The organism is Klebsiella sp. Lac1 (assembly GCF_009825425.1).
Classification (GTDB): domain Bacteria; phylum Pseudomonadota; class Gammaproteobacteria; order Enterobacterales; family Enterobacteriaceae; genus Klebsiella; species Klebsiella electrica.
In genome coordinates, this window is record NZ_VJZJ01000001.1 from 572,933 (window position 1) to 684,760 (window position 111,828).

General features: G+C 55.7%; 117 protein-coding genes, 3 pseudogenes and 1 riboswitch (2 of these 121 only partly in view). Of the genes and pseudogenes, 68 read left to right on the top strand and 52 right to left on the bottom strand.

Annotation, left to right across the window (positions count from 1 at the left end):
* Nucleotides 1-872: the 5' portion of a uridine diphosphate-N-acetylglucosamine-binding protein YvcK gene (gene yvcK, locus FNY10_RS02705; protein ID WP_100684075.1), read on the bottom strand. It extends 34 nt beyond the left edge of the window; 872 of the gene's 906 nt are visible here — the first part of the coding sequence; it begins with the start codon at nt 870-872; its stop codon lies beyond the left edge, outside the window.
* Nucleotides 873-1,080: 208 nt separating this feature from the next.
* Nucleotides 1,081-1,219: riboswitch (molybdenum cofactor riboswitch) on the top strand.
* Here yvcK and moaA point away from each other — a divergent pair.
* From moaA to FNY10_RS02735, 6 genes are all read left to right on the top strand, one after another.
* On the top strand, nt 1,207-2,196 hold the full coding sequence (gene moaA, locus FNY10_RS02710) for a GTP 3',8-cyclase MoaA (RefSeq protein ID WP_160701970.1): 990 nt from the start codon (nt 1,207-1,209) through the stop codon (nt 2,194-2,196). (Overlaps the previous riboswitch by 13 nt.)
* A gap of 22 nt (nt 2,197-2,218) precedes the next feature.
* A complete protein-coding gene (gene moaB / locus FNY10_RS02715) occupies nt 2,219-2,731 on the top strand; it encodes a molybdenum cofactor biosynthesis protein B (protein ID WP_160701968.1) in 513 nt (170 codons plus the stop codon).
* Nucleotides 2,732-2,734: 3 nt separating this feature from the next.
* Nucleotides 2,735-3,223 (top strand): cyclic pyranopterin monophosphate synthase MoaC, encoded by a 489-nt coding sequence (gene moaC / locus FNY10_RS02720; protein ID WP_100684071.1) that lies wholly within the window; start codon nt 2,735-2,737, stop codon nt 3,221-3,223.
* The gene (moaD, locus tag FNY10_RS02725) at nt 3,216-3,464 is read left to right on the top strand and encodes a molybdopterin synthase sulfur carrier subunit (RefSeq protein WP_130943332.1); all 249 of its coding nucleotides are present in this window, start codon (nt 3,216-3,218) and stop codon (nt 3,462-3,464) included. Before moaC ends, moaD begins: the two co-directional genes overlap by 8 nt.
* Entirely contained in the window at nt 3,465-3,917 is a 453-nt protein-coding gene (gene moaE / locus FNY10_RS02730) for a molybdopterin synthase catalytic subunit MoaE (protein ID WP_160701966.1), read from the top strand. It begins immediately after the preceding gene.
* Nucleotides 3,918-3,962: 45 nt separating this feature from the next.
* Nucleotides 3,963-4,667: a Bax inhibitor-1 family protein gene (locus tag FNY10_RS02735; protein ID WP_100684068.1), complete on the top strand. Its 705-nt coding sequence runs from the start codon at nt 3,963-3,965 to the stop codon at nt 4,665-4,667.
* Nucleotides 4,668-4,728: 61 nt separating this feature from the next.
* On the opposite strand, the gene FNY10_RS02740 is transcribed toward FNY10_RS02735, so the two are convergent.
* The 3 genes from FNY10_RS02740 to FNY10_RS02750 are packed head-to-tail and all read right to left on the bottom strand — an operon-like array spanning nt 4,729 to nt 7,693.
* Nucleotides 4,729-5,694 carry a lysylphosphatidylglycerol synthase domain-containing protein gene (locus FNY10_RS02740; protein WP_160701964.1) on the bottom strand — a complete coding sequence of 322 codons (966 nt, stop codon included), beginning with the start codon at nt 5,692-5,694 and terminating at the stop codon, nt 4,729-4,731.
* On the bottom strand, nt 5,694-6,938 hold the full coding sequence (gene clsB, locus FNY10_RS02745) for a cardiolipin synthase ClsB (RefSeq protein WP_100684066.1): 1,245 nt from the start codon (nt 6,936-6,938) through the stop codon (nt 5,694-5,696). Before clsB ends, FNY10_RS02740 begins: the two co-directional genes overlap by 1 nt.
* Nucleotides 6,935-7,693 carry an endonuclease/exonuclease/phosphatase family protein gene (locus tag FNY10_RS02750; protein ID WP_131047711.1) on the bottom strand — a complete coding sequence of 253 codons (759 nt, stop codon included), beginning with the start codon at nt 7,691-7,693 and terminating at the stop codon, nt 6,935-6,937. Before FNY10_RS02750 ends, clsB begins: the two co-directional genes overlap by 4 nt.
* Before the next feature lie 131 nt (nt 7,694-7,824).
* Between FNY10_RS02750 and FNY10_RS02755 the strand changes: the two genes are divergently transcribed.
* Nucleotides 7,825-8,262, top strand: a complete 438-nt coding sequence (locus FNY10_RS02755; protein WP_100684064.1) for a YbhQ family protein — start codon at nt 7,825-7,827, stop codon at nt 8,260-8,262.
* Nucleotides 8,263-8,468: 206 nt separating this feature from the next.
* Here FNY10_RS02755 and FNY10_RS02760 read toward each other — a convergent pair whose 3' ends face one another.
* The 5 genes from FNY10_RS02760 to cecR form a co-directional block, all read right to left on the bottom strand.
* Nucleotides 8,469-9,575, bottom strand: a complete 1,107-nt coding sequence (locus FNY10_RS02760; RefSeq protein ID WP_100684063.1) for an ABC transporter permease — start codon at nt 9,573-9,575, stop codon at nt 8,469-8,471.
* 94 nt (nt 9,576-9,669) lie between these two features.
* Complete coding sequence (locus tag FNY10_RS02765; RefSeq protein ID WP_160701962.1) at nt 9,670-10,803, bottom strand: ABC transporter permease; 1,134 nt, start codon at nt 10,801-10,803, stop codon at nt 9,670-9,672.
* On the bottom strand, nt 10,793-12,532 hold the full coding sequence (locus tag FNY10_RS02770) for an ATP-binding cassette domain-containing protein (protein WP_160701960.1): 1,740 nt from the start codon (nt 12,530-12,532) through the stop codon (nt 10,793-10,795). Before FNY10_RS02770 ends, FNY10_RS02765 begins: the two co-directional genes overlap by 11 nt.
* Nucleotides 12,525-13,520: a secretion protein HlyD gene (hlyD, locus tag FNY10_RS02775; RefSeq protein WP_160701958.1), complete on the bottom strand. Its 996-nt coding sequence runs from the start codon at nt 13,518-13,520 to the stop codon at nt 12,525-12,527. The genes FNY10_RS02770 and hlyD overlap by 8 nt, the downstream gene beginning before the upstream one ends.
* Nucleotides 13,517-14,194 carry a transcriptional regulator CecR gene (gene cecR / locus FNY10_RS02780; protein ID WP_160701956.1) on the bottom strand — a complete coding sequence of 226 codons (678 nt, stop codon included), beginning with the start codon at nt 14,192-14,194 and terminating at the stop codon, nt 13,517-13,519. Before cecR ends, hlyD begins: the two co-directional genes overlap by 4 nt.
* Nucleotides 14,195-14,474: 280 nt before the next feature.
* On the opposite strand from cecR, the gene rhlE reads away from it, so the two are divergent.
* From rhlE to ybiB, 3 genes are all read left to right on the top strand, one after another.
* The gene (rhlE, locus tag FNY10_RS02785) at nt 14,475-15,845 is read left to right on the top strand and encodes an ATP-dependent RNA helicase RhlE (RefSeq protein WP_100684058.1); all 1,371 of its coding nucleotides are present in this window, start codon (nt 14,475-14,477) and stop codon (nt 15,843-15,845) included.
* A gap of 233 nt (nt 15,846-16,078) precedes the next feature.
* Nucleotides 16,079-18,223 (top strand): ATP-dependent DNA helicase DinG, encoded by a 2,145-nt coding sequence (dinG, locus tag FNY10_RS02790; protein WP_160701954.1) that lies wholly within the window; start codon nt 16,079-16,081, stop codon nt 18,221-18,223.
* A gap of 42 nt (nt 18,224-18,265) precedes the next feature.
* The gene (gene ybiB, locus FNY10_RS02795) at nt 18,266-19,234 is read left to right on the top strand and encodes a DNA-binding protein YbiB (protein WP_160701952.1); all 969 of its coding nucleotides are present in this window, start codon (nt 18,266-18,268) and stop codon (nt 19,232-19,234) included.
* Nucleotides 19,235-19,374: 140 nt separating this feature from the next.
* Here the strand turns inward: ybiB and ybiJ are convergent, their stop codons facing one another.
* From ybiJ to FNY10_RS02825, 6 genes are all read right to left on the bottom strand, one after another.
* Entirely contained in the window at nt 19,375-19,635 is a 261-nt protein-coding gene (gene ybiJ / locus FNY10_RS02800) for a DUF1471 family protein YbiJ (RefSeq protein ID WP_131047717.1), read from the bottom strand.
* Between the two features lie 285 nt (nt 19,636-19,920).
* Entirely contained in the window at nt 19,921-20,187 is a 267-nt protein-coding gene (locus FNY10_RS02805) for a DksA/TraR family C4-type zinc finger protein (RefSeq protein WP_100684054.1), read from the bottom strand.
* 254 nt (nt 20,188-20,441) lie between these two features.
* A complete protein-coding gene (gene ybiX, locus FNY10_RS02810) occupies nt 20,442-21,119 on the bottom strand; it encodes a PKHD-type hydroxylase YbiX (RefSeq protein WP_100684053.1) in 678 nt (225 codons plus the stop codon).
* Nucleotides 21,120-21,164: 45 nt separating this feature from the next.
* Nucleotides 21,165-23,453: a catecholate siderophore receptor Fiu gene (locus FNY10_RS02815; protein ID WP_160701950.1), complete on the bottom strand. Its 2,289-nt coding sequence runs from the start codon at nt 23,451-23,453 to the stop codon at nt 21,165-21,167.
* Nucleotides 23,454-23,725: 272 nt separating this feature from the next.
* On the bottom strand, nt 23,726-23,980 hold the full coding sequence (locus FNY10_RS02820; protein ID WP_100684052.1) for a DUF1471 domain-containing protein: 255 nt from the start codon (nt 23,978-23,980) through the stop codon (nt 23,726-23,728).
* A 156-nt stretch (nt 23,981-24,136) separates the two neighbouring features.
* The gene (locus FNY10_RS02825) at nt 24,137-24,751 is read right to left on the bottom strand and encodes a flavin reductase family protein (protein ID WP_100684051.1); all 615 of its coding nucleotides are present in this window, start codon (nt 24,749-24,751) and stop codon (nt 24,137-24,139) included.
* Nucleotides 24,752-24,846: 95 nt separating this feature from the next.
* Here FNY10_RS02825 and rlmF point away from each other — a divergent pair, with 95 nt between their 5' ends.
* A complete protein-coding gene (gene rlmF / locus FNY10_RS02830; protein WP_131047721.1) occupies nt 24,847-25,767 on the top strand; it encodes a 23S rRNA (adenine(1618)-N(6))-methyltransferase RlmF in 921 nt (306 codons plus the stop codon).
* A 47-nt stretch (nt 25,768-25,814) separates the two neighbouring features.
* Here rlmF and ybiO read toward each other — a convergent pair whose 3' ends face one another.
* From ybiO to rhtA, 6 genes are all read right to left on the bottom strand, one after another.
* Complete coding sequence (gene ybiO, locus FNY10_RS02835; protein WP_160701948.1) at nt 25,815-28,022, bottom strand: mechanosensitive channel protein; 2,208 nt, start codon at nt 28,020-28,022, stop codon at nt 25,815-25,817.
* A 116-nt stretch (nt 28,023-28,138) separates the two neighbouring features.
* Nucleotides 28,139-28,861, bottom strand: a complete 723-nt coding sequence (gene glnQ / locus FNY10_RS02840) for a glutamine ABC transporter ATP-binding protein GlnQ (protein ID WP_004859814.1) — start codon at nt 28,859-28,861, stop codon at nt 28,139-28,141.
* Nucleotides 28,858-29,517: a glutamine ABC transporter permease GlnP gene (gene glnP, locus FNY10_RS02845; RefSeq protein WP_100684049.1), complete on the bottom strand. Its 660-nt coding sequence runs from the start codon at nt 29,515-29,517 to the stop codon at nt 28,858-28,860. The genes glnQ and glnP overlap by 4 nt, the downstream gene beginning before the upstream one ends.
* 150 nt (nt 29,518-29,667) lie before the next feature.
* Nucleotides 29,668-30,414 carry a glutamine ABC transporter substrate-binding protein GlnH gene (glnH, locus tag FNY10_RS02850; protein ID WP_100684048.1) on the bottom strand — a complete coding sequence of 249 codons (747 nt, stop codon included), beginning with the start codon at nt 30,412-30,414 and terminating at the stop codon, nt 29,668-29,670.
* A gap of 414 nt (nt 30,415-30,828) precedes the next feature.
* The gene (gene dps / locus FNY10_RS02855) at nt 30,829-31,332 is read right to left on the bottom strand and encodes a DNA starvation/stationary phase protection protein Dps (protein WP_131047723.1); all 504 of its coding nucleotides are present in this window, start codon (nt 31,330-31,332) and stop codon (nt 30,829-30,831) included.
* A 249-nt stretch (nt 31,333-31,581) separates the two neighbouring features.
* A complete protein-coding gene (gene rhtA, locus FNY10_RS02860) occupies nt 31,582-32,469 on the bottom strand; it encodes a threonine/homoserine exporter RhtA (RefSeq protein ID WP_131047724.1) in 888 nt (295 codons plus the stop codon).
* A 353-nt stretch (nt 32,470-32,822) separates the two neighbouring features.
* Between rhtA and ompX the strand changes: the two genes are divergently transcribed.
* Nucleotides 32,823-33,332, top strand: coding sequence for an outer membrane protein OmpX (gene ompX, locus FNY10_RS02865; RefSeq protein WP_100684046.1), 510 nt, complete (start codon nt 32,823-32,825; stop codon nt 33,330-33,332).
* Nucleotides 33,333-33,436: 104 nt separating this feature from the next.
* Here ompX and FNY10_RS02870 read toward each other — a convergent pair whose 3' ends face one another.
* Entirely contained in the window at nt 33,437-35,014 is a 1,578-nt protein-coding gene (locus tag FNY10_RS02870; protein ID WP_131047725.1) for a phosphoethanolamine transferase, read from the bottom strand.
* A 269-nt stretch (nt 35,015-35,283) separates the two neighbouring features.
* Nucleotides 35,284-35,409 (bottom strand): manganase accumulation protein MntS, encoded by a 126-nt coding sequence (mntS, locus tag FNY10_RS02875; RefSeq protein ID WP_100684044.1) that lies wholly within the window; start codon nt 35,407-35,409, stop codon nt 35,284-35,286.
* A gap of 181 nt (nt 35,410-35,590) precedes the next feature.
* On the opposite strand from mntS, the gene mntR reads away from it, so the two are divergent.
* The 5 genes from mntR to FNY10_RS02900 all read left to right on the top strand — a co-directional run bounded on the left by mntR (nt 35,591) and on the right by FNY10_RS02900 (nt 40,648).
* Nucleotides 35,591-36,064 (top strand): manganese-binding transcriptional regulator MntR, encoded by a 474-nt coding sequence (mntR, locus tag FNY10_RS02880; protein WP_100684043.1) that lies wholly within the window; start codon nt 35,591-35,593, stop codon nt 36,062-36,064.
* A complete protein-coding gene (locus tag FNY10_RS02885) occupies nt 36,061-37,173 on the top strand; it encodes an SLC13 family permease (protein WP_160701946.1) in 1,113 nt (370 codons plus the stop codon). The genes mntR and FNY10_RS02885 overlap by 4 nt, the downstream gene beginning before the upstream one ends.
* Nucleotides 37,174-37,280: 107 nt before the next feature.
* Complete coding sequence (locus FNY10_RS02890) at nt 37,281-38,321, top strand: aldo/keto reductase (protein ID WP_131047727.1); 1,041 nt, start codon at nt 37,281-37,283, stop codon at nt 38,319-38,321.
* A gap of 153 nt (nt 38,322-38,474) precedes the next feature.
* Nucleotides 38,475-39,851, top strand: a complete 1,377-nt coding sequence (locus FNY10_RS02895; protein WP_141965045.1) for a glycoside hydrolase family 1 protein — start codon at nt 38,475-38,477, stop codon at nt 39,849-39,851.
* Nucleotides 39,852-39,931: 80 nt separating this feature from the next.
* Nucleotides 39,932-40,648: a GntR family transcriptional regulator gene (locus FNY10_RS02900; protein ID WP_160701944.1), complete on the top strand. Its 717-nt coding sequence runs from the start codon at nt 39,932-39,934 to the stop codon at nt 40,646-40,648.
* Nucleotides 40,649-40,695: 47 nt separating this feature from the next.
* Here the strand turns inward: FNY10_RS02900 and ldtB are convergent, their stop codons facing one another.
* Both ldtB and FNY10_RS02910 read right to left on the bottom strand, forming a co-directional pair.
* Nucleotides 40,696-41,610: a L,D-transpeptidase gene (gene ldtB / locus FNY10_RS02905; protein ID WP_100684038.1), complete on the bottom strand. Its 915-nt coding sequence runs from the start codon at nt 41,608-41,610 to the stop codon at nt 40,696-40,698.
* Between the two features lie 200 nt (nt 41,611-41,810).
* A complete protein-coding gene (locus tag FNY10_RS02910; protein WP_160701942.1) occupies nt 41,811-42,593 on the bottom strand; it encodes a tyrosine-protein phosphatase in 783 nt (260 codons plus the stop codon).
* A gap of 178 nt (nt 42,594-42,771) precedes the next feature.
* Between FNY10_RS02910 and FNY10_RS02915 the strand changes: the two genes are divergently transcribed.
* Nucleotides 42,772-44,364: an ABC-F family ATPase gene (locus FNY10_RS02915; protein ID WP_100684036.1), complete on the top strand. Its 1,593-nt coding sequence runs from the start codon at nt 42,772-42,774 to the stop codon at nt 44,362-44,364.
* Between the two features lie 87 nt (nt 44,365-44,451).
* On the opposite strand, the gene FNY10_RS02920 is transcribed toward FNY10_RS02915, so the two are convergent.
* Nucleotides 44,452-45,462 carry a GntR family transcriptional regulator gene (locus FNY10_RS02920; protein ID WP_141965043.1) on the bottom strand — a complete coding sequence of 337 codons (1,011 nt, stop codon included), beginning with the start codon at nt 45,460-45,462 and terminating at the stop codon, nt 44,452-44,454.
* A gap of 321 nt (nt 45,463-45,783) precedes the next feature.
* On the opposite strand from FNY10_RS02920, the gene FNY10_RS02925 reads away from it, so the two are divergent.
* Genes FNY10_RS02925 through FNY10_RS02960 form a run of 8 tightly spaced genes read left to right on the top strand, consistent with a single transcriptional unit; the run spans nt 45,784 to nt 53,556 of the window.
* A complete protein-coding gene (locus FNY10_RS02925) occupies nt 45,784-47,181 on the top strand; it encodes an amidase family protein (RefSeq protein WP_141965042.1) in 1,398 nt (465 codons plus the stop codon).
* Nucleotides 47,182-47,193: 12 nt separating this feature from the next.
* Nucleotides 47,194-48,075 (top strand): polysaccharide deacetylase family protein, encoded by an 882-nt coding sequence (locus FNY10_RS02930; protein WP_141965041.1) that lies wholly within the window; start codon nt 47,194-47,196, stop codon nt 48,073-48,075.
* Between the two features lie 31 nt (nt 48,076-48,106).
* Nucleotides 48,107-49,483: an MFS transporter gene (locus FNY10_RS02935; protein ID WP_227699340.1), complete on the top strand. Its 1,377-nt coding sequence runs from the start codon at nt 48,107-48,109 to the stop codon at nt 49,481-49,483.
* Between the two features lie 9 nt (nt 49,484-49,492).
* Complete coding sequence (locus tag FNY10_RS02940; protein ID WP_160701940.1) at nt 49,493-50,269, top strand: SDR family NAD(P)-dependent oxidoreductase; 777 nt, start codon at nt 49,493-49,495, stop codon at nt 50,267-50,269.
* A 9-nt stretch (nt 50,270-50,278) separates the two neighbouring features.
* Nucleotides 50,279-51,025 (top strand): SDR family NAD(P)-dependent oxidoreductase, encoded by a 747-nt coding sequence (locus FNY10_RS02945; RefSeq protein WP_100684032.1) that lies wholly within the window; start codon nt 50,279-50,281, stop codon nt 51,023-51,025.
* Between the two features lie 10 nt (nt 51,026-51,035).
* Nucleotides 51,036-51,320, top strand: a complete 285-nt coding sequence (locus FNY10_RS02950) for a hypothetical protein (protein ID WP_100684031.1) — start codon at nt 51,036-51,038, stop codon at nt 51,318-51,320.
* Nucleotides 51,321-51,341: 21 nt separating this feature from the next.
* The gene (locus FNY10_RS02955) at nt 51,342-52,355 is read left to right on the top strand and encodes a CobW family GTP-binding protein (protein ID WP_141965039.1); all 1,014 of its coding nucleotides are present in this window, start codon (nt 51,342-51,344) and stop codon (nt 52,353-52,355) included.
* A gap of 4 nt (nt 52,356-52,359) precedes the next feature.
* Entirely contained in the window at nt 52,360-53,556 is a 1,197-nt protein-coding gene (locus FNY10_RS02960) for an ABC transporter substrate-binding protein (protein ID WP_141965038.1), read from the top strand.
* Nucleotides 53,557-53,716: 160 nt separating this feature from the next.
* On the opposite strand, the gene FNY10_RS02965 is transcribed toward FNY10_RS02960, so the two are convergent.
* Entirely contained in the window at nt 53,717-56,083 is a 2,367-nt protein-coding gene (locus FNY10_RS02965; RefSeq protein ID WP_160701938.1) for a glycoside hydrolase family 31 protein, read from the bottom strand.
* Between the two features lie 14 nt (nt 56,084-56,097).
* A complete protein-coding gene (locus FNY10_RS02970) occupies nt 56,098-57,399 on the bottom strand; it encodes an MFS transporter (protein WP_131047734.1) in 1,302 nt (433 codons plus the stop codon).
* Nucleotides 57,400-57,681: 282 nt separating this feature from the next.
* On the opposite strand from FNY10_RS02970, the gene FNY10_RS02975 reads away from it, so the two are divergent.
* Nucleotides 57,682-58,773: a LacI family DNA-binding transcriptional regulator gene (locus FNY10_RS02975; protein WP_160702557.1), complete on the top strand. Its 1,092-nt coding sequence runs from the start codon at nt 57,682-57,684 to the stop codon at nt 58,771-58,773.
* On the opposite strand, the gene FNY10_RS02980 is transcribed toward FNY10_RS02975, so the two are convergent.
* The 6 genes from FNY10_RS02980 to moeA all read right to left on the bottom strand — a co-directional run bounded on the left by FNY10_RS02980 (nt 58,770) and on the right by moeA (nt 67,209).
* Complete coding sequence (locus FNY10_RS02980; protein WP_160701936.1) at nt 58,770-60,035, bottom strand: DUF1479 domain-containing protein; 1,266 nt, start codon at nt 60,033-60,035, stop codon at nt 58,770-58,772. The two genes, FNY10_RS02975 and FNY10_RS02980, sit on opposite strands and share 4 nt — an antisense overlap.
* 146 nt (nt 60,036-60,181) lie before the next feature.
* Nucleotides 60,182-60,997, bottom strand: coding sequence for a Cof-type HAD-IIB family hydrolase (locus tag FNY10_RS02985; protein WP_100684025.1), 816 nt, complete (start codon nt 60,995-60,997; stop codon nt 60,182-60,184).
* Nucleotides 60,998-61,729: 732 nt separating this feature from the next.
* Nucleotides 61,730-64,162, bottom strand: coding sequence for a formate C-acetyltransferase/glycerol dehydratase family glycyl radical enzyme (locus FNY10_RS02990; RefSeq protein WP_141965033.1), 2,433 nt, complete (start codon nt 64,160-64,162; stop codon nt 61,730-61,732).
* A 4-nt stretch (nt 64,163-64,166) separates the two neighbouring features.
* Nucleotides 64,167-65,066: a glycyl-radical enzyme activating protein gene (locus FNY10_RS02995; RefSeq protein WP_160701934.1), complete on the bottom strand. Its 900-nt coding sequence runs from the start codon at nt 65,064-65,066 to the stop codon at nt 64,167-64,169.
* 152 nt (nt 65,067-65,218) lie between these two features.
* Nucleotides 65,219-65,974: a molybdopterin-synthase adenylyltransferase MoeB gene (gene moeB, locus FNY10_RS03000; RefSeq protein WP_160701932.1), complete on the bottom strand. Its 756-nt coding sequence runs from the start codon at nt 65,972-65,974 to the stop codon at nt 65,219-65,221.
* Complete coding sequence (gene moeA, locus FNY10_RS03005; RefSeq protein ID WP_160701930.1) at nt 65,974-67,209, bottom strand: molybdopterin molybdotransferase MoeA; 1,236 nt, start codon at nt 67,207-67,209, stop codon at nt 65,974-65,976. Before moeA ends, moeB begins: the two co-directional genes overlap by 1 nt.
* A 269-nt stretch (nt 67,210-67,478) precedes the next feature.
* Between moeA and iaaA the strand changes: the two genes are divergently transcribed.
* The 5 genes from iaaA to gsiD all read left to right on the top strand — a co-directional run bounded on the left by iaaA (nt 67,479) and on the right by gsiD (nt 73,792).
* On the top strand, nt 67,479-68,420 hold the full coding sequence (gene iaaA, locus FNY10_RS03010; RefSeq protein WP_100684020.1) for a beta-aspartyl-peptidase: 942 nt from the start codon (nt 67,479-67,481) through the stop codon (nt 68,418-68,420).
* 11 nt (nt 68,421-68,431) lie between these two features.
* Nucleotides 68,432-70,288, top strand: a complete 1,857-nt coding sequence (gene gsiA / locus FNY10_RS03015; protein ID WP_160701929.1) for a glutathione ABC transporter ATP-binding protein GsiA — start codon at nt 68,432-68,434, stop codon at nt 70,286-70,288.
* A gap of 37 nt (nt 70,289-70,325) precedes the next feature.
* Nucleotides 70,326-71,867, top strand: a complete 1,542-nt coding sequence (gsiB, locus tag FNY10_RS03020) for a glutathione ABC transporter substrate-binding protein GsiB (RefSeq protein ID WP_100684018.1) — start codon at nt 70,326-70,328, stop codon at nt 71,865-71,867.
* A gap of 91 nt (nt 71,868-71,958) precedes the next feature.
* A complete protein-coding gene (gsiC, locus tag FNY10_RS03025) occupies nt 71,959-72,879 on the top strand; it encodes a glutathione ABC transporter permease GsiC (RefSeq protein WP_100684017.1) in 921 nt (306 codons plus the stop codon).
* 1 nt (nt 72,880) lies between these two features.
* The gene (gene gsiD / locus FNY10_RS03030; protein WP_160701927.1) at nt 72,881-73,792 is read left to right on the top strand and encodes a glutathione ABC transporter permease GsiD; all 912 of its coding nucleotides are present in this window, start codon (nt 72,881-72,883) and stop codon (nt 73,790-73,792) included.
* 420 nt (nt 73,793-74,212) lie between these two features.
* Here the strand turns inward: gsiD and rimO are convergent, their stop codons facing one another.
* The 4 genes from rimO to FNY10_RS03050 form a co-directional block, all read right to left on the bottom strand.
* On the bottom strand, nt 74,213-75,535 hold the full coding sequence (gene rimO / locus FNY10_RS03035; RefSeq protein WP_191119332.1) for a 30S ribosomal protein S12 methylthiotransferase RimO: 1,323 nt from the start codon (nt 75,533-75,535) through the stop codon (nt 74,213-74,215).
* Nucleotides 75,536-75,864: 329 nt separating this feature from the next.
* A complete protein-coding gene (gene ppk2, locus FNY10_RS03040; protein WP_131047744.1) occupies nt 75,865-76,779 on the bottom strand; it encodes a polyphosphate kinase 2 in 915 nt (304 codons plus the stop codon).
* A 22-nt stretch (nt 76,780-76,801) separates the two neighbouring features.
* Complete coding sequence (locus FNY10_RS03045; RefSeq protein WP_131047745.1) at nt 76,802-78,412, bottom strand: inorganic phosphate transporter; 1,611 nt, start codon at nt 78,410-78,412, stop codon at nt 76,802-76,804.
* A gap of 421 nt (nt 78,413-78,833) precedes the next feature.
* Nucleotides 78,834-79,349 carry an Lrp/AsnC family transcriptional regulator gene (locus FNY10_RS03050; RefSeq protein WP_131048278.1) on the bottom strand — a complete coding sequence of 172 codons (516 nt, stop codon included), beginning with the start codon at nt 79,347-79,349 and terminating at the stop codon, nt 78,834-78,836.
* Between the two features lie 276 nt (nt 79,350-79,625).
* Here FNY10_RS03050 and FNY10_RS03055 point away from each other — a divergent pair, with 276 nt between their 5' ends.
* From FNY10_RS03055 to FNY10_RS03075, 5 genes are all read left to right on the top strand, one after another.
* Complete coding sequence (locus FNY10_RS03055; RefSeq protein WP_131048279.1) at nt 79,626-81,110, top strand: amino acid permease; 1,485 nt, start codon at nt 79,626-79,628, stop codon at nt 81,108-81,110.
* A complete protein-coding gene (locus FNY10_RS03060) occupies nt 81,107-81,988 on the top strand; it encodes a universal stress protein (RefSeq protein ID WP_160701925.1) in 882 nt (293 codons plus the stop codon). The genes FNY10_RS03055 and FNY10_RS03060 overlap by 4 nt, the downstream gene beginning before the upstream one ends.
* Before the next feature lie 113 nt (nt 81,989-82,101).
* Nucleotides 82,102-84,840 carry a cyanophycin synthetase gene (cphA, locus tag FNY10_RS03065; RefSeq protein ID WP_131048281.1) on the top strand — a complete coding sequence of 913 codons (2,739 nt, stop codon included), beginning with the start codon at nt 82,102-82,104 and terminating at the stop codon, nt 84,838-84,840.
* A gap of 19 nt (nt 84,841-84,859) precedes the next feature.
* Nucleotides 84,860-87,034, top strand: coding sequence for a cyanophycinase (locus FNY10_RS03070; protein WP_227699395.1), 2,175 nt, complete (start codon nt 84,860-84,862; stop codon nt 87,032-87,034).
* Between the two features lie 93 nt (nt 87,035-87,127).
* On the top strand, nt 87,128-88,285 hold the full coding sequence (locus tag FNY10_RS03075) for a succinylglutamate desuccinylase/aspartoacylase family protein (RefSeq protein WP_131048283.1): 1,158 nt from the start codon (nt 87,128-87,130) through the stop codon (nt 88,283-88,285).
* A gap of 36 nt (nt 88,286-88,321) precedes the next feature.
* On the opposite strand, the pseudogene FNY10_RS03080 reads toward FNY10_RS03075, so the two are convergent.
* Nucleotides 88,322-88,489 (bottom strand): annotated as a pseudogene (locus tag FNY10_RS03080) (MFS transporter); the annotation flags it as partial.
* Nucleotides 88,490-88,636: 147 nt separating this feature from the next.
* Between FNY10_RS03080 and bssR the strand changes: the two are divergent.
* Nucleotides 88,637-89,020: a biofilm formation regulator BssR gene (bssR, locus tag FNY10_RS03085; protein WP_160702555.1), complete on the top strand. Its 384-nt coding sequence runs from the start codon at nt 88,637-88,639 to the stop codon at nt 89,018-89,020.
* 140 nt (nt 89,021-89,160) lie between these two features.
* A complete protein-coding gene (locus tag FNY10_RS03090) occupies nt 89,161-90,249 on the top strand; it encodes a PQQ-dependent sugar dehydrogenase (protein ID WP_227699396.1) in 1,089 nt (362 codons plus the stop codon).
* Nucleotides 90,250-90,251: 2 nt separating this feature from the next.
* Here the strand turns inward: FNY10_RS03090 and FNY10_RS03095 are convergent, their stop codons facing one another.
* The 9 genes from FNY10_RS03095 to FNY10_RS03130 form a co-directional block, all read right to left on the bottom strand.
* Complete coding sequence (locus tag FNY10_RS03095) at nt 90,252-90,878, bottom strand: glutathione S-transferase family protein (RefSeq protein WP_131048285.1); 627 nt, start codon at nt 90,876-90,878, stop codon at nt 90,252-90,254.
* A gap of 98 nt (nt 90,879-90,976) precedes the next feature.
* Nucleotides 90,977-92,263 carry a site-specific integrase gene (locus tag FNY10_RS03100; protein WP_160701919.1) on the bottom strand — a complete coding sequence of 429 codons (1,287 nt, stop codon included), beginning with the start codon at nt 92,261-92,263 and terminating at the stop codon, nt 90,977-90,979.
* Nucleotides 92,263-92,478: an excisionase family protein gene (gene xisR, locus FNY10_RS03105; protein ID WP_047664977.1), complete on the bottom strand. Its 216-nt coding sequence runs from the start codon at nt 92,476-92,478 to the stop codon at nt 92,263-92,265. The genes FNY10_RS03100 and xisR overlap by 1 nt, the downstream gene beginning before the upstream one ends.
* A 61-nt stretch (nt 92,479-92,539) precedes the next feature.
* Nucleotides 92,540-92,893, bottom strand: a complete 354-nt coding sequence (locus FNY10_RS03110) for a hypothetical protein (protein ID WP_160701917.1) — start codon at nt 92,891-92,893, stop codon at nt 92,540-92,542.
* Nucleotides 92,890-93,336: an ASCH domain-containing protein gene (locus tag FNY10_RS03115; RefSeq protein WP_160701915.1), complete on the bottom strand. Its 447-nt coding sequence runs from the start codon at nt 93,334-93,336 to the stop codon at nt 92,890-92,892. The genes FNY10_RS03110 and FNY10_RS03115 overlap by 4 nt, the downstream gene beginning before the upstream one ends.
* A gap of 14 nt (nt 93,337-93,350) precedes the next feature.
* Nucleotides 93,351-93,584 carry a hypothetical protein gene (locus FNY10_RS03120; RefSeq protein WP_160701913.1) on the bottom strand — a complete coding sequence of 78 codons (234 nt, stop codon included), beginning with the start codon at nt 93,582-93,584 and terminating at the stop codon, nt 93,351-93,353.
* Nucleotides 93,585-93,650: 66 nt separating this feature from the next.
* Complete coding sequence (locus FNY10_RS03125; protein WP_160701911.1) at nt 93,651-93,944, bottom strand: host cell division inhibitory peptide Kil; 294 nt, start codon at nt 93,942-93,944, stop codon at nt 93,651-93,653.
* On the bottom strand, nt 93,937-94,047 hold the full coding sequence (locus tag FNY10_RS27270) for a hypothetical protein (RefSeq protein WP_306008863.1): 111 nt from the start codon (nt 94,045-94,047) through the stop codon (nt 93,937-93,939). Before FNY10_RS27270 ends, FNY10_RS03125 begins: the two co-directional genes overlap by 8 nt.
* A 127-nt stretch (nt 94,048-94,174) precedes the next feature.
* Nucleotides 94,175-94,375 (bottom strand): hypothetical protein, encoded by a 201-nt coding sequence (locus tag FNY10_RS03130; RefSeq protein ID WP_160705130.1) that lies wholly within the window; start codon nt 94,373-94,375, stop codon nt 94,175-94,177.
* Nucleotides 94,376-94,640: 265 nt separating this feature from the next.
* On the opposite strand from FNY10_RS03130, the gene FNY10_RS03135 reads away from it, so the two are divergent.
* Nucleotides 94,641-94,979 carry a hypothetical protein gene (locus FNY10_RS03135; protein ID WP_160705120.1) on the top strand — a complete coding sequence of 113 codons (339 nt, stop codon included), beginning with the start codon at nt 94,641-94,643 and terminating at the stop codon, nt 94,977-94,979.
* On the opposite strand, the gene FNY10_RS03140 is transcribed toward FNY10_RS03135, so the two are convergent.
* Nucleotides 94,917-95,291, bottom strand: coding sequence for a hypothetical protein (locus FNY10_RS03140; RefSeq protein WP_160705110.1), 375 nt, complete (start codon nt 95,289-95,291; stop codon nt 94,917-94,919). The two genes, FNY10_RS03135 and FNY10_RS03140, sit on opposite strands and share 63 nt — an antisense overlap.
* 201 nt (nt 95,292-95,492) lie before the next feature.
* Between FNY10_RS03140 and fumD the strand changes: the two genes are divergently transcribed.
* Entirely contained in the window at nt 95,493-95,702 is a 210-nt protein-coding gene (gene fumD / locus FNY10_RS03145; RefSeq protein ID WP_160705121.1) for a fumarate hydratase FumD, read from the top strand.
* A gap of 46 nt (nt 95,703-95,748) precedes the next feature.
* Here the strand turns inward: fumD and FNY10_RS03150 are convergent, their stop codons facing one another.
* The 3 genes from FNY10_RS03150 to FNY10_RS03160 form a co-directional block, all read right to left on the bottom strand.
* Nucleotides 95,749-96,237 carry a hypothetical protein gene (locus tag FNY10_RS03150; RefSeq protein ID WP_160705111.1) on the bottom strand — a complete coding sequence of 163 codons (489 nt, stop codon included), beginning with the start codon at nt 96,235-96,237 and terminating at the stop codon, nt 95,749-95,751.
* Nucleotides 96,224-96,574, bottom strand: coding sequence for a hypothetical protein (locus tag FNY10_RS03155; RefSeq protein ID WP_160705112.1), 351 nt, complete (start codon nt 96,572-96,574; stop codon nt 96,224-96,226). Before FNY10_RS03155 ends, FNY10_RS03150 begins: the two co-directional genes overlap by 14 nt.
* 120 nt (nt 96,575-96,694) lie before the next feature.
* Nucleotides 96,695-97,093, bottom strand: a complete 399-nt coding sequence (locus FNY10_RS03160; protein ID WP_160705113.1) for a helix-turn-helix domain-containing protein — start codon at nt 97,091-97,093, stop codon at nt 96,695-96,697.
* A gap of 113 nt (nt 97,094-97,206) precedes the next feature.
* Here FNY10_RS03160 and FNY10_RS03165 point away from each other — a divergent pair, with 113 nt between their 5' ends.
* The 27 genes and pseudogenes from FNY10_RS03165 to FNY10_RS03290 all read left to right on the top strand — a co-directional run.
* A complete protein-coding gene (locus tag FNY10_RS03165; RefSeq protein WP_160705114.1) occupies nt 97,207-97,479 on the top strand; it encodes a YdaS family helix-turn-helix protein in 273 nt (90 codons plus the stop codon).
* A complete protein-coding gene (locus FNY10_RS03170; protein ID WP_160705115.1) occupies nt 97,463-97,888 on the top strand; it encodes a toxin YdaT family protein in 426 nt (141 codons plus the stop codon). Before FNY10_RS03165 ends, FNY10_RS03170 begins: the two co-directional genes overlap by 17 nt.
* Before the next feature lie 262 nt (nt 97,889-98,150).
* Nucleotides 98,151-99,239, top strand: coding sequence for a hypothetical protein (locus FNY10_RS03175; RefSeq protein ID WP_160705116.1), 1,089 nt, complete (start codon nt 98,151-98,153; stop codon nt 99,237-99,239).
* Between the two features lie 9 nt (nt 99,240-99,248).
* Nucleotides 99,249-99,539, top strand: coding sequence for a MarR family transcriptional regulator (locus tag FNY10_RS03180; protein WP_160705117.1), 291 nt, complete (start codon nt 99,249-99,251; stop codon nt 99,537-99,539).
* Nucleotides 99,536-99,748 carry a hypothetical protein gene (locus tag FNY10_RS03185; RefSeq protein ID WP_160705118.1) on the top strand — a complete coding sequence of 71 codons (213 nt, stop codon included), beginning with the start codon at nt 99,536-99,538 and terminating at the stop codon, nt 99,746-99,748. Before FNY10_RS03180 ends, FNY10_RS03185 begins: the two co-directional genes overlap by 4 nt.
* A complete protein-coding gene (locus FNY10_RS03190; protein ID WP_160705119.1) occupies nt 99,741-100,565 on the top strand; it encodes a ParB N-terminal domain-containing protein in 825 nt (274 codons plus the stop codon). Before FNY10_RS03185 ends, FNY10_RS03190 begins: the two co-directional genes overlap by 8 nt.
* Nucleotides 100,562-101,203, top strand: a complete 642-nt coding sequence (locus tag FNY10_RS26755; protein ID WP_227699341.1) for a hypothetical protein — start codon at nt 100,562-100,564, stop codon at nt 101,201-101,203. Before FNY10_RS03190 ends, FNY10_RS26755 begins: the two co-directional genes overlap by 4 nt.
* A 193-nt stretch (nt 101,204-101,396) precedes the next feature.
* Nucleotides 101,397-101,879, top strand: a complete 483-nt coding sequence (locus FNY10_RS03200; RefSeq protein ID WP_160705127.1) for a class I SAM-dependent methyltransferase — start codon at nt 101,397-101,399, stop codon at nt 101,877-101,879.
* The gene (locus FNY10_RS03205) at nt 101,876-102,100 is read left to right on the top strand and encodes a hypothetical protein (protein WP_160705126.1); all 225 of its coding nucleotides are present in this window, start codon (nt 101,876-101,878) and stop codon (nt 102,098-102,100) included. Before FNY10_RS03200 ends, FNY10_RS03205 begins: the two co-directional genes overlap by 4 nt.
* A gap of 277 nt (nt 102,101-102,377) precedes the next feature.
* Nucleotides 102,378-102,527 (top strand): annotated as a pseudogene (locus FNY10_RS27275) (ead/Ea22-like family protein); the annotation flags it as partial.
* Nucleotides 102,527-102,817, top strand: coding sequence for an ASCH domain-containing protein (locus FNY10_RS03215; RefSeq protein WP_160705105.1), 291 nt, complete (start codon nt 102,527-102,529; stop codon nt 102,815-102,817). The pseudogene FNY10_RS27275 and the gene FNY10_RS03215, both read left to right, overlap by 1 nt.
* A 218-nt stretch (nt 102,818-103,035) precedes the next feature.
* A pseudogene (locus FNY10_RS26760) lies at nt 103,036-103,416 on the top strand (DUF550 domain-containing protein); the annotation flags it as partial.
* 109 nt (nt 103,417-103,525) lie between these two features.
* Complete coding sequence (locus tag FNY10_RS03225) at nt 103,526-103,921, top strand: hypothetical protein (protein ID WP_160705104.1); 396 nt, start codon at nt 103,526-103,528, stop codon at nt 103,919-103,921.
* A 47-nt stretch (nt 103,922-103,968) separates the two neighbouring features.
* Entirely contained in the window at nt 103,969-104,238 is a 270-nt protein-coding gene (locus FNY10_RS03230) for a hypothetical protein (protein WP_160705103.1), read from the top strand.
* A gap of 226 nt (nt 104,239-104,464) precedes the next feature.
* On the top strand, nt 104,465-105,058 hold the full coding sequence (locus tag FNY10_RS03235) for a recombination protein NinG (protein WP_160705102.1): 594 nt from the start codon (nt 104,465-104,467) through the stop codon (nt 105,056-105,058).
* Nucleotides 105,055-105,699 (top strand): phage N-6-adenine-methyltransferase, encoded by a 645-nt coding sequence (locus FNY10_RS03240; RefSeq protein ID WP_160705101.1) that lies wholly within the window; start codon nt 105,055-105,057, stop codon nt 105,697-105,699. Before FNY10_RS03235 ends, FNY10_RS03240 begins: the two co-directional genes overlap by 4 nt.
* Nucleotides 105,696-105,836 (top strand): YlcG family protein, encoded by a 141-nt coding sequence (locus FNY10_RS03245; protein WP_160705100.1) that lies wholly within the window; start codon nt 105,696-105,698, stop codon nt 105,834-105,836. Before FNY10_RS03240 ends, FNY10_RS03245 begins: the two co-directional genes overlap by 4 nt.
* A complete protein-coding gene (locus FNY10_RS03250) occupies nt 105,833-106,642 on the top strand; it encodes an antitermination protein (RefSeq protein WP_160705099.1) in 810 nt (269 codons plus the stop codon). Before FNY10_RS03245 ends, FNY10_RS03250 begins: the two co-directional genes overlap by 4 nt.
* A 772-nt stretch (nt 106,643-107,414) precedes the next feature.
* On the top strand, nt 107,415-107,630 hold the full coding sequence (locus FNY10_RS03255) for a class II holin family protein (protein WP_131050591.1): 216 nt from the start codon (nt 107,415-107,417) through the stop codon (nt 107,628-107,630).
* Entirely contained in the window at nt 107,630-108,127 is a 498-nt protein-coding gene (locus FNY10_RS03260; RefSeq protein WP_160705098.1) for a lysozyme, read from the top strand. The genes FNY10_RS03255 and FNY10_RS03260 overlap by 1 nt, the downstream gene beginning before the upstream one ends.
* Nucleotides 108,124-108,426, top strand: coding sequence for a hypothetical protein (locus FNY10_RS03265; protein WP_160705097.1), 303 nt, complete (start codon nt 108,124-108,126; stop codon nt 108,424-108,426). Before FNY10_RS03260 ends, FNY10_RS03265 begins: the two co-directional genes overlap by 4 nt.
* Nucleotides 108,423-108,812 (top strand): DUF2570 domain-containing protein, encoded by a 390-nt coding sequence (locus FNY10_RS03270; protein ID WP_160705096.1) that lies wholly within the window; start codon nt 108,423-108,425, stop codon nt 108,810-108,812. The genes FNY10_RS03265 and FNY10_RS03270 overlap by 4 nt, the downstream gene beginning before the upstream one ends.
* The gene (locus FNY10_RS26765) at nt 108,700-108,954 is read left to right on the top strand and encodes an Rz1 lytic protein (protein ID WP_227699342.1); all 255 of its coding nucleotides are present in this window, start codon (nt 108,700-108,702) and stop codon (nt 108,952-108,954) included. Before FNY10_RS03270 ends, FNY10_RS26765 begins: the two co-directional genes overlap by 113 nt.
* 24 nt (nt 108,955-108,978) lie before the next feature.
* Nucleotides 108,979-109,212, top strand: a complete 234-nt coding sequence (locus FNY10_RS03275; RefSeq protein ID WP_160705095.1) for a hypothetical protein — start codon at nt 108,979-108,981, stop codon at nt 109,210-109,212.
* On the top strand, nt 109,200-109,550 hold the full coding sequence (locus tag FNY10_RS03280; protein WP_023302592.1) for an HNH endonuclease: 351 nt from the start codon (nt 109,200-109,202) through the stop codon (nt 109,548-109,550). The genes FNY10_RS03275 and FNY10_RS03280 overlap by 13 nt, the downstream gene beginning before the upstream one ends.
* Before the next feature lie 132 nt (nt 109,551-109,682).
* On the top strand, nt 109,683-110,177 hold the full coding sequence (locus FNY10_RS03285; protein ID WP_139512779.1) for a phage terminase small subunit P27 family: 495 nt from the start codon (nt 109,683-109,685) through the stop codon (nt 110,175-110,177).
* Nucleotides 110,174-111,828 carry the 5' portion of a terminase large subunit gene (locus FNY10_RS03290; protein ID WP_160705094.1) on the top strand. It continues 76 nt past the right edge of the window, so the window shows 1,655 of its 1,731 coding nt (coding positions 1-1,655); its start codon is at nt 110,174-110,176; the stop codon falls past the right edge of the window. The genes FNY10_RS03285 and FNY10_RS03290 overlap by 4 nt, the downstream gene beginning before the upstream one ends.

Sequence of the window (111,828 nt, forward strand, 5' to 3'; positions counted from 1 at the left end):
TTGCGTAACAGCATCCGGTCGTGGCGATAGGGGACATCCGCGGCATCCAGCGGGGTCTGAACGATCGCCCGGTTTTCCAGTCCGCTCGTATCGGTTTTCGGTCCAACGACGATGGCATCGATCACCCGCTTGCCAATATAGCGCTCCATAATCCCGACCCTGTCCGCCAGCGTCAGATTCGCCGCCGGGCTATGTTCTTTGCCTAGATTGTCGATAAAGACCATTGTCGCCGGTGTCCGGCGCAGCGCCTGCGCCATCTCATCGAGCAGCAGAATTGGCAGCAGGCTGGTGTAGAAACTTCCGGGCCCAATCAGGATTAAATCGGCTTCCGCGATGGCCTCTACCGCTTCGCGGGTGGCGGGCACCGGCGGAGTGAGCATCAGCTCCTTCGGGACACCTGGCAACTGGTCGATATTGACTTCGCCATAGACTTCATGACCTTCGTGGTCAATGGCCATCAGATCCACCGGTTGTTCCGACATCGGGATCAGGAATGCGTCCACTTTTAGCAGATTTCTGATTAAATTAATCGCCTCTAAAGGCCGCACGCTCAGGTGATCGAGGGCCTTTAACATCAGATTTCCGAGGTTATGCCCGGAAAGTTCGCCATTACCGGCGAAACGGTACTCAAACATCGCCGAGGCAATGCTGGGTTCGGCGATCAGCTGGTTAAGGCAGTTGCGCATATCTCCCCAGGCAATACCGCCTTCGGAACGGCGAATTCGCCCCGTGGAACCGCCGTTATCGGTAGTCGTGACGATCCCGGTCAGGCGTGAGCCGAGCGATGAGAGTGACGACATCACCCGGCCCAGACCGTGCCCCCCGCCAAGTGCCACTACGCGATCAAGATCGGCGAACGTACGAGTGCGCATACACATTCCTTATCTCTGTTGAACGGGCTCACAGTAACCGATCTACCCCTAAAAGACGATGCCAGGATCCTGACAAAATGACCGATATCAATGCAAAAGCCTGGTTTTTAGCTATTCTGTAACGAAAATGCACGATTGCCTCGATATATACATGATTATATAACGAAAGCGAGAATGGCGAAACAGTCGTTTCCGCGCTACTATCGGCATAACCAGTTAACACTCTAGCCTCTGTGCCTGTGTCGCAAGATATGGTGCTTTGGCCGTGACAGCTTCGCTTGTCACCAGGGCGCGGGAAGAAATGACCGCGTCTCCCGTATTTGGAAAGGTGTATATGGCTTCACAGCTTACCGATGCATTTGCGCGTAAGTTTTATTACTTGCGCCTGTCGATTACCGATGTGTGTAACTTTCGTTGCACCTACTGCCTGCCGGATGGCTACAAGCCCGGCGCGGTCACCAACAAAGGCTTTCTCAGCGTTGATGAAGTACGTCGCGTCACGCGCGCGTTTTCTGCGCTCGGCACCGAGAAGGTGCGCCTGACCGGCGGCGAACCCTCTTTGCGCCGCGACTTTGCCGATATCATCGCCGCCGTAGGTGAAAACCGCGCGATTCGCCAGATTGCGGTCACCACCAATGGCTATCGCCTGGCGCGCGACGTCAGCCGGTGGCGTGATGCCGGACTGACGGCGATTAACGTCAGCGTTGACAGCCTCGACGCGCGCCAGTTTCACGCCATTACCGGGCAGGATAAATTTCACCAGGTGATGGACGGTATTGATGCCGCCTTTGCCGCCGGTTTTGAGAAGGTGAAGGTCAATACCGTGCTGATGCGCGATGTGAACCATCATCAGCTCGATACCTTCCTCGCGTGGATCCAGCCCCGACGTATTCAGCTGCGTTTTATTGAGCTTATGGAAACCGGCGAGGGCAGCGACCTGTTCCGACGCCACCACATTTCCGGCATCGTGCTGCGCGATGAACTGCTGCGTCGCGGCTGGATTCACCAAATCAGCCAACGCAGCGACGGCCCGGCCCAGGTCTTTTGTCACCCGGACTACGCCGGGGAGATAGGCTTAATCATGCCGTACGAGAAGGATTTCTGCGCCAGCTGCAACCGTCTTCGTGTCTCCTCCGTAGGCAAACTGCATCTGTGTCTGTTCGGCGACGGCGGCGTGGAACTGCGCGACCTGCTTGTCGAGGACCAGCAGCAGGCGGCGCTGGAAGCTCGCATCTCCGCAGCATTAACCCAGAAAAAACAAACCCATTTCCTGCATCAGGGCAACACCGGTATTACGCAAAACCTGTCGTATATTGGCGGATAATTCATTCTAAAGGAGCGAACAGATGAGTCAGGCCAGCGCTGAGTTTACCCCAACCCGTATTGCTATTCTCACCGTCTCCAGCCGACGCGGCGAAGAGGATGATACCTCTGGTCACTGGCTGCGTGATGCGGCGCAGGAGGCGGGCCACCATATTGTCGATAAGGCGATGGTTAAAGAGAACCGCTACGACATCCGCGCCCGGGTCTCGGCGTGGATAGCCAGCGATGATGTGCAGGTGGTGCTGATCACCGGTGGAACCGGGTTTACCGATGGCGATCAGGCGCCGGAAGCGCTGCGGCCGCTGTTTGACCGTGAAGTCGAAGGGTTTGGTGAAGTTTTCCGCATGCTGTCCTTCGAAGAAATCGGTACATCGACGCTGCAATCCCGGGCCATTGCCGGCATGGCGAATCGCACGCTGATTTTTGCCATGCCGGGCTCAACCAAAGCCTGCCGTACCGCGTGGGAAAATATCATTGCCCCGCAGCTGGATGCCCGTACGCGGCCCTGTAACTTTATCTCTCATCTTAAGAAATAAGCGATGTCACAACTCACCCATATTAACGCCGCCGGCGAGGCGCACATGGTCGATGTTTCTGCCAAGGCCGAGACGGTACGCGAAGCCCGGGCTGAAGCCTATGTTGAAATGCGCCCGACGACGCTGGCGATGATCATCGACGGCAGCCACCACAAAGGCGATGTCTTCGCCACCGCTCGTATCGCCGGTATCCAGGCGGCAAAACGCACCTGGGAGCTGATCCCGCTGTGCCATCCGCTGATGCTGAGTAAAGTCGAAGTCAATTTGCAGGCTCAGCCGGAACACAACCGGGTACGCATCGAGTCGCTGTGCCGTCTGACCGGCAAAACCGGCGTGGAGATGGAAGCGCTGACCGCCGCCTCCGTGGCGGCGCTGACGATTTACGATATGTGCAAAGCGGTACAAAAAGATATGGTGATTGGCCCGGTGCGTCTGCTGGCGAAAAGCGGCGGCAAATCCGGGGATTTCAAGGCGGACGAGACGCATGATTAAGGTTCTGTTTTTTGCCCAGGTGCGCGAACTGGTTGGCACCGAATCCCTGACCCTCGAGGTCGATGCGCTGTCGACGGTCGAAACCGTGCGGCGTCAGCTTGCCGGTCGCAGCGAACGTTGGGCGCTGGCGCTGGAAGAGGGCAAGCTGCTGGCGGCGGTAAACCAGACGCTGACCCCCTTTGACCATCCGCTGGTGTCCGGCGACGAAGTGGCGTTCTTTCCGCCGGTTACGGGAGGTTAAATGACGCAGACTCGCATCATCGTCAGTCGCGATCGTTTTTGCGTCGGCGACGAATATCCGTGGCTGGCCGAGCGCGATGAAGACGGCGCGGTGGTCACGTTTACCGGAAAAGTACGTAACCACAATCTCGGGGACAGCGTGAAGGCGCTGACCCTCGAACACTATCCGGGAATGACGGAGAAATCGCTGGCGGAAATCGTTGAACTGGCGCGGGAACGCTGGCCGCTCGGCCGGGTGACGGTGATTCACCGCATCGGCGAAATGTGGCCTGGCGAAGAGATTGTGTTTGTTGGCGTGACCAGCGCGCACCGCAGCAGCGCGTTTGCCGCCGGGGAATTCATTATGGATTACCTGAAAACCCGCGCGCCGTTCTGGAAACGGGAAGCGACAGCGGAAGGCGAACGCTGGGTAGATGCGCGCGATAGCGATCGCCATGCGGCAGAGCGCTGGTAGTGTGATACGCTTAATAAGATAAAACGTGTTAATCAGGAGACAGTCATGGACAGATTCCCTCGTTCAGATTCTATTGTTCAGGCGCGCGGCGGCCTGCAAACCTATATGGCCCAGGTATACGGCTGGATGACGGTCGGGCTGCTGTTGACGGCATTCATTGCCTGGTTTGCCGCCAATACGCCGGCGGTCATGATGTTCGTCTTTTCCAGCAAAATAACCTTTTTTGGTTTAATTATCGCCCAGCTGGCGCTGGTCTTCGTGCTCTCCGGGATGGTGCAGCGCCTGAGCGCTGGGATGGCGACTACGCTGTTTATGCTCTATTCGGCGCTGACCGGACTGACGCTATCCAGTATCTTCCTCGTCTACACCTATTCGTCGATTGCCAGCACCTTTGTGGTCAGCGGCGGGATGTTTGGGATAATGAGCCTTTACGGCTATACCACGAAGCGCGATCTTAGCGGTTTCGGCAATATGCTGTTTATGGCCTTAATTGGCATCGTCCTGGCTTCACTGGTCAACTTCTGGCTGAAGAGCGAAGCGCTGATGTGGGCAATTACCTATATCGGGGTGATCGTGTTTGTTGGCCTGACCGCTTACGACACGCAAAAGCTGAAAAACATCGGCGAGCAGATCGATACCCGCGACACCTCAACGCTGCGTAAGTACTCCATTCTCGGCGCGCTGACGCTGTATCTGGACTTTATCAACCTGTTCCTGATGCTGCTGCGTATTTTCGGCAACCGCCGTTAAGGCTTCGGGTCCCCGGGCTGTATCTGGCCCGGGGAGCGCAGATTATCTCCGGCCATCTCTCCTATCCGTCCGCCAGCTTACGCTGATTCTTTTCGCGTAACGTTTTCGCCCGACTCTCCAGCAGCAGATAGCCGACGGTAGCGATAAGCAGCGGCAAAAAGTAATACAGCGCGCGCCAGGCCAGCAGGGCGGCAATAATCTCGCCGCGGCTAATCGACCCGGCGGAAAGCATGGCGATAAAAACGGCTTCCAGCACGCCGATCCCGGCCGGAATATGCACAATGACGCCGGCAATACTGCTGACCAGCAGCACGCCCAGCACCAGGAAATAATCAACCTGCTGCGCCATCAGCAGCCAGATAATCGCGCCCATCACCATCCAGTTGGCCACCGAAAGCGCCATTTGCAGCAGAGCGAACCGCCATGACGGCAGTACCAGCCGTTGGCCTTTAAGAGTCAGATGGCGTCGGCGGGCGAACGCGCAGGCCCACAGATAAAGCGCGCTCATCGCCAGCAGTCCGCCGCCGATGAGCCGCAGCGTGCCCTGGCTGATATACCACTGCGCCGGTAGCGCCACCAGATTGGCGGTGAAAATGACGCCGCCCAGCAGAATAAAGCCCAGCCAGTTGGTGGTAATGCTCAATGAGAAAATACGGGTAATGGTCCCGCCGCTCAAACCCAGGCGCGAATAGAGGCGGTAGCGCATCCCGATACCGCCTACCCAGGTACTGAGGGTCAGATTAAAGGCGTAGCAGATAAACGACACCAGCATCACCTGCCGTTTAGCCAGTTTGTGTCCACACCAGGCGCGCCCCAGCAGGTCGTAGCAGCCATAAATCAGGTAGCTTACTATCGTCAGCCCCATAGCGCCGAGCAGGACGGCACTATCATAGTGACGAATCACCTTCCACACCGCCGGCCAGTCCACCTTTTGCGCGTAAACCACCAGCAGAGCGGTGACGGCGAGGAGGAAAATGACGGTGAAGATCTTTTTCGCCATCCGCCTGCGAGGGGACGATTTTGCCATCAGGGTTTCACCTCCTGATTCGTCGCATCCAGTCGATCCTGAGTCTCAATTTCTGGCTGTACCGGCGGGCGCACCCGCGCCAGATGCGGCGTATGGGCAGGCAGCCAGCCTATCCATGCCGGGAAGTGACGCAGAAAGTGGAATGCCAGCACGCTCTTAGCCAAATTCCACCAGCTGCGCTTTGGCAGCATCGATTTGTCCACCTGCTGGCAGTCCTCGGCGATCAGCCCGTTGAGGTTATCGCGTAAGGTCTGGTTAAACTGGCGATCGTGGATAATCAGGTTGGCTTCCAGATTTAATGACAGGCTGAGCGGGTCAAGATTGCTTGAGCCGACGGTAGCCCAATGGTCATCGGCGAGGGCAACTTTGCCGTGCAGCGGTCGGCGCTGATACTCAAAAACCTGTACGCCGCCGTTGACCAGGTAGCGATACAGCAGGCGGGCGCCGACTTTAACGATCGGAATATCCGGCTCGCCCTGCACAATCAGCTTAACCCGCACGCCGCGGCGGGCGGCGTTACGCATCGCATGCAGCAGCCGGTAGCCGGGGAAAAAGTAGGCGTTGGCAATGATCACTTCCCGGCGGGCGTTAGCCAGCATCTTGAGATAATGGCGTTCAATATCATCGCGATGTTCGTGATTATCCCGCCAGACAAACAGCGCCTGTGCTTCCCCGGGGCTGCGGTTGATCGCCGGCTGGTGGCGACGCCGACGCCACCAGCGGCGGGTCTCTTCGCTGGCCGGGAGATTCTCCAGCTCAAATTGCAGGATATCCTGCACCACCGGCCCCTCCACCTGAACGGCATAGTCCTGTTTTGCCTCCGGGCCGTAGTCGGTCATATGCTCGGCGGAGTAATTGATGCCCCCGACGAAGGCCGTCGTCTCATCGATCACCACGATTTTGCGGTGCATGCGGCGAAACAGATTGGTCCGCATGCCGAACAGACGCGGGCGCGGATCGTAGTAGCGAAAAATCACGCCGGCGGCACTCAGTTCATTGACGAAACGCTCGCTCAGATCGGGAGAACCGTAGCCGTCGAGCAGCACTTCGACCCGTATCCCGCGGCGTGCGGCTTTTAGCAGCACGGCGTGTAGTTGCCAGCCCACGTCATCTTCAAACCAGATAAACGTTTCGAGGATCACTTTTCGCTGCGCGCGGGCGATGGCGGCAAACAGCGCCGGGTAATAGTTATCGCCGTTCTCCAGAAGCAGAATGCGGTTTCCTTCCTGCCAGCGGCATTTCATAAATGAATCTCCACACTCAGCGGGGCATGATCGGAGAGGTGACGCCAGGGTCGAAGCGGCAACGCCGTCGGGTGGCTGGCATGCGCATTTTTCACATAGATCCGGTCAAGGCGCAGGAGCGGAAAACGCGCCGGAAAGGTTCTCGCCGGGCGGCCATGGGCGCGGGTAAAGATCTCCTCCAGCCCGGCCTGCGACTTGAGCACCCGGTTGGCCTGCTGGCGCCAGTCGTTAAAATCGCCGGCCACCACCACCGGCTGCCGGGCGGGCAGGTCGTTGACCCGCCGGGCGAGCATCGCCAGCTGGGCCGATCGCTGCCGCGTCCTCAGGCCGAGGTGCACACAAAACAGGTGTAGCGCCGCGCTTTGCGGCGCAACAATCCGGCAGTAGAGCAGACCGCGCTTTTCGCTGTCGCCAACGGAGATATCAACATTTTCCGTATATTCAATAGGAAAGCGGGAGAGCACGGCATTGCCGTGATGCCCTTCCGGATAGACCGCGTTGCGTCCGTAGGCGTATTCGCTCCACAGGCTATCGGCAAGAAACTCATAATGGCTGCGATCCGGCCAGTTTTCGATCTGCAGCGAATGAATCTCATGCGCCCCGGTGACTTCCTGCAGACAGACGATGTCGGCGCTGACGCTGCGGATGGCGTCGCGCAGTGCCGGCAACATGAAGCGTCGATTAAACGTCGTAAAGCCTTTATGAATGTTAATTGTCAGCACGTTTAACGAAAATCCGCCCGTTTGCTCAGCCATGTTTCTCCGGTCAATGTCACTTTCCTGAATGAAATAGTGTAGTAGGTGTCACAAAAAGATGCGGTGTTCCGGAATTTTCCGTAAAGTGCGGTACTCTGAGTTACAGATAAAGATCCTTCAGGAGAGAAGCCATGAAGTGGCAACAACGTGTACGCGTCGCAACTGGCCTCAGTTGCTGGCAGATTATGTTGCATCTACTGGTCGTGGCAGTACTGGTGATGGGTTGGATGAGTGGCGCGCTGGTTCGCGTCGGATTAGGGCTGTGCGTACTGTACGGCGTCACATTACTGTCGATGCTGTTTTTACAGCGCCACCAGGAAGCCCGCTGGCGTGATGTCGGTGACTTCCTTGAGGAGCTCACCACCACCTGGTACTTTGGCGTGGCGGTTATCGTGCTGTGGCTACTTTCGCGCGTGCTGCACAATAATCTGCTGCTGGCCGTCGCCGGGGTGGCGATTCTGGCAGGCCCGGCAGTGGTGTCGCTGTTGGCGAAAGATAAAAACAGATACGCTAAATCGTTCGGGCTACAACAAGGCGGCAACGCTGCCAATCCCCAGAAGCACAGATAGCTGTGCGAACGGGCCGACGTGGCGAGGCCCAGGACGGACCGGGTAATCAGGCCAACGCCGAGGCAGGCTGAACGATAGCAAGGATCCCCTAAAGCGTTCGGACTGCATCAAGGCGGCGACGCGACGAATCCCCGGGAGCATAGATAGCTATGTGACCGGGGTGAGTAAGGAAGCCAACGCCGAGGCAGCCTGAACGATGACGGGGATCAGGCGATCTTTCTGCGGAACATCGCATATGCCGCTGAACCCGTTGTGGCCGCTATGACCAGTAGCGGCCACAAACTTCCCCATACAATCTCCAGACTCGCATCCTTCAAATAAATCTGCTTGGTGATGTCAGTAAAGTGACGAATCGGGTTTATCCATGTCACGTCCTGCAGCCACTGCGGCATATTCTCAACCGGTGAGACGTAGCCGGAAAGCAGGATCGCCGGCATCATAAAGACGAAAACGCCGATGAAAGCCTGCTGCTGGGTTGAGCACAACGATGAAATCAGCAGGCCGAACCCCACCAGCGACAGACCGTAAATGACCATCGTAAAGTAAAACAGCAGCAGCGAACCGGCGAACGGGATTTGATACGCCCAGATGCCGATAGCCAGCACGATGCTCGCCTGCAGCGTGGCAACAATCAGCGCCGGAACCGCTTTGCCGACGAAAATTTGCCAGGTGGCCAGCGGCGAAACCAGCAGCTGATCGAGCGTGCCTTGCTCCCGCTCGCGGGCCACCGAGAGAGAGGTGACGATCATCACGCCGATGGTGGTGATCATGGCGATAAGCGACGGCACCACAAACCATTTGTAATCGAGATTCGGGTTATACCAGTTGCGCACGATAAGCTCGCTGTTGTTCGGCTTCGCTTTCCCTTCCAGCAACTCCTGCTGATAGTTTTTGACTATCTGCTGGAGATAGTTGGCGGCGATCTGCGCGCTGTTGGAGTTGCGGCCGTCGAGTAAGAGCTGGAGCGGCGCGGGCTGGTTGGTGTCGAGATTGCGCGAGAAGTCCGCCGGGAAGCGGATCAGCAACAGCGCTTTTTGCTCATCGATCGTCGGGCGGATCTCCTGCGGGCTTTTGAGGATCATCACATGGGTGAAGGCTTTGGCCCGGGCGAAACGCTGGGTCAGCTCTACCGCGTGACGACCATTGTCTTCGTTGTAGATGGCGATGGTGGCGTTGGTCACCTCCAGCGTCGCGGCGAAGGGAAACAGCAGCACCTGAATCAGCACCGGCATAATCAAAATGGCGCGCGTTTGCGGCTCGCGCAGCAGCGATTGCAGCTCTTTACGAATCAAGGTCCATAAGCGATGAAACATAGTACCTTCCTCATATCGGGTCGCGCTGTGCTTACCCGATCTACACGGCCCGCAGGTCCGGCAAGCGTCGCCGGGCACAATACGAGCACCAGAATTAATCCAGTCGACGCCTGGTCTTCAGCCAGGTCAGACCGATAAACATCACCGCCGAGGCAATTAAAAACAGCGTGTTCACCAGCAGCACCAGCGGAATATTACCGGCGAGAAACAGGCTTTGCAGCGTGCTGACGAAATAGCGCGCCGGGATGATATAGGTCACCGCGCGGATCACCGCCGGCATGCTGTCGATCTGGAAAATAAACCCGGAGAGCATGATCGAGGGCAGAAAGGCGGCGTTCAGCGCGACCTGCGCGGCGTTAAACTGATTACGGGTGATGGTCGAAATGAGCAGCCCCATCCCGAGGGTGCTGAGCAAAAACAGGCTGGTTATCAAGAACAGAACCACCAGCGAACCGCGAAACGGCACGCCGAGGATGAACACCGCCACCAGCATACACAGCAGCATCGCCAGCATGCCGAGGAAATAGTAGGGAATCAGCTTGCACAGCAGCAGCTCTGCGCGGGTGATTTCCGTCGACAGCAGCGCCTCCATGGTCCCGCGCTCCCATTCGCGGGCCACCACCAGCGAAGTCAGAATCGCGCCGACCACCGTCATAATAATGGTAATGGCGCCGGGAATAATAAAGTGCTGGCTGATAGCCGCGGGGTTAAACCAGTAGCGCATCTGGACATCAATCAGCGGTTCGAAGGTTTCCCCGCGGTCTTGCGCGCGCTGCTGCTGCCAGATTTGCCAGATGCCCTCCACGTAGCCCCGGGCAAAGTTGGCGGTATTGGGTTCGCTGCCGTCGGTAATCAGCTGGATGGGAGCATCATCGCCGGGGCGCGCCATCTTCCGGTCGAAATCTACCGGGATGACCACCAGCCCACGGATGCGCCCGGCCTGCATCATCTCAATCAGCTGCTGGCGATTGTCGCTGACGGTGGCGTCAATATAGGGTGAGCCGGTCATGGCGTGGACGAAATCCAGCGCCTCTTCGCTTTGTTGTTCCAGTAGGACGCCGACTTTGAGTTTACTGGAGTCGAGATTGATCCCGTAGCCGAAGATAAACAGCAGCAGCAGCGGAATGACCACCGCAATCAGCCAACTGCTGGGGTCGCGGACTATCTGCCGCGTCTCTTTGACGCACAGGGCGCGCACGCGGCGCCATGACAGAATTTTAGCGCTCACCGGCATTCTCCTTATCCCAGTTGTGAATCAGAGTGATAAAGGCCTGCTCCATCGTCGGATCGGGCTGTTGATCGTTTGCCGCCTGTGCTTTGAGCGCATCCGGCGTGCCGCTGGCGATCAGCTTGCCGTGATACACCAGGCCAATGCGATCGCAATATTCGGCCTCATCCATAAAGTGGGTCGTCACCATCACCGTCACCCCTTTATCCACCATGCTATTAATATGCAGCCAGAACTCGCGGCGGGTAATCGGGTCGACACCTGATGTCGGCTCATCGAGAAACAGAATATCGGGTTCATGCATCAGCGAGCAGGCCAGCGCCAGACGCTGCTTGTAGCCCAACGGCAGCTCATCGGCCGCATGGCTGGCGATGCTTTTCAGACCAAAGGCGTCGCTCATCCGGGCGATTTTCTCGTTCTGGGCCCGGCCGCGCAGACCGTAAACGCCCGAGAAGAAGCGCAGGTTTTGCTCCACGGTCAGGTTGCCGTACAGCGAAAACTTCTGCGCCATGTAGCCGAGATGCTGGCGCGCCTTCCCGGAGCTGACTTTCAGATCCATTCCCAGTACCAGCGCCTTGCCGGAGGTCGGCACCAGCAGGCCGCACATCATTTTAAAAGTGGTGGATTTGCCGGCGCCGTTGGGGCCAAGCAGGCCGAAAATTTCCCCACGCTTGACGCTGAAATCGACGTGGTCGGTGGCGGCGAAGTCGCCGAATTTTTTGCTCAGGCTCTGCGCTGCAATCACCGTTTCATCGGCCGTACCCTCTACGCGATGGATAATGTCGCCCAGCGGCGATTCCGCGGTCGCGACGCCGCCCAGCAGATCGATAAAGGCGTCTTCAAAGCGCGGTGCGGTTTCGGTCATCTCCAGCGTCGGCATGCTATCGCTGCGCTGCACCTCTTCAACGGTGGCCTCTTTTTTGAGGATCAGGCGGACCGATTTCCCCTGAATCACGCCATCGCTGATCTGCGGCAGCTTCAGCGCGCGTTGCAGGAGGCGACGGTTATTCTCTTCATGGCTGGAGACCAGAAAACTGCGCCCGGCCATGGTTTGGGTCAACGCTTTCGGCTCGCCCTGATAAAGCAGCTGGCCTTCATTCATCAGCAGGACGTCGCGGCACTGTTCCGCCTCATCAAGGTAAGAGGTGCTCCAGAGGATCAGCATCCCGTCGCCCGCCAGTTCGTGCACCATTTGCCACAGTTCACGACGGGAGATAGGGTCAACCCCGACCCCTGGCTCATCGAGCAGCAGGACTTTTGGCTCGCCCACCAGGGTGCAGGCGAGGCCCAGTTTTTGCTTCATCCCGCCGGAAAGTTTCCCGGCCAGCCTGTCGGTAAAGGGGCCGAGGGAGGTAAATTCCAGCAGGCGGGCGAAGGTTTTCCTGCGCGTCTCGCCGGTAACGCTGCGCAGGTCGGCATACAGCGTGAGGTTTTCCATGACCGTCAGGTCTTCGTAGAGGCCGAATTTTTGCGGCATATAGCCGAGCACCGCGTGCAGGGCGCTGTCGTCGGCAATCGGGTCGAAACCGATCACCCTGGCGGTGCCGTCATCGGCCTTCAGTAGCCCGGCGAGCATGCGCATCAAGGTGGTTTTCCCGGCGCCGTCAGGGCCGACCAGGCCGGTCACATAGCCGGCGCGGATGGTGCAGTTGAGCGGCGCCACGGCGGGCCGATCCATGCCGGGGAAGCTGCGGGTTAGCCCGCTGAGCGTGATAACGTCCTCACTCATGTCCGTTCCCGCCGCCGAAGGTGACGGTCACCGGCATCCCCTGGCGCAGCGAATCATCGGCATCGGTGACGACAATACGCAGGCGATAGACGAGGTCAGTCCGTAAATCCGGCGTCTCTACGGTCTTCGGCGTAAATTCGGCGCTCGGCGACACGAAGCCAATTTTGCCGTGCCAGGGCTGATTCGGGCGACTATCGGTATAGAGCAGCACTTCTCGTCCGGGCACCGCCTGGCCGAGATTTTTTTCATCAATGTAGGCACGGACCCATACCGGGTGAGTCAGCGACAGCGTCATGACCGTGCCGCCAGCGCTGAGCATGCTGCCCGGTTCGACGGCGCGAGTCATCAGCGTGCCGTCGGACGGGGCGGTAAGCGTGGTATCGTGCAGGTTGAGTCTGGCCTGTGCCAGGGCCGCCTGCGCCTGTTCAAGGCTGGCTTTAGCCTGGGCGATTTCCTGCGGACGGTTGCCGGCGCGATACTGGCTTAGCTTGTCCTGCGCGGACTTCAGCGTCGCCTGAGCCTGGTCGCGGGAGGAGCGCGCGTTTTCCAAATCGTTAACCGAGATGGCGCTGCTCTGACGCAGCCCCAGCTGGCGCTGGTAGAAGTTCTGCGCGTAATCGTACGCGGCCTGCGCCTGTTTGACGGCGGCGGCGGCCTGGGCTATCTCTTCCGCCCGGTAGCCGGCCATCATCAGGTCATATTGCGCCTGAGCGGTGGAGACATTCGCCTGGGCCTGCTGTAAGGCGTTCTCATACGAGGCGCGATCCAACTGACCTAATATTTGCCCGGACTGAATCTTATCGCCTTCATCAACGTTCAGCGAGGCCAGCCGTCCGCCGACGCGGAAGCTCAGGTTCACGGTGCGAATATCGACGTTGCCATACAGGGTCAGCTCCCTCTGCTGGCTGCTTTGATACCACCACCAGCCGCCGCCGAATGCGGCAATCAGCAGCAGTGCTAACAGAACGATGATGACGGGTTTTTTCATGATCCCTGGCTCCTTTGCAATAATCCTTGCAGAACGAAATCAATATGGCAGGCGATAACCTGGTAAATTTGCTCAGTTTTTTCTTCGTCGAACTGCGTCCATCCGGTACGCAGCAAAATAGTTTCCCGCCCGAGGCGGAAGGCGAGAATCTCACCCAGCAGCGCGTGGGTGTGCAGAATCATGTGCGTGTCATCGGCATCAAGGTCGGTAAATGCGGCGATCAGGCTGGTCAGGTAGCGATGGAGCGGCGCGATCACCTGACCGTGGATGAGCTGGTAGGCCGGGGTAGGGGAAAGCTGCTCGCGGGAGATGAATTTGCTCAAATTGACCGTGTCATCCTGGGTCAGCAGCAAAATCATATTCTGACAGGCGCGCAGAATCAGTAGCCGAATCGCCGCCCTGTCCGGCGAAGGTGCCGCCAGCAGCGTTTCCGCCGCTTCGGCATGCGGACGAAAATTATGGCTGATAAAATCGGCAATCCACTGGGCGCAGGCGAGATAGAGATCGTCCTTGGAGCCAAAATAGTAGGGGATCGCCGCGATATTTTGCCCGGCCTGCGCGGCAATATCGCGGGTGGTTGCGTGCAGGCCGTATTCGCCGAACTGGGCGATGGCTGCGGCAATGAGCTGGCTTTTGGCTTGTTCGCCTTTGCTTGTCACAGGGGTTGTCATCATCGCACTATAAAAATTAATCAATCGATTGATTAAGAGTATGTCCCGTTGGCGATACTGTCCAGCACAGTGGCGACTCTCTTGCGCGTTTTCCGCATGATCCTGGCAAGACGCCCGTGGCGAGGATTATCCGGCGCAGAGGCTCAGAGGGGATATTTATGCGCTGCGTCACAAAACCTGCTAGACTGCGCCCCTTTATGGCATTGTGGTTTTTGCCATCTCTATTCGCAATAATCTCCCCGAAAACTACGCCTGTCACGGGCCGGGGTGGTTTGGAGTTGTTATGTCTTTTGATTCCCTTGGCCTGAACCCTGATATCCTGCGCGCTATCGCCGAGCAGGGTTACCTTGAGCCAACCCCAATTCAGCAGCAGGCTATCCCTGCGGTGTTGCAGGGACGCGATCTGATGGCCAGCGCCCAGACCGGCACCGGCAAAACGGCAGGCTTTACCCTGCCGCTCCTGCAGCATCTGATTCAGAAAGAGCCGCATGCTAAAGGCCGTCGCCCGGTGCGCGCGCTGATCCTCACGCCAACGCGTGAACTGGCGGCGCAGATCGGCGAAAATGTTCGCGATTACAGCAAATACCTGAATATTCGCTCGCTGGTGGTCTTCGGCGGAGTGAGCATTAACCCACAGATGATGAAGCTGCGCAGCGGCGTCGATATTCTGGTGGCGACCCCCGGACGTCTGCTGGATCTTGAACATCAGAATGCCGTGAGCCTGGACAAGGTTGAAATTCTGGTGCTTGATGAAGCCGACCGCATGCTGGATATGGGCTTTATCCATGATATTCGCCGCGTGCTGGCGAAGCTCCCGGCGAAGCGCCAGAACCTGCTGTTCTCCGCGACCTTCTCCGACGACATCAAAGCGCTGGCGGAAAAGCTGCTGCATAACCCGCTGGAAATCGAAGTGGCTCGCCGTAACACTGCTTCCGAGCAGGTGACGCAGCACGTCCATTTCGTTGATAAGAAACGTAAGCGGGAACTGCTGTCGCAGATGATCGGTGAAGGAAACTGGCAGCAGGTGCTGGTCTTTACCCGCACCAAACATGGTGCCAACCACCTGGCCGAGCAGCTGAACAAAGATGGTATCCGCAGCGCGGCTATTCATGGCAACAAGAGCCAGGGGGCGCGTACTCGCGCATTAGCCGACTTTAAATCCGGCGGTATTCGCGTGCTGGTGGCGACGGATATCGCCGCGCGCGGTCTGGATATCGAAGAGCTGCCGCACGTCGTCAACTTCGAGCTGCCTAACGTACCGGAAGATTACGTTCACCGTATCGGCCGTACCGGTCGCGCAGCCGCTACCGGCGAAGCGCTGTCGTTGGTCTGCGTCGACGAGCATAAACTGCTGCATGATATCGAACGTCTGCTGAAAAAAGAGATCCCGCGCATCGCCATCGACGGCTACGCGCCGGATCCGTCTATCAAAGCGGAGCCGATTCAAAACGGTCGCCAGCAGCGTGGCGGCGGTCGCGGCCAGAGCCAGGGCCGTAGCGGTCAGGGGCAGGGTCGCAGCCAGTCCGCGCCGCGCCGTAACGACGGCGAAGCGCCGAAAGCCGGGGCAAAACCTTCACGCCGCGGCGGCGAGGCGAAACCGGCCGGCGAGCAACAGCGCCGCCGTCGCCCGCGTAAACCTGCGGCCGCCGAGTAACCGCCTCCCGCTACCTGTACATCATCCGGGCAACACGGTTTGCCCGGATGACGTAACACCATCCGCAGGCCGCGCACATGCTGTCTTCGGATGTTTCCCTCGCCAACCCTGTAATTCCCGGCCGGTACATTGACAAATCCCGAGCTGCGTTCCACATTGCGCAGAAAGTCATTCCTCCTGTCAGGCAAAAAGTGTCACAATAGTGGCTGTTTATACAGTATTCAGGTTTTCTCATGGCTTTGACCGCTGCGCTGAAAGCGCAAATCGCCGCCTGGTATAAGGCGCTTCAGGAACAGATTCCGGATTTTATTCCCCGTCCGCCGCAGCGGCAGATGATTGCCGATGTGGCAAAAACGCTGGCCGGGGAAGAAGGCCGCCACCTGGCCATTGAGGCGCCTACCGGCGTCGGGAAGACCTTGTCATACCTGATTCCCGGCATCGCCATTGCCCGTGAAGAACAGAAAACGCTGGTGGTGAGTACCGCCAACGTCGCGCTGCAGGATCAGATCTACAGCAAAGATCTGCCGCTGCTGCGCAAAATTATTCCCGATCTGCGTTTTACCGCCGCCTTCGGTCGCGGGCGCTACGTCTGCCCGCGCAACCTGGCCGCGCTAGCCAGCACCGAACCGACGCAGCAGGACCTGCTGGCGTTTCTCGATGATGATCTCACGCCGAATAATCAGGCTGAACAGAAGCTGTGCGCGACGCTGAAAACCGACCTCGACAGCTACCGCTGGGACGGTCTGCGCGATCACACCGATAAACCTGTCGATGATGCGCTATGGAGCCGTCTGAGCACCGACAAAGCCAGCTGTCTCAATCGCAACTGCCACTACTATCGCGAATGTCCGTTCTTCGTCGCCCGGCGAGAAATCCAGGAAGCGGAAGTGGTGGTAGCTAACCATGCGCTGGTGATGGCGGCGATGGAGAGCGAAGCCGTGTTGCCGGAGCCGAAAAACCTGCTGCTGGTGCTCGATGAAGGCCATCATCTGCCGGACGTCGCCCGCGACGCGCTGGAAATGAGCGCGGAGATGACGGCCCCGTGGTACCGGCTACAGCTGGATCTGTTCAGTAAGCTGATAGCGACCTGTATGGAGCAGTTTCGCCCGAAAACCACGCCGCCGCTGGCTAACCCCGAGCGCCTGACCGGCCACTGCGAGGAGCTGTATGAGCTGATAGCCTCGCTGAACGCTATCCTTAATCTCTATATGCCCGCCGGCCAGGAAGCCGAGCACCGTTTTCCAATGGGCGAGTTGCCGCAGGAGGTGATGGATATCTGCCTGCGCCTGGCGAAACTGACCGAGATGCTGCGTGGGCTGGCGGAGCTCTTTCTTAACGACCTCGGGGAAAAAACCGCCAGCCACGACGTGGTGCGCCTGCATCGGATTCTGCTGCAAATGAACCGTGCGCTGGGGATGTTTGAAAGCCAGAGCAAGCTGTGGCGGCTGGCGTCGCTGGCGCAGTCATCCGGTGCACCGGTCACCAAATGGGTGACGCGCGACATGCGCGACGGTCAGCTGCATGTCTGGTTTCACTGCGTCGGTATTCGCGTCAGCGACCAGCTGGAACGACTGCTGTGGCGCAGCGTGCCGCATATTGTCGTCACCTCCGCCACCCTGCGCTCATTGAACAGCTTTTCACGCCTGCAGGAGATGAGCGGGTTGAAAGAGAAGGCCGGCGACCGTTTCGTGGCGCTGGATTCCCCCTTTAACCATGTCGAGCAGGGCAAAATCGTTATTCCGCAGATGCACTATGAGCCGCTTATCGATAACGAAGAGCAGCATATTGCTGAAATGGCAGCTTATTTTCGTGAGCAGGTCGAAAGTAAAAAGCATCTCGGGATGCTGGTGCTGTTCGCCAGCGGGCGGGCGATGCAGCGTTTCCTGGAACATGTTCCCGATCTGCGCCTGCTCTTGCTGGTACAGGGCGATAAGCCGCGCTACCGGCTGGTGGAACTGCACCGCAAGCGCGTTGAAGGAGGGGAGCGGAGCGTGCTGGTGGGGCTACAGTCCTTTGCCGAAGGGCTGGATCTCAAAGGTGAGCTGCTCAGCCAGGTACATATTCATAAGATTGCCTTCCCACCAATAGACAGTCCGGTGGTGATTACCGAAGGCGAATGGCTGAAGAGCCTGAACCGCTATCCGTTTGAAGTGCAGAGTCTGCCAAGCGCCTCCTTTAACCTGATTCAGCAGGTCGGACGCCTGATTCGCAGCCACAGCTGCTGGGGCGAAGTGGTGATTTATGATAAGCGTTTGTTGACCAAAAATTATGGTAAGCGTCTACTGAACGCATTGCCCGTTTTTCCAATAGAACAGCCTGCCGTCCCAGAAGTTATCGTCAAAACGAAAGTAAAACAGACGCGGCGTAAACGGCGTTAACGGCGCAATGTCGGCGATGTGAGCAGCTAACAGGAGTCTTCGATGGACTACAGAAAGATCATTAAAGAAGTCGGGCGCGGGAAAAATCACGCGCGTGACCTGGATGTGGATACTGCCCGCGCGCTTTACCTGCGGATGCTTGATGGCGAGGTGGCTGAGCTGGAGCTGGGCGGGATTTTAATCGCCCTGCGCATTAAGGGCGAAGGCGAAGCGGAAATGCAGGGCTTTTATGAAGCCATGCAGCAGAAGACTCTGCGTCTGACGCCGCCTGTCGCCAGACCCATGCCGATTGTGATCCCCAGCTATAACGGTGCGCGCAAGCAGGCTAATTTGACCCCTCTGCTGGCCGTTTTACTGCATAAACTCGGCTTTCCGGTGGTGGTCCACGGAATCAGCCACGATCCGACCCGGGTGTTGACGGAAACGATTTTTGAACTGATGGGGATCCCCGCCACCCGGCATGCGGGTCAGGCTCAGGCGCGACTCGACGGCCATGAGCCGGTGTATATTCCGGTTGGCGTACTCTGTCCGCCGCTGGAAAACCAGCTTGCCCTGCGCTGGCGTATGGGGGTGCGCAACAGCGCGCATACGCTGGCAAAACTGGCGACGCCATTTGCGGAAGATGCGGCGCTACGCTTATCGAGCGTTTCTCACCCGGAATATGTGGGCAAGGTGGCAAAATTCTTTGTCGGGATCGGCGGACGGGCGCTGTTAATGCACGGGACGGAAGGTGAAGTGTATGCCAACCCGCAGCGTTGCCCGCAAATTAGCCTGATTGACGCATCAGGGACGCGAGTGGTGCATGAACGCCAGAGCGAGCTGCCGGAGGAGGGGGTTGTGCTGACGGAGTCAAAAGATCCTCAGGTCACCGCTCGCTGGATTGAGCGCTGCGTAGCGGGTAGTGAGCCGCTGCCGACATCGCTGAGGATTCAGCTGGCCTGCTGCCTGGTGGCGACCGGCGAGGTTGCGACGCTGGAGCAGGGGCTGTGCAGGGTGGCGGAACACTGGTAGCCACCGCTTTCTCCTGAAAGAATCCCCAAAGCGACGCAAAAAAAAGCCCGTCCGGTGGCACGGACGGGCAAAGCAAGGGTATTAAAGGGTCGTTCAGGGTTAATGCAGGTCGTTCAGGGTTAATACCGGTCGCGCAGCGATTATTTATAGATAACCGCGGTACCGCTAATTTTGTTGTTGGTGTTAGCGGAGGTGATGCTGTAACCCGTGGCGCCAGCGGCTTGTGCTTTTTCAGCCAGTTTCGCTTCCAGACCGTCCAGAGTCGTTGCGCCTGCAGCAGACACCACGCCAATTTTGTTCATGCTTTGAGCCTGAGACGGGCTAACCGGTTGAGCGGCGAAAGCGCCAAAGGACAGAGTTGTAAGAGCAATAGCAGCGGCAGCATATTTAATGGTTTTCATAGTTCATCTCTCGCAGGTTATTTTGTTAAGAGGACGATGTTCCGTCGATGTGATAAGTATCACGCTTTTTTGCGAGAGAGAAAATCGAAGGAAATTAACAGTCTTCATCGATTTTTTTGAACGATTATTAATTTATTGAATATTAATAAATTATTTATTGCCGGAACAGCCGCAGAGACTCCCGCGAGATGAAGGCCCTGTTCAGGGCACATTTTGCCAATTTTTTGCCCGGAAAACGTGCGCGAAAAGATAATGACTTCTGCGGTAATGAACGGTAAAGGAAGGTCAGCGTAGCTGGCTGTCCTTGGATCCACGGCGATTATATCCTGAAAATGTATTGTTATGTAAATCTTTATCCTGCTGGCACTTCACGCAGTATCTGACCCCCGGGATCGCCTTCCTCCGGGCCTCGGGAATCGGCTCTCCACATTCATCACAAAATTTGTGGCTCTCTCCACGGGGAAGGGCGTTTCTCGCCCGTGCGACCGCATCGTCAACGGTGCTGTCGATCTGATCCTGGACTGCGCCATCATTTGCCCAACCTGATGCCATTTTCTACCTCCTCACGGTTGTTACTGTCAGTATATACCCTGAATAATTCGCGTTGCAGGAAGGCGGTACGCAGAGCGCCCCCAGGGGCTGACTCCGGCAAGTGACTGGGGTGCACGACAAAGCTGCCTGCAACAAATTTGCTCGCTGCGTTGCGACGGCCCGTGTGGCTGAGCCGACTAACCCGGCCAACGGGCTGCAACCTGAAATAGGGCGGGTAGCGTGAAGATGGGGGCAAAAATCGGTCAGACAAGGGATCAGATTTCCGACCACTCCCGCAGCAGGTTATGGTACAGATTAAGCAGCGATAGCACTTCATCACTCTCGCCATGGCGGCTCTTCAGGGTCTGAATATTCCGATCCAGCTCGAACAGCATGCTGCGGCGTTTGTCATCGCGGATCATCGACTGGATCCACAGAAAAGAGGCCACGCGTACCCCCTGGGTCACCGGCGTCACGCAGTGCAGGCTGCTTGACGGGTAGAGCACCAGGTCGCCTGCCGGCAGCTTGACCGTATGCTGACCATAGGTATCGTTCACCACCAGTTCGCCGCCCGTGTAACTCTCCGGCGCGCTGAGGAACAGGGTGGCGGAAAGGTCGGTGCGCATCCAGCCGCCCTGGGCCTGACTACGGACCGCGCCGTCAACATGAAAACCGTAGGTTTCACTCTGTTGATAGCGGTTAAACAGCGGGCTGGAGAGGGTTTTGGGCAGCGCGGCGGCGAAGAATAACGAGCTGCGGTTGAGCGCCGCGAGGACCTTATTCTGCAGTTCGCCGTATAGCGGGCTGCGGGTATCGACCTGCTGATTTTTTTTCACCAGCGCGCCCTGATCGCCGGTCGTGGCTCGCCCGTCAACCCAGTCGGCCTGCTGCAGCTGCGCGCGAAAATCGTCAACTTCCTGCGGGCTGAGAACGGCGGGGATATGGTACATCATCGTTGTTTCTCCTGAAGAAACGGGGCGTTGCCGCCCCGTAGCGGATTAGAAATGCACGTTGGCGGTCAGCAGGAAGGTACGCGGTTCGCCCGGATGATAGCGGTAGCCGCTCTTGTTGATTGAAGCAACATAATGGGTATCGAACAGGTTATAGACGTTCAGCTGCAGATCGACGTTGCGGTTGATACGATAGCCCACTTTCGCATCAGCCACCCAGTAACCCTCGGTGTGGGATGGCGTACCGACGGCGCCGTCGCTGCCGCGATGCATGCTGCCGATGTAGCGAGCGCCTGCGCCCAGGGAGATGGCATCGGTTACCTGGTACTGGTTCCAGAGGGTAAAGGCGTGCTCCGGCGTGTACGGCAGCGCGCTGGTGCCGTCCTGAGCGATGTTTTTGCCTTCACGGATGCTGGCGTGCTGCTGGGTATATCCGCCGATGACCTGCCAGTCCGCGGTGATATTACCGGCCAGCGACAGCTCATAGCCCTCAACGCGTTTTTTACCGTATTGCGAATAGGTGCCGTCGTCGTTTTGCTCGACTTCGTTCTCAATATCGGTACGGAAAAGCGCTGCCGTCAGCAGCAGACGTTTATCCATCAGTTCCCACTTGGTGCCGACTTCGCTGGTCTTCGCTTTTTGCGGTTTAAAATCGGTACGGTTGGCGCTATTCCCGCTGCCGCCCTGAGCCAGGGCAAAGTTATTACCGCCTGGAGGCTGCTGAGAGATAGCATAGTTGACGTAAACGTTGCCGCTGTCGGTCAGGTGATACAGCGCGCCGGCTTTCCAGTTCACTAGATTGCCGCTGGTGGAGGTATCAACCGTGGTTAGCGGACTGTTTTTCGCCACGCCGTTCGGGCAGGCGACCGCGCCGCGCCCGGTGCCACCGCACAGGCTGGCGCTGTCATATTTGGTCTGATAGTTATCCAGACGGATGCCGCCGTTAAGCTCGAAATCACGGGTAATCTGCAGGGTATCGAAGGCATAGACGCCGAAGGTATCCGTCTGCCCGTTGGCGTTGGCGCCGCTGCGGTCCAGACCGCCAACAGAGATGCTGCTGGTGGGATGGTAAATATTGACCGCCGGAGGCGTAAGCGGATAAACGCCGTAGTTGGTCTGTGTTTCCCGGGTCAGTTCGAAACCGGCGCTGATGTCATGCCCGATCGAGCCGGTATAGAACCTGGAGGTCAGGTTGGTCTGGTTGGTCAGAATTTTATTGCTGACATCTTTGGTGTTCGCCAGACGCGACCAGCTCCAGGTGCTGACATCGTTCGGGTCCGGCCGGGCGATGTTGGTCGCGCCGCCCATCACTGCGGTCAGCAGGTAATCCTGTTTTACGCGCGACCAGCGGGTGGTGTTGCGGATGGTGGTGTTATCGCTCAGGTCGTGCTCGAAGCGCATGGTTGCCGTATCGGTGGTGGAGTCGTCGTAGTCAGAATCCGTCCCGTAGAAGTTGCTGGTGGCGACCTTACCCGAGTGATTGAGCGCCGCGGCAGCAGAGGTTGGCGCGGAGTACCCCGGCAGACCGATGGTCGGAATACCGCCGTCTGGCGTGTTGTGCTGGGTCACATGCAGGTAGTTCAGGTACAGACGGTTCCCGGTGCCGAGACCAAATGCGGCCGATGGCGCGATGCCATAACGCTCGTTTTTGACATTATCGCGGCCAGCATCGTGGGTCTTTTCACCCATCAGGTTCAGACGCACGGCGCTGGTTTCGCCGATGGCTTCATTGATATCGAGCGTACCGCGGCGGAACCAGGCGCTGCCGGCGCTGACGGAGGCATCGATACCGGAATCCAGACGCGGCTGCTTGCTGATCATATTGATTGAGCCAGTCGGGGCGCTGCGGCCATAGTCAGAACCCGACGGGCCTTTAATCACTTCCACCTGCTCGGTGTTAAAGGTATCGCGGGTTACGCTACCGATATCGCGGACGCCGTCGACATAGATGCTGTTAGAGGTATCGGCCCCACGCATATAAATGGTGTCGCCGGTCGACGAGCTGCCGTTTTCCCCGGCATAGAAGGCCCCGACGCCGGGAACGTTTTTCAACGCATCGGTCAGGTTGGTTACGCCCTGATCTTTCATTACCTGGTCGGAGACCACGGTGACCGTACGGGTGGTATCGGCGAGCGGGCGGGAAAATTTGGGGTCGGCGGATTGCGTAGGGGCATACAGAGAGGGAGCCTGCGCTTCCACCACCAGCGTTTCGCCGCCATTTTTATCCGTGCTGTCTGCGGCCATAACCCCTCCTGTCGGCGACAGGCTCAGGCACACGCCGGTAAAGATCGTCAGCGAGCTAAAACTGCTGAACGGTAAATTTTGTTTTTTGTCCATTTCAATAAGCAACTTATAGTTTTGATTTAAGCCATTACGACCGCAGGCCCGATGATGCCGGTCCCCGACCACTGCAGGTGATTTATTAAAAATAACAATGAATTTGATAATGATTGTGATAATCATTATCAAATAGCGGCAAATTTTTATCACTCATTGATAAAAAAATAAATACATTTCTTTACGTGAGCTGCATTTTTGTTACATAAAAGGGCGCAGTCGGCCATGAGGGTCGGAAACACCTTGGGTTCCGACCCGTTCAGCGCTGTGGATTATTTATAGATAATGGCGGTACCGGACATTTTATTCGCGCCGCCGGCGGAGTTGATTCGCCAGGCAATCGCCCCTTTTTGATGGGCTTTTTCCGCCAGTTTTGCCTGCAGGTCATCCAGATTGCTGGCGCCAGATGCGGAGACGGTGCCTGCCGGGCGTAGCGGACCGCTCTCGACGGGAGACGGCGCGGCCTGGGCAATAAAAGAGGTGGCGGCAAGGGTGATTGCGGTGAGTAACAGCAGATTTCTTTTCATGAGCATATCCTCATTAACGGCATGGGACATACTTTAAGTTTAGGCTTTTACGCCAGGATAGACAGGGTAAAAAACTGAAGCCAGACAATATCTTTTTTGCATAAACGATGGCCCGACCAGGCGCGCGCCGTGGGCCGGGCAGAACAAAAAAACGGCTTAACGGGCGTCCGGGCGGATCAGGTCGAAACGCAGATTTTCATCGATAGTGTAATAGGCGCTCGGCCCGCCGGCGCGGAGAACCGGCCTGGCTTTAGCGGTCTGATAGACGCCATTTTCCAGCAACGACTCATCGATATGGACCGCGACCACTTCCCCCAGCACCAGCCAGCTGTCGACAGGCTCGCCATCGGCGCGGGTCAGGCGAATACATTGAGAGAGGCGACATTCGAAGTTGACCGGGCTTTCCGCGACCCGAGGGGCGGCGACGATACGGCTGGCGGCGGCAGTCAGCCCGGCGCGGGCAAATTCATCTTCGTCGCGGGGGAGGCTGGCGGAGGTTTCGTTCATCGCTTCAGCCAGAGGGCGGGTGGCCAGATTCCAGACAAACTCTTTGGTTTCGACAATATTCTGTACACTGTCTTTCCAGCCGCTGCTGGCAAAACCGATAATCGGCGGCCGATAGTTAAAGCAGTTAAAGAAGCTGTAGGGGGCAAGATTACGATGACCCGCGGCGTCCAGAGAGGCTATCCAGCCGATAGGGCGTGGGCCGATAATCGCGTTAAGCGGGTCGTGCGGCAGGCCATGTCCCTGAGAAGGTTGATAGAAATACATAGAACACCCGTAACCGAATAAGAGATATCCAGACTCCCTTATTTACCGCGCCGCCGTCAACGGGTATCTTACGCGGCTGTTCAAAGGAGATTGCCATGAAAGCCCAGAAACCGGGGTTACACCCGCGTAACCGTCATCATCAACGTTATGATTTGCCCGCGCTATGCCAGGCTCACCCTGAGCTGCAAGGTTTTATCACCCTTAATCCGGTGGGCGAGCAGACCATCGATTTTGCTAACCCGCTGGCGGTGAAGGCGCTGAATAAGGCGCTGCTGGCGCACTTTTACGCGGTGAAACACTGGGATATTCCGGACGGCTTCTTATGCCCGCCGGTGCCGGGCAGAGCGGATTATATCCATCACCTGGCCGACCTGCTGGCGCTGGATACCGGCACCATTCCTGAAAATGCCAGTATTCTGGATATTGGCACCGGGGCAAACTTAATCTATCCGCTGATTGGCGCGCATGAATACGGCTGGCGTTTTACCGGCAGCGAAATTAGTCCGCAAGCGATCGCCAGCGCGCAGGCGATCGTTAACGGTAATCCGGGCCTCAGCCGCCAGATTCGTCTGCGTCGACAGAAAGAGCACGGAGCTATCTTTAGCGGCATTATTCATAAGAACGAGTGTTTTGATGCGACGTTGTGCAACCCGCCGTTTCACGACTCCGCTGCCAGCGCGCAGGCCGGCGGCGAGCGCAAGCGTCGGAATCTGGGACTGGGGGCGGATAGCGTGATGAACTTCGGCGGCCAACAGCAGGAGCTGTGGTGCGAAGGTGGAGAAGTGGCGTTCATTACGCAGATGATCCGCGAAAGCCAGCAGTTTGCTCGCCAGGTGAAATGGTTCACCTCACTGGTGTCGCGCGGCGATAATCTGCCGCCGCTTTATCGCGCGCTGAGCGAAGCCGGCGCGGTGAAGGTGGTGAAAAAAGAGATGGCCCAGGGACAGAAGCAGAGTCGCTTTATCGCCTGGACCTTCATGGATGAAGCTAAACGCCGCCGTCCGCTGGCGCGCTAAAGATCTACGTGGGCGGTCAGGTGCGCCTGGAATGTGCTCTGCCGTGGCTATAGCGTCGGTTCTGCGGGTGGCGCGGCGGTGGGCGCTGGCGCCGGCAGAACCTGGTAGGTTTGCACCGGCGCCCGTATCCCGGCGAGGTCGAAGTGTTTCTTCACCTGGGTATCGAGAGCATAGCGTACCGTCCACTGCTTCAGCGGCAGGGTGGTGAAGGTGACCCGCAGGGTAAATGCCGTATTGCTCAGGCCGACAAGCCCGGCAAATGACGGCTCGCCAATCACCAGCCCGCGAATCTCCTGCTGGTCCATCACGTCGGCAACCGCATTTTTCAGCGCCTGAGCGGCTTTATCCAGATCTTCTTGTCTGTCGACATCGTAGTTGGCAACCACTGAACCAATGCCGCGCACGAAGTTCGCAAAGGTGGTAATCGAGGACCACGGGATAATATGATACGCGCCGGTATCCTGGCGCACACCGACGGAACGGATCGACATCCGTTCCACCGTGCCGGTTAACGGCCCGATGGTCACCAGGTCGCCGGTATTCATCCCGTTTTCAAACTGGATAAAAATGCCGGTGATAATATCTTTTACCAGCGTCTGGGCGCCGAATGAGATGGCCAGCCCCAGTGCACCGGCGCCAGCCAGCAGCGGCGCAATGTTCACCCCCACTTCGGAGAGCAGGATCATGGCCGTGATGGTGCTGATAATGACCGCCAGCGCGTTACGGAATAACGTCAGCAGCGTGCGGGCACGGGCCCCCGGTAGCGGGCGGCCGTGAATATCCGAAGCCAGGCGGTTTTCAATCAGGCTGGCGAGCAGCGTCCAGCCGATGGCGGAGAAGAACAGAATCAGCGCGATGCGAATCAGCACATCCACCGCTTTTTGTCCGGCGCCGTTTTGCATCCAGTTCCAGAAATCAAACAGTCCCCACGCGCTCATCAGCAGCATAATCGCCACACAGACCACTAAAATTCGCGCCACTTTCAGTGCGACGGAGATCCAGCCGTTCATCCGCTTTTGCAGTTCAGGGTAGTTGCGCTGGGTCTGCGGCGACAGGGTGATGGTTTTTGCTATCCAGCGCGACAGGATACCGGAGAGCAGCGCGGCGGCGCCGATAATCGCCAGGCTGCGCAGCGTGGCGCCCATCATAAACTTCAGGCTGTTGCCGGGGTCGAACAGGGAGAAGAAAAACAGCACGATAAAGTAGAGGCAGGCCAGCCAGTGCCAGATGAGCGCAAAGGCGCGGATAAACAGGCTAAAGAAGGCCAGCGAGCGGTCTGCCAGGTGCAGCAATCCCTGGGTAATCCGCGTTTTATTACGGAAAATCAGATACAGCGCCCAGAGGGTGATGCACAGCATAATGACCACATTCGCCAGTGCGCCGACCTGGACGTTGACCTGATTAGAGATAATCGGCACTGCGACAATCAGGCCGTAGCCAATCAGACTGCTCAGCGCGCTCAGGCGCAGGCTCCAGTACTTCGCGCTCTCATCGCTGAGGTTAAACGGCCTCAGGTCCGCCACCCGCGGGCAGAAAATCAGCCGCAGAATCGCTTTAAAAAACTCGATGAGGGCGAAGGCATTCAGAAACAGGCTTTGTTGAAAGGCGATGGTCCGGTTTCCGCCGTTAAACCGATCGCTGAGCATCTGACCAACAAACAGCGTCAGCGCCAGCAGGAGCAGATCGCAGATAAACGCGCCGGCGATGGTGGCCGGAAGCTGTAGCCAGTTACCGCGATCGTGGTTTTTACGCCGCCCCCACTGACCCATTTTGCGATACAGCGGCAGCGCGGCGAGGCGGACCAGCCACCAGAAGGTGAAAACCAGTACGGCCAGCAGCAGGAAATGGCCGGCGGCGTTGCGAAAGGTATCGGCATGGAACGGCTTGTGCGCCGAGGCGGTGATATTGCGCCATAGCTGAGAAAAACGCGAAGCAAAGCGTTCACCGTACTCGCGGCTCACCTGGGTGACGTTTTCCAGTACCGTGTGTTCATCTTTCTCTTCCGGCGGCGCCAGCCTGGGCGTGCTGGCCGGCGGCGGTGTGGCGGCGGCAGAGCGCAACTGGTCGATCAGCTCCTTGCGGGCGGCATCGTTTTCCAGCACGTCAGCCAGCGCCGCATAGGCGGCCTTTTTTTTCTCAAGGTCTGGTTCACTGCTGGCGGGTTGTTCAGCGGTCGCGGTCGGGACGCCGGGTAGCGTCGCTGCTGAAAGCGGGGCGGTAAACAGCGTTGCAAGCAGTAACAGGATCCACGGCACGGGCGCCTCCATCTCATTCCAAAACCATTAAGTATAGAAGTTGATCGCGGGAGAGGCGGCGGGGGATGTGTCTGGAAAGCAAGAGCGGCTCCCCGCATGCGGGGAGCCTGGGGTTATCAGGCAACGTGCTGCAGAAACTCGCGCAGGCGCGGGCTCGGCGGGTTTTTCACCAGTACCTGCGGATCGCCATCTTCGGCGATACGCCCTTTGTCGATAAAGATCAGTCGCGATGCCACTTTTTCAGCAAAACCGATCTCGTGGGTCACGATGACCATCGTCATCCCTTCTTCCGCCAGATCCTGCATCACTTTCAGTACTTCGTGACGCAGTTCCGGATCCAGCGCCGAGGTCGGTTCGTCAAACAGCATCATTTTGGGCTTTACCGCCAGGGCGCGAGCGATGGCTACGCGCTGCTGCTGGCCGCCGGAGAGCTCGGAAGGGTAGTGGTGCGCGCGTTCGGCGAGCCCCACTTTTTCCAGCAGATCTTTAGCCAGTTTTTCGGCGGCCTCTTTTTTAGCGCCGCGCACGCGCAGCGGCCCGAACATGACGTTCTCCAGCGCCGTCAGGTGCGGGAACAGATAGAACTGCTGGAACACCATCCCGGCTTCCTGACGGATCAGGCGCTCGTCGACTTTCGGGTCATTAACCTTCAGACCATCGACGATCAGTTCGCCGCTGGTGATCTCTTCGAGTTTATTAATACAGCGCAGCAGCGTTGATTTCCCGGAGCCGGATGGCCCGATAATCACCACGACTTCGCCTTTATTGATCTTCAGATCGATATCGTGCAGCACCTTGGTCGGGCCAAAGTGCTTGGAAACATTTTTAAATTCAATCACAGGATTTTCATCCTTCTTTCAAGACGGCGCAGAATAAAGCTCAATACCAGGGTGATTATCAGATAAATCACGGCAACGGCGCTCCAGATTTCCAGCGCGCGGAAGTTACCGGCAATAATCTCCTGGCCCTGACGGGTCAGTTCGGCGACGCCGATGACGATAAAGAGCGAGGTATCTTTGATGCTGATTATCCACTGGTTACCCAGCGGCGGCAGCATGCGACGCAGCGCCAGCGGCAGAATCACGTGGCGGATAGTTTCGCGACGGGACAGGCCAAGCGCCAGGCCGGCTTCACGGAAGCCTTTGTGAATGGAGAGTACCGCCCCGCGGGTAATTTCTGCGATATAGGCGCCGGAGTTGATCATGATGGTCACGACCGCCGCCGAGAAGGGGTCAATGCGTAGATCATTGAACGCCATCGGCAGAGCGAAGTAGATAAACATGACCTGAACCACGATAGGGGTTCCGCGAATGATCTCGATAAAGACTAACGCAACGTGGTTCGCTATCCAGCCGCCAAAGCAGCGGGCGAAACCGGCGACGAGGCCGATTATCAGACCGCCGGCCAGGCCGAGGACGGAAATCCACAGCGTCATTTTGGCGCCTTCCAGCAAAATTGGAATGGCAGGCCAGATGGCACTCCAGTCAAACTGCATAATTCGTTCCTGTTACCGTGTCGAAAAACAGAGGCGCGCCTCTGAGAAAAAGTGACTCAGGTCTGCGGCAAGGTGCTACCCGGATGGTGGCCAGGGGTCCTGTCCGGGTGAGCAGAATTCAGCAGACCTGTAAGCGATCAACTCTGATTATTATTTTGGCTCAGTACCGAACCATTTTTTGTAAATTTCGTTGTAGGTGCCGTTTTCACGCAGCGTTTTCAGCGCGCCGTTCACTTTTTCGCGCAGTTCGTCGCTGCCTTTCGGGAAGGCGATACCGTAGTTTTGCGCTTCCAGCGATTCCCCTACCGCTTTAAACTGACCGTGGCCGGCCGTTTTGATGAAGTACAGGATGTTTGGCGTGTCGTGCAGAACGGCGTCAGCGCGACCGGTACCCAGCTCCATATAGGCGTTATCGATATTCGGGAACTGACGCAGGTCTTTGGTTTTGATATTGGCTTTCGCGTAGTCAACGGAGCCGGTACCACCTTTTACTGCCACGACTTTACCGTTCAGGTCCTTCACATCTTTGATGTCGTTGTTATTGGCTTTCACCATCACCAGCAGACCGCTCTTATAGTAGCCATCGGAGAACTCGATCGCTTTCTTGCGCTCTTCAGTAATGGTAATCCCCGCCAGCGCGAGGTCGATGTTTTTCGTTTGCAGGGCAGGGATGATGCCGCTGAAATCCATCGGTTTCAGGGTGTAGTTCAGTTTTAACTCTTTGGCGATGGCGTCCCACAGGTCGACATCAAAACCGACATACTTATCACCTTGCTTAAATTCAAACGGTACAAACGCCGTATCGGTCGCCACAATCAGTTGTTTTTCAGCGGCCTGAGAAGAAACCGCAAAAGCCAGGGTCAGTGCAGCCAGTGAAACTTTTAATACAGACTTCATAGCATTTCCTTTTTTATCCACGGGACGATCCCCTGCGAGAACGTTTAACCCTATGAAAAAATCGTGCCAGTTTTACAACTTGTTGTTTTATAACAGACCAAGTCTATCCTGTTGCACGGTTTCGGTTACAGGTCACGATAAATGCACCGCATTGGGGCGTCATTCTGGTGCGCCATAAACACGCCGAATAACAAGTGCATTTTTAACGCAAACACTGATGGTAAAACAATCTCGATGTAACGATTGTGTGAGGTGATTATTACAATTGTTTTACTTTTGTACGTATTTTGTGCATTGTTGTGCACTGAAATGGTGCGGGTGGGGAGCGAGGAAAAAATCAGGCGGCAGAGGTCAGGGTAAGCGGAAAAAAAACCGCCAGCGAGGCTGACGGTGATAGTGCGGGATGAAGCAGGATTATGCGATGTTGGCTTCGATGAACCACAGGAATTTATCCAGATCGCGGGAGGCGGCGGTAAAGATGTCGGCGGTGTCTTCATCTTTTGCTTCGCCGATCGCTTTACGCACGTCATTGGCCACAATCGCGTAACGGTCAGCCAACTCTTTCAGGTGATCCTGAACGTTGTGAATATCCAGCGGGTAGCTTTTTAGCGGAGTTTTGCTGTTGATCACCTGAGTGGTGCCCAGCGCGACGCCGCCCAGCTGTACAGCGCGTTCCGCCATGGTGTCGAGGTGGTCGGTCAGCGCGGTGCGGAAGCCATCCAGCATTTCATGAACGGCAATAAAATTGGCACCGCGCATATTCCAGTGAGCCTGCTTGGTAATCAGCGACAGGTCAATGAACTGGATCACCTGACGATTCAGCAGCTCGACGGTTGCTTTCTTCTCATTGTCGGCAACATCGTTGCGGGTATAGAGCAGATCGGATGCTTTCGTTTTAACCAGTTTTGCGGTACCCATAGTTTCATATCCTCTTGATATTTATACTCGTCATACATCAAATGTGAATTAAATGGAGCGCGTGTCCCCGGTAACTGATGGCACTAAGTATAGCAATGGATTGGAGTATGAAGAGGGTGGTAGTCCCTATCGGTTTGATAGCGCGGGGGCGTTGGCTATTTTGAAAAACGCGTGAAATTGCGTAAAAAGCCAGCGTGGGAGCGCGGTTCTGCACGGGGCGAGACCAGCGTGCAGAACCGGTAACGTCAGCTAGCTGATATCCACTTTTTCGATTTTGCTTGCCCGATGCATCGTCAGCGTCGAGCCCATCGAGGCGAGGATAATCGCTCCGAGCGCCAGAGTTTGCGTAAAGGTCAGCATCTCCCCAAGAAATATCATGCCCGATAGCGCAGCGAGCGCCGGCTCCATGCTCATCAGGGTGCCGAATGTGCGGGTGGGCATACGGGTGAGGGCAATCATTTCCAGCGAGTAAGGCAGCGCCGTAGAGAGGATGGCGATGGCCAGTCCCAGCGGCAGCAGCGACCACTGGAACAGCGTGTCGGTCGCCTGCAGCATGCCCAGCGGCACAAAGACGACGGCGGCAATAAGCGACCCCATCGCCACCGTTGCCGGACCGTGTTCTTCCCCGGCCCGCTGGCCGGTCAGAATATAGACGGCCCAGCAGCTCCCGGCGCCCAGCGCCAGCAGTGCGCCGGTCAGATCAACCTGCGCGACGTCTTGCCCCAGCGGCAGCAGGAACCACAGCCCGAGCACGGCCAGAATGACCCAGACGAAATCGAGCGGACGCCGCGAGCCGAACAGCGCGACCGCCAGCGGCCCGGTAAACTCCAGCGCCACCGCAATTCCCAGCGGAATACGCTGAATCGATAAGTAAAACAGATAGTTCATGCCGCCCAACGTCAGACCGTATAAGAGGAGCGGCAGGCGCTGCTCTGCGCTAAAGCGCAGACGCCAGGGCTTGAAGATGATAACCAGAATCAAGGTGCCTAACGCCAGGCGCAGAGCGGTCACCCCGGGGGCGCCGACGAGCGGGAACAGCGATTTCGCCAGCGATGCGCCGCTCTGAATAGAGACCATGGCGATTAAAACAACCAGCGTCGGCAGCCATGCCGGTATTTTGCGGGACGAGCCGGGCATCCTTTCTCCTGTCAGGGTTTGTCAAGTGCGGTAAAACTTCCAGTGTAAATGAATTAGCTGGCTACGGTTTATCTATTGTTGAAAAAAACGCGTACCGGAAGCGTACAATGCGGCGAGACGAGAAGAGAAATTAACCGGTTGATTAGGATTAATCTGGATGCACGAGCGGGGCCTTATCGGCCTTAATAGTAGGGTGTTCGCCAAAAGCGTTTGTTTTCCAGTTTGTTACAGAAATATGGAAACTTTTAGTTACATGAAAAGGTATGTTAGACAGTGTAAAGTCAAAAGAGTTTCCTGAAAGTTTTTGATATATTTAAGACTTAGGACTTATTAGAAACACATTTGAGGTGGTTATGAATAAAATTGCACGTTTTTCAGCACTGGCCGTTGTTCTGGCTGCATCCGTAGGTACCGCTTTCGCTGCAACTTCTACCGTTACCGGTGGTTATGCTCAGAGCGACATGCAGGGTGAAGCTAACAAAGCTGGCGGTTTCAACCTGAAGTACCGTTACGAGCAAGACAATAGCCCGCTGGGTGTTATCGGTTCTTTCACCTACACCGAAAAAGATCGTACTGAAGCTGGCGTATACCAGAAAGGCCAGTACTACGGCATCACCGCAGGTCCGGCTTACCGTCTGAACGACTGGGCTAGCATCTACGGCGTAGTGGGCGTTGGTCACGGTAAATTCCAGGACAACAGCTTCCCGAACAAGCACGACATGAGCGACTACGGTTTCTCCTACGGTGCAGGTATGCAGTTCAACCCGATCCAAAACGTTGCTCTGGACTTCTCCTACGAGCAGTCTCGTATTCGTAACGTTGACGTTGGCACCTGGATCGCTGGCGTTGGTTACAGCTTCTAATCACTTCGGTGATATAAAAAATCCGCCTGACAGGGCGGATTTTTTTTGCCTGAAATGCGCGGCGTTCGCCGATTTGCCGCCGGGCTTTCCGGCGGCGGGCCCTGCTACTGGGTCGTGAACAGATCGCTACCCAGATGGGTATAGTCCACTTTCTGTAGCTGGAAGTTGGTGATATAGGTCGGCCCGGCAGCTTGTTCGGAGATGAAGCGGTAGCGAGGCTTAATCTCGGTGGCGCTGATCCCGGTCCACTGCGAGAAGAACCCGAGGAAATCGTTGGCGGAGCGCCGTGCTTTAATCACTTTATGCGCTTTATCATCGCTGGACAGCACCATAAACGGCACCTGGAAATTCTGCTGGTACTTATCATCGTGCGCCAGGTACTGAACCTCTTTACCGCGTTCTTTAAAGGCCAGACCGTGATCGGAAAAATAGGTCATCGAGAAGCTTTCACCCGAATTCTGCAGCTGATGATAGAGCTTGCTCAGCAGGGTATCGGTTTGCGTCATGCTGTAGAGATAACAGGACGTCTCTTTTGATTGCACAAAGACGGTATATTTCCCTTTGGTACGATCGCAGGCCTGCGGGTGAGATCCCATCAGATGCAGGACGATCAGCTGCGGCTGGGTCCGCTGCACGGAGAGCACCTGCTCGGTGAGCTTCAACAACTGCTCATCCTGCGTATTTTTGTTGGCCTCAAAATCGCCATTCTTGAGGAACTGCACCTCATCCGCACGCTTTGCGATGCTGGCTATCGCCGTATCGTATTCGCCAATCTGCCCCTGATTGGAAAACCACCAGGTCTGGAAGCCGGCGCGGTTCGCCAGCGTGACGAAGTTATCCTGATATTGCGGTTTGCCGTCCACTACCCGGTTGAGCGTTAAGCCGAGTGATTTTTGCGTCGAACCGCTGGCGGAAATGTAGTCATTAAACAGATAGCCGTTAACCGAGCTGGCGAACGGGGTGTTGTCCCACTGGCCGCCAAACGCCCCGAGCGCATCGCGGCGCGCGCTCTCTCCGATGACCACGACGTAAAGCTGATATTTGGGTTTGACCGCCAGCACATGCCAGCTGTCTTTCATATTGGCCAGTTGCGTCATGCGCGCCTGCTCGTCCAGCACTTCCTTATTGTTGACCACCACGTCTTTCACGAAACGGAAGGCGGGATAGCCGGTATCAATCACTTTGAAGACGCCGCCCCACGCCAGATTCTGCACCGGCTGCAGAAAGAAGATGCCGATGCTGAACAGCAGCCCAAGGATCTCCATTTTGCTCCACGGCTTACGCTCTTCCGGTTTGCGACGCACGGCAATCACGCCGAGCGCAAAAATAAAGACCGCCAGCAGGTAGTTGTACCAGGGAAAGATAGTCAGAATTTCCGTGGACTCTTCGACGTTGGTGGCATGCAGCGCCAGCAGCGTGTTGAAGTTGGGGGCGCCATACGCCTGGCCAAACGGGTAATACAAGGCGGCAAGCAGCGAGTAGCCTCCCACCACGACTTTTTGCATCCGCGGGGCATGACGCCACAGCAGATGTAGCACGCATGTAAATGCGACGGTATAGAGCAGACTCAATTCATAGCCGAGTGCGAGGTTAATCAGCAGAGACTGGAGAAAATAAAATCCTGTCCACGGGTTAGGGACTAATCCGCGAGCGACCAGCGTTTCTTTCAGGGTGACATTCATAGTTATTAATCAAAAAGACGCCATGTGCATCCCCTGGCATCAAGGGGTAAAACCTGCTGGACAGTGCCTGAAGAGGGTCTCTGCGAGCCGCAGTAGTGGCAGGGCTGACAAAAGATAGGGCTTGCAAATGATAAGGTCAACCGGACATAACGGATTGTTTTGAGAGAAAGCTTACAAAACTTGAAAAAAGCGGCGAGAGTGCGGGGAAACGGGTCAGTTTGACAGGGGATTATGACAAAAAAATGAAGCGGCGTACCGCGACGCCGCATTTAGTGATGGGGTTTTTCCTGGCGATTCTTGCCGTTTATCATGTCGCACAGCATGTTAATTAGCATTAAACGGACTTGAAAAGGGGAATGAGTAAACACGCGTAAGCACCTCTTGAATTCGTTCATGGGACCTCCTGTAATTTCGCCCTTCGCTCCTTGAAGGATGTCTGCATTACATACAGATATAGCACAGGCTATATTTTATAGCTATGGCTAAAACGTTAATTTTTTGTGCTACGGGCCCAATCATTTACAATGGGGCTCTTTTGAGATGATGCTTGAGGCGTCACACGTATGAGGAAGCACAATGAACCGTCGCGCGGGTAGACCTATAACAAAAAAAGTGACGCAGCTTGTTAATGTTGAAGAGCACGTTGAAGGGTTTCGTCAGGTGCGCGAAGCCCACCGTCGGGAGCTGATTGACGACTACGTTGAACTGATTTCAGATCTGATTCGCGAAGTGGGAGAGGCGCGTCAGGTTGATATGGCCGCGCGTCTGGGGGTCTCCCAGCCAACGGTGGCCAAAATGTTAAAACGCCTGGCCAGCGTCGGCTTGATTGAGCAGATCCCGTGGCGCGGGGTCTTTTTAACCCCGGAAGGCGAGAAGCTGGCGCATGAGAGCCGCGAACGCCATCAGATCGTCGAGAATTTCTTACTGGTTCTGGGCGTGAGTCCGGAGATAGCCCGCCGCGATGCGGAAGGGATGGAACATCACGTCAGTGAAGAGACCCTGGCGGCATTTAATCAGTTCACTGTTAAATATGGGCGGCAAGGAGAATGAATCTTCCGTTTATCCAGTCTCTGGCTCGCGATCGTTTTCTGCATTTACTCCTGATCATCGCCTGCGGTTTAAGTTTCTTTGTCCCGTTTGCGCCAAAAAGCTGGCCTCAGGCTATCGACTGGCACACCATTATCACCCTGAGCGGTTTGATGCTGCTGACCAAAGGGATTGAGCTGAGCGGCTACTTTGATGTGCTCGGCCGCAAAATGGCGCGGCGGTTTGCCACCGAGCGCCAGCTGGCCATTTTTATGGTCCTTGCGGCGGCGCTGCTCTCGACGTTCCTGACCAATGATGTGGCGCTGTTTATCGTCGTACCGCTCACGCTGACGTTGAAAAAGTGGTGCGCGATACCGGTTAACCGGCTGATTATTTTCGAGGCGCTGGCGGTCAACGCCGGATCTTTGTTAACACCTATCGGCAATCCACAAAATATCCTGCTGTGGGGGCGATCCGGGCTTAGCTTCCTTGGGTTTATCGGGCAAATGCTGCCGCTGGCGGCGGCAATGATGCTGACGCTGCTGGCGCTGTGCTGGTGCTGTTTCTCCGCCACCCGCCTGTCCTTTCAAAGCGCGGATCGGGCGCCATCGTGGCAGCCGAAGCTGGTGTGGAGCTGTCTGGCGTTTTATCTGATATTCCTGACGGCCTTAGAAATGAAGCTTGAACTGTGGGGCCTGGGGCTGATTATTCTCGGTTTTCTGCTGCTGGCGCGAGCGGTGATTATCCATGTTGACTGGTCGCTGCTGCTGGTCTTTATGGTGATGTTTATCGATGTTCATCTGTTGACGCAGCTTCCCGCGCTGCATCAGGTGCTAAGCGGCGTCGGCCAGCTTTCTGCTAGCGGCTTGTGGCTGTCGACGATTGGCCTGTCGCAGTTTATCAGCAACGTACCGGCCACCATTCTGCTGCTCAACTATGTCCCTCCTTCGACGCTGCTGGCCTGGGCGGTCAACGTTGGCGGCTTTGGCCTGCTTCCCGGTTCGCTGGCCAATTTAATCGCGCTGCGTATGGCGTCAGATCGCCGCATCTGGTGGCGTTTCCATCTTTACTCTCTGCCGCTGTTGCTGTGGGCGGGGGCGGTTGGTTACGCATTATTGCTATTCATCGCCTGATTTTCGGAGGATTGGGCAAGGAACAGACAGAATCACCCCATTCGCCCGCTTCGCCGCGGGCGTATAACGTTAACGCTGAGGTTTAATATCCTGATGAGGAGAGTCCAATGCGTTATCAAAAACTCGGAAACACCGGTCTGTTTGTCTCCCGACTGTGCCTGGGCACCATGACCTTTGGCGGCGAAGGCGGCATGTGGGGGAAAATTGGTCAGCTGCGCCAGACGGAGGCCGAACAGCTGGTGGGCAGTGCGCTGGATGCGGGCATTAACTTTATCGACACCGCCGATGTCTATTCTGAGGGCCGGGCGGAAATGTTAACCGGCCAGGCGCTAAAAAACCTGAAGGTTCCGCGCGAGAACGTGGTGGTCGCCACCAAAGCCTTTGGCGAAACCGGTACGGCCGGCGTCAACTCCCGCGGCAGTTCGCGCTTTCACATCATGGGAAGCGTCAAAGAGAGTCTGCGACGGCTGCAGCTCGATCATATCGATCTTTATCAGCTCCACGGTTTCGATCCGGCAACGCCCATTGAGGAGACGCTCTACGCGCTGGATAACCTGGTGCAGCAAGGGCATGTTCGCTATATCGGCGTGTCAAACTGGGCGGCCTGGCAAATCGCAAAAGCGCTGGGGATTTCCGCGCGCCTGGGGCTGTCGCGCTTTGCCTCCCTGCAGGCTTACTACACCATCGCCGGGCGCGATCTGGAGCGTGAACTGATCCCGATGATGCAGAGTGAAGGGGTCGGTTTGATGGTCTGGAGTCCGCTGGCCGGCGGTTTGCTGAGCGGGAAGTACGATCGCGATGGTCAGAGCGCTGAAGGTGGCCGCCGCCAGACGTTTGATTTCCCGCCGGTAAATAAAGATCGCGCCTTCGACTGCATCGATGTTATGCGCGTCATCGCGCAGGCGAAAGGTGTTTCGGTCGCCCAGATTGCTCTTGCCTGGCTGCTGCATCAGCCGGCGGTCAGCAGCGTGATTATCGGCGCAAAACATCCCGCGCAGCTGGCGGACAACCTCGCCGCCGTCGATATTCACCTGAGCGAAGAGGAGCTGGCCCAGCTGGATGCGGTCAGCGCCCTGCCGCGCGAATACCCCGGCTGGATGCTTGAGCGCCAGGGCGAATATCGCCGCGATCAGCTCGCCCGGCAATAAACACCGTACGTTGTCTGGCCGGATCGGCGCCCCCGATCCGGCTTTTTTATTTGCTGCGCTCACAAAAAACGATCCTTTGTTTTGCCTGGGAAGGGAATACTGTTTATATGACTAGTCATGAAATATAAATGACTAGTCATAAAGGGGCGAGAGATGAACAATGCACTACCGGCGGACTTTTTGTGGGGGAACTCGGTTTCCAGCATGCAGACGGAAGGGGCCTGGAATGAAGGGGGGAAGGGGATGTCGGTGTACGATGTTCGCGAACCCGCGGAATTCGCCTCCGACTGGAAAGTCGCGACGGACTCTTACCATCGCTATCGGGAAGATTTCGACCTGATGCAGGATCTGGGGATGAACTGCTATCGTTTCCAGATTGCCTGGAGCCGGGTATGTCCGCTGGGCGACGGCGAATTTAATGAACAGGGGATCGCCTTCTATCACCAGTTTATTGATGAACTGCTCGCCCGCGGTATTGAGCCGATGATCTGCCTGTATCATTTCGATATGCCGCTTTCGCTGGCGGAACGCTATAACGGTTTCACCGATCGTCGCGTGATGGACGCTTTTATTCGTTACGGCCAGAAGATGATTGCCTGCTACGGCGACAAGGTGAAGTACTGGCTGACCTTCAACGAGCAGAATCTCTACCATATGCCGGAGGCGTTCCTTATTACGGGCTATCTGCGCGGTGAGAAAACCTTGCGCGAGCTGTACCAGATCCAGCACCACGTGATGATGGCCCACGTGCACCTGACCCACTATCTGCATCAGGTGAAACCGCAGTGTTTAATGGGCGGTATGCTGGCGCACGCGCTGGTCTATCCGGCGACCTGCAAGCCGCGCGATATTCTCTGTGCTCAGCAACTGGATGAGTTCTTTAACCAGAATCTGCTGCGCGCATTTGCCGGAGAAGGCTACAGCCCGGAAGTCATGCACTTCGTGGCGCGGGAAGGTTTTAGCGAGATCTACCGGGAAGAGGATCTGGCGCTGATGGCGACGGTAAAAGTCGACTATCTGGCCTTCAGCTACTATGCCAGCCGGACCCTGGACAGCGATCCTGTGCCGCCTGATACGCCGGTGAACAACTATATGCTGTTCGGTGATAAAGCGAATCGCTGGTTGAAAGCAACGGAATGGAACTGGCAGATTGACCCGCTCGGTTTCCGTATGATTATCACGCGCTACTACAACGACTGGCGTTTGCCGGTATTCCCGATTGAAAACGGCATTGGCGTGATTGAGTCATGGGATGGTGAGACGCCGGTGGCCGATGATTATCGTATTGCCTATCATCGCGATCATATCAACGCCATGAAAGAGGCGATATTTACCGATGGCGCGCAGGTGATGGGCTACCTGGGCTGGGGATTGATTGATATCCTTAGCTCTCAGGGCGATATGCGCAAGCGCTACGGTGTGGTGTATGTGAATCGCGAAAACCACGATCTGAAAGACCTTAAGCGCGTGCCGAAGAAAAGCTACGCCTGGTTAAAACAGGCTATCCACAGCAATGGTGACGCGCTGTAGCGGGGCTATCTGTTCTCAGGCCCGCCAGCGTTTGGGCAACAGAACACTTCCAGAGAACATCATTAATAAAAGGACGGGGAATGACGGCGAAGTATCTTGCGATCGCGCGGGAAATCAAAAAACGAATTATCAGCCAGCAGTATCTCGCCAGCGCCCCGTTACCCGACCAGTTTGCGCTGGCGGCGGAATTTAACACCAGCAGGATGACCATCCAGCAGGCGATGCGCCAGCTGATTGTCGAGGGGCTTATCTATACCCGCAAAGGGCAGGGCACCTTCGTGCGCAAGAACTTTCTGCAGCTCTCGCAGTGGGAACTGCCGGGTAGCGATTACTTCGGCGCCACCAAAACCTGGGAGCATCTGGGGGAGGTGACCAGCCAGGTGATCCGCTTTGAACCGCGCTTTGCCACGGAAAAGGAGCAAGCCTCGCTGCTTATCGACGCCGATGCCCCGGTCTATGACTTTATCCGCCTGCGGGTGCTCAATGGCGAGCCGGTCTCGCTGGATATGACGGTGATGCCCGTGGCGCTGGTGCCGGGGCTTAATAAAACCCATCTGGAAAGTTCGGTGTTTCGTTACGTGCAGGAGACGCTGGGGCGAAAGCTGATGGGCTCGTATCGCGTGGTCCGGGCGATGAAGCCGGATGCGCTGGATCAGCAGCATCTGAACTGCGGCGAGAGCGACCCGGTGCTGGAAGTCGAGCAGGTTATCTATCTGGAAGACGGGACGCCGCTGGAGTATGCCCGCTGCCACTATCGCTACGATCATGGCGGCATTATCCTGGTCAATAACGGATAAAAAAGGCGGGCACCGGGCCCGCCTTTTCATACTGTTACGTCAGAAGATTAGTTCAGACGAACCGGCATACCGGAACGGTTCTGGATAGCCTGCTCGACAACGGTCTGATCGACGTCGGGCTGGCCGGTGACCGCCTGAACTTCTTTGGTCAGCGCAATCGGTACGATTTCACCACCCTGGAACTGTGCTTCGGTGGTGGACAGCGGGTTATGTACTTCGACATAACGGCTACCGTCCGGCTCGGTGGTCGCTTTCACCGGCTCATCGATAAACTCGACGCGGGTATCAACCGGCACATTTTCAAACAGGAATTTGATGTCATCGTTACGCAGACGGACGCAGCCGTGGCTGACGCGCAGACCGATACCGAAGTTAGCGTTGGTGCCGTGGATGGCATACAGACGACCAATATACAGCGCATACAGGCCCATCGGGTTGTCAGGACCCGCCGGTACGACGGCCGGCAGCGGGTTACCCGCCGCGATGTATTCCGCGTGCATCTTCGCCGTCGGCGTCCAGGTCGGACCCGCTTTCTTACGTTCTACCTTGGTGACCCACTTGATCGGCGTATCTTTGCCCAACTGGCCGATACCAATTGGCAGCACGATAACGGTGTTGGTGCCTTTCGGGTAGTAGTAAAGACGCATTTCCGCGCTGTTGATAACAATACCTTCATGCACGGTATCGGGCAGAATCAGCTGCTGCGGGATATTCAGCACGGTGCCGCCCTTCGGCAGATAGGTATCCACACCCGGGTTGGCTTCCAGCATGTTGGACAATCCCATCTGGTATTTAGCCGCGAAATATTCCAGCGGTTGCTTGTTGTTATCAGGAACCGTAATCACCTGGTTCTGACCAATCAGTCGACTGCCGTCGGTTGGCAGTGGATAAGTGACAGCGGATGCTGTGTTGCAAAAGCCGACGAGGGCGAAGGCTGCCGCTAAGAGTGTCGATATTTTCATATTCTTCATGTCGTGTGCAGTGGCAAAGCCACAAAGGCCTTTGTCAGATGATTTAGCTAATAGATGGGAGCGCATTATATGTGCATTCCATCCAACAGGGAAATCAGATGTGTACGAAATCACACTTTTTTGCCAGTTGTTTCAACTGTAGCCCGCCGTTTTTCATTTCTGCGGCAAATCGTGGCGGGAAAAAGGCGGCATTACCCCTCGAGAAACCGCGAGCGCAGCGCTTCTCGCGCCTCTGGCGTCAACTGATACTCCTGTTCCAGCCATGTATCCACGCTGGAATAGCGGTCGTGAATCGCCGATAGCGCCGCCGCGAGGTACGACTCATGTACCGTCAGAATTTCTGCCAGGTTCTGCCGTCCGCGGGGGCTCAGTTCATTGCCGAGCAGGCTGAGGATCCCGGTTTCGACCTGGTTTAGCATGCCGTGGGTGAGGAGATACTCCTCCATCACCGTCGGCGTGTCGCAGCCAAGGGCGAACAGCGCCAGCGCGCAGCCGACGCCGGTACGGTCTTTGCCTACCGCGCAGTGCTGCAACAGCGCGCCGTCAACAGGCTGCATCAGCCAACCGGCAAGCTGGCGATAGGCGGCGTTGTTAAAGGGCAACTGACGATAAAGCTGCAGCATAAACTTCTCGCCGTTCATGGTATTGAGCGTCGCGGCATTCAGCTCCGTGACTTTGGCATCGACGTCTGGCGTCAGAGGATTAGCGGGCGCATTGAGATAACGCATCCGTTCATTGAGCCTGTCGGGGCTGCGCTGGACTTCGTGCGGATCGCGATAATCAATGACCCGGGTCACCGGCAGAGTGTCGAGATGGCTCAGATCTTGATCGGTCATCTGGTGTAACGAACCGGAGCGCAGCAGTTTCCCCTGGCGCACGCGGCGACCGTCGGCGGTGTGCAGGCCGCCGAGGTCGCGAAAGTTGATACCGCCCTGAAGCGATAAGAATGCCGGATGGCGAGAGTATGTCGTCATAGGTTCCTTCCAGATTAAGGGAAAAAATCATGTATCGGGTAAATGAATCGCGCACGATAAGAGAGACCGTACCACAGGCGCTGCCTGCGATTTTATTGCAAACCGTGAAAAGTGATGGCTTTGCTGGCATAATGCCCGATGTATCACACTTCTCATTCTCTTTTTTCAGGATAACCCCGTGCTAGTATCCAGCAACGTCACCATGCAGTTTGGCAGTAAGCCGCTGTTCGAAAACATCTCCGTCAAATTTGGCGGCGGCAACCGTTACGGCCTGATTGGCGCTAACGGTAGCGGTAAATCCACCTTTATGAAGATCCTCGGCGGCGATCTTGAGCCGACGTTGGGTAACGTCTCTCTCGATCCCAACGAACGTATCGGTAAACTGCGTCAGGATCAGTTCGCCTTTGAAGAATTCACCGTGCTGGATACGGTCATTATGGGCCACGGCGAGCTGTGGGAAGTGAAACAGGAGCGCGATCGCATCTATTCCTTGGCGGAAATGAGCGAAGAAGACGGCTATAAAGTGGCCGACCTGGAAGTCACTTACGGTGAAATGGACGGCTATTCTGCCGAAGCACGCGCCGGTGAACTGCTGCTTGGCGTCGGGATCCCGGTTGAACAGCATTACGGCCCGATGAGCGAAGTGGCGCCAGGCTGGAAGCTGCGTGTACTGCTGGCGCAGGCGCTGTTTTCCAACCCCGATATTCTGCTGCTCGATGAACCGACGAACAACCTGGACATCGATACCATTCGCTGGCTGGAGCAGGTGCTGAACGAACGTGACAGCACCATGATTATTATCTCGCACGACCGTCACTTCCTGAACATGGTTTGCACCCATATGGCCGATCTCGACTACGGCGAACTGCGCGTGTATGCCGGCAACTACGACGAATATATGACCGCCGCGACCCAGGCGCGCGAACGCCTGCTGGCCGACAACGCCAAGAAAAAAGCGCAAATCGCCGACCTGCAATCCTTCGTCAGCCGCTTTAGCGCCAACGCCTCAAAATCGCGCCAGGCGACCTCACGCGCCCGCCAGATTGACAAAATTAAGCTGGATGAAGTGAAAGCCTCCAGCCGTCAGAACCCGTTCATCCGTTTTGAACAGGATAAGAAGCTGTTCCGTAATGCGCTGGAAGTGGAAGCGCTGGCGAAAGGTTTTGACAATGGTCCGCTGTTCAAAGGGATCAATCTTCTGCTGGAAGTGGGCGAGAAGCTTGCCGTGCTCGGGATCAACGGCGTGGGTAAATCCACGCTGCTGAAAACCCTGGTAGGTGAACTGGAACCGACCAGCGGCAGCGTAAAATGGTCTGAAAACGCGCAGATTGGCTACTACGCGCAGGATCACGAATACGAATTTGAAAACGATCTGACCGTCTTCGACTGGATGAGCCAGTGGAAGCAGGACGGCGATGACGAGCAGGCGGTGCGCAGCATCCTCGGTCGTCTGCTGTTTAGCCAGGACGATATCAAAAAGCCGGCAAAAGTGCTGTCCGGTGGCGAGAAAGGCCGCATGCTGTTCGGTAAGCTGATGATGCAAAAACCGAACATCCTGGTCATGGATGAACCGACTAACCACCTGGATATGGAATCGATCGAATCGCTGAACATGGCGCTGGAGATGTATCAGGGGACCCTGATCTTCGTTTCCCACGACCGTGAGTTCGTCAGCTCCCTGGCGACCCGGGTGATCGAAATTACCCCTGAGCGCGTGATCGACTTCAGCGGTAACTACGAAGATTACCTGCGTAGCAAAGGTATCGAATAACCTTTCCTGACGTGGACTACAGGGCTGAACGGGCCCTGTAGTCCCGTTAAAGAGAGGAAATCTCCTGGCCGCAATGGCAAGACAGACTTATCGTGCCTCCATAAATGCAGGTAGCGTTGGTACAGGTAATACCGACAGGACTTTAAGGCGCTGTAAAGTTCGCTGTTGGGCGCATTCCAGATGATCGCACAGACACGCGGCCGCCAGCTCCTGGTTGCCTTTCAATAGCATTTCGTATACCAGACAATGCTCTTCCAGCATGGCTGTTTCCACGGGGATCGCCAGCAGATCGTAAAAAATGCGGGTGACGATAAAGGGGGACTGATTCTGACGCAGTATCTGCATCATCAGCTTATTACCCGCAGGTTCAAGACAGCGTACGTGCAAATCTTCTTCCAGCATTTCCAGTTCCGCCGGCGATAGCCGTCTGCCTTTGCATTTCTGGGTTCTTGCCAGCGCCGCCGTCAACCATTCTGGAGAAAGGTGCTTCCCTGCCTTACGTAATGCAGCGGGTTCCAGATTTGCTCGAATTTCAAAATGATCGGCGATTTCGCGGGCGGTCAACGGGCCGGTTAGCCATTGAGAATAAGGCTCTTTTTCCACCAGACCTTTGTCACGAAGCCGCATCAGGCTCTCGCGGATCACTGAACGGCTGATATTGTAATGCTGTGCCGCTTTTTGCTCATCAACCTGATAGCAGCCAAATATCATGGCCGTGGAGAGGACAATCTGGAGATTTTCCAGCACTTTTTCGCCAGAGCTACGTGTATCTACCAGCTCTTCCTGTTCATCCAGCCCCAGCAGTTCACGCGTGAGAGCAATGCGCAGAGGTTCTATCTCTTCGGCATCCTGCGCCACGATAAAACCCCGCCCTTCAAAACGCGCAATCAGGCCTTCTTCATGTAACAGGCTTAGCGCCCGGCGAACCGGCACCCGACTGGTGCCAAACAGTTGCGCCAGTGGTCCTTCCAGTAATACCAGACCCTGAGGTATTTTTTTCTGTATCAATAAGTTATGTAAAACATGCCGAATGACTTCGTAGCGCGATGAGCCAGTATCTTCCGCTGCCTTGTGTGTACTGTTTGTCCGCATGATCATTTTGTCAGTCCTGTTCCAGTCACGACACATTATCACATCCTGATGGAGGGCAAACTGCCGTATGTACTGGCACTACTATAGTGCAGTCTGCCCAATAACGGATCATTGATTTAAATATACATTTAAAGAAAGAGGATTGCTGTGTGAGGCTCACTTTTTGCGTACATGAATTTTATTTTTTTAAAATATTGATAAATTTATAAAAAATAAAATATTAAACACTAAGATCACAATTTCATTACTTTTAATTCGAATTTATGGCATTGGTATTGCTAATCTTTAAATGAACATTAATTGAAAATGTACATTTAAGGGTGGCGTATGAACGCTGAGAATATTCGTTACCAGTTTCAGTTGGGTCAGCTTGATGCCTGCGATATTGCTGCACTGTTTTGCCAGGGCAGTCTCACGCCGTCGGCCTTTATCGAGGTCTGCCTGGCTGCTGCTGAGCGGAGCAGCAACATTTTCATCACGCTTACCCATGAGCGTGCACGCGAAGAGGCGGCCGCATCGACATTACGTTGGCGGCAGGGAAGACCTCTGAGTGCCTTAGACGGTATTCCTGTTGTCTGGAAGGATCTGTTCGATCTCGCTGGTACCAGAACGACCGCTGGTTCTGCGACGCGTTTGCAGGTGCCAGAGGCCAGTGAAGACGCCGGGATGGTCATCCGGTTAACCCAGGCCGGTATGGTGAATATGGGTAAAACTAATTTGAGCGAGTTCGCTTTTTCCGGGCTAGGGATTAACCCGCTATTCGGTACACCAGTGGTCTGCTCCAGGCGGTCAACAGAACATGTTCCCGGTGGCTCATCAAGCGGGTCTGCTTGCGCGGTTTCCGCAGGATTGGCCTGTTTTGCTATAGGCACCGATACGGCAGGTTCAATTCGGATACCGGCGGCGTTTAACGGTGTTATTGGCTATCGCGCAAGCCGCCATCGCTACACCGACAGCGGGGTATTTCCCCTGGCTGCGTCGTTGGATACGCTGGGCCCACTATGCCGAAGCGTCCGGGACGCGCGTGAGCTCGATGTTATCCTGTGTGGCACAACCGATGAGGCTTTCAGTACGCCACGTTTTATCGCCGATCCCGTGCTGCTCGATAGCGCCGATGCGGCGGTGCGGGAAAAGGGCTACCGCTGCCTGGCCTTGCTTGCGGCAAGCGGCTTTACGGTAGACTTTCGTCCCGTTCACTCCTTTCATCGGGCTCTGGCATGGATTGCCGAACATGGATGGCCTGGGGCGATTGAAGCTTTCCGACTGCATGCCGATCTGCTGAATTCTCCCGCGGCTGAAAAAATGGACCCTTTCATTCGGCGGCGCTTAGAGGACTCCGGACAGCTTAGCCCCTCGCTTCTTGATGACTTTTTACAGCAACGATCCGCCTGGCAGTGCGCCATGGCCGCTGAACTGGATGGTGCCATTCTGGTTACACCGACAGTGGCGCATGTTGCCCCCCTTTATCAGCCATTAATTGCTGATGCAACGGCATTTGCCAAAACCAATATCGCAACGCTGCGTTTAACTATGCCGGGTAGCTTACTGGATATGCCCGGCGTGGCGTTTCCTGCCGGTACGGATACTGACGCGCTGTACACCAGTCTGCTTTTCTCATTACCCGCTGGCGAAGATCGCCGGCTCCTGATGGCTGCCAGTGCGGTAGCCAATGTTCTTGCTCCGCGCCGCGCTGCTGGCGCGGATTTCTCTGCAGTACAACCCTGAAGGAACTGAACTATGGCCAAAGAAATACTTTGTGCATTTGGTGTGGACGTTGATGCCGTCGCTGGTTGGTTGGGTTCATATGGCGGTGAAGATTCTCCCGATGATATTTCTCGCGGTTTGTTTGCCGGGGAAGTCGGGACGCCGCGCCTGCTGAAAATGTTTGCTGAGCAGAAATTGCGTACGACCTGGTTTATCCCTGGTCATTCCATTGAAACCTTTCCTGAACAGATGAAAGCGGTAGTGGATGCCGGTCATGAAATCGGCATCCACGGCTATAGCCATGAAAACCCGATCGCGATGACGCCTGCGCAGGAGGAGACGGTACTGGATCGCAGTATTGAGCTGGTAAGCCAACTTTCCGGTAAGCGCCCCACCGGGTATGTCGCTCCCTGGTGGGAATTCAGCAACGTGACAAATGAGCTGTTGCTGAAAAAAGGCATCAAGTATGACCACAGCCTGATGCATAACGATTTCCATCCGTACTACGTTCGTGTAGGTGATAGCTGGACCAAAATCGACTATAGCCAGCATCCCGATGCCTGGATGAAACCACTGCAGCGCGGCGAGGAAACGGATCTGATTGAGATCCCTGCTAACTGGTATCTCGATGATCTGCCTCCCATGATGTTCATCAAAAAGTCGCCAAACAGTCATGGCTTCGTCAATCCCCGCCATCTGGAAGAGATGTGGCGCGACCAGTTCGACTGGGTGTATCGCGAAAATGACTATGCGGTATTTGCCATGACTATTCACCCCGATGTTTCCGGGCGTCCGCAGGTGTTGTTAATGCTGGAACGCTTAATTCAATACATCCGTAGCCATGAAGGCGTTCGTTTTGTGACTTTTGACGAGATTGCCGACGATTTTAAGCAGCGCAAACCGCGTTCGGCATAATCCCCTTAACCCCTGACTGAGTGATAGCACTATGAGCACGTTTAAAAAGATCTCCGTAAATGGCTGGCAGCCGCAGCAGTTGACTATCAGGGATGTGAAATTTGCCACCTGGATCGCTTTTTTTGCCTGGGTTTTTGCAGTCTATGATTTCATCCTTTTTGGCACACTGCTGCCGGAAATTGGTAGCCATTTTAACTGGAGCGAGGTTGAGCAGTCGGAGATTGCTACCTGGGTTGCCGTTGGCGGTGCGGTTATTGCACTGGCGATAGGGCCTCTGGTCGATCGCCTTGGCCGTCGTATGGGGATCGTCATCACCGTTGGCGGCGCTGCCATCTGCTCGTTGCTGACGGCGGTGGGCGGTGCCTGGGGGAAAGGTGCTCTGACGGCGATTCGCTCTGTCGCGGGTCTCGGTTACGCCGAGCAAACCGTCAATGCCACCTATCTGTCTGAGCTGTATAACGCGATTGATGATCCGAAACTCAACAAGCGCAAAGGATTTGTTTATAGCCTTGTTCAGGGCGGCTGGCCGGTGGGGGCCCTCGTTGCCTCAGCACTGACCGCGATTCTGATGCCTGTTATCGGCTGGCGGGGCAGTTTTATTTTCGCTGCGCTGCCTTCGTTGGTTATCGCTGTGCTTGCTCTGAAGCTGAAAGAAACGCCGCAGTTTCAGGTGCAAAAGAAGATTAGGCAACTGCGTGAGCAAGGCAATGAGAAAGATGCGCGTCAGGTGGCAGAAGATTATCAGGTCTCTTATGAAGAGCATCATCGGGCGGGTCTGAGCGCAGCCTTTCGCGGCTCGTCGCTGCGTTCAACCCTGGTACTCGGCGCTGCGGTGCTGATTAACTGGTTTGCCATCCAGATTTTCAGCGTCCTTGGCACGACCGTCATCACCAAAACCCACGATATCTCTTTTAATAACTCTCTGCTGATTCTGATCCTCTCGAATCTGGTGGGCTACTGCGGCTACCTGGCACACGGCTGGCTCGGCGATCGGATCGGACGCCGCAATACCATTGCTGCGGGCTGGATGCTCGGCGGCATATCTTTTGCTGGCATGCTCTACTGCCCGGATAATTTTGCCACCATCGTAGCGCTCTACAGTATCGGGCTGTTTTTCCTGATTGGCCCATACGCGGCGGCCCTGTTCTTTATCAGTGAGAGCTTCCCGACCGCAATTCGCGCCACTGCCGGTGCGTTGGTTGCCGCGATGGGGCCGGTCGGCGCGATTATCGCGGGTATTGGTACGACCAGCGTACTCAGCAGCGGCGGTCACTGGCAGGAGGCAGCGCTATGGTTTGGCGCCATTCCGTGCTTCGTTTCCGGCATCATCATTCTGCTTGCCCGCACGACGACGCATAACGGCGTTGATGTGAAAACGGTGGTGACCTCAACGCAGTCGCGGGTTTAAGGAGTAACGATGAAACCGACTTTGTTAACTCAACCGGTCGCCGCAATCAGCGGCGCCGCCAGCGGTATAGGTCTGGCGCTGGCCACACTCTACGCACAGCGTGGGGTACGTATTATCGCGGGGTATTATCCGGCAGATCCCCACGATCCTGCGGCGGCGGCCGCGCAGGTAGAGGCGGCTGGTGGCGATGCGCTTTGGCTACCGCTGGATGTCGGCTCGACCGCTTCCGTCGACACTTTTATCGCCCAGGGCGTACAGCATTTTGGCCGTCTCGATTACATGGTTGCGAACGCGGGTATTTTGCGGCGTGCCACTATTGAAGAGATGAGCGATGCTCTCTGGAACGATATGCTTAATGTTGATCTGACCGGAGTGATGCGCTGTTTCCGTGCCGCCGCGCCGTATTTGAGCGCTGGCGCGAGTCTGGTGGCGGTATCTTCTATCGCAGGGGGCGTGTACGGCTGGCAGGAACATGCGCACTATGCCGCGGCTAAAGCGGCAGTTCCGGGGATCTGCCGTTCGTTAGCCATTGAGCTTGCCCCAAAAGGTATACGCTGTAACGCCATTATTCCCGGTCTGATAGAAACGCCCCAGTCGCTGGATAAACAAAACTCTCTTGGCCCGGAAGGACTGGCCAGAGCCGCAAAAGCGATCCCACTTGCCCGGGTTGGTCGTGCGGATGAGATAGCTAAAGTGATTGCGTTTTTGACCAGCGAAGAAAGCAGTTATCTCACGGGTCAAAGTCTTATTGTTGATGGCGGGCTAACGGTCCGCTGGCCTGATTAAGGAGTGTTTATGCAACTAAAGGGTAAACGCTGCGTCATTACCGGCGCCGCCAGCGGCATAGGAGCGGCTATCGCTGAACTGTTTGCGCGTGAAGGCGCGCGGTTGGTTCTGGTCGATAGGCATAACGATAAGCTCAACGCGATAGTCAACCAACTCCAGCAATACGGTGCAGAGTACTGCGGCGTGGTGGCTGACGTTGGCCAGGTTGATGGGGCCACGGCTGGCGTTGATTGCTGCCTTGCGCGTTATGGCGGCATCGATATCCTGGTCAACAATGCCGGAATGTTAACACAGGCACGTTGTGAAGATATTACGCTGGCGATGTGGGAAGAGATGATGGCCGTCGACCTGCGCAGTGTGTTTTTAGCGACCCAGCGGGCGCTGCCGGCAATGCTGGCGCAGCGTTGGGGGCGTGTGATTAATATTGCTTCACAGCTGGGAATTAAAGGTGGGGCGGAGTTGAGTCATTACGCCGCCGCTAAAGCTGGGGTCATCGGTTTTACCAAATCCCTGGCTCTGGAAGTGTCAGACCGTAATGTGCTGGTGAATGCCATTGCACCAGGTCCGATTGAAACCCCGCTGATTGATGGTATTAATGAGGCGTGGAAGCAGGCTAAAGCCGCCGGGTTACCGCTGGGGCGCTTTGGTCGCGCAGAAGAGGTGGCACCCGCGGCGCTTCTGCTGGCAAGCGAGCCGGGCGGCAATCTTTTTGTCGGTCAAACGCTTGGCCCTAATTCTGGCGATGTGATGCAGTAATGGAGTTGCTATGTGTGGAGTGTGCGGCTTACTCAATCATGGGCCGCAGTGGAGCGATCCGCTGCAGCAGGACATACCTCAACGCCAGCTACGCCTTCAGCAGCTGGCGCTGCTCAATCGGGTGTTGAAGCCCTGGCGATTGTCGCTGACGGAGTTTCATAATAGCTGGTTGCTGGCGAGCCCAACGGGTCAGCAAGCGCTGGTATATTCACTGGACGCATTGTGGATCGAGGCCGAAAAGATGAGCGGGCGTTCGGTGGATCCGCTGGACGAGAACTGGCTAGCGGCGCTGTAGCTACCGTCGGGAGGAACAGTGATGCAATACGAAGAAAAATTACCGCTCCATGTGCTGAGCGGTTTCCTCGGCAGCGGTAAAACAACCTTGTTAAAGGGCTGGCTGGCACAGCAGAATCTTAATGAAATCGCGCTGCTGGTAAACGAATTTGGTGAAGTAGGGATCGATCATTATCTGCTCAGTGAGGTCGCGCCGGAAACCGTGCTGTTACCGAGCGGCTGTGTCTGTTGCCAGATTCGGGGGGAATTGAAAACGGCGCTTCTCGACCTCTATGAACGCCGTGCGCGTGGGCGGCTTCCGCCATTTAACCAGGTCATACTGGAAACGACCGGGCTGGCTGATCCTGCGTCAATACTGTCGACGTTACTGCACGATCCTCAGCTCCAGCACCACTTCAGCCAGGGGACTCTGGTGACTCTGGTGGATGCAGAACATGCCCGATCTCAGGCAGAGACTCAACCTGAATGGCTGGCGCAGGTTACGGCTGCCGATAAACTGCTGCTCAGTAAATGCGATCGGACGACGAGGGAAGAGGCTGTCATGCTCCGTCAGTGGCTACAGCAGCTTAACCCTCTGGCGGAACTGAGCGATACCCGGCAGGCGCTCAATGACTTTCATCGCTTATTTCAGCTTCAGGTTATGCGGGGTTCGCGGGAGCAGCGTTTCCGTTGGCTCGGGGCCTGCGGTCATGACGATTTTTTCCGGCATCCCGTTGCACATTCGACGTTACATCCTGCGACGCAAACCTGCGTGGTGACCCTGCAACAGTCGGTCAACTGGCTCTCATTTGCGATCTGGTTATCGATGCTATTACACTGCCACGGTGGCTCGATACTACGGATGAAAGGCATTTTACGCGTGAGTGAGAGCCGCTCGCCGATTGTCATCCACGGTGTCCAGCATACCTTACACCCGCCCGTGCACCTGCGAGACTGGCCAGGAGAACTGGAAGATTCGACGCTGGTCTTTATCTTACGCGGCCTGGAGGCCGATCGTTTGCAAAGCGCATTCAGTCGCTATATGCAGGAGCCATAAGAGGATGAACTCTGCTGCCGTCGTTAATAACCAACTGACCTTACGCGTGCTTGGAACTTCCGTCACGCTGCTCGAAATACTGCGCGCGCGCGCAGAGCAGGATCTTGGTATCAAAATCGAATATCTGCTGCACAGCGTAGAAGATGCGCAACGGATCGCGGTGATGCATCCGGAAAGTTACGATCTCTACGATCAGTGGTTTCATAATATTGATTTTGTCTGGCCTGCGCGCGCCATTCAGCCGTTGGAGATTAAGCGGCTGAAATATTGGGGCGAAGTGAATGCATTAGCGAAAATCGGTACGCTCAGCGATGATGGAGTCCTTGCCGATGGCTGCGTGCCTGCGCAGCGGCTCTACGTACAGCGTAACCTGCATCTAAGTAGCCAGCCGGGCGAACTCATTAGCATGCTGCCCTTGACGCACAACGCCGACAGTTTCGCCTATCATGTCGATCGACTCCCCGCCGCGCTACGCGGGCAGGAGGAAAGTTGGGGGTGGTTGTTACATGAAGCCCTGACCGGGCAGGTCGCGTTGCAGGAAGATGCCGCGATGGGGGGGCTGGATGCGGCCCTGGCTATGCAGGGGGCCGGAATGGCCCGCTTTGCCAATACCGGAAATCTGACGCTGGAAGAGATCGATTTGCTGACTCAGGGGCTGGCGCGTCTTAACCGGCAGGGGCATTTCGCCGCGTTTTGGGCAACCCAGGAGCAGGCTTGCGATTTGATCGATAATTACCAGGTTGAGGTGCAGAGCCTGTGGGCACCTATCTATTTTCGCCATCATTTTCATCAACGTGGTTACAAAATGGCCCGCCCCCGGGAGGGCTATCGCGCCTGGTATGGTGGTATGTCCCTTTCACGTTGTGCGACCGGGAAAATTAAGGACGCGGCGTATGAGTATCTCAACTGGTGGCAGTCCGGGTGGCCGGGAGCGGTGATGGCGCGTCAGGGTTATTATATATCCAACCCGGAACGCAGCCGTCAGTATCTTTCCGCTGCCGAGTGGGATTTCTGGTACGACGGCAAACCGGCGGCGGAAATGCTCTATGACGCGTGGGGCTCGCCGCTGATCCCCGCTGGAGAACGTCGCGATGGGGGCAGTTATGAACAGCGCATGAGCCATATTGCCGTATGGAATTCCGTTATGGATGAACATAATTATCTGACGCGCCGCTGGCAGGATGCGTTAGGACGCAAGTAAAAGATGTGATGGCTGACTGGTGGCAGGGCATTGCATGCCCGACTGAATTGCGTTTAGCGACTGTTCAGCCCGTTGGCGAAAGAATCCCCGTGGACCAGGCGTTACCGCCGAACTTGTCGCCCCGGTCACGTTGCGTGCCCGGGGCCTTTACGCTTATCGGTTAACCAAATACCCACTCGCTGGCGGCTTCACCATTTATCAGCAGCTTGCGCTTTTCGCCAGCGGGTAACGTCACTTTCAGCGCCTTCCATGCCGGGCGATAATGGCCGCGGGTGTTAATCTGCAGGTTGATGGTCGTGCTGCTGCAGACCATCTCCCACGTCAGCCACAGCGCATCATCCTCTTTATAGCCCCAGCTTTCGCCATCGTCCTCAAACAGCAGGCCCTGCGACGACCCCACGCCTTTGAGCGGGAACAGCTTCAGCTCGCGCTGGTCGTCTTTTGTCGCGCTGACGTGGGTGAGGCGTTCGCTGAGCGGCAGACCGGCTCCGGCGCGGACCAGCAGCGGCAGATGTTCCAGCGGCGCATCCCGCGTTATCCACTGGCCGCCGGAGAACCACTCCCCGCTATAAAAATCGTACCAGCCGGCGGTGTTTTCCGGCAGCCACACCCGGCGCTGACGCTGGCCCGGTTCGACGACGCTGGCGACCAGCAGATCGCGCCCCAGCAGGAAATCATCACACTCTTCAAAGGTTTGTGGATCGTGCTCATGATCGAGGAACGTCGGTCGCAGCATCGGTTCATCGTCGGCATGGGCCTGCCACAGCAGCGTATACAGATAGGGCAGCAGGCGATAGCGTAGTTCAATCGCGCTGCGAATCGCCGGGGTCACGCCCGGATACATCCACGCCTCGTTGACCGTCTGGTCATCGTTCCATGAGTGGATGGTAAAGCGCGGGTGCATCACGCCATTCTGCACCCAGCGTACAAACAGCTCGGCATCCGGTTTATCACCGGAAAAACCGCCGACGTCATGACCAACGTTATATAAGCCGGACAAACTCATCCCCAGCCCCATACGGGTGTTATAGCGCAGTGTCTCCCAGTTGGTGCGGTTATCGCCGCTCCAGGTCTGGACGTAGCGCTGCATCCCAGCGCAGCCGGAGCGGGAGATCAGATACGGCCGCTTTTGCGGTGCGAAATGCTGCTGGGCTTCCATTGAGGCGCGCATCATCAGCAGCGGCATCACCGGACGAATATGCTTGATGGCGATGTTCTGGCCAAAGCCGTGGCAGCGGGCTTCGCCGTCCCAGACTTCAAATTCGTTATTATCATTCCAGGTGGAATCGATGCCCATCTCCAGCAGCTGACGGGTAACGCCGTCCTGCCACCAGGCGACGGTTTGCGGATTCGTGAAGTCGAGGTGCGATCCTTCGTCATCCCAGAAGCTTGAGCGTTCCGGCGCGTCGCTCTCCGAGTCGCGAATAAATAACCCTTTTTCCGCCACTTCGCTATAGCGCGGATGGTCCTGCAACAGACAGGGTTTAATATTGGCCGCCAGTTTTATTCCGGCATCATGGAAACTCTGGCTCAGCACTTTCGGCTGCGGCACCTTGTCATAGTTCCAGTTAAACACGTAGCGCTTGCCGTTGATCGAGGTATAGCCGGAAGAGAGCTGGAACGAGTCGCAGGGAATCGCATGCTCTTCGCACAGGCGGATAAAGTTCATCAGCTGATTTTGCGCATCCGGCGCGTCGGTGTAGTGCATAGTGGAGCCGCTGTAGCCGAGACTCCATTTCGGCCCGAACAGCGTTTTGCCGGTCAGGCGCACAAACGCTTTGGTGACGTCCAGCGCCCGTCGGCCGGTGAACAGGTAGTAATCGATATCGCCTGCTTCCGCCTGCCAGCGGCGGTAGGCGGTGTGGTAGTTATCAATTTCATTGCCCAGATCCAGCCAGCAGCTGCTCAGGTTATCGTAAAACAGGCCGTAGCTGATGTCGCTACGCTGGGTGAGGGTAAAGGGAATGTGTTTGTACAGCGGGTCGGTACTGGCGGCGTTATAGCCCATCGCATCGAGATTACGCATTTCATAGCGTTTACCGTTGCGCTGAAGATCGCCGGCCTTCTCGCCAAGCCCGTAAAACCGTTCGTCCTTGCGGCGGCTCAGGTAGTGCGCCGCACCGTCGCCGTGGGCATTGAGCAGATAGGCGCTGGTGGGGCGGTCATTGACCAGCGGCAGCCACTCGCCGTCGTCGTGACGATAGCTCCACTCCAGCCACAGCGGCTGGTGGACGGTGACGCGCAGCTGTCCGGTGGCGACCGTCAGGCTGTCAGCGTGTTGTTCAAGCGTCCACGCAGGCAGGCTAAAACCGCTCAGATCCTCACGAGGACGGCCTTCCCACGGCACGTCCTGCTGCGGTGCAATGCTCCAGGTGCGGTCCAGCGCCAGCTGGCCTTTACGCTTGAGCAGGACGCGGAACAGGTTCTCTTCCAGTACATACAGGCACAGCGTGTGCTGCCCGTCGATAGTTAACTCAACGTGATGAGCCAACTGTTGGTGTAATGTCCAGTGTTTAAGCGTTTTCATCTTTATATCCATTCTCAGGCGCGTTTGGCGCGACGTTCAGCAATAAATGCCACCAGGAAGAGAGCGCCAATCAGGTCAAAGAACCCCATGGCGATAAACAGCGGGTTGAAGCCGATTTTGTCGGCGGTCACCCCGATTAATAACGAGAACAGGAAGCTGGCAATCCAGGCGGCGGAACCGCGCATCCCGTTGACGGTCGCCATCTGGCCTTTATCAAACGACTCCACCACCAGCGCGCTCAGCATGCAGGAGATAATCTGATGGCCGAAGCCGCCGATGGAGATCAGCACGATGGTGATGTAGGGGTCGCGGGTGATGGCGACGAGAGCCAGCGAAATCATCAGGAAGGCGCCGGTCACCGAACTGGCGACCACCGAGTTCACACGGGTACAGCCGAACCAGCGGGTGTACAGTCTGGTCAGATAGCCGCTGACGACGCTGCCGAGGTCGGCGGCGAGAAACGGCAGCCAGGCGAACATGGCAATCTGTTTCAGGTCCATTCCGTGCTCTTTAGCGAGGTACAGCGGGACCCAAAAGCTCAGTACCGCCCAGGCCGGCTCGGCCATGAAAGCCGGAATCGCAATACCGTAAAAGCGCTTATTTTTCGAGACGGTTTTTAGCGCCGTGAAGAACGGCAGCTTCACCGCCGGCGGTTCATTGTCCTGACGAATGAAGGTCAGTTCGCTTTTGCCGAGGTTCGGATGTTTTTCAGGATTGTTATAAAACACCCACCACAGCACGACCCACAGCAGCGCCAGTACCCCGGTAAACATAAACGCGCCCTGCCAGCCGAAGGAGGCATGGGCAAAGTAGATAATCGGCGGCGCCAGCATCGCGCCAATCGAGAAGCCGACGCCAGCCCAACCGGCGGCGATCGGACGTTCCGATTTCGGGAACCATTCGCCGATGGTTTTGGCGTTTGCCGGCGTGGCGGCGGCTTCCGCACCGCCCATAAAGAAGCGCAGGATAGCCAGGTGCAGCCAGCTACCGGCACCCGCGTGAGCGATACAGGCAATGGCCCACAGCGTGGCGCAAATCATAAAGCCGAGCTTCAGGCCGATGACGTCGATAAGCCAGCCGCACAGCGGTTGGAAAACGGTGTAGGCCAACTGAAACGCGCCGACAATCCACGAATACTGTTCGGTGGTGATGCCGAGCGAGACTTTCAGTTCCGGGGCGATAATCCCCAGAGAGTTGCGTGTGATGTAGTTGACGGTGACGCCGAGTAAAAAAAGGACCAGCATCCACCAGCGCAGATTTTTTACCACCCGCCGGGATTTGCTGGCGGTGATATCGTTGTTGAGGCCTTGACTCATAGAACTCTCCACAAGATTTTTAATGTAGGGTAATGACCGGCTCGCGCAACGAGTTGTCATACCGGTTCCTGTAATATTTTGAATAATATCGTTTTATTTCTTCTTATATCCGGGTAACTAGTATGGAAGTTATCGGACCAATTCAGGTTAGGCGAGAAAACCGGCGGGCAGTAGCGTTATTTATGAAAGTTTTTTCATAAGATGGCGAAATGCTCACTGAAGAGGCACTCATTTCCTTGGTAATCTGGATTTACAGATGATGAAAATTCTTTCATTTTGAAGATGGAGCTGGATCACAAAATGGATAAAAAGCTAAAAATAGCCGAGATCGCCAGCCGGACCGGGATGTCGGCGAGCACGGTTTCCAGAGTGCTGGCAGGAAAAGCGAACACCAGCGAGAAGGCCCGGCGGGCCGTGCTGACGTGCGCGCGAGAAATGGGGGTGCTGGAAGGCATCGCCGCCGGGCGTATGCTGCTCAATAGCCTGGTGGTCTTTGCGCCGCAGCGGGCGTTTGATGAACGTTCTGATATCTATTACTACCGGGTTATTCAGAGCATCCACCACGCGCTGGCCGTCCATGAGGTGCGCCTGCGAACCTGCGCGCTGGAAGAGAACGACAGCGATGCCAATCAGTTCCTGGCCCGTATGAACGAACCGGAAACCGAAGCGGCGATCCTGCTGGGGATTGACGATCCGCATATTCACGATCTGGCGGTAGATCTGGCGAAACCCTGCGTGCTGCTCAACTGCCGCGACGAAGCGATGCGCCTCTCCTCCATTGCGCCGGATCATCGGCTGATCGGCCAGTTTGCCGCGCAGTATCTGTTTGAGATGGGGCATCAGGCGGTGCTGAATGTGATGTGCCTGCGCCGTTACACCATGGATCTGAGGCTGGCAGGTATCAAAGAGGCCTGGCGGATGCGCAACCTGCATTTCACCGATGGGCGCGACCTGCTTACGGTCGCCAGTTTTAGCGCCAGGGACAGCGAACAGCGGGTGGGGGAGTGGCTCGACGCGCGGGCAGGCAAACCGCTGCCAACGGCCTTTTTGGTCGGCGGAGATTTTATGGTCGCCGGGACGGTGAGCGCGCTGCAAAAGCGCGGGCTGCGGGTGCCGCAGGATATTTCGGTGATGAGTATCGACGGTTTCAACCTGGCCGCCATTCAGGATGTGCCGCTGACTGCGGTCCACGTCCCGCGTGACGAGCTGGGGACGGAAGCGGTGCATCTGCTTCAGCAGCGGCTGATTCGCCCGGATGCGCCGCGCGGCTCGCTGCTGCTGAACGGCACGCTGGTGGTACGGGACTCGGTCAGGCGGATACGCTCCGGTAACCGTCTGACCACGGTTGCGCAGGCCGGACTCTACGACGACTAGACGACGATGCCCAGCGCCCGTTTGCCATGAATATTGAGATCGTCGAGGGTAAAGCGATCCTGCCAGTCGGTCTCATAATCTTCACGAGGGAAGTCCCCCGGCGAAGCGCCGTTTTCCAGCGCCAGCTTGACCTTCTGCGCATAGGCGAGGTTTTTCTCGCACATCGGCGCGGCGGGAATGTACATCACATTGCCCCAGCCCTGCTGGTTTTCCACCGGCGCCACCGAGTGGATAACATCGCAGTGCCACCATACCGAATCACCGGCATTGAGCGCCGGGATAGAACTGAGCGCTTTGATCAGCAGCGGATGCCATTTCCCGGAAACCGGCAGCACTTTCCCCGGCGCCACGCCGCACAGCTCATCGTCCGGCACATCGTCCAGCAGCGGGCGCAGCAGAACATACGCCATCGCCTCCGGAATCGGCACTACGTGCAGCAGCCCCTGATCGGGAATCATATCCGAGAGCGCGGTCCAGCCCTGGAAAGTCCGGAAGACGGAGCATTTGGTGGTGTTGTCGACGGTGTACTCTTCGACTTCGGTACGGTGCGCCGCATCCCACGGATCATAGGCATCAATATTGCCGTTAAAGACGTTGGCGAAGACGCGCTGATAGGCCGGCAGCAGCCAGCGCTCCAGCGCGCCGGAATCGGTGTGTGCGCCCAACCCTTTCGAGGTGGTTCCCGGCGGGCGGCGGCGGATGCGATCCGGATAGATAACGCTTACGTCCGGGTCGAACCACTGCTTGCCATCATGGTTAAAGGTCCACAGGTGGTTGAGGAAGGACTGTACGGCCGCCATCTCATCGCTCTGGCGCGCCTGCATCTGCGCCTGTGACCAGTAGATCGGGTAAATCTCCGGGCGTGAAGCGTCAAGTGAGCCGAAGAAGGTATCGCCCGGGCCTTTGTAGACATCGTCGAAATGGTTACGGTCGAGATATTCAAGCATCGCGTTATCCCAGGCCAGCGCCCGTTCACGCGAGAAGTGGCCTTTGATGACCGCGCAGCCGCGACGCTTAATGGCCTCGCGCTGGGCGTCACTGACTTTCCCTTGCGCGATATCGCTGAACGGGATCACCGGCCAGACATCCTCGCCGCGGGCTTTCAACGCCTCAATCTCTTCCAGGCGGGCGCTAATCTTTGCGCTGAGGCGATCGAATACCGCCTGCACATCGCCGATTTGCGCGCGCAGATGCTGTTTCATTTGACGAATCGCCGATTTGTGGTCGGCGGGTAATGTTTCGTGGGTGTAGATAGCAGCCATGGTGACCTCACTCAGCTTTCATCTTTCATTCGAAAGTATTAAATCTTACAAGCGTTAATTTAGGTTAAATTTAAGTTAATGCAAGTTTAAAAATCAGAGGGGGCGCACAAAATGAAAAAACCGGGACAGGAGGCCCCGGTCAGCGGTCAGCAGGAGAAGGGCGGCGTCTTATCGAGTACGGCCTGAATGACCTTCAGCGCGCCGTGATGGTTGTTATCGTCGGTCGTGTAATCGGCGATAGCTTTAATGCTTGCGGCGGCATTGCCCATGGCGAAAGCGTATTTCACCAGCTTCAGCATTTCCGCATCGTTGCCGCTGTCGCCGATGGCGACGCACTCCTGCGGCGAAAGCTGCCAGCGTTTGAGCAGGCGGCTGATGCCGTTCGCTTTATGCAGGCCGGGAATGATTAAATCAACGAAGCCGAAACCGCTGGTCACGGGCTTCATAATGCCATCGAGCGAAACGTGCAGTTTATCGATAAGCTGCGGGATATCGCTATCGGGCAGATTCAGCGAGAATTTGAACAGAGTGTCGTTAATGTTCTGATAATCGCTGATTCGCTGCAGGCGATGATAGTGTTTTGCCATCAGGGCAACGAAAGCGTCGGGCGCCTTGTCGCTGACGTAGGCGCTCTCCAGGCCACAGGCGACGAAGTTCAGCTGGCTGTCTTTCAGCAGCTCGCCAATCACCACCTGGGATTCATGGCGGGTCAGCTCGCCGTGGAACAGCTGTTGGCCGTGTTCGTACACCAGCGCACCGTTCTCGGCGACAAAAGAGATCTGCTCGCGAATTTCCGGGAAAAAAGAGATCAGCTGATAGTACTGGTTGCCGCTGGCGACAACAAATTCAATACCCTGCTGCTGAAGCTGCGCGAACTGCGCGAGAAAACGCGGGCGATCGTACTGCCTGGCGTCATTGAGAAAAGTTCCGTCCATATCGGTGACGATAACTTTAACGGTCATAACAGATGCTCCTGGCTAACTTTGACCAGTAACATTCTAATTACAATGTGACCTGAAGCACAAATTTATTTCGAATGAAAGTTTGCGTTGCCTTATGTGCAGGAGAAAATCCCCGGGTGGCGGCGTAAACGCCTTACCCGGGCTACGGCCCGCAGAGGGCGGTGAACCCGTAGCCCGGCTAAGCGCAGCGCCAGCCGGGGGGTAGTTGCGGCATATGTCCGGTACGGGCGATATTCTCGTCCCCGGGTGGCGGCGTAAACGCCTTACCCGGGCTACCGTCCCGCAGAGGGGTGTGAACCCGTAGCCCGGCTAAGCGCAGCGCCAGCCGGGGGTTTTGCTTGCGGCGGATGTCCGGTACGGGCGATGCTCTTTTCCCGGGTGGCGGCGTAAATGCCTTACCCGGGCTACCGGCCCGCAGAGGGCGGTGAACCCGTAGCCCGGCTAAGCGCAGCGCCAGCCGGGGTTTGCTTGCAGCGGATGTCCGGTACAGGTGATGCTCTCGTCCCCGGGTGGCGGCGTAAACGCCTTACCCGGGCTACGGCCTGCAGAGGGCGGTGAACCCGTAGCCCGGCTAAGCGCAGCGCCAGCCGGGGGTTTTGCTTGCGGCGTATGCCCGGTACGGGCGATGCTCTCGTCCCCGGGTGGCGGCGTAAACGCCTTACCCGGGCTACCTTCCTGCAGAGGGCGGTGAACCCGTAGCCCGGCTAAGCGCAGCGCCAGCCGGGGGAGGACTTACAGCGTATGCTCGGTACGGGCGATGATATCGTCCTGGGCATCCGGCGACAGGGCGGTGAAGAACGCCGAGTATCCCGCTACGCGGACCACTAAATCACGATACTGGTCAGGGTGCTTCTTCGCTTCCAGCAGCGTCTCCCGCGATACGATGTTGTACTGGATATGCCAGCCTTTATGCACTTCGAAGAAGGTACGCAGCAGCACCATTAGTTTCTGCTTATCGGACTCGTTCTCCAGCGTCGCCGGGTTCAGCTTCTGGTTAAGCAGCACGCCGCCGAGAATCGACCCGGTCGGCAGCTTGCCGACGGAGTTGATGACCGCCGTCGGCCCCAGATGGTCGGTCCCGGAAGCCGGGCTGGCCCCTTCCGCCAGCGGCGAGTGCGCTTTACGTCCGTCCGGCGTGGCCATCGTCTGGGCACCAAACGGCACGTTCGCGGAGATGGACGAGGTACCGGCGTAATAGTTGCCGCCGATTGGACCGCGACCATAGCGCGGATTGCGGTACTGCTTCAGCTCATCGATATAGGTCTGGTACGCGCGCGCCAGCAGGGTATCCACGCTGTCATCATCGTTACCGTACTTCGGTGCGCCGTTGATTAAGCGCTGACGCAACTGCTCGTGGGTCAGGCCTTCAAAGTCTTCCGCCAGCGCTTTCGCCAACTGCTGCTGACCGATTGCCCCCTGCTCAAACACCAGCTTTTTCACGGCGACCAGGCTGTTGCCGAGGTTGGCAATACCGACCTGCAGACCGGAAACCCAATCGTATTTGGCGCCGCCTTGTTTAATGCTCTTCGCCCGCTCGATGCAGTCATCGACCAGCGCCGAGCACAGAATATCGTGGACGTTCTCTTCCAGCATGGTATCGACGACGTACTCAATCTCGATCGATTTGCGCGTGTAGTAGCGGATCTGAGTATCCCAGTCTTCCAGCACCTGCTCGAAGCGGGTGAAGTTGCCTTTCGACAGCGCGTGCTCCTGCGGCAGGAACACCTGACCGCTGGTGGCGTCGCGGCCGCCTTCCAGGGCAGCGAGCATCACGCGGGCGAAGTTGATAAAGCTCATTCCGGTGCAGCGATAGCCCCACTTGCCGCCGACGGCGGTTTCGATGCAGCCGATAGCCGCGTAGTCGTAGGCATCCTGCGGTTCGATGCCGAGTTTGATGAATTCCGGAATAACGATTTCGTCGTTATTAAACGCCGGCATCCCGAAGCCGCAGCGAATGACCTGGACACAGGCGTCAAGGAAGTCGTTACTCATACCGGCGTGGTAGCGCACGCTGAGGTTCGGCTGGGTGGAGCGCAGACGGCCGCAGGATTCGAGAATCGCCCACGAGAGCGGGTTCACCGCATCCTGCGCCTTGCCGTTCACCAGGTTCTGGCCGCCGATGGTCACGTTCTGGTATAGCGGGCTGCCTGCGGAGGCTTTCGAGTGCGAGCCGGAGCGAATTTTGTTCACTTCCAGCAACTTCAGCCAGCAGCTGTGCAGCAGCTCAATTGCCTGTTCGCGCGCCAGCGACTGTTGCAGCTCGACGTCGCGACGGTAGTACGGGTAGAGGTACTGATCCATGCGGCCGAAGGAGACCGAATGACCGTTGGACTCGATCTGCAAAATGAGCTGAATGAAGTAGCACAGCTGTAGCGCCTGCCAGAACGTTTTTGGCGGTTGATGGGCGATAATGTCGCAGTTTTCGGCGATGGCCAGCAGCTCGTCGCGGCGCGTTTCGCGTGTCTCGGCGGCAGCCATGGTACGGGCCAGGCTGGCAAAGCGTCGGCAGTGCTCGCTCACCGCCGCCAGCACGATATCAATCGCTTTGAGGAACTGCTCACCGTGCAAATCTTCCAGCACCGTAAGGTTGATGCGCGAGCGGCGCTCGGCCACTTTGGCGCGCATGCCGTCGAGACCTTTTTCCAGCAACAGCGGATAGTTGACCGCAAGGTGAGCGTCACCGGAGGTCATATTACCTTCCGCTTTAATAATGCCGGTGGCCAGCAGCGCTTTTTGCTCGTCGGTAAACATGCCGTAGCAACGATCCTGCACGGTCTGGCCGCGCCACCACGGGCAGATCGCATGCAGCACCCGCTTGTTCTCTTCGCTGACGGCGAAACCGGCCCCCGGACGATCGGCCAGATCATCGATCTCTTTTTCAATCCAGCTGACGGTATATTCCGGGAAGATCGGCGCGGCGCGGACTTCGCTTGCCTGGTTGCCGACGATCAGCTCGTCGTGTTTGATCCAGATAGTCCGCTCCGCCAGGTGATGGGCCAGCGCCAGTGCGCGGCGTACCGGGACAGGCTTATCCAGATGCTGCTGATAAGCGGCGGTGTAATGCTGTGCGCGCTCGGTGCATACCGGCGGCTTAACGATATGTACCAGCGCCATTTTATGCGCCTGAATGCGAGCGCTCAGCGTATCCAGTTTCAGGGTCGTCATGAGTTTATCCTCGTAAAGTAGCCGTTAAACCTTTGCTCTGAGCATAGTGCTGCGCGAAAGCGAGCAGCTCGGGGGCAGCAAGCGGTTTGTCCGGAGCGGTATAGGGCTGACTGAGTAACTGATATTTGTTCATTCCCAGCGTGTGGTACGGCAGGAAGTGAATCTCCTCGACCTTCAGACGGTCGGCGGCAAAATCGGTGATGGCGGTAATGGCGGCTTCATCGGCATTAAATCCCTGAATCAGCGGCACGCGGATGATGATTTTTTTCCCGGCCTGCGCCACGCGTTGCAGGTTATCCAGCACCCGGCGAGCGCTGCCGTCCGTCCACTGCTTGAAAATCGCTTCGTTCACGTGCTTCAGGTCGGCGAGAAACAGATCTACCCACGGCAGCGAAGGCGCAATATATTTCCACGGCACGTGCAGACAGGTTTCGACGGCGGTGTGAATACCGGCTTCATGACTGGCCCGCAACAGCTGCTGCGCCAGCTCAGGGTTCATAAACGGCTCACCGCCCGAGAGGGTAACGCCGCCGCCGCTGCGGTCGTAGAATGGTTTATCGCGCAGTACCGTGGTCATAATCTCCTCCACCGACTGCTCTTCGCCGCAGGCGGTGAGTGCGGTGGTCGGGCAGCATTCGCGCAGCCGCGCATAGTGGTCATCGGTGAGCTTTTCGCGCTGGATAATCAGGCCATCCAGCTTGCGGGTTATCACCTCCGGCGCCGCCTGCTGGCACAGATCGCAGCCGTCGAGACACAGACGAGCGTCATACAGCAGATCCGCCGTGCGGGAACGACTTTCCGGATTCTGACACCAGCGGCAACCCAGCGAGCAGCCTTTAAGGAAGACGACGGTGCGAATTCCCGGGCCGTCGTGGGTTGAATAGCGCTGAATGTTGAAGATCATATCGAGCCCTCTTTCTGCATATGAAGATTAAATTACTTTCGAATGAAAGTTGCCTTGATGCAAATCAACAAGCAGAACGGATACGATCGGGGAGAACAGGGAAAGGTGTCGCGGGTCACAGATTATCCGGCGACGGTTGCCGCCGGGGAAGATTAATGGCTTGCGCACACCTCGCACTGCGGGTTACGCGGTAGCTTCATTTCACGGAACTGGCAGGTCATCGCGTCGTAGATAACGATTTTGCCTGCCGCCGGCGTGCCGTAGCGGCTGAGTACTTTAATCGCTTCCATCGCCTGTAACGCGCCGATGACACCGACCAGCGGCGCCATCACCCCCGCCTCAACGCAGGTGAGGGCATTGTCGCCGAACAGACGGCTCAGGCAGCGATAGCACGGCTCTCCCTCCCGCCAGGTAAAAACGCTGATCTGGCCTTCCATGCGAATCGCCGCGCCGGAAACCAGCGGCGTTTTGTGGCGGAAGCAGCCGGCGTTAAGCTGGTTGCGGATAGCGACGTTATCGGTACAGTCGAGCACCAGGTCATGGGCGGCGATCTGCGCCCACAAGGCCTCTTCTTCCAGCACAGCATTCAGCGTCGTGAGCTGTACGTGCGGGTTGATGCGTGCCAGCGCGTCGCGCGCGGAGTCGACCTTCGGCTGGCCGAGGGTCGCATCGCTGTGCAGCGTCTGGCGCTGCAGGTTGGAGAGCGACACGGTGTCGAAATCCAGCAGCGTGAGCTGACCGACGCCCGCTGCCGCCAGATACTGCGCCGCCGCGCAGCCGAGCCCGCCGAGGCCAACCACCAGCACCCGCGAGGCTTTCAGCCGCTCCTGGCCGTCAAAGTCGAAATCGCGCAGGATGATTTGACGGTTGTAGCGCAGCATCTCCTCATCGCTCAGTTCGACCGCCATTACAGCCCCCCGAACAGATGGTTAAAGGGTTCGACTTCAACCCATTCGCCTGCTTCAACGGCGCCGCGTTCGCGTTCAAGGACGATAAAACAGTTGCCGATACTGAAAGAACTGAAGATATGCGACCCCTGATGACCGGTCGATTCAACCACCAGTTCACCGTCCGGATTGCGTCGCAGCACGCCGCGCTGGAAGTCGAGACGGCCCGGGGATTTCTTCAGCCGCGTAGCGGCGCGAACGCGCAGGCGCATCGGCTGAGCCTGGCTGCTGTTACCCGCCAGTTTTGCCAGCAGCGGCTGCACCAGCTGATAGAAGGTGAGGGTGGCGGACACCGGATTACCCGGCAGGCCGCAAAACCAGCTGTTGCTCAGTTTTCCGAAGGCAAAAGGTTTACCCGGCTTGATGGCCAGCTTCCAGAAGCCGATTTCGCCCAGCTCTTCGAGTATCGTTTTGGTGTAGTCCGCTTCGCCGACGGAGACGCCGCCGGAGCTAATCACCACGTCAGCCTGCCGGTCGGCCTCGATAAACGCCTCGCGCAGTCGGGCCGGGTCGTCAGGGATGATGCCGAGGTTAATCACCTCGCAGCCCAGTTGCTCCAGCATCAGATGGACGGCGAGGCGGTTGGTATCGTAAATTTGCCCGTCGCCCAGCGGCTGGCCCGGCAGCTGCAGTTCATCCCCGGTCGAGAACACCGCGACGCGCACTTTGCGCACCACCGCAACCTCGGCAATTCCCAGCGAAGCGAGCACCGGCAGTTCGGCGACGGTAAGCGGGGTTCCTGCCGGGAAGACCACGGCGCCATCGGCGATATCTTCCCCACGGCGGCGAATGTTTTGCCCGGCTTTGACCGGCGCGACGAAGCGGATGCCCTCTTCGCTCTGCTCCGTCTCTTCCTGCATCACCACCGCGTTGCAGCCTGGCGGAACCGGCGCCCCGGTCATGATGCGAATACAGCTTCCCGCAGGCCAGAGCGCGTGGAACGGCTGTCCGGCGAACGCTTTACCCGCAACCGGCAGCGCCGCGCCGCCGGCGAGGTCGGCCAGACGGACGGCATACCCGTCCATCGCCGAGTTATCAAACCCAGGGACGTCCAGCGGCGAAATGAGATCATGGGCGGTTACGCGCGAAAAGGCCTGCAACAGCGGGACGGTTTCCACCGCGCTGAGCGGTGTAATTCGATTGAGCATCTGAGTCAGGGCTGTGTCGAGCGGCATCAGTCCGGCGGTAAAATCCATGGGCTTCTCCTGCGGGCAAATCATCGAAAACACCTATTATGACAGAAAAGCGCTGACGGCTATATGCCTCCACGGTACGGGGTTTACACCGCACCCGGCGTTTTCTATATTCAAAAATTGTATAGGACAGTCAGCACGATAATGATATTTATACATAAAATCATCCTCGATACGTCAGGAGTACAGCTGGAAAAGAGCGGGTTATCCGTCGCCAGTCAGAAGCGGTTTGCAGGACGTATCAAGACACTTTATCGCTAAGGGATCGCTGAATGGGCAAGGCGGTGATAGCAATTCATGGCGGGGCGGGGGCGGTTACGCGCTCAGCCCTGACGCCGGAACGGGAACGACAGTACGTGGCGGCGCTTTCAGCGATCGTCGATAGCGGGCAAAAAATGCTGGCGGCAGGCGCCAGCGCGCTGGATACGGTGACGGAAGCGGTGCGGCTGCTTGAGGAGTGTCCGCTGTTTAACGCGGGTATCGGATCGGTCTTTACCCGCGACGCAACCCATGAACTGGATGCCTGCGTGATGGACGGTAACCGGCTGCAGGCCGGGGCGGTCGCCGGGGTAAAGCATTTGCGTAATCCGGTGCTTGCCGCGCGAATGGTGCTGGAACAAAGTCCGCACGTGCTGCTGATTGGCGAGGGAGCGGAAGCGTTTGCCGTCTCCCATGGCATGGACCGGGTCGGGAACCATCTGTTTTCGACCACCGAACGGTTACTTCAGTTGCAACAGGCTCAGGCCGCCGATGAGATTGTGCTCGATCATCAAGCCGCGCCGCTCGATGAGCGCCATAAGATGGGGACCGTCGGCGCGGTGGCGCTGGATTTGGCCGGTAATCTGGCGGCGGCGACCTCGACCGGCGGCATGACCAATAAGCTCCCCGGCCGCGTCGGCGACAGCCCGTTACCGGGAGCCGGTTGCTATGCCAATAACGCCAGCGTCGCCGTCTCCTGCACCGGAACCGGCGAAGTGTTTATGCGCACGCTGGCGGCCTACGATATTGCGGCGCTGATGGAGTACGGCAATCTCAGCCTGTATGAGGCCTGTGAGCGGGTGGTGATGGAAAAACTACCGGCGCTCGGCGGCAGCGGTGGCCTGATTGCCATCGACAGAGAAGGCAACGTGGTTCTGCCATTTAACAGCGAAGGCATGTATCGGGCCTGGTGCTATGCCGGGGATACGCCGACGATTGGTATTTATCGGGAATAGGGGGACGCACGTTGTCGCATAGTCAAGAAATCGACGCCGATGATGTTCTGGTGGTACGCGATCTGAACGTGGCGTTTCGCCAGCAGCAGGAGCGGTTTTCCGCGGTGCGGCAGCTGTCGTTTACCCTGCGACGGGGCGAAACGTTAGCCATCGTCGGCGAATCGGGTTCGGGAAAATCCGTCACCGCGCTGGCGCTGATGCGCCTGCTTGATAGGGCGGTAAGCGAGGTCAACAGCGGGGCGCTGTGGCTGCGCCGCCGCAACCATCAGGTCGTCTCCCTGAGCGAGCAGTCAGCCGCAGGAATGCGCAGCGTGCGCGGGGCGGACATGGCGATGATTTTCCAGGAGCCGATGACCTCGCTCAATCCGGTGTTTACTATCGGAGAGCAGATTGCCGAATCTATTCGTTTGCACCAGGGGCTGGGGCATGATGCGGCGCTGCGCGAAGCGAAGAAAATGCTCGATCAGGTGCGGATCCCCGAGGCGGAAACGATGCTCTCGCGCTACCCCCACCAGCTTTCCGGCGGAATGCGCCAGCGGGTGATGATCGCGATGGCGCTCTCTTGTCGGCCAGCGGTTCTGATTGCCGATGAGCCAACGACGGCGCTGGATGTGACTATCCAGGCGCAGATTCTCCGGCTCATTGCCGTGCTGCAAAAAGAGATGGCGATGGGGGTAATTTTTATTACTCACGATATGGGGGTGGTCGCCGATATCGCCGATCGGGTACTGGTGATGTACCGCGGAGAAGCGGTGGAGAGCGGCACGGTGGAGGCTATCTTCCGCGCGCCGCAGCATCCCTACACTCAGGCGCTGCTGGCCGCCGTCCCGCGGCTCGGGTCGATGCGCGGCAGCGATCTGCCGCGTCATTTTCCGTTATTACAGCAGCCCGCCCCCGATGAGGGGGAACAGAATACCGTCGTCGTCGGCGAGCCGATTCTTAAAGTGCGCGATCTGGTGGCGCGTTTTCCGCTGCGCAGCGGCATTCTGAATCGCGTCACCCGCGAAGTCCACGCGGTGGAGAAGGTCAGCTTTGATTTGTGGCCAGGAGAGACCCTCTCTTTGGTCGGCGAGTCCGGCTGCGGGAAGTCAACCACCGGCCGGGCGTTGCTGCGGCTGGTGGCGACGCAGGGCGGGACGATAGTCTTTAACGGCGAACGGATTGATACGCTGGCAACCAGCAAACTTCAGGCGCTGCGCCGCGATATCCAGTTTATTTTCCAGGATCCGTTTGCCTCGCTCGACCCGCGACAAACCGTGGGCTATTCGATTATGGAGCCGCTGCGCGTACATGGCATGGCGGAAGGAGAGGAGGCGCGAGCGCGCGTTGCCTGGCTGCTGGAGCGGGTCGGTTTGCAACCGGAACATGCCTGGCGCTATCCGCACGAGTTTTCCGGCGGCCAGCGCCAGCGTATTTGCATCGCCCGCGCGCTGGCGCTCAATCCGAAAGTGGTGATTGCCGACGAGGCCGTGTCCGCGCTGGATGTTTCCATCCGCGCGCAGATTATTAATCTGATGCTCGATTTACAGCGCGAAATGGGCATTGCATTCCTGTTTATTTCACATGATATGGCGGTGGTTGAACGCATCAGCCATCGCGTGGCGGTGATGTATCGTGGGCGCATTGTCGAGATAGGCCCGCGGCGCGCCGTGTTTGAAAACCCGCAGCACCCTTATACCCGCAAATTGATGGCCGCCGTACCGGTCGCCGACCCGACGCATCGTCATCCGCAGCGCGTACTGCTCTCTGACGAACTGCCGGGCAATATCTATAAACGCGGGGCCGAGGTTAGCAGCATGCCGTTACAACAGGTAGGGCCGGGCCATTTTGTCGCCACGGAACCCGTCGCCGACGTGCTGGGAAGATAACAACGACATCAACAGTACAGCCTTTCAGGAGAACAACATGACACAACGTGTATTACGCAGAGGGTTGCTGGCGCTGGTCGTCACGTCAGCGCTGGCGGCAAGCCCGGCTTTTGCCGCGAAAGACGTGGTCGTGGCGGTCGGCTCTAACTTTACGACCCTCGATCCGTATGATGCCAATGACACCCTGTCCCAGGCCGTCGCCAAATCGTTCTATCAAGGGCTGTTTGGCCTGGATAAAGAGATGAAGCTGCAAAATGTGCTGGCGGAGAGCTACACCATCTCGCCGGACGGACTGGTTTACACCATCAAACTCCATTCCGGGGTCAAGTTCCAGGACGGCACCGACTTTAACGCCGAGGCGGTGAAGGCTAACCTCGACCGCGCCAGCAATCCTGATAATCACCTCAAGCGCTACAACCTGTATAAAAATATCGCCAGTACCGAAGCCGTTGATCCGACGACGGTGAAAATCACCCTCAAGCAGCCGTTCTCGGCGTTCATCAATATCCTGGCACACCCGGCCACGGCGATGATCTCTCCGGCGGCGCTGAAAAAGTACGGCAAAGAGATAGGCTTCCATCCGGTGGGAACCGGGCCATATAAGCTGGACACCTGGAATCAGACCGATTTCGTGAAGGTGACGAAGTTTGCCGGTTACTGGCAGCCGGGCCTGCCGAAGCTGGACTCGATAACCTGGCGTCCGGTGGTGGATAACAACACTCGCGCGGCGATGCTGCAAACCGGCGAAGCGCAGTTCGCTTTCCCCATCCCTTATGAGCAGGCGCCGCTGCTGGAAAAAAACAGCAAGCTGGAGCTGGTGGCCAGCCCGTCTATCATGCAGCGTTACATCAGCATGAACGTGACGCAAAAGCCGTTCGATAACCCGAAAGTCCGCGAAGCTATCAACTACGCCATCAACCGCCAGGCGCTGGTCAAAGTGGCGTTCGCGGGCTATGCGACGCCGGCCACCGGCGTCGTACCGCCATCTATCGCCTATGCCGAGAGCTTCAAACCGTGGCCGTATGATCCGGCGAAAGCCCGCGAGCTGCTGAAAGAGGCCGGTTTCCCTAACGGTTTCAGCACCACGCTGTGGTCATCGCATAACCACAGTACCGCGCAGAAAGTGCTGCAGTTCACCCAGCAGCAGCTGGCGCAGGTGGGGATTAAGGCCCAGTTGACGGCGATGGATGCCGGGCAGCGTGCGGCGGAAGTTGAGGGGAAAGGGCAGAAAGAGAGCGGGGTGCGGATGTTCTACACCGGCTGGTCGGCTTCAACCGGCGAAGCTGACTGGGCGCTGTCACCGCTGTTTGCTTCGCAAAACTGGCCGCCAACCCTGTTCAACACCGCGTTTTATAGCAATCCGCAGGTGGATAAAGATCTGACGGAGGCGCTGAAAACTACCGACGTGAAAGAAAAAACGCGGCTCTATAAAGAGGTGCAGGAGACTATCTGGAAAGAGTCCCCGTGGGTGCCGCTGGTAGTGGAAAAACTGGTCTCGGCGCACAGCAAAAATCTGAGCGGTTTCTATATCCAGCCGGATACCGGGTTTAGCTTCGAACAGGCGGATTTAGCCCAGTGATGGACGGGACTCAGCCCCTCTCCCGCAGCGGGAGAGGAAGATGGCGTTCATGCTCGTCAGCGGCCGATGGGGATGCCAGCAAGGGGGGACGATGCTCAATTACGTGATTAAGCGTCTGCTGGGGCTGATTCCCACGCTGCTGATTGTGGCGGTGCTGGTGTTCCTGTTCGTGCATCTGTTGCCCGGCGATCCGGCGCGATTGATTGCCGGACCGGAGGCCGATGCGCAGGTGGTGGCGATGGTGCGCCAGCAGCTGGGGCTCGACCAGCCGCTGCACGTGCAGTTCTGGCACTATATCACCAGCGTAGTGCAGGGCGATTTCGGCACCTCGATGGCGTCGCGCCGCCCGGTCAGCAGCGAAATAGCCAGCCGGTTTATGCCGACGTTGTGGCTGACGCTGGCGAGCATGAGCTGGGCGGTGGTCTTCGGCATGGCGGCGGGCATTGCGGCGGCGGTGTGGCGTAATCGCTGGCCTGACCGGCTGGGGATGGCGCTGGCGGTGACCGGTATTTCGTTTCCGGCGTTCGCGCTCGGTATGCTGCTGATGCAGGTCTTCTCGGTGGAGCTGGGCTGGCTGCCGACGGTGGGCGCCGACAGCTGGCGGCACTATATTCTGCCTTCCCTGACGCTGGGGGCGGCCGTTGCGGCGGTGATGGCGCGTTTTACCCGCGCCTCTTTTGTCGATGTCCTGCACGAAGATTATATGCGCACCGCGCGCGCCAAAGGGGTCAGTGAGACCCGGGTGGTGCTGAAACACGGTCTGCGCAACGCCATGATCCCGGTGGTGACCATGATGGGGCTGCAGTTCGGTTTTTTGCTCGGTGGGTCGATAGTGGTCGAGAAGGTCTTTAACTGGCCAGGCCTTGGGCGACTGCTGGTGGATTCGGTGGAGATGCGTGACTATCCGGTCATTCAGGCGGAAGTCCTCCTCTTTTCGCTGGAATTTATTCTTATTAATTTAGTGGTGGATGTCCTGTACGCCGCCATTAACCCGGCTATCAGGTACAAGTAAGGTGCGATTGCTCAACTGGAGAAGGCAGGCGGTTATTAACGCCATGCCGGGAGTTAGGCCCGGACAAATACGCACGCCGTGGCGTGAGTTCTGGCGGCGATTTCGTCGTCAGCCGGTGGCGATGGGCGCCGGTATATTTGTCCTGCTGCTGATTGCGGTCGCGCTCGTGGCGCCGTGGATAGCGCCGTTCGATGCGGAAAACTATTTTGATTATGACCGGCTCAACGATGGCCCGTCGATGATGCACTGGTTCGGGGTAGATTCGCTCGGGCGCGATATTTTTAGCCGGGTGTTGGTTGGCGCGCAGATTTCGCTGGCGGCCGGCGTGCTGGCGGTGCTGATCGGCGCGGCGATCGGCACCGTGCTCGGTCTGCTGGCCGGGTATTATGAAGGCTGGTGGGATCGCATCATCATGCGCATTTGCGACGTGCTGTTCGCCTTCCCGGGGATCCTGCTGGCGATTGCGGTGGTGGCGGTGATGGGCAGCGGTATGTCGAATGTGATCATTGCGGTGGCGATTTTTTCGATCCCGGCGTTTGCCCGCCTGGTGCGCGGCAATACTCTGGTGCTCAAACAGCAGACCTTTATTGAATCGGCGCGTAGCATCGGCGCCAGCGATATGACGATTCTGTTCAGCCATATTTTGCCCGGTACGGTATCGTCGATCGTGGTCTATTTCACCATGCGTATCGGGGTGTCGATTATCTCCGCCGCCAGTCTCTCTTTCCTGGGGCTCGGGGCGCAGCCGCCGACCCCGGAATGGGGAGCGATGCTCAATGAAGCGCGGGCGGATATGGTGATAGCGCCGCACGTAGCGCTGTTCCCGGCGATTGCGATTTTCCTGACGGTGCTGGCGTTTAACCTGCTCGGGGACGGCCTGCGCGATGCGCTGGATCCGAAGATAAAGGGGTAGGGTGCGACTCCCCGGTGGCGCTGGCGCTTACCGGGGCTACGGATTGGTGCGGGTTAGTGCGGATGAGTGCGGTTTTGTCGCCCGTCTCGGGTGCGATGCGCTGGAGTCGGAGATAAAGGGATAAGGTGCTGTTCCCCGGTGGCGCTGCCGCTTACCGGGGCTACGGGTGAGTGCGGTTTGGTGCGGATATGAGAGCGGTTTGGCGGGGATGAGTGGGGTTTTGTCGCCCGGCTCGGGTGCGATGCGCTGGAGTCGAAGATAAAGGGATAAGGTGCTGTTCCCCGGTGGCGCTGCCGCTTACCGGGGCTACGGGTGAGGGCGGTTTGGTGCGGATGAGTGCGGTTTGGCGGGGATGAGTGGGATTTTGTAGCCCGGATCAGGCGCGTTAGCGCCGCAATCCGGGGATAAGAGGGCGTGGGATTAAACCCGGCTGCCCCACAGGTCGTATTCGTCGGCATGTTCGACTTTCACCCGGACGACATCGCCAGGTTTGACCTTCGTTTCGCCGTTCAGGTAGACCGCGCCGTCGATTTCCGGCGCATCGGCCATACTGCGGCCAATGGCGCCTTCTTCGTCCACTTCATCGATCAGTACCGTTATCTCGCGGCCGATTTTCTCCTGCAGGCGCTCGGCAGAGATCTGCTGTTGCAGCTGCATAAAGCGGTTCCAGCGCTCTTCTTTCACCTCTTCAGGCACCTGATCCGCCAGCTCGTTAGCGGTTGCGCCTTCAACCGGGCTGTACTTAAAGCAGCCTACGCGGTCAAGGCGAGCCTCTTTCAGGAAGTCGAGCAGCATCTGGAAATCTTCTTCCGTCTCACCCGGGAAGCCGACGATGAAGGTCGAACGCAGGGTCAGGTCAGGGCAGATTTCACGCCACTGTTTGATGCGCGCCAGCTGACGGTCGGCAGAACCCGGGCGTTTCATCAGTTTCAGAATACGCGGGCTGGCATGCTGCAGCGGGATATCCAGATATGGCAGAATTTTACCTTCCGCCATCAGCGGGATCACGTCATCAACGTGCGGGTACGGATAGACGTAGTGCAGACGGACCCAGATCCCCAGTTTCGCCAGCTCTTCACACAGGCTGACCATGCTGGTTTTTACCGGCGCGCCGTTGTGGAAACCGGTGCGGTGCTTCACATCGACGCCGTAGGCGGAGGTATCCTGAGAAATGACCAGCAGCTCTTTGACGCCGGCATCGGCCAGGCGTTTGGCTTCGGACAGCACTTCACCAATCGGACGGCTGACGAGGTCGCCGCGCATCGACGGGATAATGCAGAAGGTGCAGCGATGGTTACAGCCTTCGGAAATTTTCAGATAGGCGTAATGACGCGGCGTCAGCTTCACGCCCTGTTCTGGCACCAGGCTCAGGAACGGGTTGTGTTTAGGCTTCGGCGAATAGTGATGGACATGCTCCAGAACCTGCTCATAGCTGTGCGGCCCGGTTATCTCCAGCACTTTCGGATGTACTTCGCGAATCTGGTCTTCTTTCGCGCCCAGGCAGCCGGTCACAATAACTTTGCCATTTTCTTTTAACGCTTCGCCAATGGCTTCCAGGGACTCCTGAACGGCGCTGTCGATAAAGCCGCAGGTGTTGACGATAACCATATCGGCATTGTCGTAGGTGGGAACCACGTCATAACCTTCGGTACGCAGCTCGGTCAGGATGCGTTCTGAGTCGACGAGGTTTTTCGGGCACCCTAATGATATAAATCCAATCTTAGACATTTTTTGTACAATCATTGCTCAGGAAAACGTGGAGTATACATTATGCCGAAGCTGTTCAGCTATATCAGATGGTCAAGCGATCGTCTGGAGAAAGGGACGGCCAGCAACAGGCAGGACGCGGCGATAGAAGAACATTTTCGGCCATCAGCGGTACTTTTCCGGCGCCAGGCTATTTAGCAGCTCATGAGGCCGTTCACTGCGCTATTCAGTCAGCCAGCGGGCGGTGATTTCCCGTACTTTATTCCGCGTTCTGAACAGGTAAAAATCCAGGATGTCTGTCATGGCAGAATGCAGGAAGGAGATGGCGGGGACTTATTTTTGCGCATAAGACCCCGCGCATGACATTAATACCTTTCAGGGACAATCATATTATCCGGCACCGGGTGACGATGGTACTCAGGATTGCGTTTGCGCGGTGGGAGGGTAATGATATGACTTTCGCCTTCCTCGTACGGCACCTGATGCAGCAGATGGCTGATGCAGTTGAGCCGCGCCTTTTTCTTATCCACACCCTGAACCACCCACCAGGGCGCTTCCGGAATGTTAGTGCGCTCTAACATCACCTCTTTGGCTTCGGTGTAGTCCTCCCAACGACGACGGCTTTCCAGATCCATCGGGCTGAGCTTCCACTGCTTAAGCGGATCATGAATGCGGCTGAGGAAACGCAACTCCTGCTCATCATCGGTAATCGAGAACCAGTATTTGACAATCTGGATCCCGCTACGGGTCAGCATTTTCTCAAACTCCGGCACGCTGCGGAAAAACTCTTCGTACTCTTCGTCGCTACAAAACCCCATGACCCGCTCGACACCGGCGCGGTTGTACCAACTGCGGTCGAACAGCACCATTTCACCCGCCGCCGGCAGGTGGGCGATATAGCGCTGGAAATACCACTGGGTACGTTCACGGTCGTTTGGCGCAGGCAGCGCCGCCACGCGGCAGGTACGTGGATTCAGACGCTGGGTGATACGCTTGATCACGCCGCCTTTACCCGCCGCATCGCGCCCTTCGAAGATGATAACCAGCCGGTGGCCGGTGCGCATTACCCAGTCCTGCAGTTTCACCAGCTCCCCCTGCAGGTGCAGCAATTCACGGAAGTACTGTTTGCGCCAGGCTTTCTTCTGATCGCTGTCCACTTCCGCATCGTCAAAACGCAAATCGTCCAGCTCCATCTCCAGCTCTTCGTCATAGCTGTCGTAAAATTCCTGTAGCAGACGCTGGTTGAAGGTGTCGTCGCGATTAAATTCATGCATAGACATAATCGTTTTCCGTATTGGCCTGTTAGATGTTGGTGAAAATCCAGTAAAGCGTCGCCGACAGCAATACTGAAACGGGCAGGGTGAGCACCCATGCCATTAGCAGGTTGCGCAGGGTGGACATCTGCAGGCCGGAGCGGTTGGCCGCCATGGTGCCAGCGATGCCTGAGGACAGGACATGAGTGGTCGATACCGGCAGACCGAAGGCATCCGCCGCGCCAATGGTCGCCATGGCGACCAGTTCAGCGCTGGCGCCCTGAGCATAGGTCAGGTGGGATTTGCCGATTTTCTCACCGACCGTCACCACAATACGTCGCCAACCCACCATGGTGCCGAGACCGAGGGCGATAGCCACCACCACTTTCACCCAGAACGGGATAAAGCGGGTGGCGTTGTCCAGCTCGCTTTTCAGGGCGTCCAGGTTGTGCTGTGAACGGGTGGCGATTTGCAGCTGTTTCTCGGATTTCAAATGTTTGATGGTTTCCGACGCCAGGTACATATCGTTACGGGTGTTGGATACCGCCTGGGCCGGGATCTTGCTGACCGAACCGTACTGGCGGATCTGATCGCCGATGGCGCCAACCATCTGTGCCAGTGCCGGCATGACGTCCGGGGTCAGTTCGCTGGTACGTACGTAGCTGGTCAGGACCTCACGAGGCTGTACCTGATTCACCGCCGGGAATTGCTGCAGTAAATCGTTGCGGGTCACCTCAGCCAGCGCGGCCACCCGCGGAATTTGTTCCGGCGGCATCGAGCGGTTCAGAGCGTAAGCAATCGGCATGGTACCTACCAGGATAAGCATAATCAGCCCCATACCTTTCTGCCCGTCGTTGGAGCCGTGGGCGAAGGAGACGCCGGTACAGGTGAGGATCAGCAGACCACGGATCCACAGCGGAGGAGGCATGTCGCCCTTGGGAGAGGTGTACAGCTGGCGGTTTTTAACCAACGCCTTCATCACCAGCAGCAGCAGGGCGGCGAACACAAAGCCAATCGCCGGGGACAGCAGTAGCGCATAGCCCACTTTTATCGCCTGCGCCCAGTCGACGCCGCTGGTCCCGGTACGTCCGTGGATCAAGGCGTTAGCCACACCGACGCCAATAATGGAGCCAATAAGAGTGTGTGACGACGACGCCGGTAACCCAAGCCACCAGGTGCCGAGGTTCCAGATGATCGCCGAGAACAGCAGGGCATATACCATAGCGAAGCCGTTGCCGGTGCCAGCCTGCAGGATAAGCTCCACCGGCAGCAGCGAAATGATGCCGAAGGCTACCACTCCGCTGGACAGCAGCACGCCGAGGAAGTTGAAGAAACCGGACCAGATCACCGCCACCATCGGCGACAGCGAGTGGGTATAAATCACGGTCGCCACAGCGTTGGCGGTATCGTGAAAGCCGTTAACAAATTCAAAACCTAACGCTATCAGCAACGCTAATCCCAGCAGGAGAAAAGGGATGTAATCGGTGTATACCGCGCCAGCATCATTGACATCATTAAAGAGGTTTATCCCCGCAAACGCTATGCCGATCGCTAATAAAAAAACAAAAAAAAGAACAGTTAACCGACTGTTCTTTTGGTGTATTTTAGGAAGGCTGGCTGTAGCCTCTCCGTTAGATTGAATAGCGTTATTCTCGCTCATAAATTACCTTTTAAAAACTAATTAATATATTGTTTACAACAGTTCGCAGGTCGGATTATTGTGGGGCAACATTACACATTTATTTCAAAATAATTAAATGTGTATAAAAACCCGCTTTATTGCCTGGTCATTAAACAAAAAGAAAAAATAACTTTAGTTAATATTCATCACTGCTATACGACAGATAACCGAATTAATACTCTGCTGGTTTTATTAAATTCAGCCACATATACATTACATCACACAAATAGCATCAGGTGGTTTAATCTGATAAATAACAGGTTACTGCGGTGGCATCCGCTCACGGGAGGGCGTAACCTTGCCGCCAGCGGACAGGTTTTTCTTTCTGTCCAAAGAAGGGGGAAGCGAAACGGGGCTGGTTGCTGAGAACGGGCCCCTCTGTTTTACGCTGACTGGCGTTTTACTCAGACGTTTTCGCACAAGGTTCTATCAGATCCTCGAAGGCGAATCCGCGGTATGGTTTAATCGATTTAAGGACAATATAGCTTGATAGATTTGAGACTTTGGGGCCTATTTTTAATAGTTCATCAGAGAGCAGTTGATAGGCGCTGATATCAGGGCAAATAAAATGCGCCAGATAGTCTATCGGGCCACTAACTTTTGTACAATTAACAACATAGCGCATTGACTGAATGGCTGATTCGAACAGCTCGAAGTCCTCCAGGCTATGGTTGTTTAATGTTATTGCTGCGATAACATCAACATACCGGCATAATTTAGCAAGTTCAATGTGTGTTTGATAACCAATTATCACTCCCGCCTTTTCCATCCGTCTTACGCGGCTCAGACATGGGCTGGCGGATAAACCGACAGAATCGGCAAGTTCCTGATTAGTAATTCGTCCGTTTTTTTGTAGCTTGCTAAGTATTTTTAAATCAATTCTGTCCAGCGTCAGCGAACCATCACTATCTTTCATAAAGCCTCCAAACGTTTCAGGCAATAAACGTTAATATTTCATACATAAGTAAAATATATGCAATGGTCCGTAGCAGAGTTCTTTCTCTTATTTTAAAACTGGCGCAGCGCCTGTTTTTTAAGCAAATAAAGAATTTCAGCAATTCCTGTTTTCCAGGGGCTGTTATATCGAAACAAATTTCGAATATCTCGTCAACTTCGGCAGGACTTTTTCAGGTTTATTTCTGTAGGGTGGAAGGTAATCAATCAGGCGTTAATCGAGAAAGAGGTTGTTATCATGAAACATGGGGTATCTTTAAAACTACGCCTGATGCGTAAAAAACCGATAGACGATATGGTTGAAGACGCTTCTGCTCACGGAAGCAAACTTGGGCGTTCAATTACACTTTTCCAGTTAACCATGTTTGGCGTCGGCGCGACTATCGGCACGGGTATTTTCTTCGTGTTGAGTGAGCAGGTGCCGGTAGCCGGGCCTGCGGTTCTGATTGCTTTTCTGATTGCCGGGCTGACGGCGGGTCTGACGGCACTATGCTATGCCGAGATGAGTTCGATGATTCCTGCTTCCGGATCCTCTTATTCATACGCTTATGTGACGCTCGGGGAAGGTATCGCTTTTCTGGTCGCCGCCTGTTTGATCCTCGAATATGGCATTTCGGCGGCGGCTGTCGCTATTGGCTGGAGCGAGTATCTCCACAATCTTATTTTTAATATTAGCGGTCTTGAACTTCCCCGCTGGATGCTCTCGGCACCACTGGTTGCGGAAGGCTACAATCTGAAGCCGGGGGGCGATGGCCTGATTAATCTGCCCGCCGCCTGTCTTGTTTTTCTCTGTTGTCTCCTGCTGATGCGAGGGTCGAAAGAGTCTGCCCGAACCAATGCCATTATGGTGGTTATCAAACTCGGGGTGTTACTTCTGTTTATTGCCCTCGCGGCGACATCGTTTAATGCCGGTAATTTATTACCGTTTGCTCCTCATGGATTTGCCGGTATTAGCGCCGCCGCAGGCTCTATCTTTTTCACCTTTGTGGGCCTTGATGCGGTATCCACCGCGGGTGAAGAGGTCAAAAACCCGAAACGTAATTTACCGATTGCTATTATTAGCGCGCTGCTTATTGTCACGGTTTTTTATATCCTCGTGGCGTTAATGGCTTTGGGGGCGCAGTCGCAGAGCGAATTTAAGGGACAAGAGGCTGGACTTGCGCTGATCCTGCAGCATATTACCGGTGCAACCTGGCCTGCCGTTGTGCTTTCTGCCGGCGCCGTCGTCTCCGTTTTTTCTATCACCCTGGTCGTGCTGTACGGACAGACCCGGATTCTGTTTGCCATGTCGCGCGATGGTTTGTTGCCAAAGATTTTTCATAAAGTGAATCCGCGAACGATGACGCCGAATATGAATACCGCGATCGTCGCCTGCTTTGTGTCGGCAATTGCGGCATTTTTACCCTCATCAATACTATGGGATTTAACCAGCATGGGAACGCTGGTCGCCTTCACGGTAGTGTCTGCGGGAGTGATCGTTTTACGTTACTCGCAGCCCGATGCACCGCGTGGTTTTAAGGTGCCTTTCTTTCCGCTGTTACCGATTCTCAGCATTATTGCCTGCCTGTATTTGATTTCCAGCCTGTCGCTGATTGTATTCAAGCTGACCGCCATCTGGGCAATCCTGGCGGCGCTGTTTTACCTGACATATTCCGTTCGCCACTCGCGACTGGAGAAAAAACGCGACGGACAAAATCTGGCGAATAGCGAGGTGGCGGAATGAAATATCTGGTGGGTTTTTCAGCCGACCAGAGTGGTCTGGAGGCATTGCAACTGGCCGCCGTTTTAGCCCGCACGACCCACGGCAGCCTGGTGGTATGCACGCTGGTCCCCGAGGCGTGGGACCATCCCTCACTGGCGCGTATTGATCAGGAGTACGCCAGTTTTCTCTATCAGCATGCCGACCGTGCCCTGGCCTGCGCAAAGGCCGCGTTGCCCGCGGATATTTCAGCGGATTTCATTGCCCGCTCTGTCCCTTCCACCAGTGAAGGGCTCCTGCGAACCGCCAGCGAACTCTCGGCGGATTGTATCGTTATGGGATCGGCCCGGTCAGCGATTAAAGGGCGGTTTGATAGCGGGAGCGTGACGACCAATATGCTACAGAGCGCGGGGCTGCCGGTCATTTTAACGCCGCGCGGATTTACCGTCGCAGATAACGCGGTTGTACAGCGTATCACCTGCGCGGTTTCTGGTTCAGAGCACTCGCCGTTACTGGCGGAGCAGGCCGGCGAAATTGCGGCAACATTTGGCGTCAGCCTGAGACTCGCCACCTTTATTGTCCGTGATAAACAGATGTATCCAACGGGCGTGGGCTACAGCGCGGAGAACCAGGTCGCCAATCAGCTGCGCGTTCAGGCGCAGGCCGCGCATGATGCGATTCAACATGACTGGCATTCACCCGTTGCGCTTAGCAGCGTGCTTGGCGATGGCGAGGACTGGAAATCCGCGCTCGGCAGTATCGACTGGGAAGAGACGGAGTTGCTGATTATCGGCTCCAGCGATCGGGGGCAACTGATGCGGGTCTTCCTGGGCTCAAACGCCGGGAAGATTGCCCGTTTTGCCACCGTTCCGCGCCTCGTGCTCCCGCGGCGACCGGACTGAGTATCCCTGTTTATGCTTATGCGCATCGGTGACCGCTTGCCCTGGCGGGTAAGGGCATCAGCGATGGCAGACATTCTGTTTCAGATTTTCCAGAACGTAAGAAGGCGAATATCGTGAATATTATCTCTACCTCGGTTTATGTTGGTCCTAATACTTTTGCCAGAACTCCACTTATTCGCTTGTGCGTGGATGTGAATCCGCTCTATGCCAGTAAGCTTAATGCCCAGGGGAAGGCCGTTTTTGACGCGTTGAAAGCAGCAATACCGGGAATTTTCGCCGCTGAGGGTGAGGCGTTGCCCGGCGTGCAGGTTGAGGCGACCGGCGGGTTAATCGCGCTGATCGCGCTGCATTTACAGCGTCTGACCGGACTGGATGGCGAGCTGGCCTTTGCCATTGCCAGCGACCATGAAAATGAGGTCGAGGTCCTCTATAGCTATGAGTCGGAGGATATCGGACTGGAGGCGGGGGAGGTGGCCTGCGATATGCTGGCGGAACTGGCCCGCGCCGATGAACAGAGCGCCCCCGTGGATTTAGCTGACCATGTCGCACGTTTTATTCGCTATGCCGACAAATATTCGCTTGGACCTTCAGCGCTTGAACTGGTCCGGGCGGCGCAGGCGCGCGGTATCCCCTGGTATCGTCTTAACGACGCCAGCCTGATTCAGGTGGGACAGGGGAAATATCAAAAACGCATCGAAGCCGCGTTGACCAGCCAGACCTCCCATATCGCAGTGGAAATTGCCTCAGATAAAAATATATGTAACCAGTTACTGGGCGACTTAGGGCTCCCGGTCCCGCAACAGCGCGTGGTCTATGATGGGGAGGAGGCCCTGTCGGCCGCCAGACGTATCGGCTACCCGGTGGTGATAAAACCGCTGGACGGTAATCATGGCCGTGGCGTGACCGTCAATATCGCTGACGATGAGGCGGTTGAAATGGCCTTTACCGTCGCCAACGACGAAGGTAGCGCGGTGGTGGTGGAAAGCATGATAGCCGGCGACGACCATCGTCTGCTGGTGGTGAATGGCGAACTGGTCGCGGCAGCTCGCCGGGTGCCTGGTCACGTTGTTGGTGATGGCGTCCATACCATCAGCGCGCTGGTAGAAAAGGTTAATCAGGATCCGCGTCGCGGGATTGGTCATGAAAATGTCCTGACCCGGCTGGATCTGGATGAGCGGGCTTTGGCGCTGCTGGCGCTACGCGGTTATCACGCGGAAAGCGTTCCGCCGCTGGGCGAGGAGGTTTATCTGCGCAAAACCGCCAATATCTCAACCGGAGGTACGGCTGTCGATGTTACCGATATTATCCATCCAGATAACAAATTGATGGCAGAGCGCGCTATTCGTGCGGTTGGTCTGGATATTGGCGCGGTGGATTTCCTGACATCGGATATCACCAAAAGCTATCGTGAAACCGGTGGGGCCATCTGTGAGATCAATGCCGGACCCGGCCTGCGGATGCATATCTCGCCATCGGAAGGTAAGCCGCGTGATGTCGGCGGAAAAATTATGGATATGCTGTTCCCGGCAGGCAGCCAAAGTCGGGTGCCGATTGCCGCGCTGACCGGCACCAATGGCAAAACAACCTGCGCGCGTATGCTGAGCCATATCCTGAAAATGGCCGGTCATATTGTTGGTCAGACCTCCACCGATGCGGTTTATATCGATGGCAATGTCACGGTTAAGGGCGACATGACCGGGCCGGTCTCCGCCAGGATGGTCTTACGCGATCCGGCGGTAGATATCGCCGTGCTGGAAACGGCCCGCGGCGGCATCGTCCGTTCCGGGTTGGGGTATATGTACTGCGATGTCGGGGCGGTGCTCAATATCTCCTCGGATCACCTTGGTCTCGGCGGCGTTGACACCCTTGATGAGCTGGCCAAAGTGAAACGGGTTATCGCCGAGATTTCCCATGACACGGTCGTGCTGAACGCCGATAACGAATACACGTTAAAAATGGCGGCACATTCACCCGCAAAACACATCATGTACGTGACGCGTAATCGCGACCATATGTTGGTGCGCGAGCATATCCGTCTGGGCAAACGCGCGGTCGTGCTGGAGCAGGGGCTGAACGGAGAGCAAATCGTTATTTATGATAACGGAATGCAGCTCCCCCTGATGTGGACCCATGTCATCCCGGCCACGCTGGAAGGTAAAGCCCTGCACAACGTCGAGAATGCGATGTTCGCCGCAGGGATGGCGTATGCGCTGGGGAAAACACTCGATCAGATCCGTAATGGTTTGCGGACCTTCGATAACACATTTTTCCAGTCGCCGGGACGGATGAACGTCTTCGACGCGCATGGTTTCCGGGCCATTCTCGACTACGGTCACAACGAGGCCGCCGTCGGGGCGATGGTTGATCTTGTCGAGCGCCTGCAACCGCGTGGCAAAAAAATTGTCGGCGTGACCTGCCCGGGCGACAGACGTGACGAGGATGTCACCGCCATCGCGGCAAAAGTAGCAGGGCATTTCGACCGTTATATCTGCCATCGCGATGACGGCTTACGGGGACGTGCTCCGGATGAAATGCCGCGGCTGATGCGCGCCGCGCTGATTGCGCACGGCGTGGATGACTCGGCGATCCACATTGTTGAACAGGAAGAGGACGCGCTGAATACCCTGCTGGGGATGGCCGACCGCGACGATCTGGTTCTGTTCTTTTGCGAAAATATCACCCGTTCGTGGAAGCAGATCATTCATTTCAAACCTTCCTTCGCAGACACAACAGAGCGTGTCGTGTCTGCGCATCATCTCCAGGAACAGGCTTGCGATGTGCCTGACGGCTATAAAGTCATTAGCGACGCGCGTGGTTTACTGATTATTCCTGACGCTGGACAGCCCAACTGAGAAACTTATGACCAATTGCATGAACCCCGATAATGGCAGATGTCCCAGACTTGCGGTCATTGGCGGCAGACTGGAGGACGACAACGCGGCAATCTACCAAGAGATGCATCGTCTTTCGGATGGTCGCATGGTGATTTTCCCGACGGCCTCTTCCGAACCCAAAGTGGTAGGAGAGGAGACGGTCGCGGTTTTTCAGGCCTATGGCTTTGATGTTGTGCTGGCGGAGGTCTATGGCGAAGGGGCAGCGCAAGCTGCCTGCGACCCGCAAATAGTGGCACTGGTTCACGACTACGGTAGCGTCTTTTTTACCGGCGGCAATCAGTCATTTATCACCGATGCGCTGGCCCCGGCGGGCGTCGCCAGCCCGTTATTAACAGCGATCCGCGATGTTCATGCCCAGGGCGGGCTGGTCGCCGGCTCAAGCGCGGGCGCGGCGATGATGTCAGACACCATGATTGTCGGCGGCACCTCGCTGGAGGCGGCGACCTTCGGTGTCATCACCTCGCCTGAACAGCCGGGCATGCTGCTGGGCCGTGGCCTGAATCTGTTTCACTGGGGCATCGTCGATCAACACTTTATTAAACGAGGCCGCCTCGGGCGGCTGATCGTCGCCATGATGGAAAGCGACATTCCGTACGGCTTTGGGATTGATGAGAATACGGCGCTGTTTGTTAAGGGAAACGATGCGTATGTCATTGGCGAATATGGCGTATTTGTGCTTGATATGCGTGCGGCGCAGTATGACTACGCCCTCAGAACGGCGAAGAATATCCTTATCAGCTATCTCGACGACGGCGATGGCCTCGATCTGCGCAATATTGAACCACGGGTCGGCTCACAAAAAATGCCGGTGACTCGTCAGGATGTTGCCTACAGTGCGTCAGCCCGTTCGCTACGAAACGTCTTCGGCGCTTATACGCTGTACGATCTGCTGGCGAGGCTGGTATTAGGCGATCCGCTAAATTACACCCACGATCATGCCAGCGCCATCGATCCCAAAAACGCGATGGCGGCCACCATTGAATTTGCGCGGCTCCCTGAGGTTTCGCAGTCATTCATTGCCATCAGAAATAATGAGTTGCGCATGACGGCCATTCGTTTTCAGGCAAGCCTGGTCAGCCATAAGCTCAATGCATCGCAGTTGAATGCGAGTCAATATAGCGCATTGTCACGCGATTACGGCATCAAGCCGCGGCCTGAATCCCGGCTACTGCTCCTGGGTTCGACGCCGTTAGCCCGCGATGCCCACTTATTTGATGACCTGCTGAACGCCTGTTCGAATGAGGTGGGTATTATCGCCGCCGCCTCGGCCGAACCGCGTAGTGACGCGAGGGAATATTTGCGTGCGCTGGCGGATCGCGGCATCCATGCCGTTGATTTTAATATTACCATCGACAATATCGAACGCCTCAGTCTGGATCGCGCCCTGATCGAGCGGATTGCGGCGCTGAAAACCATTATCCTCACGGGCGGTAACCAGATTCGCCTGGTTGAAGCCTTACTCCATCGCGGCGAAGTGACCCCGGTGTTGCAGGCATTAGTGCGGGCTTATTGCGCAGGAGCGACCCTTATCGCCGTTGGCGGCGCGGCGGCGGCGCTCTCGGGATTCATGATCGCAGGCGGCAGCTCTTATGAAGCGCTGCGTTTTGGGATTGCATCGGATATGGGACGACGCGGTCTGGTGATTCAGGAGGGGTTGGGGCTGTTTGGCTCTGGTATTGTGGACCAGAACCTCGCCTCCGCCCGTCGTCTGGGCCGTCTGGTTGTCGCCTGCGCGGAAGAGAATGTGCGTTATGGTCTGGGGATCTGTGAGGACAGCGGTTTTATCAGCAATCACGATAATTCGTTACTCACGGTGGTCGGGGCCAGAGGGGTTGTGCTGGTGGAAACTGACCCGACGCAGATAGTCCTGCAGGGTGATGATTTTATCGCCGCCGGCACCCGATTGACCTTCGCCTTGCCCGGTGACGTCATCGATCTGAATACCGGCACACTCCGGCGCCAGCAAGCAGATGAACCGGCGGACGCCGCGCTTCGCCAACTTATGACCGATTTTATCGATGAGTGCGGCGGTAGCGATGGGTATTCTTGCGCAGAACACAGGGACTCCGGGCCGCTTTCGCTACGTTTTAACGCTATCGGACAGGGCTGCGGGCTGCTGAATATGACCTGTTTACGGGAGCGGCATGGTTAATTCATCGACAACAGGTACGGATAGTGACTCACCCGCGCCAGAGAATGGCGCTAACATTGCACAGAGCATAACCGCGCGTTTCAGGATAAAAATATGAATGAACATCAGGTTTCGGCCGTTGAGAATACCCACACGCGGCAGAATATTACGCTGCCTGCTAGCGGGACAGGAGCAATACATAACCTCTCAATCCTGCGCTTTGGGAGCCCCGGGGCGCGACCAAAAGCCTATTTGCAGGCGGGCCTGCATGCGGATGAATTTCCGGGGATGCTGGCGCTGCATTATCTGAGCACTATGCTGACCGAGGCGGCGGCACGCGGACGCATCGTCGGCGAAATCGTCATCCTGCCGCAGGCCAATCCCATTGGTCTGGCGCAACAGGATAGCGGTTTCCTGCTGGGGAGACACGATGTTGAAAGCGGGGACAATTTTAATCGTCACTATCTCGACTTTACGCTGGCGATGGGGGAGCGTCTGTCAGACAAACTAACCCCGGACAGCCAGCTCAACCGTGCGATTATCCGAGCGGAAATGGCGACATTGCTTGCCGAACAGCAGCCGACTACCGCCTTAGCGGCGCTGCGTCACACGCTGTTGTCTCTGGCTTACGATGCTGATTTTGTTTTCGATCTCCATGCTGATAACCAGGCGTTGCCGCATATGTATGTGGGAACCCCGCTTTGGCCTGACGCCCAGGATATCGCCGCGGAATTGGGCGTTCGCGCGGTGTTACTGGCTGAAAAATCAGGCGGAAATCCGTTTGATGAAGCCTGCAGCGCCCCGTGGTGGGAACTGGCCCAACGCTACCCGGATTACCCGATCCCGCTGGCTTGTCTGGCGACAACTCTGGAACTGGGCTGCAATGATGATGTCGATGTGCGTCTTGCGCAGGATCAGGCGGCCGCATTATATCGTATTCTGGAAAGGCGCGGCGTTATCGAGGGACCAACCGATTCCGACCTTCCGCGCTTGCGTTGTGAAGCCACGCCGCTCACGGCGATGTCGCAGGTGAAAGCGCAGCATGCTGGTCTTATCGTGTACCGTTTACGTACCGGAGATACGGTAAGAGCGGGCGATGTGGTGGCAACGATTATTGTGCCTGCGGGGGAGGAGGTCGAGGTGATCGCCGAAACTGATGGCATCCTTTTCGCCCGTCACAGTCAGCCTTATGCCTGGCAAGGAAAGGTGATAGGGAAAATCGCGGGGAGCGTGCCGCTGGCTACCCGCCAGGGCAATTTACTCACCGATTAATTCAGCCGAAGGCCGTTATCTGGCTGCGGCGCAGCCAGATAACGTGGCGTACCCGCGGTTGCCTTCTTTCGGGGTAAGGAACGGCAATGAGAAGTACTGCGCAAACTGCCTGTCGTAGGTGTCATAAATCTGCGTGACGAATAAGGTAAAGATCAGCAGCATCGAGAACTGCCTGGTTTTCGCCAGCTCCAGCGCATGGGAGAGCTACAGGCGCGCCGGTAGCGATTTTGAACATAAATGTAACATTGTAAATGATGTTAATTAACCAGGAATTATTGACCTCGCGCATCCTTTTGTACAAAAAATAGCCATATTCTGATAATGGTAATGGATGACAGAGGAGGAACTATGATGAGCGTTGACAGACTGTATCGTAACCTTCTGAATAAGCTGATTAATGCCAATATTGATCTCCACGCTTATTTGCAGTTACGCAAAGCGAAGGGCTATATGTCAGTCAGCGAAAATGAGCATCTGCGTGATAACTTGTTCGAACTGTGTGGTGAAATGCGTGAACACGGGCTGCGGTTGCAGCACGAGCTTGCACCGGAGGAAAAGGATGCACTCCGTCTTGCGGGTGGAGCCATCGCGTCTGCGGCGGTTTGCCTGATGAGCGGGCATCATGACTGCCCGTCATATATTGCGGTTAACGTAGAGACGCTAGAACGCTGTCTGGCTGAGCTGACGATGAATATTCATAAACTGAATAAACGAGCGTCAGTGGCCCACGTCTGAATTCAGGGGGAGGCGAACTCCCCCTGCTTAATGTTATGTAAAAATCCCCTCCTGGTTTGCCTCGCTGGCTACTCTTAGCGCATTACCGAAAGTATTGCCGATGAAAGGAGAATGCTATGCGCCAGGTCGCCATTTCGCTGATGCTCGCCACCCTGCTGTTTCCCGCCGTGACCCTTGCCGGGAAGGTACGCGTCGAGGTCTTGCAAAATCAGCTTGCGCATCCGTGGGCGCTGGCCTTTTTGCCCGATGACCAGGGAATACTGATAACCCTGCGTTCAGGCGAACTGAAGCGCTGGCGGCAGGGGGAAGGTCTTTCGGCCGCGATAACCGGCGTCCCCACGGTGTGGGCCAGCGGCCAGGGCGGGTTGCTTGACGTGGCGCTGGCCCCGGATTTTACCCGCTCCCGCCGGGTCTGGCTGAGCTTTGCTGAAGTCGGCGATGAGGGTAAGGCCGGTACCGCCGTGGGCTACGGTCGTCTGAGTGACAACCTTCAGCATCTGGAGCATTTTCAGGTCGTCTTCCGCCAACAGCCGAAGCTCTCCACCGGCAACCATTTCGGCGGGCGGCTGGTTTTCGATGGGAAAGGATATTTATTCATCGGGCTGGGCGAAAATAACCAACGCCCTACGGCCCAGGATCTGGATAAACTGCAGGGAAAAGTGGTGCGCCTGAGCGAAGACGGCACAGTCCCTGCCGATAATCCTTTTGCCGATCGCGCGGGGGCGAGGCCGGAAATCTGGTCTTATGGCATCCGCAATCCGCAGGGGATGGCGATGAACCCCTGGAGCGCTACGCTGTGGCTCAACGAACACGGGCCGCGCGGCGGCGATGAGATCAATATTCCGCGCAGGGGCAAAAACTACGGCTGGCCGCTGGCGACACACGGGGTCAACTACAGCGGCCTGCCGATTCCCGAAGCGCAGGGCACGGCGGTCGCCGGAACCGAAGCGCCGCTTTTCGTCTGGAAGCGTTCTCCGGCGGTGAGCGGGATGGCGTTTTATGCGGCGCAGACTTTCCCGCAGTGGCAGCACAAGCTATTTATCGGGGCGCTGAAGGACCAGTCGCTGATTGTTCTGAAGGTGGATGGCGATAAGGTGCGCGAAGAGACGCGCCTTCTGCGCGATCGCGGCAAGCGTATTCGCGATGTGCGCGTCGGACCCGACGGCTATCTGTATGTGTTAACCGACGAGTCCAACGGCGAACTGCTGAAGGTGAGCCCGGCCGAATAGCATCAGGTGACCGGAATCATCACCACATCGCGCCACGCCTGGCGTTCATTAAGCTGCTGATACCAACGCTGCAGGTGCGGACGCGGCTGCCAGGTGTCCACCATCTCCATCAGGTTATAAACGAACGGCGCCACGGCGATATCGCCGAGGCCAAAGGCCTCTCCGGACAGCCAGGCAGAGGTGGCCAGTTCAGCGTCAAGAATCGCGAAAAGCGCTTCACAGGCGGCAATACCGGCGGCGATGGCCGCCGGATCGCGCTTATCCTCTGGCGTTCTCACCAGTCCCATCAACACCGGACGGTGGGCGGGAGAAAGCGAACCGTTCGCCCAGTCCATCCATTTGTCGCTCTGCGCGCGCTGGCGCGGCGAAGCGAGCCATAAACGGTCCTGACCATACTCGGCGGCCAGATAGCGAATAATGGCGTTCGATTCCCAAAGGACGAGGTCACGGGCATCATCTTTCAACAGCGGCACCAGACCGTTCGGATTCATCGCCAGATATTCCGGGTCATGATTTAAGCCAAACTCCAGCCCTGCCATAATATGCTGATATGGAAGCTCCAGCTCCGCCAGCGCCCAGCGTACTTTCTTCACATTCGTCGAGTTATTTCTGCCCCATAGCGTAATCATATCGGTTCCTGCCTGTTATTGAGCCGTCGTTGCATCATGGTAAGCAATCATGTTGGAATAAACATAATATTCCGGCAACCATTTTTATTCTGCTGAAATTAAACGTTTTTTATTCCCACTACTTTGCGTTTGGGGCGCCCTTGGGACACTACATCCGAAAAGCTGTCGTTCAGCATTTCAACTTGATCGCGGTTCATTTCCCCGATCCACTTCGAGTAAATGTCATAAACCATCTTCGCGTTCTCATGCCCCATCTGTGATGCAATGAAAGACGGGTTAGCTCCGGCAGTTAAAAGCCAACACGCAAACGTATGGCGAGACTGATAGGGGCGCCGGCTTCGTATCCCCGCCCTCTTTAACCCCGCCTCCCAGCTATATCCCAGTGACTGAGATCCGTAATACTTCGTTTCCCCGCGCCAGTTCTTAACCGGAACAAACACGAACCGTAATTTCTGCTGCTCAGTTAGTCCATGCTCACGGTGATGAAACGTGATTTCGGTCTTGCTTAATGCGCCCGTTAGCTGAAATTGTTCACGCAGGGCCTCCAGGGCAGGTTTAATCAGCGTTACCGTCCTAAACCCCGCGTCTGTCTTTGGCGGCACAAACAGACCCTCATTCGTCTGATTACGTCTGACGTAAATCTCTCCTTTATCAAGGCTCACATCCTCCCAGGCCAGCGCGGTCAGCTCGCCATGCCTGAGGCCGGTGAAAATTGCCGTAGTCCACAGCAAAGCATGCCTGCGTGGCAGGGCACGCATAAAGCCTTCATATTCGCTATGGAGAAGCGGATCCGGGTCTCTTCGGGAGCGCTTAAGCATCTTTATCCCTTCATGCGGGGTGTGGTCGATAAAGCCGCTCAGACTTGCAAGTTTGAGTAATGCGGTCAGATTGTTCATCAGGCCGTTTACCGTGGATACGGCGCGACCTTTTCTTTGCATCCAGGGCGCATGATCGCTAATAGTGTCACCCATTAACAGCGCATTCCTGTAGTTCAGGAGGTCTGTGTGCTGGATATCAGCAATGAGTGTATTATTACCAACGATGGCCGAAAGAGTAGCTATACGCGACTCTGACCCTTTGTATGACGCGGCTGAAACCTCAAGTTTTTTAGCGGAAAGAAATACCTGACACAATTCACCAAAGGTTTTGATTTTTTGCGTTGTGGTGAATTTTTTTATTGCATTCGACTCCGGGAAATGTTCCGCGTAGTCAAACTTTCCCTGCTGTATTTCACTGACGATTAAAGCACGGAGATTGCCTGCTTTACGAATATTGCTGTTTGAAACAGTCCAGCCCCGTAAAACTTCGCGGCAACGAATGCCGCGATACAGAAAGCTAATTCTTATTCCCTTCCCATGCAGCTCTACGCCAGTAGGCATATTCATTACGTATCCCCGACAAGCCTATTAATCCTGGTATAGTTATAGAGAAGTGTTACTCTTCCTTCTGAGGCAGAAGGATTAGGCGAGTGCTTCTTATAATGAACCCCTTCAATCCATCTCCCTTCCCGATAAGATTTAATTTGCCGGGGAGTCATATACATCTTCGCTACTATTCCCTTTTCCATTACCCATTCATCTTCTTGAGCAATATCGGCCATAAATAACCTCATGGCCGGGAAACTATAATCAGTTCCCCGGTTTAATGTTGATTATTGGAAATCATCTCAGTGTGTGCGCTTCCGCATCGAACTTCCTGCCCTGATACCAACCACGACGCAGCCAGCGACGGATGGTGCGCATAGCCTTTGCGTCCCCACGAACAGGTTCCGGGAAGCCGCCGTATTTCACGGTTTTAGGCCCATGCTTACGCTCTGACTGCATCATTCCGCACTCAATGATGTGATCGCGGTAGAAGGCCAGCCACTGCTTGCGATTACAGACAGGACAAGGAATGTCACCACCATTCGTGAGCATGCCATCTTCGTATGCGTCGCAATCCCATAGGTAGCCATCACAGCAAAGACTATCCGGGTAATGCGCGCCAAATTCATAACCTTGATATCCGCAGCTCATAACGTCCCCTCCGTCGCATCCTGATAGCCCTCAGGGACAAGGAAATTGAAAACGCCGTGGGGGCGCATACCTGTATGGAAAAAGCTCAACCGCCCCTTCATGGGTGCGAATCGCAGCGGCTTCGCGTAGTTCAACTGAATACCGACTGGGCCGAAAAACCACGGCGAGTCACTGAGTCGGGTAGTTCCGTCGATGCGGACAACCCCAACGATACCGCCCAGCTGGAAGTTGTTGGCGGAAGGCATCATAAGCGCTGCGATATGGCCGTTCGTCCTCTCCAGAATGCTACGAGCTTCTTTCACCTCGTCCACAGTAGGCCGTTTTCTGGAAGCGTGAATGAGTACCGGCCCACGGTATTTCGTGTCCCAGTTCCGGTTCTCGATGTCCTTAAAGCCATTCACGATGAGCCAGGCCCACGGCTGGCGTATAGAGAGAGCTTTCATATTTCGTCCTCCGATTATTTATTCCACGCAGCTGGTCGTAATTGAAAACCGGTTGGTCTTTTTGGTAATGAATTTCGGAATGAAGTCGTTGCTGCTGTCAGTGCATTTTTCTTCTTTTCTCTTTCATTACAAACTGGACAGTAATATGCATTCTTGCGATACGCACCTTTACCTATAGGGCGGTATTGCAAGTCTTCGCGTGCAAAAGAGCCTCCGCAGCCATAGCAGTTATGAGTTTCGGTTTCCATATATATATTCCTTTGTTAAGGTGTGTTGATGCCTGCCGATTAAGACATTAATTAAATTGGTTGGTATTAAAACGAAACTTCAGTATTAACTTTATATTGAGCTGTAAGCGAATCAGCATCGACGGAAATTAAGTCTCCGTACATATCATAATTTAAAGCGACATCGCTAAATTTAAGTCCTGACTGCGTCTCTACGCGGCCACAAAACATATTGTCTTCTGCGTGCTTTTCGGCATCATGAATATCTTTCATTGATTCCATGGCCTGAGCCCACATGTTTCTGTCGCAAATAAATTGCGCAATAGCGAGCTTGCCTTGAGCTGCCTGAATGCGAGGATTGTGTTTCGGTAAACTAGCCATTGAACACCCCCGCAGCATGCAGAATTTTACCGATTACCGCCGTCCAGACTACCGACATGACGAGCAGCAAAATAACAAGTGAACGAATACCGTTTCTGCTCATTTGTTACTCCAGAATGGGAAGCTGATAACGACAACTACAGCCAAAAACAAGGCAACCTTTATGCAGAACCGATGCCATGCAGGAACTTCATGTTCTCGAATCATTTTCAACACCTCAAAAATTAATCTTATACAGACTGAGAGGCCCATGCTCTTGCGCAACGACGATTAAGCCATGCCAACCTAACCCACAGACCGTGAATACCTAAACCTCGGCGAGTATTGCGGCAATTTTCGCGGTAACGGTGATACTCAGCCTTACATTCAAGGGCATATTTTTTTGCGGTCACCGCTTTTGTCATTTCTGCAACGAGTTCGAACTTTTCCATTTTTAAATCCTTACCCCATTGAATTTGTGCACCAACAGACTTTGCAATGCAGTGCCGGGTGCCTCCCGGTGATACCAGCCAGTTAACAACTGGTATCGGCCTGCTTTTTCCCCACAACATGAATGACCGTTGTTGTACCGCTTTAACTGAACCGCGTGCGCATAGCCGCATTCACTGCATTGCAAAGTCTGTTATTTGCCTGTCTTTTCACCACTTCAGGCTCGGTGGTATGCTGGAGTTCTCACACAACCAGCAAGGAAACCTAATGGACCAGTTTTATATTCACGTCCGACTTTTCAAAGCTACAACCGAACAAACAAAAAAATTCGAAGAATTAATGCTTAACTTCCATTACCAAAAAACAACTAAGGATACCGATGGTGACTGTAGGTTGATTCCAGAGGGCTATATTCTTAAAAGCACAATGGATTGTGATAATATTGTTAAGCAAACCTCCACTATTGCTAATAGCGCTGGTGTTGAAGCAAATATCTTTGTTTGTAAATTCGAACAAAGCGCATGCTTGCTTCCATCTGCTGCCTTAGTTGGCAACGATTTCGTTTATCGCGATCTGACTCCTAAGCCTTTCAAGCTCGATTCTTAAAGCCTTAACCATCGTGTCGTGATAAACACGGTCCACTCCGTCTCCAGTGCATGGAAGGGGGCGGATCGTGCGAGTTATGACATTAATGCTGGCTTGCTGGTCTTTACCTTTCTTAGCGCAATCGCATTGAGATGAAGATGCTGCTGGAGAGGCGTAAAGCTCAACGAAAGCTTCTTTCACCTGACGGGCCTGATCTTTGGCGGGCTCGTTTTTCACTGCACCTTCCGCAAAACCCGATGTAACGCTGATTTTATCTGCCAGGCACTGCGCAGCGATTTCCTGCACCTTCAGGGGAAGATCTTTGAATTCCATGACTCACCTCGTTTAGTTGACCCTTATCGCCGGGTAGCGGAACGTTTATCTATGGCGCCGTTGTTTGGCGTTGATGGATTTAATAATACAACCTGAAGTTATGTTGTCAATAACTTTAAGTTGTATTTTTGCATGTGAGATAAGGAATACTGGATGCAGTCCAAAGTGATAAACTTACTAAAAACCAAAGAGGATGCTGGCATGAACCATGAAGAGGCTGCGCAACTGCGCTATCAGGAGATGTGTCGTATTGTCGGAGATGTCGTGTTTGCTATGGTAGCCGAAGGCCATGAAACCAAGCGGATAGCCATAGCTGACGTGATAAGAACGGAGATTGCAAAGGGGCTGGATAAGTGGGATTCAGACCAGATTCAGATGATGGAGTTGGCGGTGAAGCTGCTGGAAGAGTAGGGCAATAAAAACCCGGCGCGGGGGCCGGGTTAGGCTTCGAGTACAATTACTTAGATTCTGATTTTTCGTTTTTTTGTGTGAGCATAATTACTTTCAAGTCGCCAAGGTTGGTTGATAAGTCTTTGAATCCGCTATCAACCTTATCTTCTAATCTATCTATTCTGGCTCCAATCTCTTGTTTAGAAGTCGTGATATTCTGATTTAGCTCTGTCCTAAGGGAGTCATTTTTACTGGTTATGGCGCTGGATACGCTCCATGTTACTGTTACTGCAGAGCCGACGATTGCGATAACGCCAACTGCTATACCAATCCAGAACTCAAGCCTGCCCAATGTTTTGGAACTCATCTCAACCCCAGGTTTATCTTTGTCATCTGAGCTAAACGTATCTTTGATTGTATGTAAATTGTTTGGCGTTAACAAGTAAGTGGCAGGCTCGAAGACCACTGCATTTCCAACTCTCTTTGCATAGAACAATTCTGATGGAGAGTAGGTAGTACCTTGATTATCCGAATGATGATATTCACTTTTGTCCATCGCCCGTCTCCGCGCTATCATCATTCTTATCTTGAGAAACTCTGTTCAATCTTTTTAGCACAAAACTATGATCGAATAGATTTGTGTAGCCGCATTCGTTACAGGACATAACCAAAAAGTTAATCCCACCACTTACCAATCCTGACGGAGGCACACTAGTTGTGCCAAGGGGTAACAAAAGAGCGACCCCAACCTCCTCATTATCAACATTTTTCTTAGCTGCAGTTCTTAGGGTCCACTTTGAAGATTTACAAAACGGACACACATGACTTTTTTCATCGAAACTGTTAAGGAAGTCCACAAAATCTTGAAATTCAACTAATTTTCTCTCACTCATATTAACTTACACCATTATATCTTTTGATTAATTTGTATGCGTTTTATGAGGGCGTCACGCCTGCATCTAAATCAATAAATGCCTATAAAATCAGATTCATAGCCATCTTTCATATTGTTGTTAGGCTTTATTGCCCTTCTGGGCTGCAAGCCACCGGGCAACGGTCTTATCCATCGTCTCTTTTCGCTCTTTCATCTCGTAGAGCATTTGTTGCTGATCTTCTTCCGGGAACGCATTGAAGGTTTTAAGCAGGTCTAACTGTATAGGGCCTAACTTCATTGCGTCCGGGGTCACCACCTGATCGCCTTCGTCAGGTGGAAGCATGAACCAGTAGGGCGCATGTCCAGTAATATCCGATAACTTATCGACGTTATCCATTGAAGGACTAGCCTTTCCTTTCGCCCATTTTTGAATGGTTTGCTGAGTAACACCCAGCCTTTGGGCGAGATCCGTCTGGCTCCAATTTCTTTCCCGGAGGAGCCTATTTATGCGGTAAGTGGTGATGTCGATAGTCTTCATTTTCATACCTAAATAATACAACCAAAGGCTGTTACTTGCGATATGAACCTAAAGTTGTTGCAAATCACGCCTTGAAGTTGTATTTTTGAATTGTGAATTACAGGAGATGGTCCATGAAAAAAGAAATTAAGGCTCTGGTCGCACGGCGCTTCACCCAAGCAGAAATTGGGCAGAAGTTAAATGTAAGTCAGCAAACCGTTTTTAAATGGTTAAAAAAACAAGTCCCATCAGGTCGGGTTATTCCTCTTTGCCAATTAATGGGTTGGGAAGTGACTCCCCATGAATTGCGCCCAGACCTGCACCCGACTCCAATCAGTGGAATACCTGAGGGCGTCATCGTGCCACAGCGTCAGTCAGTCGAGGTGAATCATGAAAATCAGGCATGAGCGCATTCGCGAGGCCATGAACGCCTGGGCGCTTTATCCCGGTGGTCGTAAAACGCCTGTATCCGCGATTGTCGCCGCGTATTTCGCCCTGGGCATGAAATCCCCTGAGCTTTATGACGAAGGCCACCCTGACGCGCTGAGCCGCAATATCCAGAAGATTTACCGCTGGGTTGAAGGTGACTCTGCAGCATCAGTCGAAAAAATTAACCAGCTGCTGCCGGCCATTGAATATGCGATGCCACCAATTCTGCTGGCCCGCATGCGGAGTTACTACTCCGACACCTTCCGTGAATTGCTGTCGCGCAAAGAGCGGATTGATAACGAAGTTGAAGCGCTGTTCGGCGCCATGATTGCCCTGTCCAGTCGTGTTGCTGGTGGGGGTTCATCTGGCAATGCGTTGATCCACTAAGCGAGGTGACTATGTGCAACCCGTCTGCTGCTGAATTGATTGCTCGTCTGAAGAGAGCTTATCCGGCGTATGTACCTTCTGAAGGGGATAGCGCCTGCAATGGTATCCCTGAAGCCGGTTCGCGTTTCCAGCACAGGCACAAGGGCCACATGGTGACGGTAATCACTGCGACTAAGACAGATGTTTCCTACCGCAAAGCCTGCGGGGCTATTGGCTGGGTGGGGTTAAGAGAGTTTTTACGGTTACACAATGAGGTTTCGGTATGAGCAAGGTTTTCGAAATTGTTCAGGCCATGTCGGGGCAGGGGAATTGCGTCACGATCCCCGGACCGTATCTGGATTTATTTGCCGGTGACCGGCAGCAGCATTTGCTGGCGGCCATCCTGAATCAGTTGGTGTTCTGGTCGGGCAAGTCAAGCCTGGAAAACGGCTGGTTTTACAAAGAGCATGCTGCACTTGCAAAAGAAGTGCGAGCTAAAGACGGCGATGTGGTCCGAAAAGCGATGTTCAAAATTACGGAGCAATACCTGTCAGGAGTTATCGAAGAAGAGCTTCGCCAGGTGGGTGGTACACCCAAAAAACACTACCGCATTGATCAGGATGCACTCATTTCCAGGGTATTCCCGCAAACACTGGATTCGGCTCAAGAGCCGAATGGGAATAAACCATTGAAAGGTATGGAAACGGCTCTTAAGCCGAATGGAAACGGCCCAAAAGCCGAATCGAAGCAAGTTATTGAAACTAATGGAAACGGCTCTCAAGCCGAATGCATTCGTCCCAAGAGCCGAATAGAAACGGCTCATGAGCCGAATCCTGGAAGCGGCTCTCAAGCCGAATCCTATCTCTATACAGATCTTAAAAACAGATCACTACATACAGATCATAAAAACCACGCGGGAGAGATTTCTCCTGTGGATAACTTTGCTGATTCAGGTCCGAAAACACTCCTGCCGGAGATGGATATCCCGGACGCTACCGAAGACAGCGACCTGGCTACCGATGGCGACTTTGACCTCGCGATGTGGTTCTGGTCGACCATCATCGAGATGTACGAACGCGCAGCAGAGTTCGACGGCTCACTTGCAAAACCGAGAGAGCCAAACTTCGTCGCCTGGGCGCAAGAGGTTCGCATGCTGCGCCAGGAGCACGGCTGCAGCCATGACCAGATGCGCACCATGATTGAGCGCATTCAGCGCGATCAGTTCTGGTGCTCCCGAGTTCAATCCATGAAAACCCTACGCAGCAAATGGCAAGAGCTGGCCCTGAAGTTATGCCCGGCAAACCTGGCAACCAGTGGCTCGTTCGGCATAGGCAAACCGGATACCAACATCCCGAAAGGCTTTCGGGGCTAAGGACTTCTCATGAAAACAACAAAATCCAAAACACAGCAGGCTAGCGAAATACCGATGCTCGACTTTATCGCGGCCAATCCAGACATGACAGCGGCAGAGATTGCCAGCGCACTGAACCGCCGTATGCCGTCAGTATCCGGCCAGATCCGCCAGTTACGGGGGATGCACCGCATCATTCCTGGTGGACTCCGCGATGGCGTGACCGTGTGGCGCATTAACGACATGCCATTTGGCTGCAGCAACCGGGAGCGTCTGATGTTTGAGACCCTCCTGAGAGAACACCGAGGTGCTGCGCGATGAAATTACCTGCATGCCCTGAGTGTGGACTCGATCCGGAGTTTCACTGGAAGAATAACTCATTCGGTTCCTGTTTCGTTGCCCTGAAATGCCCGTACTACCACTATCGCGTTAGTCATGGTTACTGGGCTGGTGGCAAAGAAAATGCCAGGAAGGAAATTGAGAAAAAATGGATAGACGCGGTAAAAAACAGCGAGGTTAAAAATGGCTAATTCATTCAGACAAATGCGAGACGGCGACATCATCAAGCGCACCGATAGTGGCATGTTCATCCGCATTGATGAGCTGCATGTAAAACCTGACTTCAATCGCCGCGAGGACGATGAGCGCACACGTCAGGCTGATGACGAATTATTTAATTATCTGATGAACGGCGGCACGGTTCCTCCGCTGGAAGTTGTTGTTCGTGATGAGGGTGGGGTGTGGATTGTCGAGGGGCATCGTCGGCATCGCGCATATCTCCGCTGCCGTGAGGCTGGGAAACCGGTTGAGCGCATCCAGATTATTTCCTTCACCGGCAATGACGTTGAGCGTATTGCCCGCATCATGACGAGCAATAACCAGTTGCCTCTGACTGCGGTTGAACAGGCTGCTGTGGTGAAAGACCTGGCAGCATTCAACCTTACCACTGCGGAAATCGCAAAGCTGGTGCACAAGTCGATCCCGACAATCGAGAAGCTGCTGACGCTCAGCACGGCGGACCACGCTATTCAGAAGAGCGTTAAATCTGGAGAGGTATCGGCATCCGTGGCGGTAGACCGTATCAAAGAGCACGGTGAAAAAGCTGGCGAAGTGCTGGCACAGGACAAGGCAAAAGCCGCCGCTGCTGGTGTGAAAAAGGTCACTAAATCGTTTGTGTCGCCGGAAATCAGCGTGAAAAAAGCCCGCCGCGCGGTAGAGCTGTTGGCGCTGGCACAAATCAGTGACGAAGGCGTTATTGCCCTGGACGGTCTTGCATTGGCTGAAATGCTGGAAATTATCGACGAACAGAAAAAAATCGCTGCGGATCGCAGTAAGGCGGCAGCATGAACATCTCAACAGTAAACGAGATTATTCAGTCGCTTGAGAGCGTGGGCGAGCTTTCGATTAAAGAGCGGAAGTATCTGGACTTAGCGAAAGCGTACCAGCAGCTGGCTGCGGAGAATGTGGGGCTGAAGGTAATGAACGATTGCCTATCTGAGGAATTGCGTGGTTATGAGTCTGATGGCGCTTTTGATGGGCCGAATATGCATCTGCTGTGGTGGCAGGTCGAAACCCCCGCTACCAACGCAGCAATTGCCGGGATTAAGGCTGCTATCGAATACCCGAAAAATAGCACCCCATCTAATGGCTGGACTATCGACCCCCGGGTTCTTGAGTCGTGTAGTGGAGCGGGCTGGCGCAGTCTACGGGTATCACCCTGGTTTGGAAGAGGCAGAGTCTGCGCTGCTGGCTGGGCTTTATTTGCTGCGCGAGGGGGCCAAATGAAACCTTTGAAATTTCAGCAGGTGCAGGATGTCATCAACGCCATCACTACAGACTGGTCAATTCGTGGCCCGTTCCATGATGACGATGGTAAATATTACGCCATGCTGCACGGAGAGTGGATTGGTGATGGGTATCTGAATAAGCGCAAGGCATTGGATGCAATCTATGCTGCGCTGCGCGAGGGGGCCGACAAATGCTGAAGCCGAATCACGTTTATATCGAGGTCTGTCATAACCAGAGCGGCGGCCTGTCTCTTTGCGTCAGTAATGACAGCGGTGGCCACCGCATATCAGGCTCTAAGGTTGGCGGATGCGAAACTCTGGAGTGCTTTGAGGTTGACGCCAACGAGCTTATCGAGCAAATCCGAGAGCATGCAAACATGGAGGGGGCCAAATGACTGAGCAATCCATTCTGGACATGTGCTGCGGTTCTCGCATGTTCTGGTTCGACAAACAGGACGAACGCGCAGTGTTCACCGATATTCGCGCTGAAGAACACACCCTGTGCGACGGTCGCCGCCTGGTTATCAGCCCGGACATTATCGCCGACTTCCGCGCACTGCCGTTTTCCGACGCCTCTTTCCCTGTTGTTGTGTTTGACCCGCCACATCTTGAGCGCGTCGGAGATAACGCCTGGATGGGTAAGAAATACGGACGCCTGAACAAAGATACCTGGCGCGATGACCTACGTGCTGGTTTCAAGGAGGCGTTTCGCGTACTGCGGACGCACGGCGTTCTCATCTTCAAATGGAACGAAACCCAGATACCGGTTAGCCAGATTCTGGCGCTGACCGACGAGAAGCCGGTCATCTGGCAACGCACCGGGAAAGCGGACAAAACGCACTGGGTAATTTTCGTGAAAGGGGCTGCAGCATGAAAGTCAAATGCATCAAAGATACCGAGGGTTGGTGGACCGAAGGCGAATATTACGAAGCGGTAGAATCTGCCGGCGGTTTTATTCTGGTTGGCGATGATGAAGAACCCGCAGGTGACGGCTGGAGCGCTATGCCTATCGAATACCGGGATGACGGTTCGATCGTTTATGTCCTGGGCGGCATTGATGGTGAAGTGTTATTCGAGGAGGCCAGCCATGACTGATATCACCGAACTGGCGCAGAGAGAGAAATTCGAAGCGTGGGCAGAACATGCTTGCGCGGCTCCGTGGGGCTACCCCAAAAAGCGGCGCACTACCGAAGGCTATTCCGAGCAGATTTACACCTGCATGTGGACGGCATGGAAAGCGGCCAGCGCTGAGCTGGTAGAGGCGCTGGAGAGGGCGCAACAGCGGATTGGCGAGCTGGAGAATTACGCAGAGGCAGAGGCAACAGGAGCAGACAAAGCTGCGGAAGATAGCGTGTATTGGATGAAGCGCTGTAAAGAGCTGGAGTCCCGCACCGTGAAGCTGCCAGACCTGCGGCAGATTGTGTCTGGAGGCAGATACGTATGGTCTGATGGCGTTTTTAACTACAGCCAGGACGTTAAGGCAGCGCTGACCGCAGCTGGCATCAAGTGGGAGGGGGAGTGATGGCTAACCTTCAGCTTGCAGTAAATGGAGAGTATTTCGACGCAATGAAGCGAGGCGAGAAAACAGAAGAGTATCGCCTGGTTAATCCGTATTGGGGCCGCCGCATATTTGGGCGAGATTATGACCGCCTAATTATCACGCGGGGCTATCCGCGAGCAGACGACCACGACCGCCGCATTGATATTCCATATGACGGATTCGAAATCAAAACCATCACACACAAACATTTTGGCGACAGTCCTGTGAAGGTATTCGCCATCAAGGTGACTATCGAAGGAGCCAACCAATGACCATCAAATTAACCAGAGAGCGCCTGCAGGAAATCGCTGAAGATGGATTCCTGAAGCATGGTGAAAGCAAAGAGCTGGCCCGCATGGCGCTGGCCGCAATGGACAGCGAGCCGGTGGCGTACATGTACCGCGACAACCTTCATTCAGATGCCAGATTTAGTATGGAATCGAAAATAGGCAACTGGTCTCCAGAAGATATTAACGAGTATGAAATTAGCGAGATTCCGCTCTATCGCCACGCGCAGCCAGCGCCAGAACGCGACCAGGTACGTCGCGAGCATGCAGAGTGGTCACAGGCTACTTTCGGTGATGTCGGCCCGATTGGCCCACTGAAACACCTCAGCAAAGAAGCGCTGGAAGCCGCTGCCGAGCCTAACGACCTCAGCGAGTGGGCTGACATGCAATTCTTGCTGTGGGACGCGCAGCGCCGTGCTGGTATTACTGACGAGCAAATCACGCAGGCGATGATTGAAAAGCTGGCGGTGAATAAACAGCGCGAATGGCCTGCTCCAAAAGACGGTGAGCCGCGGTTGCACATCAAAAAACAGTCAGCACTTGTACTCCCTGAAGAAATAACACTTGAAAAAGTGGCTGAAATGACTGCAGCGAGAGGAGCGGAATACTCTATACGAGATGGCATCATTGCTGCAAAGTGGTGGAACGCCTGCCGTGCCGCCATGCTCTCAGCAGCCCAACAGGAGGCGCCAGATGGAAAATGATAGCGACAACGTCATCACTCTGGTGCAGCCCAATCGAGACGAAGAGAAGTTGCTGAACATCACCGTAACCGACAAGAAGGACTACAGCCAGCAACGCTGCAAGCATAAAGCCGTCGAAGTTGATGAGAAGGGGCGCATCATTCTGTGCCTGCAATGTGGCTGTGCCGTTGACCCTTTCCAGTACGTTCTACAGTGCGCCACTGATGGCGAGGCTGTGGTGAGAGAAATTAAGCAGCTTCATAACCGCCGCGATGAACTGCGCGAAGCTGTCGCCAACCTCGAACGCGAAGAGAAAAACGCCAAGGCACGGTTACGTTCCGCCAGAACAGCAATCCTCTTCGCAGAAAACGACCTGAAAAATACTGAGCAGGGGATAAAGCAATAAAACACAAACACCATATTTGTTATCAACAAATCTAAGGTTTGTTATTTATGCGAATGATAACCAGAAAGAAGCCGGCCTTTACCGAGCTGTATCAGACCGGCGTCCTGACACGAATCGCCGCGGTAAAAAGCCCTGACGGCGGTGGTTGGCGATTGTTTGGCCTTTGGCGCGATAAGGACATCGCGGTTTTTGTCGAGGCTGCTCGCGGCGGTATCCGCGAGTGGTCTGGACTGGACTATCTCGCCAGTTTCTGCGCAAGTTGCGGGATTAGTTTGTGGGAGATTCACAACAAGGTCGAACCAAAATCACCAAACTGAGCCCCGCATCTGCGGGGTTCTTTCTGTGACAAAGTTTCTCATTTAAAACGTAAAACTCTTTACCCACATCCAGCAACCTGATTTATAATAATCACATCGGCTGAACACCGAATCTATGGCGCCATCACCGGAGTATAGTGATGACGCAAAAACGCAGTAACGCCATTTTACGCCGTGCCTTTGAGCGCGGTGTTTCTGTTTGTCTGTCGCACCAGGGCGGTGCGATATGAGAGACCCCCGTCGCAGATGCAAAGCACCCGGCTGCGGTACCTGGTTTAACCTTACCTATTCGAACGTGTACTGGTGCTGTGAAGAGCATAAAGGCCAGTACCTGGCGCTTCAGCGCGAAAAGCAAAAGGCCAAAGCGCAAGACCGGTTAAAAAATAAACCCGTTCACCATATCCGTCCTGAGCCAAAGACGGCGCAAAAGCCCCTCAGTCACTGGCTGGAAGTCACAGAGAGGGTTGTGAATACCCTTTGCCGTGAAATGGCCCTTGCCAATGGGGAGGGCTGTATTTCATGTGGAACTCACCAGGCCGCTGTCTGGCATGCTGGCCATTATCGGACCGTTGCCAAAGCCTCTCACCTGCGGTTCACCCGCATCAATATCAATCTTCAGTGTGATGACTGCAACGTAGGCAAGTCAGGAAATATCAAAGCCTACCGTGTCGGGCTGGTGGCAAAATACGGTGAAGCTTCTGTACAGGAGCTTGATAACGACAACAGGATTCATCGCTGGACCATTGAAGAGCTGGAAGCCATCCGCACCCAGGCATACGCCGACTTACGCGCGCTGAAAAAAGCACAGGAGGCGGCATGACTAATTCTTACTGCGAATACCTGGCTGCTCAGCGCGTAGCGGCATCCCATAAGTTAAAAGAGGTTGGGGACCAGTGGCGAACTCCGGATCTGTTGTTCTGGGGCATCAACGCAATGTTTGGCCCTTTGGTACTGGACCTGTTCGCTGACGACAGTAATGCGAAATGTCCGGCATGGTATACCGCTGAAGACAATGCGCTGGTGCAAGACTGGTCTGGCCGCCTGTCAGAACTGGGTGGCGCAGCATTCGGAAACCCGCCTTACAGCCGCTCTCAGTACCACGAAAAACAAGCCATCACTGGCATGACGCACATCATGAATTACGCTTCAGAGCAGCGTGAGAAGGGCGGTCGCTATGTATTTCTCATCAAAGCCGCACCGAGCGAAACATGGTGGCCGGAAGACGCCGATCATGTTTGCTTTATCCGTGGGCGCATTGGCTTCGATCTGCCGAAGTGGTTTATCCCCGCCGACGACAAACAAAAGCCCACCAGCGCGTTTTTTGCGGGTGCCATTGCTGTGTTCGATAAGTCATGGCGAGGCGAACGCTTCAGCTATATCCACCGCTCCGATCTTGAAGCGAAGGGCCGCGCCTTTATGGCACTGGCGCAGTTTGCCATTAGTAAAAAGGTGACCATATGAACCGTGACGAAATAGAGCGCATCAGGGAGCGCTGGCAAAAGCTCCGCCTCTGCCGTCACCGGGGAACGGTGATGACCGACTATCGCATCCTAAGAAATTACGTTCGCATCTATCAGACCCTGGGAGAGACAGCATGAACCTCGAATCTATCGCCAAATACTTCGCGCCTAAATCACCAATGCTGAGCGACTCGCCACGGGCTACTGCATCGGATGGTCTAACCGGCACTGACATCATGGCCGCTCTTGGTTTGGTAAATGCCAAGTGCGGATTCGGCTTCGACCTCTATCTGGCAAAGATCGGGGTAAGTACACCTGACCGAGCAATGGAGCTACTTTATGAATCAGCAGAGCGATTATCAATCCGCTTTAACATCGTTTCAGAACTCAGCCATGACGTTCGCAAAAGAGTTCTCGAAGTTCTGTGTGCTTTTGCATACCAGGATTACACACGAAGTGCTGCCAGCGTTAGAAAATGCTCTTGTTGCGCTGGGGCTGGCTTCACAGAAGCTCAAGTGTTCACCAATAAATGCTTATATCCGTGGGGTAAGCCACCTTATTGGGCAAAGATGTCCCGCGCAGTTCTCCCAAGTCACTGGGAGTGCTGGATCGAGGCCCGTGAGGTGGTCAAAGTTAAATGCTCAACCTGTAACGGAAAGGGTGTTATCAGCAATTCGTGTCGCTGCAATGGGAAAGGAAAGGTACTGGATAAAGAGGCCAGTGAGCGCATTGGGATACCGGTAATGAAGGTATGCGATCGCTGCAGCGGAAGAGGTTATGCGCGCATGAAGTTTTCGACGGTACTGGAAGGGGTAAGGGCTGTGGCTGACATTAAGAAAACGGTAGCTTATGAGCAGCTGCAACCGTTCTTCGAGGAGCTGGTATCCGAATGTCACAAACAGGAATCATACGCTGATGTCATTCTCTCCCGGGTGACTAAATAATGAGTATTTTCTATAAAAAAAGAATTTTGTGGAAAATATGTATTGCAATTGCCGGAAAAACTGGTTAGATTAATCTCTAACGCTGGGAATCCGTTCAGTCGTTCCGAGGCGAAAAAAAATCAAGCCCGAGGTTAACGCCTTGGGCTTTTTGCTTTCTGCAATCCGGTCAGGGCTCTTGAGTGAATACGTGCCGCACTACACGTTGAAGCTCATACGCGAGAGTCCTGAACCAGATTGCTGTCCCATACTCCTGTGAAGATTCTGCCGGTGTAATTCCGGCGGCGTCGGCTCCACGAAACTGAGCACACAACAGGTAAGAGCATTTAGGGTGTAGGTCATTGACTGCCCGAAAACGGTGAACGCCGGCCGCAGTGCTCTTTCCGTTGTGGTGAATGCGCAGGCTGATGCGCTAGAGACGGCACCCCTTGATGAGGACAGCGCTATCTCTGGAGAATAGTCTTGGGTATGTGTAATGCCAGAGAAAGCCGGAGATCAGCACCGGCCACCACTCACGAAACCGAGCTGCAGCCCTAACTGGCTATCCTGCATCACCAGTGATAGTTATGCTGCAGCCTTCTAAATCCCTCTACCTTGGGACCATTACGGCTACCGTGCCGTCATTTTTACCCTTGGTATTCCTTCCCGCCTTGAGCGGGTTTTTTATTTTCAGGCTCACGGGAATCATCATCGACGTGCATTGTTGTTAATCCAGCCCGTGAAGCCTGACCCTTTTCAAACACACAGCGCCATCCGTCATCAACGGAGGTGGAGCATGCACAGAATGGACAAACTCACTACAGGCATTGCCTACGGCTCGTCCGCAGGTAGCGCGGGGTTCTGGATGCTACAACTGCTCGACAAAGTATCCCCATCCCAGTGGGCTGCCATTGGCGTTCTTGGGAGTCTGGTATTTGGTTTCCTTACCTACCTGACAAATTTGTATTTCAAAATCAAAGAAGACCGGCGCAAAGCTGCCAGGGGGGAATAATGTCTCCAGCACTGCAAAAAACTGTTATTGCAGCGGTCACGGGCGGCGCTATTGCGATCGCTTCCGCTCTCATAACCGGGCCAACCGGTAATGATGGTCTGGAAGGGGTGAGGTATAAGCCGTATCAGGATGTAGTCGGCGTCTGGACGGTCTGCTATGGACACACTGGCAAAGACATCATGTTGGGTAAAACCTACTCTGAGGCAGAGTGTCAAGCGCTGCTCAATAAAGACCTGAACACCGTCGCCAGCCAGATTAACCCTTACATCAAACAGCCAATCCCCGAAACGATGCGTGGGGCGCTGTACTCATTCGCGTATAACGTTGGCGCCGGGAATTTCCAGACTTCCACGCTGCTACGAAAAATCAACCAGGGAGACCAGAAAGGCGCATGTGACCAGTTGCGCCGCTGGACCTACGCCAAGGGCAAGCAGTGGAAGGGTCTGGTAACGCGCCGCGAGATTGAGCGCGAAGTGTGTTTATGGGGGCAAAGATGAAAGTAATCATGGTTATCTTAGCGTTATTGCTGTCTGCCTGTGATGCTGGCCCAACCCCTGCAAAATCAACGATGGCTGTTTCATCCCAGCTTTCTGCAGATGCAGATCGCATCAGGGTGACACAGATGTCGGAATTTCGTGATGAGCTTGCATACGGAAACTGGCGGGGTGTCTACCTCATACAGGATAAGCAGACCGGGAAGGAATACATTGGTATCAGCGGTATCGGGATTTCTGAGGTAGGAGCGCATAGCCAGATGGTTGGCAAGGTTTCGCAATCAGTAAGGGATGAGCGATGAGCCGCTTAACCGCAATTATCAGCGCAGTGGTTATCTGCCTGATTGTTTGTCTCGGGTGGTTGGCAATGCATTACCACAACGCCGCCAGTCAGCAGGAATCCAGAGCCGAAACTGCTGAGCAGCAGGTAAACACCGCTCAGGCCATTACCTCAAACGTCCTGACCACCATGACCATCTTCAACTCCATCGCAGAGGCCAATCAGCATGCAAAAGAGCAGATCGCACTGGGCGCATCGGGAGCCTCGGCAGACATCAAAGTGGCTATTGCGAACGATGATTGCGCTAATCGCCCTGTGCCTGCTGGCGCAGTTAAGCGGCTGCAACAATACGCGAACGGTTTACGTCAAAGTACCGGTGGTGCCGTTACCGGCCAGCCTGACAGCTGATACACCGCAACCGGCAATCCCAGACAATCTGACGTGGGGTCAAAGCCTGGATCTGAACGTCAGCCTGCTGTCGTCGCTGGGGCAGTGCAACAGGGATAAGGCCGATATCAGGCAAGCAGAGAAACAGCGAGCCTCGCAATAGCGGGGCTTTTTTATTGGAGGCCATATGCGCCTGACAGTTCTCGACGACGATCCGGGTGAACGCATCGAACCCGGTCGCGGGCGTATCACGGTATACCTTGATGGTGTTGAGGTGAAGCACGTCTTCTCGGCTGATAGCGATAAAGGCGAAGTGATTGCCGCCGTGCTTGATAGCCGGGGTTACCCCACTGCCGAAAACGGCGAGGTTAAGTGCGAGACTCTGTTCGGTCATGTGAGGATAGAGCGATGCCCGCGCTGATACCTCGTGCTTGCCGCAAGCGTGGATGCCCTGGTACCACCACTGACCGCTCAGGCTATTGCGAGAAGCATCGCAATGAGGGATGGCAGCAGCATCAGCAGGGCAAGAGCAGGCACGAGCGTGGTTATGGTAGCCAGTGGGATATCAGACGTGCGCGCATCCTAAAGCGTGACAATCATCTTTGTCAAAACTGCCTGCGCCGCAAGCTTGCTGTCCCCGCCACAACCGTTGACCACATCAAGGCTAAGGCTCATGGGGGTACCGATGACGATTCGAACCTCGAAAGCCTGTGCTGGCCCTGCCATCGAACGAAAACCGGGCGTGAACGCCTCAAATGATATCTATTATCATCTTGGCAGGGGTAGAGGGGGGGGCGGGGTCAAATCCCTGACGGCAAAGGCCAAAAGGACCGCCGCCTCAGTCAATTTTTTATACCCGCGAAAAATGAAATTTAACCAGGAGTAACGCTTATGGCTGGAACGGCGGGGCGTTCCGGGCGTAGACCAAAGCCAACGGCGCGCAAGGAGTTGGCCGGTAACCCCGGCAAGCGAGCCCTGAATAAAGAAGAACCCGTATTCACTCCCATTAAGGGCGTTGCACCTCCAGACTGGTTCACCGAAGAGGAACTTCCGTTAGCGTCCATCATGTGGGAGCTGACGACCAAGGAATTATGCGGACAGGGTCTGCTCTGTGTGACCGATCTCGCGGTGCTGGAGCGCTGGTGTGTTGCATATGAATTCTGGCGCAGGGCGGTAAAAAATATTGCGGTTGATGGGCTATCTATTACCGGCGCAATGGGCGGGAAAATTAAAAACCCTGAACTGACGGCAAAAAAAGAACAGGAATCAGAAATGAGTTCTACCGGTTCAATGCTGGGGCTGGACCCCAGCAGCCGACAGCGCCTGGTCGGTCTGGCCGGGAAGAAGAAGAACGAAAACCCATTCCTGAAGATGATCACGCCATGAGCCGAAAAGCCTATCCTAACGTTAACGCCGCAAATCAGTACGCCAGGCACGTTGTCGCCGGAAAGATTCCGGCATGCCAGTATGTTATTGATGCCTGCCAGCGACATATCGACGATTTGTCAAAATCGCAGGGAAAGAAATTCAGATACCGTTTTGATAAAGATTTTGCTGAACGTGCAGCCCGGTTTATTCAGCTCCTTCCACATACGAAGGGAGAGTGGGCATTCAAACGAATGCCGATCACGCTGGAACCCTGGCAACTATTTATTATTTGCTGTTCCTTTGGATGGGTACATAAAGGGACCAGGCTACGCCGGTTCAGAGAGGTGTACACCGAAATACCTCGTAAAAACGGGAAGTCAGCAATAAGCGCCGGTGTGGCGCTTTTTTGTTTTACCTGTGACGGTGAATTTGGCGCGGAGGTTTACTCCGGTGCAACCACTGAAAAGCAGGCGTGGGAAGTATTTCGCCCTGCGAGACTGATGTGCAAACGCACGCCGCTACTCGTTGAAGCCTTTGGGATAGAGGTCAACGCCAAGAACCTCAGTCGGCCTGAAGATGGCGCCAGATTTGAACCGCTAATCGGCAATCCTGGAGACGGGCAGTCACCGCACTGCGCTATTGTTGATGAATATCACGAGCATGAAAGTGATGCTCTATATACCACAATGATCACAGGCATGGGTGCCCGCAGACAGCCGATAATGTGGGCTATAACCACTGCTGGCTATAACATTGAAGGCCCTTGCTACGATAAGCGTCGTGAAGTTATCGAAATGCTGAACGGAACGGTGCCGAATGATGAACTTTTTGGCGTCATTTACACCGTTGATGAGGGGGATGACTGGACTGATCCGGCGGTTCTTCACAAAGCCAATCCTAATATGGGGGTATCGGTTTACTCTGACTTTCTTTTAAGCCAGCAAAACAGGGCCAAAAATAACCCCCGCATGGCCGGGATATTCAAAACGAAACACCTGAATATCTGGGTCGCGGCCCGCGCTGCGTATTTCAACCTGTTAAGCTGGCGAAAATGTGAAGATCAAACTCTCACCACTGAGCAATTTGAAGGCCAGCCCTGCATTCTCTCTTTTGACCTGGCGCGCAAACTGGACATGAACTCTAAGGTTCGCTTATTTACCCGTGAGATAGACGGGAAACGGCATTACTACTGTATATCTCCACGCTTCTACGTCCCTTATGACACCGTATACAGCAATGATGTTGACGATCACCGCACCGCTGAGCGGTACCGGAAATGGGTTGAGGCTGGGCTTATCACTATCACCGATGGGGCGGAAATTGACTACCGCGTAATACTGGAAGATGCCAAGCGTGACAATCAACAGACCCCTGTTGAACAAAGCCCCATCGATCCACATGGCGCGACAAACTTATCCCATCATCTGGCTGACGAACAGCTTAACCCGATAACCATTATCCAGAATTACACCAATATGTCGGACCCGATGAAAGAACTTGAGGCTGCTGTAGAGTCCGGGCGTTTTCATCATGACGGTAATCCGATAATGACCTGGTGTATTTCAAACGTCGTAGGTAAGCATCTGCCTGGAAATGATGATGTGGTGAGGCCGATAAAAGAGCAGAACGAAAACAAAATAGACGGTGCCGTAGCCTTAATAATGGCCAT

Coding starts and splice junctions, on each gene's coding strand:
- moaA (WP_160701970.1), top strand. CDS start 1,207: ATGGCTTCACAGCTTACCGATGCATTTGCGCGTAAGTTTTATTACTTG.
- moaB (WP_160701968.1), top strand. CDS start 2,219: ATGAGTCAGGCCAGCGCTGAGTTTACCCCAACCCGTATTGCTATTCTC.
- moaC (WP_100684071.1), top strand. CDS start 2,735: ATGTCACAACTCACCCATATTAACGCCGCCGGCGAGGCGCACATGGTC.
- moaD (WP_130943332.1), top strand. CDS start 3,216: ATGATTAAGGTTCTGTTTTTTGCCCAGGTGCGCGAACTGGTTGGCACC.
- moaE (WP_160701966.1), top strand. CDS start 3,465: ATGACGCAGACTCGCATCATCGTCAGTCGCGATCGTTTTTGCGTCGGC.
- FNY10_RS02735 (WP_100684068.1), top strand. CDS start 3,963: ATGGACAGATTCCCTCGTTCAGATTCTATTGTTCAGGCGCGCGGCGGC.
- FNY10_RS02740 (WP_160701964.1), bottom strand. CDS start 5,694: ATGGCAAAATCGTCCCCTCGCAGGCGGATGGCGAAAAAGATCTTCACC.
- clsB (WP_100684066.1), bottom strand. CDS start 6,938: ATGAAATGCCGCTGGCAGGAAGGAAACCGCATTCTGCTTCTGGAGAAC.
- FNY10_RS02750 (WP_131047711.1), bottom strand. CDS start 7,693: ATGGCTGAGCAAACGGGCGGATTTTCGTTAAACGTGCTGACAATTAAC.
- FNY10_RS02755 (WP_100684064.1), top strand. CDS start 7,825: ATGAAGTGGCAACAACGTGTACGCGTCGCAACTGGCCTCAGTTGCTGG.
- FNY10_RS02760 (WP_100684063.1), bottom strand. CDS start 9,575: ATGTTTCATCGCTTATGGACCTTGATTCGTAAAGAGCTGCAATCGCTG.
- FNY10_RS02770 (WP_160701960.1), bottom strand. CDS start 12,532: ATGAGTGAGGACGTTATCACGCTCAGCGGGCTAACCCGCAGCTTCCCC.
- hlyD (WP_160701958.1), bottom strand. CDS start 13,520: ATGAAAAAACCCGTCATCATCGTTCTGTTAGCACTGCTGCTGATTGCC.
- cecR (WP_160701956.1), bottom strand. CDS start 14,194: ATGATGACAACCCCTGTGACAAGCAAAGGCGAACAAGCCAAAAGCCAG.
- rhlE (WP_100684058.1), top strand. CDS start 14,475: ATGTCTTTTGATTCCCTTGGCCTGAACCCTGATATCCTGCGCGCTATC.
- dinG (WP_160701954.1), top strand. CDS start 16,079: ATGGCTTTGACCGCTGCGCTGAAAGCGCAAATCGCCGCCTGGTATAAG.
- ybiB (WP_160701952.1), top strand. CDS start 18,266: ATGGACTACAGAAAGATCATTAAAGAAGTCGGGCGCGGGAAAAATCAC.
- ybiJ (WP_131047717.1), bottom strand. CDS start 19,635: ATGAAAACCATTAAATATGCTGCCGCTGCTATTGCTCTTACAACTCTG.
- FNY10_RS02805 (WP_100684054.1), bottom strand. CDS start 20,187: ATGGCATCAGGTTGGGCAAATGATGGCGCAGTCCAGGATCAGATCGAC.
- ybiX (WP_100684053.1), bottom strand. CDS start 21,119: ATGATGTACCATATCCCCGCCGTTCTCAGCCCGCAGGAAGTTGACGAT.
- FNY10_RS02815 (WP_160701950.1), bottom strand. CDS start 23,453: ATGGACAAAAAACAAAATTTACCGTTCAGCAGTTTTAGCTCGCTGACG.
- FNY10_RS02820 (WP_100684052.1), bottom strand. CDS start 23,980: ATGAAAAGAAATCTGCTGTTACTCACCGCAATCACCCTTGCCGCCACC.
- FNY10_RS02825 (WP_100684051.1), bottom strand. CDS start 24,751: ATGTATTTCTATCAACCTTCTCAGGGACATGGCCTGCCGCACGACCCG.
- rlmF (WP_131047721.1), top strand. CDS start 24,847: ATGAAAGCCCAGAAACCGGGGTTACACCCGCGTAACCGTCATCATCAA.
- glnP (WP_100684049.1), bottom strand. CDS start 29,517: ATGCAGTTTGACTGGAGTGCCATCTGGCCTGCCATTCCAATTTTGCTG.
- glnH (WP_100684048.1), bottom strand. CDS start 30,414: ATGAAGTCTGTATTAAAAGTTTCACTGGCTGCACTGACCCTGGCTTTT.
- dps (WP_131047723.1), bottom strand. CDS start 31,332: ATGGGTACCGCAAAACTGGTTAAAACGAAAGCATCCGATCTGCTCTAT.
- rhtA (WP_131047724.1), bottom strand. CDS start 32,469: ATGCCCGGCTCGTCCCGCAAAATACCGGCATGGCTGCCGACGCTGGTT.
- ompX (WP_100684046.1), top strand. CDS start 32,823: ATGAATAAAATTGCACGTTTTTCAGCACTGGCCGTTGTTCTGGCTGCA.
- FNY10_RS02870 (WP_131047725.1), bottom strand. CDS start 35,014: ATGAATGTCACCCTGAAAGAAACGCTGGTCGCTCGCGGATTAGTCCCT.
- mntS (WP_100684044.1), bottom strand. CDS start 35,409: ATGAACGAATTCAAGAGGTGCTTACGCGTGTTTACTCATTCCCCTTTT.
- mntR (WP_100684043.1), top strand. CDS start 35,591: ATGAACCGTCGCGCGGGTAGACCTATAACAAAAAAAGTGACGCAGCTT.
- FNY10_RS02885 (WP_160701946.1), top strand. CDS start 36,061: ATGAATCTTCCGTTTATCCAGTCTCTGGCTCGCGATCGTTTTCTGCAT.
- FNY10_RS02890 (WP_131047727.1), top strand. CDS start 37,281: ATGCGTTATCAAAAACTCGGAAACACCGGTCTGTTTGTCTCCCGACTG.
- FNY10_RS02895 (WP_141965045.1), top strand. CDS start 38,475: ATGAACAATGCACTACCGGCGGACTTTTTGTGGGGGAACTCGGTTTCC.
- FNY10_RS02900 (WP_160701944.1), top strand. CDS start 39,932: ATGACGGCGAAGTATCTTGCGATCGCGCGGGAAATCAAAAAACGAATT.
- ldtB (WP_100684038.1), bottom strand. CDS start 41,610: ATGAAAATATCGACACTCTTAGCGGCAGCCTTCGCCCTCGTCGGCTTT.
- FNY10_RS02910 (WP_160701942.1), bottom strand. CDS start 42,593: ATGACGACATACTCTCGCCATCCGGCATTCTTATCGCTTCAGGGCGGT.
- FNY10_RS02920 (WP_141965043.1), bottom strand. CDS start 45,462: ATGATCATGCGGACAAACAGTACACACAAGGCAGCGGAAGATACTGGC.
- FNY10_RS02925 (WP_141965042.1), top strand. CDS start 45,784: ATGAACGCTGAGAATATTCGTTACCAGTTTCAGTTGGGTCAGCTTGAT.
- FNY10_RS02930 (WP_141965041.1), top strand. CDS start 47,194: ATGGCCAAAGAAATACTTTGTGCATTTGGTGTGGACGTTGATGCCGTC.
- FNY10_RS02935 (WP_227699340.1), top strand. CDS start 48,107: ATGAGCACGTTTAAAAAGATCTCCGTAAATGGCTGGCAGCCGCAGCAG.
- FNY10_RS02940 (WP_160701940.1), top strand. CDS start 49,493: ATGAAACCGACTTTGTTAACTCAACCGGTCGCCGCAATCAGCGGCGCC.
- FNY10_RS02945 (WP_100684032.1), top strand. CDS start 50,279: ATGCAACTAAAGGGTAAACGCTGCGTCATTACCGGCGCCGCCAGCGGC.
- FNY10_RS02950 (WP_100684031.1), top strand. CDS start 51,036: ATGTGTGGAGTGTGCGGCTTACTCAATCATGGGCCGCAGTGGAGCGAT.
- FNY10_RS02955 (WP_141965039.1), top strand. CDS start 51,342: ATGCAATACGAAGAAAAATTACCGCTCCATGTGCTGAGCGGTTTCCTC.
- FNY10_RS02960 (WP_141965038.1), top strand. CDS start 52,360: ATGAACTCTGCTGCCGTCGTTAATAACCAACTGACCTTACGCGTGCTT.
- FNY10_RS02965 (WP_160701938.1), bottom strand. CDS start 56,083: ATGAAAACGCTTAAACACTGGACATTACACCAACAGTTGGCTCATCAC.
- FNY10_RS02970 (WP_131047734.1), bottom strand. CDS start 57,399: ATGAGTCAAGGCCTCAACAACGATATCACCGCCAGCAAATCCCGGCGG.
- FNY10_RS02975 (WP_160702557.1), top strand. CDS start 57,682: ATGGAGCTGGATCACAAAATGGATAAAAAGCTAAAAATAGCCGAGATC.
- FNY10_RS02980 (WP_160701936.1), bottom strand. CDS start 60,035: ATGGCTGCTATCTACACCCACGAAACATTACCCGCCGACCACAAATCG.
- FNY10_RS02985 (WP_100684025.1), bottom strand. CDS start 60,997: ATGACCGTTAAAGTTATCGTCACCGATATGGACGGAACTTTTCTCAAT.
- FNY10_RS02990 (WP_141965033.1), bottom strand. CDS start 64,162: ATGACGACCCTGAAACTGGATACGCTGAGCGCTCGCATTCAGGCGCAT.
- FNY10_RS02995 (WP_160701934.1), bottom strand. CDS start 65,066: ATGATCTTCAACATTCAGCGCTATTCAACCCACGACGGCCCGGGAATT.
- moeB (WP_160701932.1), bottom strand. CDS start 65,974: ATGGCGGTCGAACTGAGCGATGAGGAGATGCTGCGCTACAACCGTCAA.
- moeA (WP_160701930.1), bottom strand. CDS start 67,209: ATGGATTTTACCGCCGGACTGATGCCGCTCGACACAGCCCTGACTCAG.
- iaaA (WP_100684020.1), top strand. CDS start 67,479: ATGGGCAAGGCGGTGATAGCAATTCATGGCGGGGCGGGGGCGGTTACG.
- gsiB (WP_100684018.1), top strand. CDS start 70,326: ATGACACAACGTGTATTACGCAGAGGGTTGCTGGCGCTGGTCGTCACG.
- gsiC (WP_100684017.1), top strand. CDS start 71,959: ATGCTCAATTACGTGATTAAGCGTCTGCTGGGGCTGATTCCCACGCTG.
- rimO (WP_191119332.1), bottom strand. CDS start 75,535: ATGATTGTACAAAAAATGTCTAAGATTGGATTTATATCATTAGGGTGC.
- ppk2 (WP_131047744.1), bottom strand. CDS start 76,779: ATGTCTATGCATGAATTTAATCGCGACGACACCTTCAACCAGCGTCTG.
- FNY10_RS03045 (WP_131047745.1), bottom strand. CDS start 78,412: ATGAGCGAGAATAACGCTATTCAATCTAACGGAGAGGCTACAGCCAGC.
- FNY10_RS03050 (WP_131048278.1), bottom strand. CDS start 79,349: ATGAAAGATAGTGATGGTTCGCTGACGCTGGACAGAATTGATTTAAAA.
- FNY10_RS03055 (WP_131048279.1), top strand. CDS start 79,626: ATGAAACATGGGGTATCTTTAAAACTACGCCTGATGCGTAAAAAACCG.
- FNY10_RS03060 (WP_160701925.1), top strand. CDS start 81,107: ATGAAATATCTGGTGGGTTTTTCAGCCGACCAGAGTGGTCTGGAGGCA.
- FNY10_RS03070 (WP_227699395.1), top strand. CDS start 84,860: ATGAACCCCGATAATGGCAGATGTCCCAGACTTGCGGTCATTGGCGGC.
- FNY10_RS03075 (WP_131048283.1), top strand. CDS start 87,128: ATGAATGAACATCAGGTTTCGGCCGTTGAGAATACCCACACGCGGCAG.
- bssR (WP_160702555.1), top strand. CDS start 88,637: ATGAGCGTTGACAGACTGTATCGTAACCTTCTGAATAAGCTGATTAAT.
- FNY10_RS03090 (WP_227699396.1), top strand. CDS start 89,161: ATGCTCGCCACCCTGCTGTTTCCCGCCGTGACCCTTGCCGGGAAGGTA.
- FNY10_RS03095 (WP_131048285.1), bottom strand. CDS start 90,878: ATGATTACGCTATGGGGCAGAAATAACTCGACGAATGTGAAGAAAGTA.
- FNY10_RS03100 (WP_160701919.1), bottom strand. CDS start 92,263: ATGAATATGCCTACTGGCGTAGAGCTGCATGGGAAGGGAATAAGAATT.
- xisR (WP_047664977.1), bottom strand. CDS start 92,478: ATGGCCGATATTGCTCAAGAAGATGAATGGGTAATGGAAAAGGGAATA.
- FNY10_RS03110 (WP_160701917.1), bottom strand. CDS start 92,893: ATGAGCTGCGGATATCAAGGTTATGAATTTGGCGCGCATTACCCGGAT.
- FNY10_RS03115 (WP_160701915.1), bottom strand. CDS start 93,336: ATGAAAGCTCTCTCTATACGCCAGCCGTGGGCCTGGCTCATCGTGAAT.
- FNY10_RS03120 (WP_160701913.1), bottom strand. CDS start 93,584: ATGGAAACCGAAACTCATAACTGCTATGGCTGCGGAGGCTCTTTTGCA.
- FNY10_RS03125 (WP_160701911.1), bottom strand. CDS start 93,944: ATGGCTAGTTTACCGAAACACAATCCTCGCATTCAGGCAGCTCAAGGC.
- FNY10_RS27270 (WP_306008863.1), bottom strand. CDS start 94,047: ATGAGCAGAAACGGTATTCGTTCACTTGTTATTTTGCTGCTCGTCATG.
- FNY10_RS03130 (WP_160705130.1), bottom strand. CDS start 94,375: ATGGAAAAGTTCGAACTCGTTGCAGAAATGACAAAAGCGGTGACCGCA.
- FNY10_RS03135 (WP_160705120.1), top strand. CDS start 94,641: ATGGACCAGTTTTATATTCACGTCCGACTTTTCAAAGCTACAACCGAA.
- FNY10_RS03140 (WP_160705110.1), bottom strand. CDS start 95,291: ATGGAATTCAAAGATCTTCCCCTGAAGGTGCAGGAAATCGCTGCGCAG.
- fumD (WP_160705121.1), top strand. CDS start 95,493: ATGAACCATGAAGAGGCTGCGCAACTGCGCTATCAGGAGATGTGTCGT.
- FNY10_RS03150 (WP_160705111.1), bottom strand. CDS start 96,237: ATGGACAAAAGTGAATATCATCATTCGGATAATCAAGGTACTACCTAC.
- FNY10_RS03155 (WP_160705112.1), bottom strand. CDS start 96,574: ATGAGTGAGAGAAAATTAGTTGAATTTCAAGATTTTGTGGACTTCCTT.
- FNY10_RS03160 (WP_160705113.1), bottom strand. CDS start 97,093: ATGAAGACTATCGACATCACCACTTACCGCATAAATAGGCTCCTCCGG.
- FNY10_RS03165 (WP_160705114.1), top strand. CDS start 97,207: ATGAAAAAAGAAATTAAGGCTCTGGTCGCACGGCGCTTCACCCAAGCA.
- FNY10_RS03170 (WP_160705115.1), top strand. CDS start 97,463: ATGAAAATCAGGCATGAGCGCATTCGCGAGGCCATGAACGCCTGGGCG.
- FNY10_RS03175 (WP_160705116.1), top strand. CDS start 98,151: ATGAGCAAGGTTTTCGAAATTGTTCAGGCCATGTCGGGGCAGGGGAAT.
- FNY10_RS03180 (WP_160705117.1), top strand. CDS start 99,249: ATGAAAACAACAAAATCCAAAACACAGCAGGCTAGCGAAATACCGATG.
- FNY10_RS03185 (WP_160705118.1), top strand. CDS start 99,536: ATGAAATTACCTGCATGCCCTGAGTGTGGACTCGATCCGGAGTTTCAC.
- FNY10_RS03190 (WP_160705119.1), top strand. CDS start 99,741: ATGGCTAATTCATTCAGACAAATGCGAGACGGCGACATCATCAAGCGC.
- FNY10_RS26755 (WP_227699341.1), top strand. CDS start 100,562: ATGAACATCTCAACAGTAAACGAGATTATTCAGTCGCTTGAGAGCGTG.
- FNY10_RS03200 (WP_160705127.1), top strand. CDS start 101,397: ATGACTGAGCAATCCATTCTGGACATGTGCTGCGGTTCTCGCATGTTC.
- FNY10_RS03205 (WP_160705126.1), top strand. CDS start 101,876: ATGAAAGTCAAATGCATCAAAGATACCGAGGGTTGGTGGACCGAAGGC.
- FNY10_RS03215 (WP_160705105.1), top strand. CDS start 102,527: ATGGCTAACCTTCAGCTTGCAGTAAATGGAGAGTATTTCGACGCAATG.
- FNY10_RS03225 (WP_160705104.1), top strand. CDS start 103,526: ATGGAAAATGATAGCGACAACGTCATCACTCTGGTGCAGCCCAATCGA.
- FNY10_RS03230 (WP_160705103.1), top strand. CDS start 103,969: ATGCGAATGATAACCAGAAAGAAGCCGGCCTTTACCGAGCTGTATCAG.
- FNY10_RS03235 (WP_160705102.1), top strand. CDS start 104,465: ATGAGAGACCCCCGTCGCAGATGCAAAGCACCCGGCTGCGGTACCTGG.
- FNY10_RS03240 (WP_160705101.1), top strand. CDS start 105,055: ATGACTAATTCTTACTGCGAATACCTGGCTGCTCAGCGCGTAGCGGCA.
- FNY10_RS03245 (WP_160705100.1), top strand. CDS start 105,696: ATGAACCGTGACGAAATAGAGCGCATCAGGGAGCGCTGGCAAAAGCTC.
- FNY10_RS03250 (WP_160705099.1), top strand. CDS start 105,833: ATGAACCTCGAATCTATCGCCAAATACTTCGCGCCTAAATCACCAATG.
- FNY10_RS03255 (WP_131050591.1), top strand. CDS start 107,415: ATGCACAGAATGGACAAACTCACTACAGGCATTGCCTACGGCTCGTCC.
- FNY10_RS03260 (WP_160705098.1), top strand. CDS start 107,630: ATGTCTCCAGCACTGCAAAAAACTGTTATTGCAGCGGTCACGGGCGGC.
- FNY10_RS03265 (WP_160705097.1), top strand. CDS start 108,124: ATGAAAGTAATCATGGTTATCTTAGCGTTATTGCTGTCTGCCTGTGAT.
- FNY10_RS03270 (WP_160705096.1), top strand. CDS start 108,423: ATGAGCCGCTTAACCGCAATTATCAGCGCAGTGGTTATCTGCCTGATT.
- FNY10_RS26765 (WP_227699342.1), top strand. CDS start 108,700: ATGATTGCGCTAATCGCCCTGTGCCTGCTGGCGCAGTTAAGCGGCTGC.
- FNY10_RS03275 (WP_160705095.1), top strand. CDS start 108,979: ATGCGCCTGACAGTTCTCGACGACGATCCGGGTGAACGCATCGAACCC.
- FNY10_RS03280 (WP_023302592.1), top strand. CDS start 109,200: ATGCCCGCGCTGATACCTCGTGCTTGCCGCAAGCGTGGATGCCCTGGT.
- FNY10_RS03285 (WP_139512779.1), top strand. CDS start 109,683: ATGGCTGGAACGGCGGGGCGTTCCGGGCGTAGACCAAAGCCAACGGCG.